Source organism: Meiothermus sp., assembly GCF_026004075.1.
Lineage (GTDB): Bacteria > Deinococcota > Deinococci > Deinococcales > Thermaceae > Meiothermus.
On sequence record NZ_BPIK01000002.1, the window covers coordinates 55198 to 166654 of the forward strand.

At 61.6% G+C, this 111457-nt stretch carries 119 protein-coding genes and 1 tRNA gene (2 of these 120 running past the window's edge); 41 read left to right on the forward strand and 79 right to left on the reverse strand.

The features are described from left to right. The 8 genes from Q0X18_RS12555 to Q0X18_RS12590 form a co-directional block, all read right to left on the reverse strand. Positions 1 to 608, reverse strand: partial view of an extracellular solute-binding protein gene (locus Q0X18_RS12555; RefSeq protein ID WP_297563136.1) — the 5' portion only. 601 nt of this gene lie to the left of the window's left edge; only the first 608 of its 1209 coding nucleotides appear in the window; it begins with the start codon at positions 606 to 608; the stop codon falls past the left edge of the window. Between the two features lie 61 nt (positions 609 to 669). After that, a complete protein-coding gene (locus tag Q0X18_RS12560) occupies positions 670 to 1461 on the reverse strand; it encodes an SDR family NAD(P)-dependent oxidoreductase (protein WP_297563137.1) in 792 nt (263 codons plus the stop codon). Between the two features lie 10 nt (positions 1462 to 1471). Beyond that, the gene (locus tag Q0X18_RS12565) at positions 1472 to 2329 is read right to left on the reverse strand and encodes an ABC transporter permease (protein ID WP_297563138.1); all 858 of its coding nucleotides are present in this window, start codon (positions 2327 to 2329) and stop codon (positions 1472 to 1474) included. Continuing rightward, a complete protein-coding gene (locus tag Q0X18_RS12570; protein WP_297563140.1) occupies positions 2322 to 3269 on the reverse strand; it encodes an ABC transporter permease in 948 nt (315 codons plus the stop codon). Before Q0X18_RS12570 ends, Q0X18_RS12565 begins: the two co-directional genes overlap by 8 nt. Positions 3270 to 3345: 76 nt before the next feature. Continuing rightward, positions 3346 to 4845, reverse strand: a complete 1500-nt coding sequence (locus Q0X18_RS12575) for an ABC transporter substrate-binding protein (RefSeq protein WP_297563142.1) — start codon at positions 4843 to 4845, stop codon at positions 3346 to 3348. Positions 4846 to 5045: 200 nt separating this feature from the next. Then, the gene (locus Q0X18_RS12580; protein WP_297563143.1) at positions 5046 to 6239 is read right to left on the reverse strand and encodes a M20 family metallopeptidase; all 1194 of its coding nucleotides are present in this window, start codon (positions 6237 to 6239) and stop codon (positions 5046 to 5048) included. Positions 6240 to 6279: 40 nt separating this feature from the next. Beyond that, positions 6280 to 7275, reverse strand: coding sequence for a P1 family peptidase (locus Q0X18_RS12585; RefSeq protein WP_297563144.1), 996 nt, complete (start codon positions 7273 to 7275; stop codon positions 6280 to 6282). Positions 7276 to 7309: 34 nt separating this feature from the next. Next, positions 7310 to 7522, reverse strand: a complete 213-nt coding sequence (locus Q0X18_RS12590) for a CDGSH iron-sulfur domain-containing protein (RefSeq protein WP_297563146.1) — start codon at positions 7520 to 7522, stop codon at positions 7310 to 7312. Between the two features lie 183 nt (positions 7523 to 7705). On the opposite strand from Q0X18_RS12590, the gene Q0X18_RS12595 reads away from it, so the two are divergent. After that, complete coding sequence (locus Q0X18_RS12595) at positions 7706 to 9556, forward strand: phosphoenolpyruvate carboxykinase (GTP) (RefSeq protein ID WP_297563147.1); 1851 nt, start codon at positions 7706 to 7708, stop codon at positions 9554 to 9556. Between the two features lie 69 nt (positions 9557 to 9625). Continuing rightward, on the forward strand, positions 9626 to 10036 hold the full coding sequence (locus Q0X18_RS12600) for a thioesterase family protein (RefSeq protein ID WP_297563148.1): 411 nt from the start codon (positions 9626 to 9628) through the stop codon (positions 10034 to 10036). Between the two features lie 153 nt (positions 10037 to 10189). Here Q0X18_RS12600 and Q0X18_RS12605 read toward each other — a convergent pair whose 3' ends face one another. Then, a complete protein-coding gene (locus Q0X18_RS12605; RefSeq protein WP_297563149.1) occupies positions 10190 to 11524 on the reverse strand; it encodes a glucose-6-phosphate isomerase in 1335 nt (444 codons plus the stop codon). A 99-nt stretch (positions 11525 to 11623) separates the two neighbouring features. On the opposite strand from Q0X18_RS12605, the gene Q0X18_RS12610 reads away from it, so the two are divergent. From Q0X18_RS12610 to Q0X18_RS12680, 15 genes are all read left to right on the forward strand, one after another. After that, positions 11624 to 13876 carry a bifunctional (p)ppGpp synthetase/guanosine-3',5'-bis(diphosphate) 3'-pyrophosphohydrolase gene (locus Q0X18_RS12610; protein WP_297563150.1) on the forward strand — a complete coding sequence of 751 codons (2253 nt, stop codon included), beginning with the start codon at positions 11624 to 11626 and terminating at the stop codon, positions 13874 to 13876. A 52-nt stretch (positions 13877 to 13928) separates the two neighbouring features. Beyond that, entirely contained in the window at positions 13929 to 14576 is a 648-nt protein-coding gene (locus Q0X18_RS12615; RefSeq protein WP_297563152.1) for a DUF92 domain-containing protein, read from the forward strand. A 168-nt stretch (positions 14577 to 14744) separates the two neighbouring features. Then, the gene (locus tag Q0X18_RS12620) at positions 14745 to 15104 is read left to right on the forward strand and encodes a hypothetical protein (protein WP_297563154.1); all 360 of its coding nucleotides are present in this window, start codon (positions 14745 to 14747) and stop codon (positions 15102 to 15104) included. Next, the gene (locus Q0X18_RS12625) at positions 15101 to 15775 is read left to right on the forward strand and encodes a response regulator transcription factor (RefSeq protein WP_297563155.1); all 675 of its coding nucleotides are present in this window, start codon (positions 15101 to 15103) and stop codon (positions 15773 to 15775) included. Before Q0X18_RS12620 ends, Q0X18_RS12625 begins: the two co-directional genes overlap by 4 nt. 78 nt (positions 15776 to 15853) lie before the next feature. Further along, positions 15854 to 17215, forward strand: a complete 1362-nt coding sequence (locus tag Q0X18_RS12630) for a cell wall metabolism sensor histidine kinase WalK (RefSeq protein ID WP_297563156.1) — start codon at positions 15854 to 15856, stop codon at positions 17213 to 17215. Positions 17216 to 17257: 42 nt separating this feature from the next. Then, positions 17258 to 18034, forward strand: a complete 777-nt coding sequence (locus tag Q0X18_RS12635) for a DeoR/GlpR family DNA-binding transcription regulator (RefSeq protein ID WP_297563157.1) — start codon at positions 17258 to 17260, stop codon at positions 18032 to 18034. 178 nt (positions 18035 to 18212) lie between these two features. Next, positions 18213 to 19505, forward strand: coding sequence for an ABC transporter substrate-binding protein (locus Q0X18_RS12640; RefSeq protein WP_297563158.1), 1293 nt, complete (start codon positions 18213 to 18215; stop codon positions 19503 to 19505). A 110-nt stretch (positions 19506 to 19615) separates the two neighbouring features. Further along, positions 19616 to 20455, forward strand: a complete 840-nt coding sequence (locus Q0X18_RS12645) for a carbohydrate ABC transporter permease (protein WP_297563160.1) — start codon at positions 19616 to 19618, stop codon at positions 20453 to 20455. Next, the gene (locus Q0X18_RS12650) at positions 20452 to 21462 is read left to right on the forward strand and encodes a carbohydrate ABC transporter permease (protein WP_297563161.1); all 1011 of its coding nucleotides are present in this window, start codon (positions 20452 to 20454) and stop codon (positions 21460 to 21462) included. Before Q0X18_RS12645 ends, Q0X18_RS12650 begins: the two co-directional genes overlap by 4 nt. Before the next feature lie 129 nt (positions 21463 to 21591). Continuing rightward, positions 21592 to 23532 carry a beta-galactosidase gene (locus Q0X18_RS12655; RefSeq protein WP_297563162.1) on the forward strand — a complete coding sequence of 647 codons (1941 nt, stop codon included), beginning with the start codon at positions 21592 to 21594 and terminating at the stop codon, positions 23530 to 23532. Between the two features lie 4 nt (positions 23533 to 23536). Further along, complete coding sequence (locus Q0X18_RS12660; RefSeq protein WP_297563163.1) at positions 23537 to 24991, forward strand: glycoside hydrolase family 36 protein; 1455 nt, start codon at positions 23537 to 23539, stop codon at positions 24989 to 24991. A 34-nt stretch (positions 24992 to 25025) separates the two neighbouring features. Beyond that, a complete protein-coding gene (gene galT, locus Q0X18_RS12665; protein WP_297563165.1) occupies positions 25026 to 26066 on the forward strand; it encodes a galactose-1-phosphate uridylyltransferase in 1041 nt (346 codons plus the stop codon). A gap of 66 nt (positions 26067 to 26132) precedes the next feature. Beyond that, positions 26133 to 27134 carry a Xaa-Pro peptidase family protein gene (locus Q0X18_RS12670; protein WP_297563166.1) on the forward strand — a complete coding sequence of 334 codons (1002 nt, stop codon included), beginning with the start codon at positions 26133 to 26135 and terminating at the stop codon, positions 27132 to 27134. Positions 27135 to 27179: 45 nt separating this feature from the next. Then, on the forward strand, positions 27180 to 28223 hold the full coding sequence (galK, locus tag Q0X18_RS12675; protein WP_297563167.1) for a galactokinase: 1044 nt from the start codon (positions 27180 to 27182) through the stop codon (positions 28221 to 28223). A gap of 29 nt (positions 28224 to 28252) precedes the next feature. Next, positions 28253 to 29068, forward strand: a complete 816-nt coding sequence (locus Q0X18_RS12680) for a PIG-L deacetylase family protein (protein WP_297563168.1) — start codon at positions 28253 to 28255, stop codon at positions 29066 to 29068. Between the two features lie 143 nt (positions 29069 to 29211). On the opposite strand, the gene hslO is transcribed toward Q0X18_RS12680, so the two are convergent. After that, positions 29212 to 30138, reverse strand: coding sequence for an Hsp33 family molecular chaperone HslO (gene hslO / locus Q0X18_RS12685; protein WP_297563169.1), 927 nt, complete (start codon positions 30136 to 30138; stop codon positions 29212 to 29214). A 134-nt stretch (positions 30139 to 30272) separates the two neighbouring features. Here hslO and Q0X18_RS12690 point away from each other — a divergent pair, with 134 nt between their 5' ends. Further along, a complete protein-coding gene (locus Q0X18_RS12690) occupies positions 30273 to 30794 on the forward strand; it encodes an HNH endonuclease (protein WP_297563170.1) in 522 nt (173 codons plus the stop codon). Positions 30795 to 30952: 158 nt separating this feature from the next. On the opposite strand, the gene Q0X18_RS12695 is transcribed toward Q0X18_RS12690, so the two are convergent. From Q0X18_RS12695 to Q0X18_RS12730, 8 genes are all read right to left on the reverse strand, one after another. Then, a complete protein-coding gene (locus tag Q0X18_RS12695) occupies positions 30953 to 31741 on the reverse strand; it encodes a glycoside hydrolase family 16 protein (RefSeq protein ID WP_297563171.1) in 789 nt (262 codons plus the stop codon). Positions 31742 to 31843: 102 nt separating this feature from the next. Then, a complete protein-coding gene (locus Q0X18_RS12700) occupies positions 31844 to 33442 on the reverse strand; it encodes a glycoside hydrolase family 43 protein (protein ID WP_297563173.1) in 1599 nt (532 codons plus the stop codon). Continuing rightward, entirely contained in the window at positions 33439 to 34773 is a 1335-nt protein-coding gene (locus tag Q0X18_RS12705) for a GH1 family beta-glucosidase (protein WP_297563174.1), read from the reverse strand. The genes Q0X18_RS12700 and Q0X18_RS12705 overlap by 4 nt, the downstream gene beginning before the upstream one ends. Before the next feature lie 8 nt (positions 34774 to 34781). Then, the gene (locus Q0X18_RS12710) at positions 34782 to 35777 is read right to left on the reverse strand and encodes an endo-1,4-beta-xylanase (RefSeq protein ID WP_297563175.1); all 996 of its coding nucleotides are present in this window, start codon (positions 35775 to 35777) and stop codon (positions 34782 to 34784) included. A 14-nt stretch (positions 35778 to 35791) separates the two neighbouring features. Beyond that, entirely contained in the window at positions 35792 to 36631 is an 840-nt protein-coding gene (locus Q0X18_RS12715; RefSeq protein ID WP_297563176.1) for a carbohydrate ABC transporter permease, read from the reverse strand. Position 36632: 1 nt separating this feature from the next. Next, positions 36633 to 37616 (reverse strand): carbohydrate ABC transporter permease, encoded by a 984-nt coding sequence (locus tag Q0X18_RS12720; protein WP_297563178.1) that lies wholly within the window; start codon positions 37614 to 37616, stop codon positions 36633 to 36635. A 92-nt stretch (positions 37617 to 37708) separates the two neighbouring features. Further along, a complete protein-coding gene (locus tag Q0X18_RS12725) occupies positions 37709 to 38941 on the reverse strand; it encodes an ABC transporter substrate-binding protein (protein ID WP_297563180.1) in 1233 nt (410 codons plus the stop codon). 94 nt (positions 38942 to 39035) lie between these two features. Beyond that, a complete protein-coding gene (locus tag Q0X18_RS12730; RefSeq protein ID WP_297563182.1) occupies positions 39036 to 40064 on the reverse strand; it encodes a LacI family DNA-binding transcriptional regulator in 1029 nt (342 codons plus the stop codon). Between the two features lie 171 nt (positions 40065 to 40235). On the opposite strand from Q0X18_RS12730, the gene Q0X18_RS12735 reads away from it, so the two are divergent. From Q0X18_RS12735 to Q0X18_RS12745, 3 genes are all read left to right on the forward strand, one after another. Beyond that, a complete protein-coding gene (locus tag Q0X18_RS12735; RefSeq protein WP_297563184.1) occupies positions 40236 to 40958 on the forward strand; it encodes a PIG-L deacetylase family protein in 723 nt (240 codons plus the stop codon). A 64-nt stretch (positions 40959 to 41022) separates the two neighbouring features. Further along, on the forward strand, positions 41023 to 41670 hold the full coding sequence (locus Q0X18_RS12740) for a monothiol bacilliredoxin BrxC family protein (protein WP_297563186.1): 648 nt from the start codon (positions 41023 to 41025) through the stop codon (positions 41668 to 41670). Positions 41671 to 41954: 284 nt separating this feature from the next. Continuing rightward, positions 41955 to 42030 (forward strand) — tRNA-Asn (locus tag Q0X18_RS12745). A 33-nt stretch (positions 42031 to 42063) separates the two neighbouring features. On the opposite strand, the gene Q0X18_RS12750 is transcribed toward Q0X18_RS12745, so the two are convergent. From Q0X18_RS12750 to Q0X18_RS12935, 38 genes are all read right to left on the reverse strand, one after another. After that, positions 42064 to 42807, reverse strand: a complete 744-nt coding sequence (locus Q0X18_RS12750) for an amino acid ABC transporter ATP-binding protein (protein ID WP_297563188.1) — start codon at positions 42805 to 42807, stop codon at positions 42064 to 42066. Between the two features lie 32 nt (positions 42808 to 42839). Continuing rightward, positions 42840 to 43943, reverse strand: a complete 1104-nt coding sequence (locus Q0X18_RS12755; protein WP_297563189.1) for an amino acid ABC transporter permease — start codon at positions 43941 to 43943, stop codon at positions 42840 to 42842. Positions 43944 to 44072: 129 nt separating this feature from the next. Continuing rightward, positions 44073 to 44558, reverse strand: a complete 486-nt coding sequence (locus tag Q0X18_RS12760) for a bL17 family ribosomal protein (protein ID WP_297563191.1) — start codon at positions 44556 to 44558, stop codon at positions 44073 to 44075. Positions 44559 to 44619: 61 nt separating this feature from the next. Continuing rightward, the gene (locus tag Q0X18_RS12765) at positions 44620 to 45588 is read right to left on the reverse strand and encodes a DNA-directed RNA polymerase subunit alpha (protein ID WP_297563193.1); all 969 of its coding nucleotides are present in this window, start codon (positions 45586 to 45588) and stop codon (positions 44620 to 44622) included. A gap of 73 nt (positions 45589 to 45661) precedes the next feature. Then, a complete protein-coding gene (rpsD, locus tag Q0X18_RS12770) occupies positions 45662 to 46279 on the reverse strand; it encodes a 30S ribosomal protein S4 (protein ID WP_297563195.1) in 618 nt (205 codons plus the stop codon). A 105-nt stretch (positions 46280 to 46384) separates the two neighbouring features. Beyond that, positions 46385 to 46786 (reverse strand): 30S ribosomal protein S11, encoded by a 402-nt coding sequence (rpsK, locus tag Q0X18_RS12775; RefSeq protein ID WP_297563196.1) that lies wholly within the window; start codon positions 46784 to 46786, stop codon positions 46385 to 46387. A gap of 154 nt (positions 46787 to 46940) precedes the next feature. Further along, positions 46941 to 47321, reverse strand: a complete 381-nt coding sequence (gene rpsM, locus Q0X18_RS12780; RefSeq protein ID WP_297563198.1) for a 30S ribosomal protein S13 — start codon at positions 47319 to 47321, stop codon at positions 46941 to 46943. 26 nt (positions 47322 to 47347) lie between these two features. Continuing rightward, positions 47348 to 47461, reverse strand: coding sequence for a 50S ribosomal protein L36 (gene rpmJ / locus Q0X18_RS12785; protein WP_013014843.1), 114 nt, complete (start codon positions 47459 to 47461; stop codon positions 47348 to 47350). Between the two features lie 58 nt (positions 47462 to 47519). Further along, the gene (infA, locus tag Q0X18_RS12790) at positions 47520 to 47738 is read right to left on the reverse strand and encodes a translation initiation factor IF-1 (RefSeq protein WP_013014844.1); all 219 of its coding nucleotides are present in this window, start codon (positions 47736 to 47738) and stop codon (positions 47520 to 47522) included. Between the two features lie 14 nt (positions 47739 to 47752). Beyond that, positions 47753 to 48544 (reverse strand): type I methionyl aminopeptidase, encoded by a 792-nt coding sequence (map, locus tag Q0X18_RS12795; protein WP_297563200.1) that lies wholly within the window; start codon positions 48542 to 48544, stop codon positions 47753 to 47755. A gap of 31 nt (positions 48545 to 48575) precedes the next feature. Continuing rightward, positions 48576 to 49157, reverse strand: a complete 582-nt coding sequence (locus Q0X18_RS12800) for an adenylate kinase (protein ID WP_297563201.1) — start codon at positions 49155 to 49157, stop codon at positions 48576 to 48578. A gap of 5 nt (positions 49158 to 49162) precedes the next feature. Continuing rightward, positions 49163 to 50485, reverse strand: coding sequence for a preprotein translocase subunit SecY (gene secY, locus Q0X18_RS12805; protein ID WP_297563203.1), 1323 nt, complete (start codon positions 50483 to 50485; stop codon positions 49163 to 49165). 1 nt (position 50486) lies between these two features. After that, the gene (gene rplO / locus Q0X18_RS12810) at positions 50487 to 50948 is read right to left on the reverse strand and encodes a 50S ribosomal protein L15 (RefSeq protein WP_297563205.1); all 462 of its coding nucleotides are present in this window, start codon (positions 50946 to 50948) and stop codon (positions 50487 to 50489) included. Continuing rightward, positions 50945 to 51121 (reverse strand): 50S ribosomal protein L30, encoded by a 177-nt coding sequence (gene rpmD / locus Q0X18_RS12815; RefSeq protein WP_297563207.1) that lies wholly within the window; start codon positions 51119 to 51121, stop codon positions 50945 to 50947. The genes rplO and rpmD overlap by 4 nt, the downstream gene beginning before the upstream one ends. Continuing rightward, complete coding sequence (rpsE, locus tag Q0X18_RS12820; RefSeq protein WP_027876095.1) at positions 51121 to 51609, reverse strand: 30S ribosomal protein S5; 489 nt, start codon at positions 51607 to 51609, stop codon at positions 51121 to 51123. The genes rpmD and rpsE overlap by 1 nt, the downstream gene beginning before the upstream one ends. 83 nt (positions 51610 to 51692) lie before the next feature. Beyond that, positions 51693 to 52031: a 50S ribosomal protein L18 gene (rplR, locus tag Q0X18_RS12825; RefSeq protein WP_027876096.1), complete on the reverse strand. Its 339-nt coding sequence runs from the start codon at positions 52029 to 52031 to the stop codon at positions 51693 to 51695. A gap of 14 nt (positions 52032 to 52045) precedes the next feature. After that, positions 52046 to 52585 carry a 50S ribosomal protein L6 gene (gene rplF, locus Q0X18_RS12830; protein ID WP_297563210.1) on the reverse strand — a complete coding sequence of 180 codons (540 nt, stop codon included), beginning with the start codon at positions 52583 to 52585 and terminating at the stop codon, positions 52046 to 52048. Then, a complete protein-coding gene (gene rpsH, locus Q0X18_RS12835) occupies positions 52585 to 52980 on the reverse strand; it encodes a 30S ribosomal protein S8 (protein WP_297563211.1) in 396 nt (131 codons plus the stop codon). The genes rplF and rpsH overlap by 1 nt, the downstream gene beginning before the upstream one ends. 163 nt (positions 52981 to 53143) lie before the next feature. After that, positions 53144 to 53413: a 30S ribosomal protein S14 gene (gene rpsN, locus Q0X18_RS12840; protein ID WP_297563212.1), complete on the reverse strand. Its 270-nt coding sequence runs from the start codon at positions 53411 to 53413 to the stop codon at positions 53144 to 53146. Positions 53414 to 53471: 58 nt separating this feature from the next. Beyond that, entirely contained in the window at positions 53472 to 54020 is a 549-nt protein-coding gene (rplE, locus tag Q0X18_RS12845) for a 50S ribosomal protein L5 (protein WP_297563214.1), read from the reverse strand. A gap of 11 nt (positions 54021 to 54031) precedes the next feature. Beyond that, the gene (rplX, locus tag Q0X18_RS12850) at positions 54032 to 54361 is read right to left on the reverse strand and encodes a 50S ribosomal protein L24 (protein ID WP_297563216.1); all 330 of its coding nucleotides are present in this window, start codon (positions 54359 to 54361) and stop codon (positions 54032 to 54034) included. Between the two features lie 193 nt (positions 54362 to 54554). Next, entirely contained in the window at positions 54555 to 54923 is a 369-nt protein-coding gene (rplN, locus tag Q0X18_RS12855; RefSeq protein WP_013014857.1) for a 50S ribosomal protein L14, read from the reverse strand. After that, positions 54920 to 55213: a 30S ribosomal protein S17 gene (rpsQ, locus tag Q0X18_RS12860; RefSeq protein WP_027888545.1), complete on the reverse strand. Its 294-nt coding sequence runs from the start codon at positions 55211 to 55213 to the stop codon at positions 54920 to 54922. Before rpsQ ends, rplN begins: the two co-directional genes overlap by 4 nt. 14 nt (positions 55214 to 55227) lie before the next feature. Beyond that, a complete protein-coding gene (gene rpmC / locus Q0X18_RS12865; RefSeq protein ID WP_297563219.1) occupies positions 55228 to 55452 on the reverse strand; it encodes a 50S ribosomal protein L29 in 225 nt (74 codons plus the stop codon). After that, positions 55430 to 55855, reverse strand: coding sequence for a 50S ribosomal protein L16 (gene rplP, locus Q0X18_RS12870; RefSeq protein WP_297563221.1), 426 nt, complete (start codon positions 55853 to 55855; stop codon positions 55430 to 55432). Before rplP ends, rpmC begins: the two co-directional genes overlap by 23 nt. Before the next feature lie 2 nt (positions 55856 to 55857). Then, positions 55858 to 56619 carry a 30S ribosomal protein S3 gene (rpsC, locus tag Q0X18_RS12875; protein ID WP_297563222.1) on the reverse strand — a complete coding sequence of 254 codons (762 nt, stop codon included), beginning with the start codon at positions 56617 to 56619 and terminating at the stop codon, positions 55858 to 55860. Beyond that, positions 56612 to 56998, reverse strand: a complete 387-nt coding sequence (gene rplV / locus Q0X18_RS12880) for a 50S ribosomal protein L22 (RefSeq protein ID WP_297563994.1) — start codon at positions 56996 to 56998, stop codon at positions 56612 to 56614. Before rplV ends, rpsC begins: the two co-directional genes overlap by 8 nt. Before the next feature lie 121 nt (positions 56999 to 57119). Further along, positions 57120 to 57398 carry a 30S ribosomal protein S19 gene (gene rpsS, locus Q0X18_RS12885; RefSeq protein ID WP_027876108.1) on the reverse strand — a complete coding sequence of 93 codons (279 nt, stop codon included), beginning with the start codon at positions 57396 to 57398 and terminating at the stop codon, positions 57120 to 57122. Between the two features lie 9 nt (positions 57399 to 57407). Further along, entirely contained in the window at positions 57408 to 58235 is an 828-nt protein-coding gene (gene rplB / locus Q0X18_RS12890) for a 50S ribosomal protein L2 (protein ID WP_297563224.1), read from the reverse strand. Between the two features lie 201 nt (positions 58236 to 58436). Beyond that, positions 58437 to 58727: a 50S ribosomal protein L23 gene (locus Q0X18_RS12895; protein WP_297563226.1), complete on the reverse strand. Its 291-nt coding sequence runs from the start codon at positions 58725 to 58727 to the stop codon at positions 58437 to 58439. Beyond that, positions 58727 to 59347: a 50S ribosomal protein L4 gene (rplD, locus tag Q0X18_RS12900; RefSeq protein WP_297563227.1), complete on the reverse strand. Its 621-nt coding sequence runs from the start codon at positions 59345 to 59347 to the stop codon at positions 58727 to 58729. Before rplD ends, Q0X18_RS12895 begins: the two co-directional genes overlap by 1 nt. Beyond that, positions 59347 to 59991, reverse strand: coding sequence for a 50S ribosomal protein L3 (gene rplC / locus Q0X18_RS12905; RefSeq protein WP_297563229.1), 645 nt, complete (start codon positions 59989 to 59991; stop codon positions 59347 to 59349). Before rplC ends, rplD begins: the two co-directional genes overlap by 1 nt. Continuing rightward, a complete protein-coding gene (gene rpsJ / locus Q0X18_RS12910; RefSeq protein WP_297563230.1) occupies positions 59991 to 60305 on the reverse strand; it encodes a 30S ribosomal protein S10 in 315 nt (104 codons plus the stop codon). The genes rplC and rpsJ overlap by 1 nt, the downstream gene beginning before the upstream one ends. A gap of 12 nt (positions 60306 to 60317) precedes the next feature. Further along, positions 60318 to 61535 (reverse strand): elongation factor Tu, encoded by a 1218-nt coding sequence (gene tuf / locus Q0X18_RS12915; RefSeq protein ID WP_297559142.1) that lies wholly within the window; start codon positions 61533 to 61535, stop codon positions 60318 to 60320. Positions 61536 to 61600: 65 nt separating this feature from the next. Next, positions 61601 to 63694: an elongation factor G gene (fusA, locus tag Q0X18_RS12920; protein ID WP_297563232.1), complete on the reverse strand. Its 2094-nt coding sequence runs from the start codon at positions 63692 to 63694 to the stop codon at positions 61601 to 61603. 2 nt (positions 63695 to 63696) lie between these two features. Beyond that, positions 63697 to 64167 (reverse strand): 30S ribosomal protein S7, encoded by a 471-nt coding sequence (gene rpsG / locus Q0X18_RS12925; RefSeq protein ID WP_297563234.1) that lies wholly within the window; start codon positions 64165 to 64167, stop codon positions 63697 to 63699. 46 nt (positions 64168 to 64213) lie between these two features. Then, complete coding sequence (rpsL, locus tag Q0X18_RS12930; protein ID WP_024050555.1) at positions 64214 to 64621, reverse strand: 30S ribosomal protein S12; 408 nt, start codon at positions 64619 to 64621, stop codon at positions 64214 to 64216. A 427-nt stretch (positions 64622 to 65048) separates the two neighbouring features. Further along, positions 65049 to 65663 carry an SCO family protein gene (locus Q0X18_RS12935; RefSeq protein ID WP_297563236.1) on the reverse strand — a complete coding sequence of 205 codons (615 nt, stop codon included), beginning with the start codon at positions 65661 to 65663 and terminating at the stop codon, positions 65049 to 65051. A gap of 219 nt (positions 65664 to 65882) precedes the next feature. Between Q0X18_RS12935 and Q0X18_RS12940 the strand changes: the two genes are divergently transcribed. The 4 genes from Q0X18_RS12940 to Q0X18_RS12955 all read left to right on the forward strand — a co-directional run bounded on the left by Q0X18_RS12940 (position 65883) and on the right by Q0X18_RS12955 (position 69046). Further along, positions 65883 to 66377, forward strand: a complete 495-nt coding sequence (locus tag Q0X18_RS12940; RefSeq protein ID WP_297563237.1) for a hypothetical protein — start codon at positions 65883 to 65885, stop codon at positions 66375 to 66377. Positions 66378 to 66386: 9 nt separating this feature from the next. Then, positions 66387 to 66977, forward strand: a complete 591-nt coding sequence (locus Q0X18_RS12945) for a MazG family protein (RefSeq protein WP_297563238.1) — start codon at positions 66387 to 66389, stop codon at positions 66975 to 66977. A 105-nt stretch (positions 66978 to 67082) separates the two neighbouring features. After that, positions 67083 to 67706 carry a CoA pyrophosphatase gene (locus Q0X18_RS12950; protein ID WP_297563240.1) on the forward strand — a complete coding sequence of 208 codons (624 nt, stop codon included), beginning with the start codon at positions 67083 to 67085 and terminating at the stop codon, positions 67704 to 67706. Between the two features lie 161 nt (positions 67707 to 67867). Beyond that, entirely contained in the window at positions 67868 to 69046 is a 1179-nt protein-coding gene (locus tag Q0X18_RS12955; protein ID WP_297559156.1) for an IS256 family transposase, read from the forward strand. 116 nt (positions 69047 to 69162) lie between these two features. Here the strand turns inward: Q0X18_RS12955 and Q0X18_RS12960 are convergent, their stop codons facing one another. Together Q0X18_RS12960 and Q0X18_RS12965 are read right to left on the reverse strand one after the other, a co-directional pair. Next, positions 69163 to 69942, reverse strand: coding sequence for a PaaX family transcriptional regulator C-terminal domain-containing protein (locus Q0X18_RS12960; protein ID WP_297563241.1), 780 nt, complete (start codon positions 69940 to 69942; stop codon positions 69163 to 69165). Between the two features lie 177 nt (positions 69943 to 70119). After that, positions 70120 to 71460 carry an MATE family efflux transporter gene (locus tag Q0X18_RS12965; RefSeq protein WP_297563243.1) on the reverse strand — a complete coding sequence of 447 codons (1341 nt, stop codon included), beginning with the start codon at positions 71458 to 71460 and terminating at the stop codon, positions 70120 to 70122. 116 nt (positions 71461 to 71576) lie between these two features. Here Q0X18_RS12965 and Q0X18_RS12970 point away from each other — a divergent pair, with 116 nt between their 5' ends. Further along, positions 71577 to 72932, forward strand: coding sequence for an aspartate aminotransferase family protein (locus Q0X18_RS12970; RefSeq protein ID WP_297563245.1), 1356 nt, complete (start codon positions 71577 to 71579; stop codon positions 72930 to 72932). A 7-nt stretch (positions 72933 to 72939) separates the two neighbouring features. Here Q0X18_RS12970 and Q0X18_RS12975 read toward each other — a convergent pair whose 3' ends face one another. The 4 genes from Q0X18_RS12975 to Q0X18_RS12990 all read right to left on the reverse strand — a co-directional run bounded on the left by Q0X18_RS12975 (position 72940) and on the right by Q0X18_RS12990 (position 76776). Continuing rightward, the gene (locus Q0X18_RS12975) at positions 72940 to 74145 is read right to left on the reverse strand and encodes a folylpolyglutamate synthase/dihydrofolate synthase family protein (protein WP_297563246.1); all 1206 of its coding nucleotides are present in this window, start codon (positions 74143 to 74145) and stop codon (positions 72940 to 72942) included. Between the two features lie 84 nt (positions 74146 to 74229). Next, positions 74230 to 74913 carry a VWA domain-containing protein gene (locus Q0X18_RS12980; protein ID WP_297563247.1) on the reverse strand — a complete coding sequence of 228 codons (684 nt, stop codon included), beginning with the start codon at positions 74911 to 74913 and terminating at the stop codon, positions 74230 to 74232. A gap of 84 nt (positions 74914 to 74997) precedes the next feature. Then, positions 74998 to 75171 carry a hypothetical protein gene (locus Q0X18_RS12985; protein WP_297563248.1) on the reverse strand — a complete coding sequence of 58 codons (174 nt, stop codon included), beginning with the start codon at positions 75169 to 75171 and terminating at the stop codon, positions 74998 to 75000. Positions 75172 to 75300: 129 nt separating this feature from the next. Beyond that, a complete protein-coding gene (locus Q0X18_RS12990) occupies positions 75301 to 76776 on the reverse strand; it encodes a nitronate monooxygenase (RefSeq protein WP_297563249.1) in 1476 nt (491 codons plus the stop codon). A 158-nt stretch (positions 76777 to 76934) separates the two neighbouring features. On the opposite strand from Q0X18_RS12990, the gene Q0X18_RS12995 reads away from it, so the two are divergent. Further along, positions 76935 to 77600 carry a uracil-DNA glycosylase gene (locus Q0X18_RS12995; protein WP_297563251.1) on the forward strand — a complete coding sequence of 222 codons (666 nt, stop codon included), beginning with the start codon at positions 76935 to 76937 and terminating at the stop codon, positions 77598 to 77600. 55 nt (positions 77601 to 77655) lie between these two features. Here the strand turns inward: Q0X18_RS12995 and Q0X18_RS13000 are convergent, their stop codons facing one another. Next, a complete protein-coding gene (locus Q0X18_RS13000) occupies positions 77656 to 78306 on the reverse strand; it encodes an MIP/aquaporin family protein (RefSeq protein WP_297563253.1) in 651 nt (216 codons plus the stop codon). A 95-nt stretch (positions 78307 to 78401) separates the two neighbouring features. On the opposite strand from Q0X18_RS13000, the gene Q0X18_RS13005 reads away from it, so the two are divergent. Further along, positions 78402 to 78863 (forward strand): HD domain-containing protein, encoded by a 462-nt coding sequence (locus tag Q0X18_RS13005; RefSeq protein ID WP_297563254.1) that lies wholly within the window; start codon positions 78402 to 78404, stop codon positions 78861 to 78863. On the opposite strand, the gene pruA is transcribed toward Q0X18_RS13005, so the two are convergent. The 4 genes from pruA to metK form a co-directional block, all read right to left on the reverse strand. Continuing rightward, complete coding sequence (gene pruA / locus Q0X18_RS13010) at positions 78860 to 80407, reverse strand: L-glutamate gamma-semialdehyde dehydrogenase (protein WP_297563255.1); 1548 nt, start codon at positions 80405 to 80407, stop codon at positions 78860 to 78862. The genes Q0X18_RS13005 and pruA overlap by 4 nt on opposite strands. A 98-nt stretch (positions 80408 to 80505) precedes the next feature. Then, the gene (locus tag Q0X18_RS13015; protein WP_297563256.1) at positions 80506 to 81429 is read right to left on the reverse strand and encodes a proline dehydrogenase; all 924 of its coding nucleotides are present in this window, start codon (positions 81427 to 81429) and stop codon (positions 80506 to 80508) included. A 10-nt stretch (positions 81430 to 81439) separates the two neighbouring features. Beyond that, complete coding sequence (locus Q0X18_RS13020) at positions 81440 to 82099, reverse strand: GntR family transcriptional regulator (RefSeq protein ID WP_297563257.1); 660 nt, start codon at positions 82097 to 82099, stop codon at positions 81440 to 81442. 83 nt (positions 82100 to 82182) lie between these two features. Continuing rightward, positions 82183 to 83358 (reverse strand): methionine adenosyltransferase, encoded by a 1176-nt coding sequence (gene metK / locus Q0X18_RS13025; RefSeq protein WP_297563258.1) that lies wholly within the window; start codon positions 83356 to 83358, stop codon positions 82183 to 82185. Positions 83359 to 83646: 288 nt separating this feature from the next. Here metK and Q0X18_RS13030 point away from each other — a divergent pair, with 288 nt between their 5' ends. The 9 genes from Q0X18_RS13030 (at position 83647) to Q0X18_RS13070 (ending at position 93033) form a co-directional block, all read left to right on the forward strand. Continuing rightward, positions 83647 to 84918 carry a serine hydrolase gene (locus Q0X18_RS13030; RefSeq protein WP_297563259.1) on the forward strand — a complete coding sequence of 424 codons (1272 nt, stop codon included), beginning with the start codon at positions 83647 to 83649 and terminating at the stop codon, positions 84916 to 84918. A 162-nt stretch (positions 84919 to 85080) separates the two neighbouring features. Continuing rightward, complete coding sequence (locus tag Q0X18_RS13035; RefSeq protein ID WP_297563261.1) at positions 85081 to 86433, forward strand: aspartate aminotransferase family protein; 1353 nt, start codon at positions 85081 to 85083, stop codon at positions 86431 to 86433. A gap of 7 nt (positions 86434 to 86440) precedes the next feature. Next, entirely contained in the window at positions 86441 to 87397 is a 957-nt protein-coding gene (locus Q0X18_RS13040; protein WP_297563262.1) for a threonine/serine dehydratase, read from the forward strand. Positions 87398 to 87447: 50 nt separating this feature from the next. After that, positions 87448 to 88476 (forward strand): PotD/PotF family extracellular solute-binding protein, encoded by a 1029-nt coding sequence (locus Q0X18_RS13045; RefSeq protein WP_297563263.1) that lies wholly within the window; start codon positions 87448 to 87450, stop codon positions 88474 to 88476. A gap of 9 nt (positions 88477 to 88485) precedes the next feature. Beyond that, positions 88486 to 89145, forward strand: coding sequence for a GNAT family N-acetyltransferase (locus Q0X18_RS13050; RefSeq protein ID WP_297563264.1), 660 nt, complete (start codon positions 88486 to 88488; stop codon positions 89143 to 89145). A 129-nt stretch (positions 89146 to 89274) separates the two neighbouring features. Further along, positions 89275 to 89577, forward strand: coding sequence for a nucleotidyltransferase family protein (locus tag Q0X18_RS13055; RefSeq protein WP_297563266.1), 303 nt, complete (start codon positions 89275 to 89277; stop codon positions 89575 to 89577). Between the two features lie 112 nt (positions 89578 to 89689). Next, positions 89690 to 91231 carry an amidohydrolase gene (locus tag Q0X18_RS13060; protein ID WP_297563267.1) on the forward strand — a complete coding sequence of 514 codons (1542 nt, stop codon included), beginning with the start codon at positions 89690 to 89692 and terminating at the stop codon, positions 91229 to 91231. Beyond that, a complete protein-coding gene (gene aac(6'), locus Q0X18_RS13065) occupies positions 91228 to 91659 on the forward strand; it encodes an aminoglycoside 6'-N-acetyltransferase (protein ID WP_297563269.1) in 432 nt (143 codons plus the stop codon). The genes Q0X18_RS13060 and aac(6') overlap by 4 nt, the downstream gene beginning before the upstream one ends. 12 nt (positions 91660 to 91671) lie before the next feature. Then, complete coding sequence (locus Q0X18_RS13070) at positions 91672 to 93033, forward strand: aspartate aminotransferase family protein (protein ID WP_297563270.1); 1362 nt, start codon at positions 91672 to 91674, stop codon at positions 93031 to 93033. A 69-nt stretch (positions 93034 to 93102) separates the two neighbouring features. Here Q0X18_RS13070 and Q0X18_RS13075 read toward each other — a convergent pair whose 3' ends face one another. The 5 genes from Q0X18_RS13075 to Q0X18_RS13095 all read right to left on the reverse strand — a co-directional run bounded on the left by Q0X18_RS13075 (position 93103) and on the right by Q0X18_RS13095 (position 98539). Next, positions 93103 to 93555 carry a hypothetical protein gene (locus Q0X18_RS13075; protein ID WP_297563272.1) on the reverse strand — a complete coding sequence of 151 codons (453 nt, stop codon included), beginning with the start codon at positions 93553 to 93555 and terminating at the stop codon, positions 93103 to 93105. A gap of 525 nt (positions 93556 to 94080) precedes the next feature. Continuing rightward, positions 94081 to 94371 carry a hypothetical protein gene (locus Q0X18_RS13080; RefSeq protein WP_297563274.1) on the reverse strand — a complete coding sequence of 97 codons (291 nt, stop codon included), beginning with the start codon at positions 94369 to 94371 and terminating at the stop codon, positions 94081 to 94083. A 497-nt stretch (positions 94372 to 94868) separates the two neighbouring features. Further along, complete coding sequence (locus tag Q0X18_RS13085; RefSeq protein ID WP_297563276.1) at positions 94869 to 95378, reverse strand: hypothetical protein; 510 nt, start codon at positions 95376 to 95378, stop codon at positions 94869 to 94871. A gap of 769 nt (positions 95379 to 96147) precedes the next feature. Further along, on the reverse strand, positions 96148 to 96603 hold the full coding sequence (locus Q0X18_RS13090; protein WP_297563278.1) for a hypothetical protein: 456 nt from the start codon (positions 96601 to 96603) through the stop codon (positions 96148 to 96150). A 55-nt stretch (positions 96604 to 96658) separates the two neighbouring features. Beyond that, positions 96659 to 98539: a hypothetical protein gene (locus Q0X18_RS13095; RefSeq protein WP_297563280.1), complete on the reverse strand. Its 1881-nt coding sequence runs from the start codon at positions 98537 to 98539 to the stop codon at positions 96659 to 96661. A gap of 216 nt (positions 98540 to 98755) precedes the next feature. Between Q0X18_RS13095 and Q0X18_RS13100 the strand changes: the two genes are divergently transcribed. After that, complete coding sequence (locus tag Q0X18_RS13100) at positions 98756 to 100114, forward strand: FAD-binding oxidoreductase (protein WP_297563281.1); 1359 nt, start codon at positions 98756 to 98758, stop codon at positions 100112 to 100114. A gap of 121 nt (positions 100115 to 100235) precedes the next feature. Next, positions 100236 to 101150 (forward strand): Abi family protein, encoded by a 915-nt coding sequence (locus Q0X18_RS13105; RefSeq protein WP_297563283.1) that lies wholly within the window; start codon positions 100236 to 100238, stop codon positions 101148 to 101150. A gap of 46 nt (positions 101151 to 101196) precedes the next feature. Here the strand turns inward: Q0X18_RS13105 and Q0X18_RS13110 are convergent, their stop codons facing one another. The 6 genes from Q0X18_RS13110 to Q0X18_RS13135 all read right to left on the reverse strand — a co-directional run bounded on the left by Q0X18_RS13110 (position 101197) and on the right by Q0X18_RS13135 (position 107902). Next, positions 101197 to 102639, reverse strand: a complete 1443-nt coding sequence (locus Q0X18_RS13110; protein WP_297563284.1) for a gamma-aminobutyraldehyde dehydrogenase — start codon at positions 102637 to 102639, stop codon at positions 101197 to 101199. Between the two features lie 49 nt (positions 102640 to 102688). Continuing rightward, a complete protein-coding gene (locus Q0X18_RS13115) occupies positions 102689 to 103498 on the reverse strand; it encodes an ABC transporter permease (RefSeq protein WP_024049698.1) in 810 nt (269 codons plus the stop codon). Positions 103499 to 103530: 32 nt separating this feature from the next. After that, the gene (locus Q0X18_RS13120; RefSeq protein WP_297563286.1) at positions 103531 to 104454 is read right to left on the reverse strand and encodes an ABC transporter permease; all 924 of its coding nucleotides are present in this window, start codon (positions 104452 to 104454) and stop codon (positions 103531 to 103533) included. Next, the gene (locus Q0X18_RS13125) at positions 104451 to 105473 is read right to left on the reverse strand and encodes an ABC transporter ATP-binding protein (RefSeq protein WP_297563288.1); all 1023 of its coding nucleotides are present in this window, start codon (positions 105471 to 105473) and stop codon (positions 104451 to 104453) included. Before Q0X18_RS13125 ends, Q0X18_RS13120 begins: the two co-directional genes overlap by 4 nt. 163 nt (positions 105474 to 105636) lie before the next feature. Further along, positions 105637 to 106806 (reverse strand): ABC transporter substrate-binding protein, encoded by a 1170-nt coding sequence (locus tag Q0X18_RS13130; protein ID WP_297563290.1) that lies wholly within the window; start codon positions 106804 to 106806, stop codon positions 105637 to 105639. A gap of 157 nt (positions 106807 to 106963) precedes the next feature. Then, positions 106964 to 107902 (reverse strand): LysR family transcriptional regulator, encoded by a 939-nt coding sequence (locus Q0X18_RS13135; protein ID WP_297563291.1) that lies wholly within the window; start codon positions 107900 to 107902, stop codon positions 106964 to 106966. Positions 107903 to 108004: 102 nt separating this feature from the next. On the opposite strand from Q0X18_RS13135, the gene Q0X18_RS13140 reads away from it, so the two are divergent. Together Q0X18_RS13140 and Q0X18_RS13145 are read left to right on the forward strand one after the other, a co-directional pair. Further along, on the forward strand, positions 108005 to 108688 hold the full coding sequence (locus tag Q0X18_RS13140) for a M23 family metallopeptidase (RefSeq protein ID WP_297563294.1): 684 nt from the start codon (positions 108005 to 108007) through the stop codon (positions 108686 to 108688). Between the two features lie 156 nt (positions 108689 to 108844). Then, a complete protein-coding gene (locus Q0X18_RS13145) occupies positions 108845 to 110287 on the forward strand; it encodes an NAD-dependent succinate-semialdehyde dehydrogenase (RefSeq protein WP_297563295.1) in 1443 nt (480 codons plus the stop codon). A 216-nt stretch (positions 110288 to 110503) separates the two neighbouring features. On the opposite strand, the gene Q0X18_RS16145 is transcribed toward Q0X18_RS13145, so the two are convergent. Next, positions 110504 to 111457: the 3' end of an MDR family MFS transporter gene (locus Q0X18_RS16145; RefSeq protein ID WP_308446052.1), read on the reverse strand. It continues 1737 nt past the right edge of the window; the window shows 954 of its 2691 coding nt (coding positions 1738-2691); its start codon lies beyond the right edge, outside the window; it ends in the stop codon at positions 110504 to 110506.

Sequence of the window (111457 nt, forward strand, 5' to 3'; positions counted from 1 at the left end):
TTGGGCCGGCCCTCGCGCACTAGTTGCCCGCCCCGGCTCATCACCACCGCATTAAAGCTGTAAACGTCGCTCACTACGATAAAACCCTTGGCCGAGCGGGTGGTGAGCGTCTGGGCCGCCGCGGCCAGGGCCTCCCAGCTTTGGGGGGGGGTAAGGCGGCGGCTGGCCAGTTGGTCGGCGTTGAAGAAGAGCACCGGCAGGTGCAGCTCCACCGGCAGGGCATAGGTTCGGCCCCGCCAGCGCCCGGCCTCGAGCAGACCCGGATAGAAGTCACCCGGCAGGGCCCCGAGGTACTCGTCCAGCGGCAAGGCCAGGTTTTCCTGTACCGCCCGGCTCACGAACGAAACCTCGCCGTAGTACAGCGGGGGCGCGTTGCCGGCCCGGATGGCCGCGGTGAGTTTGATCCCCCCTTCGCGTAGGTCGCCCACATACTGCGGCAGCACGCGGTAGTCGCGCTGGCGGCTGTTGAAGTCGGCCACAATTTTTTCCAGCGCCTCCCGCGCGGGGGGCTCGAGGGTGTGCCAGAAGGCAATATCTACGGGTCGTTGGGCATGTGCAGCGCCCCCCAACACCATCATCAAGAGAAAAGCTCGGAACACAGCATTCACGGGCCAAGTTTAGGGTATCTTCCTGAACAATCGCTGAAGTTCAGCGTAACTTTTGCACCAACTACAGCGGTGGATCAAACCGCCCATCAATGGCCGTCCAGCCCCCATCCACAAACAGAATGGTGCCGGTGATGTAGGAAGCCGCTGGCGAGGCCAGAAAAACCACCGCCGCCGCCACCTCCTCAGGACGGCCCCAGCGCCGCAGGATGTTGCGCTCGGCGTAGGCCTGGTACCAGTCGGGCTTGCCCTTGATGGGGGCGGTGAGGGGGGTGTCAATCACCCCAGGGCCAATTGCGTTGGCCCGCACCCCTTTGGGGCCAAGCTCCACGGCCAGGCCCCGGATAAGCTGGACAGTGCCAGCCTTGGTCATGGCATAGACCGACTGCCCCGGCTCCACCACCAGCGAGCGGATGGAGGAAAATGCAATGAGCGAGCCCCCACCCTGCGCGGCCATGACCCGGCCCGCTTCCGTGAGGAGATTAAAAGTGCCTTTGAGGTTGACGTTCACCACCCGGTCGAACTCCTCGCTGGTATAGTTCAAAGCAGGCTTGCGCACGTTGATGCTGGGCGTGGTCACGGCCACATCGAGCCGTCCGTGGCGTTCCAGAATGCCCCCCATCAGGCCCTTGACCCCCTCGAGGTCGGTGATGTCCACCTGGTTGGCCTCGGCCCGGCCCCCATTGGCCTCAATTCGGCCGGCGGTCTCGGCGGCCAGCTCGGCCTTCGCATCCGCCACCACCACGGTGGCCCCCTGGGCCGCCAGGGCCTCGCAGGAGGCCTGTCCAATCCCCGAGCCGCCCCCCACTACCAGCGCCACCTTGCCATCCAATCGGAACATCTCCGCATAGTTCATGCTTACCTCCTCAGCTTCTTTTTCTGGGGTCGAGGTAGTCCCGCAACCCGTCGCCCAGCAGGTTGAAGCCCAGCACCGCCAGGCCAATAGCCAGACCGGGGAAAATGACCGGGTAGGGCGTCAGCTCCTGGTAGCTCTGCGCCTCGCGCAGCATCCGGCCCCAGCTGGGGTTGGGGGGCTGGGTGCCCAGGCCCAGGTACGAGAGCGCGGCCTCGGCCAGAATTGCCACGGCAAAGGCCAGGCTGGCCTGCACCACCAGCGGCCCGATGATGTTGGGCAGGACATGCTTCAGCATAATGCGCCCATTGCCCATGCCCAAAGCCCTGGCCGCCTCGATGTAGGGCAGGGCCTTGACCGAGAGCACCCCGGCCCGGGCCACCCGAGCAAAGGCCGGAACCGCCGCCAGGCCAATCGCCACCATCGAGGTGGTCACGCCGGGGTTGAAGATGGCCGCCAGCAAGAGAGCGATGAGCAGGGCCGGAAGGGCATAGAGGGTCTCGAGCAGCACCGACAGAATCTGGTCGAGCCAGCCGCCAAAGTACCCCCCCAGCACCCCCAGCAGAAGCCCCACCGAAAGCCCGATACCTACTGCGATTAGCCCTACGTAGAGCGCGTTTTGGGCCCCCGCCAGCACCCGAGCCAGGGTATCGCGCCCTAGGATGTCGGTTCCTAGAGGATGTCCTTCGGCAAAAATCGGGGCCAGGCGGTTGGGGGTGGTGGCGTTGGGGTTGGTGGGGTTAAGCGCACTGGCCAGCACCATCAGCAGAATGAGCACAATCAGGAAGGCTCCCGCCCTGAGGGCAAGGGGTAGCCGGGCCCACCTCGAGGGTCTTTTGGACGGCTTTGCTTGGACAATCTGGCTAGGCATAACTCACCCTCGGATCGAGCAAACCATACAGCAAGTCCACCAGCAGGTTCATAAGCACGATAAAGGCCGCAATCACCAGCACCACCCCCTGCACCAGGGGGTAGTCGCGGGCGCTGATGGCGGTGAGCGAGAGCGAGCCCAGGCCCGGAATCCCGAAGACTGTCTCCACCACCACCGTGGCGATGAGCAGGCTGGCAAATTCCAGCCCCAGCACCGTCACCACCGGCAGGGCCGCGTTGCGCAGGGCGTGCTTGTACAGCACCACCCGTTCGGCCAGCCCCTTGGCGCGGGCGGTGCGGATAAAATCCTGCGAGAGCACCTCGAGCACACTCCCCCGCACCAGCCGCACCAGAAACGAGGCGCTGGCCAGCGCCACGGTGAGTACCGGCAGCACCAAAGCGGCCAGCGCGCGCTCCGGGTTCTCCCAGCCCCCGATGGGAAAGCTGGTGGGCAGGGGCAGCTTGAGCCAGACGATAAAGATATAGATGAACATCAGCCCCACCCAGAACGAGGGCAGCACGATGCCCAGCAACGAGGCCACCGAGACCCCCAGGTCGATGGGGCTTCCGGCCTTGCGGGCCGCCAGGATGCCCAGGGGCACGGCTAGGATGGTAGCCAGCAGCAACGAAGCCACCACGATGGGGAGGGTGATGCCCAGCCGGGCCACAATCAGCTCCGAGATGGGCCGCTCGTAGCGGATGGACTGGCCCAGGTCGCCCCGCAGCACCCCGCCCAACCAGCTTATGTAGCGCTCGAGCGGCGGTTTATCCAGGCCTAGCCGGGCCTCGAGGGCCTCGAGGTCGGCGGGCGTGGCCTCAATCCCCAGAATGGCCTGGGCCGGGTTGCCGGGAATCAGCAACAGCGCTCCAAACACCAACAGTGTCGCCAACCACAGGGTGACGAGGGCCAAGCCAAGGCGGCGAAGCGTGTAGGCAAACATACGTCAAGAACCAGGGCCGGGCGCCTAAGGCTGAGAGGCCCCAGACACCCGACCCTCAAAATCCATCATTGGTCGGTTATGGCCGTACCCACACCTCGGCCACGCTGATTCCTGGAGACAAGAAGCCATCCGGCCAGTTCTGCACACGGGCCCGGTAGGCCCCCAAGGCCGGCAGGCTCATGACCCATACCCCAGCTGCATCCTCGGCCAGAAGGCGCTGGGCCGCTGCCAGGGCCTCGCAGGCTTTGGTCTGGTTGGGGGCCCGCAGGTACTGGGTGAAGAGCTGCTGGAAGCGCGGGCTGTTGTAGCGCCAGTAGTAGCGGGGGTTGGCGTAGTTTCCGATATCGTTGGCCTCCACGTGCCCGATGATGGTCATGGCGTAGTCGGCCTGCGAGAAGACCCGCTGGATCCAGGTGTTGAAGTCGGTGACCTGGATGGTCACTTGCAGCGGCCCCAGCTTGTTGAGCTGGGCCACCATGGCCTCGCCGATACGGCGCTCGTAGGGGAACTCGGCGGCCAGGTTAAAGGTAAAGCGCAGGGGGTTCTGGTTGGTGAAACCAGCCTCGGCCAGGAGGCGGCGGGCCTCGTCGGGGTTGTAGGCGTTGAAGTTGCTCAAGTCCACGTAGCAGGCCTCACCCGGCGAGCGCATGGAGCCGATCTTGGTTCCATAGCCCAGCATGGCGCCCTGGATTAGCTCGTCCTTGTTGGTCGCCAGCGTGATGGCCCGGCGCACCCGCACGTCGTTGAAGGGCGGGCGGCTGTTGTTGAAACCGGCCACCGCTTCGGCTGTCCCGGAGCCCGAGAACACCTTGAAGTTGCTGTCGCGTGAGAGCACCACCGCGTTTTCGGGCAGCAGGCTGTAGGCGATCACGTCCAGGTCGCCGGCCCGCAGGCCGGCCAGTTGGGCATCCCCATCGCCCAGGAAGCGGAAGTTGACCCGATCCAGGTAGGGCAGACCCTGCAGGTAGTAGTTGGGGTTGCGCTCGAGCCGCACCGCCACCCCCCGCTCCCAGGCCGCAAAGCGGAAGGGGCCGGTGCCAATGGGCTGCACCCGTTGCTCGGCCAGGGGGCGCTGCCGGGGGCCAATGAGCGACTCGGGGCGCGAAAGAATGAACAGGAAGTCGTTGTTGGGCTGGCGCAGGCTAAACACCACCGTGTTGGGGTTGGGGCTGGTGATGTTGGCGATGTCGCGGTACAGGTCGGGGCGCAGGTGGCCCGAGGCCCGGGTGTCGGGGTTGCGGGCCCGGTTGAACTTGGCCAGCACGTCCTGAGCGGTAAAGTCGGAGCCGTCGTGGAACTTTACGCCCTGGCGCAGGGTAAAGGTGTAGGTCAGGCCCGAGTTGGAAACCACCCAGCGCGTAGCCAGCGAGGGCACGATCTCGCCCTTGGGGTTGCGCTTAACCAGACCCTGCAGCACGTTGTCGTAAACCACCCGGGAGATGTCCGCCCCGGCCACCTGGGTCGGATCCCAGGCCGCGGGCTCGGTCTGGATAGCGATGGTGATGCTGCCACCGCGCTGCTGGGCCCAGGCCAGTCCGAGTAGGGCCAAGACACCAATAAGCAACCAACGTTTCATCACGATTCCTCCTTGATTTGTTGTGGGAATGTCGCGATTTATGGCCGCGTCGCGCGGGTGAACCCGGTATCTCGAGTTTCACCATGCTAGGTCGGGCTTTCTCCACCCTTCCTATCCGAAAAAAGCCTGCACGATACGCTTTTTTCGGCCTCGCTCGCAAGGAGACAATACCACAATTCGCTCTGGGGAAAAAGCCTGCCTTACTCGGCCAGCATCAACACCCCCACAGCGGCATACAGCCGGGCTGCAGCCAGCAATTCTTCAATCTCTATGTACTCATCGGCCTGATGGGGCATAGTTTTACCGCCCGGCCCAAGGGTCACGATGGGCAGCCCAGCCAAGGCCCACAAGAAAGTGCCGTCGGTGGCCCCCGGCACACCCCCATACCGGATGGGCATCTGCAAAAGCTGCAAGCCCCGTTCCACCGCCTGCACCAGCACGGCATCGCGCGGGGTCTCGGTGGCGGGGCGGTCTTCGAAGACCTCGAGGCTCGCGCTTATCCCCGCCTCCAGACTCTCTTCCAGGGCCTGCCGGAGCCGGGCCTCGAGGGCCCGGTGATCCTGTCCGGGGTTGGTACGGATATCCAGCCCCACCCGCACCCGATCGGGCATCACGTTGAACTGCCCCTCCCCGGCCCCCGCCTGGAAGACCGTCGGGGTAATCCAGGGCAGGCCCAGGTACTCGTGCTGGCTTTCTGCCTGCAAGGCCGCTTGAAGCCTGCCGAGCTCCGTTACGAATCTGGATGCCGACGGGATGGGGTTGGCCCCGGCATAGGGCATGGCCCCGTGGGCCATCTTCCCCTGAAAGTGCACCCAGACCCGCATGGCCCCCTTTTGCCACAGGCACACCTGGTTTTCCTCCGGCTCGCAGATGATAGCCCCGGCGAAGCCCTCGGCATAACCCGCACGAACAAAAGCCTTGATGCCGATCATCAGGCCCTCTTCATCGCAGGGAATGCACAGCCGCAGGGTTTTCTGGGGCAGGCCCAGCACCTTTTGCACCGCCACCGCCGCGCAAATGGCCGCAGCCAGCCCGCCTTTCATGTCGCAGGCCCCGCGCCCGTAAATTCTGCCGTCCACAATTCGGGCCTCGTAGGGGGGGAGTGTCCATTGATCCAGACTGCCGTGCGTGACCACATCGGTATGGCCTTCCAGAATGAGCCCCCCTTTGCCCTGCCCCAGGTCGGCAATCAGGTTGGGGCGGCCCGGCGCCACCGCCTGCACGGTGGTCTTGAAACCGCGCTCGCGCAGGTAGGGCTCCAGAAAATCCACCACCGGCTGCTCCCCCGGCCCTGGGTAATAGCTAGCTATGCGGATCAGGGCCTGGGTCAGGCGCACCAGTTCGTCGGCGTCTACAGCCTGGGCAGCTTGGAGGGCAAGGCTGTTTCTGTCCATTATTCATCCTACAGGGTGGAAAGGACGTGGCTCTTAAGGCCTATTTTTCGTACAAATCGCGGTAGGAAACCAGCCCCCCTACCGAATGGGCGTGTAGCACCCCATGCACCAGGGCCCGGGCAAACACATCGGCGGCCACCGCACCAATCCGGCTGAGTTCGGCGGGGCCGGTAATCTCCACCTCGCCGGTAGCCAGACAGAAAATCACATCGCCATCAAACATGGTATGGGCCGGGAAAACCGCTCGAGCGATGCCGTCGTGGGCCATCTGGGCTACCTTCTGGGCCTGGGCTTTGCTCAGCCTGGCGTTGGTGGCTACGCAGCCGATTACCGTGTTGCTGCGCACAAAGGCGTCGGCGAAGACCTCGGTGTAGTCCGGGGCCGACAGGCGCCGGGGGGGGTGCTTGAGCTTGAACTCGCCCTCCTGCTCCAGGAAACGCGCGTAAAGCTCACCGGTTACCGGGTCGTGGGCCCGCCCGTGGGCGTTGGCCGCCACAATGGCCCCCACCACCACCCCGCCGGGCAGCTCGAGGCTGGCGGTGCCCACACCCCCTTTCAATCCACCGTTCCGGGCGCCCGTCCCCACCCCCACCACACCCTGCTCCACCGGCCCGCCCTTCAGGTTCTGGGCCGCCTGGTAGCCGTAAAAGGCGCTAGGGCGCACCGTAGCGCTGCCCACCAGCAAATCAAAAATCACCGCGGCTGGCACGATGGGCACAATGGCCTGGGTGGTGGCGTTGCCCACCGGGTAGCCCTTGTGGTGCTCCTCGAGCCAGCGCATCACCCCTGAAGCGGCCTCGAGGCCATACGCACTCCCGCCCGAGAGCACAATAGCCTGTACCTGCTCAACCAGGTTAACTGGGTTCAGCAAATCGGTTTCGCGCGTGCCCGGCGCACTGCCGCGCACATCCACCCCTGCCACCGCGCCATTTTCGGGATAGATGACCGTAACCCCTGTGAGGTGCTCGAGGTCGGTGTAGTGACCCACCTGGATACCGGGAACATCGGTGATGGCGTTAAACCGGCCGGGCTTCATGGACAGACCCAGCATAACAAAAAGCCCACCAAAACTATTGCAGCTCTATCTCCAGCTCGCCACCCGCCGCCACAAAACCCACCCTTTTGTGGGTGCCGTCGCAAAAAGGCTTATTTTCTGAGTGACCGCAGCGACACAGCGCGAGTTTAGCGCGCTCGAGCACCCGCTCTTCCCCATCGAGCACGAACCTGCTGCCCTCCGGCAGGTCTATCACCAACGATCCGTTTTCCCGCAAGCGGATTTTCATAAACCCAGTTTAGACTCTGCCATTTCACCCAAAACGGGGCGATTGACCCTACTGAGTTATAGGTTCGTAGCGGAGACTAGTTCCGAAGGCTAGTGAGAGATTTATCAAAGTCGCTGGCCTCCCAGAGGAGGAACCACAATGCCCGTGAAATATCCAGGGACAACCGTTAGAGTTAAGGACGATATGCAAAGCCTCGAGTTCCCCCCTTACATCAAGAGCGAGCGGGTCAAACACTGGATTGCCGAAGCCGTGGCACTGTGCAAGCCCGACGCAGTGCACTTCTGCGACGGCTCAGAAGAGGAGTACAACGCCCTGTGCGATCAGTTAGTCGAGGCTGGTACGTTCATCCGCCTCAACCCCAAGCTGCGCCCAAACAGCTTTCTAGCCCGCTCCGACCCCAGCGACGTCGCACGGGTCGAGGATCGCACCTTCATCTGCTCCATCAACAAAGAAGACGCCGGCCCCACCAACAACTGGGTCAACCCCAAAGAAATGCACGCTACCTTGCAGGGCCTGTTCGACGGTTGCATGCGGGGCCGCACCATGTACGTGGTGCCCTTTAGCATGGGGCCGCTGGGCTCCCCCATCAGCTACATCGGCATCGAGATTACCGACTCGGCCTATGTGGTGGTCAATATGCGCATCATGACCCGCATGGGTAAGGCCGTTTACGACGTGCTGGGTGAGGATGGCGACTTTGTGCCCTGTATGCACACGGTGGGGATGCCCCTGGAACCCGGCCAGAAAGATATTCCCTGGCCCTGCAATCCCAAGGTCAAATACATCGTGCATTTCCCCGAAGAGCGCAGCATCTGGAGCTACGGTTCGGGCTACGGCGGCAATGCCCTGCTGGGCAAGAAATGCCTGGCCTTGCGCATCGCCAGCGTAATTGGTCGTGACGAGGGCTGGCTGGCCGAGCACATGCTGATTCTGGGGGTCGAAGACCCCAAGGGCCAGAAAACCTATGTGGCAGCCGCATTCCCCAGCGCTTGCGGTAAGACCAACTTTGCCATGCTAATTCCGCCCAAGCCCTTCCAGGACGACGGTTGGAAAGTCACCACCGTGGGCGACGACATCGCCTGGATCAAGCCCGGCCCTGACGGGCGCCTTTATGCCATCAACCCCGAGGCCGGCTACTTTGGGGTGGCCCCCGGCACGTCCTATGCCACCAACCCCAATGCCATGGAATCCATCAAGGCCAATACCATCTTCACCAATGTGGCCCTCACCCCCGAGGGCGATGTGTGGTGGGAAGGTATGGATGGCCCGCCGCCCGCCAAAGCCATTGACTGGCAGGGCAACGAGTGGACACCCGACTGTGGGCGCAAAGCCGCCCACCCCAACGCCCGTTTTACCGCCCCGGCCAGCCAGAACCCGGCCATTGACCCCGAGTGGGAGAACCCCAAGGGTGTGCCCATCAAAGCCTTTATCTTTGGTGGACGCCGGGCTACGGTCGTGCCCCTGGTGTATCAGAGCTTCAACTGGAGCTTTGGGGTTTATCTGGGCGCTACCATGGGCTCGGAGATGACCGCCGCCGCCTTCGGGCAGATTGGGGAGGTACGCCGCGATCCCTTCGCCATGCTGCCCTTCATCGGCTACCACATGGCCAGCTACTTCAACCACTGGCTGGACATGGGCCGCCGGGTGGTAGACCCGCCCCGCATCTTCAGCGTGAACTGGTTCCGCAAAGACCAGGACGGCAACTTTGCCTGGCCGGGCTTTGGCGAGAACATGCGCGTCTTGAAGTGGATTGTAGACCGGGCCAATGGGCGCGGCTACGCCACCGAAAGCCCCCTTGGCTATGTGCCCCACTACGAAGACCTCGACTGGCGTGGCCTGAACTTCAGCAAAGAGCAGTTCCAGGAACTCATGGCCATTGACCGCGACCTGTGGCTCAAGGAAATCCTTTCGCACGAGGAGCTCTTCATCAAGCTCTACGAGCGCATGCCCAAGGAGTTCCTGGCCATGCGCGAGCTGCTGATTTCCAACCTCTGGCGCTCCCCCGAGCACTGGGACGTGGGCAGCTCGGAGTAACAAACCCCCCATTTCTGGCCTCCCCTGCTCCCCGGGGGAGGCTTCTTTTGAAGGACTATATTGATGAGCATGCAGCGTACCGATTTTGGATTCTTCCACCGCCTGCGGGTTCGCTGGGCCGAGACCGACCCCCAGGGCATCGTTTTCAACGGGCACTACCTGACCTACTTCGATGTAGCCATCACCGAGTACTGGCGGGCCGCCGGCATCCCTTACCCCAGCACGGTGGAGCGCTTTGGGCTGGATTTATTCGTGGTCAAGGCAACGGTGGAGTACCACGCCCCCGCCCACTACGATGACGAACTGGATATCGGGGTGCGGGTCGGGCGTATTGGCAACAGCAGCATGCAGTTTGTGCTGGGTATCTTCCGGGAGGAGGCCCACCTGATTAGCGGGGAGGTTATCTATGTGGCGGCCCACCCCCAGACGCGCCAGCCCCAGACCGTTCCACAGGCCATGCGCCAACTGCTGGGGCACTGAGCTGGTTGGGTGCGGTTATACGCATTCCGACAGTATCGTTCACTTTTGAAAGCCTAAACGATACTGCCAAAATGCTTTTCTACTCCCTTCGGTCGGCTTGAATCCTTCACCTTTGACTACGCCCCACGGTAAAGGATTCAAGCGGAAACGGTATTATTCCACCCCCTCGGCGCGCAACTCCTGGGCCAGCGACTCCCAGCCTTTGCGCCCCATCAGGGCGTAGGTGTACTCCTTGCCCAGTTCCACCCCCGGCTGGTCGAAGGCGTTGATGTTCCACAGCTCGCCCAGGAAGGCGGTCTGCCACATCAGGTGTTGCAGCAGCCAGCCCAGGTGATAGGCGTCGAGTTTTTCCAGGGTGAGGGTGTAGTTGGGCTGGCCGGCTTTAGCCAGGGCGTGGGCGGTGGCTTTGGCCTCGGCGTCCAAGAGCTCGAAGAAGCTCTTGCCGAAGAGGTAGTCGAGGGCCTCGAGCCCCCGCACCGCGGGAATTTCCAGATCCTCGCTGGGACTCAGCAGGCGCACAAAATTGATGAGTTTGTCGTGCGGCCCCTCCCGGAAAAGCTGCACCTGGGCGTGCTGGTCGGTAGTGCCGATGGCCCGCACCGCGGTGGTGCCGGTGCGCACCTCCTGGCCGGCCCGGTCGCGCATCTTGCCCAGCGACTCGTCGTGCAGTTGCACAAACCAGTCGGGCAGGTAGCGCAGGCGGGTGGAATAAGGCATGAACACCACGATGTTTTTGCCCCTTTGGCTGTACAGGTGATTAATCAGAGCGGTCTGGGCCGGCAGGTTGTGCTCGAGGGCCGCCCTGGCCTGTTCGTTGGCCTTGCGGGCCCCGGCCAGCAGGTTTTCCAGCTCGACCCCGGCAAACGCCAGCGGCAGGGTGCCCACCGGACAGGTGACGCTAAAACGCCCGCCCACCGCGGGGGGCACCTCGAAGGTGGCTAGCCCCTCGGCCTGGGCGTAGGGGCGCAGGATGCCTTTGGCGGGGTCGGTGGTGACCACCACGTGCTTTTTCCAGTCGGCCACACCCAGCTCGAGCCACTGCCGGAACACCAGAAAGGCTGCCATGGTCTCGGCAGTGGAGCCCGACTTGGAGATGACGTTGACCAGGGTTTTATGAGGCTCGAGGGTGCGAAGCAAGCTGAGAATGGGCTCAGGTTCGACATTGTCCACAAAATGCAGGCGCACCGGGCCTTTACCCAGGGCCGCGGCCACCGCCTGGGCCCCCAGGGCCGAGCCCCCAATGCCCAGCACCACCAGGTCTTCGACCCAGGCATTGGCCTCGCGGTAGCGCAACACCCGCCGTAGGGTCTCGGTGTCTTCGGGCACGTCAATCCAGCCTAGAAACTCAGCAGGGTTGGATTTGCGCTGCCAGAGTGCATCGCGGGCCGCCTCTAGAAACTGGGCGTGGGCCGCCAGGGCCCCAGGCCAGTCCAGGCCCTGTTCGCCCAGGCGTTTGGAAAGTACATTGGTCAGATCCAGTCGCAACATATGACCAGTTTACCGTGGAGTTCGTGCGCATGCAGCGTAAAATGCTAAACTTAGAAAAGCATCTAAGGGGCTGACTATTTGCAACCCCGGAACCTTGATATGATCAAGCCTACCCAGCCCATCGCGGTGCCCCTATCGCCCACAGCGCATTCTGACGTAGAGGCCTTGTGGCAACAGCTCGAGCCTCACCTGCACTACCTGCCGGCTGCGGCCAAAACCCAGGTGCGGGAGGCCCTCGAGTTCGCCTACACCGCCCACCAGGGCCAGCAGCGCAAGAGCGGCGAACCTTACATTGTTCACCCGGTCGCGGTCGCGCAAATTTTGGCCGAGCTGGGCCTGGATGTCGAGACCTTACTGGCCGGGCTCCTGCACGACACCATCGAGGACACCGATGTGCGGCCCGAGGATATTGAAGAGCGCTTTGGGATCGCGGTACGAAAAATTGTGGAGGGCGAGACCAAGGTCTCCAAGCTCTACAAGCTGGCCCATGCCACCCAGGAAGATAAGCACGCCGAGGAAAAGCACGCCGAAGACCTGCGCCAGATGTTTATTGCCATGGCCGAGGACGTGCGGATTATCATCGTCAAGCTGGCCGACCGGCTGCACAACCTGCGCACCCTGGAGTTTATGCCCCCCCACAAGCAGCAGCGCATTGCCCGCGAAACCCTGGAGATTTATGCGCCGCTGGCGCACCGGCTGGGGATTGGTCAGGTCAAGCTCGAGCTCGAAGACCTTTCCTTCCGCTACCTTGACCCCGAGAACTACCAGGCCCTCGAGGCCCGCCTCAAAAGCCACCGGGCCGAGCGCGAGGCCGCGGTGCAGGCCGCTAAAGAAAAGCTCGAGCAAGCCCTGGCCCGCGACTTCATCCTCAAGCAGTCAGTCAAGAAAGTCGAGGTCACAGGCCGTACCAAGCACCTGTTCTCCATCTGGAAGAAGATGGAACGGGAGGGTAAAACCATCGAGCAAATTTACGACCTGCTGGCCTTACGGGTCGTATTAGAACCACGGCCAGGCCAGGATGCCGAAGAAAACGCCCTGCGCGAGAAGCAGGTTTGTTATCACGTACTGGGCCTGGTGCATGCTCTGTGGCAGCCCATCCCGGGCCGGGTCAAGGACTATATCGCAGTGCCCAAGCCCAATGGCTACCAGTCGCTGCACACCACGGTTATCGCCGTCAACGGGCTGCCGCTGGAGGTGCAGATTCGCACCAAGGAAATGCACCGCGTCGCCGAGTTTGGCGTCGCCGCTCACTGGCTCTACAAGGAAGGCGTGACCGACCCCGAAGACCTTCGCCGACGGGTAGGCTGGCTCAAAAGCATCCAGGACTGGCAGCAGGAATACAGCAGCTCGCGCGATTTTGTCGAGGCCGTGACCAAAGAGCTGCTGGGGGATCGGGTTTTTGTTTTCACCCCCAAAGGCAAGATCATCAACCTGCCCAAGGGCTCGAGCCCGGTGGACTTTGCCTACCACATCCACACCGAGGTGGGTCACCATATGGTGGGGGCTAAGGTCAACGGACGCATTGTGCCCCTGAGCTACGAACTGCAAAACGGCGAAATTGTAGAGATTCTCACCGCTAAAACCGCTCACCCCTCCAAGGACTGGATCGACTACGCCAAAACCCGTTCGGCCAAGCAGAAAATCCGTATGTACTTCCGGGCCTTTGAACGGGCCGAGACCCTGGAAAAAGGCGTGCGGATGCTAGAAAAGTACTTCAAGCGGCGGGGCCTACCCCGGCCCCTGGAGAGCCAGCTCGAGGAGGTGGGACGCAAGCTCCTCAAAAGCTCGTCACCGGAAGACCTCTACGCCGCCATCGCCACTGGGCGGGTAGCACCCCAGCAAGTTGCCCGCATCCTGGCCCCCAAAAGCGAAACCGCCATCACCAAGCCCAAGCCTGCCAAAAACGAGTTGGGCATTCGTTTAGAGTCCAACCTCAACGTCCCCATCAAGCTGGCCAGTTGCTGTGAGCCTGCCAAGGGTGATGCCATTCTGGGCTACATCACCCGGGGGCGGGGGGTCACGATTCACAAAGCAGGCTGCCCCAACATGCGCCGGCTGATGGAGCACGACTCCGGGCGGGTCGTGCCGGCCTACTGGGAAGGGCTGGGCCGGGTGATGCAGCTCGAGGTGCTGGCCGACGACCGGGCTGGTTTGCTGCGCGACATCATGGATGCCATTGCCTGGATGGGCAAAAGCGCCATGGGCGTAAACTCGAGCCCCACCTCGCCGCTTTCTTCGCTATTTCGCATCAGCACTCGCATAGACCTCAGCGAAAGTGAGCAAAAAACGCTTGATGAACGTTTGCGCAGCGTGCCCAATGTGCGCTCAGTGAGCTGGTCCCAGGTGTTATAGGGCCCGTACTCAAAGGATTTCGCAGCCAGTTGGCATGGATGGCACACCCAGCATGAGTCCCCTTCTGGCCCTACCCATCGCTTTTGGAGTCGGGCTGCTGGCCGAGCGGATGGGCTGGCTCAGGCCGGGAGCTGCCTGGGCTGCTGCGCTGGTGGGAGGTCTGCCCATGTGGGCTGGAGGGATTCCAGCAGCCCTGGCCGTGCTCTTCTTTGTGGCTCTGGGCAGCCTTGCTAGTCGCTGGAATCAGCGTAGCCAAGACCGCTCGGGCCGCACAGCCTTTCAGGTGCTGGCCAACGGGTTTCCTGCTGCTTTGGGCCTTGCCCTGGGGTCGCCTGCGTTCTTTCTCGCAGCGCTGGCCACCGCAGCCGCGGATACCCTGGCAACTGAGCTGGGTAGCCGCAGTCGATGGGCCTGGCATCCCTTAAAAGGCCGGGTGAAAAGCGGAACCAACGCCGCCATCAGCGGGCCGGGTACCTTGGCCCTGCTTGGCGGGGCACTGCTGTTTGTGCCCTGGGCAGCCTGGCTCGAGGTACCCATCGCGGGAGTAGTGCTTGGAGGCATCGCCGGAGCCCTGGCCGATACTCTGCTTGGTTTGTGTGAAGACCGCTGGGCCTGGTGGAGCAACGACCTGACCAATCTGCTGGCCACCACGTTGGGCGGGCTGGTTGGTGTGTGCTTACCCTGGGTGTTCGCGGCTTAAGAAATGCTAAACTTTTAGGGCTTTTATTTGCACTACCATGACTGTGGATATTGCTTACCGCATTATCGGCCATTTGAAGACCTATGAGGCACCCCCTGAACACGCATAAAATGCCCTTTACTGGAATCCCATACGTCTGTTCGGGTAGGCTTGCATAGTGGTGGAACGATGCGCGGTCTTCTACTAGCCTTCGTACTGGCGCTCGCACCGCTGCCCAATCTCCCGTTTATCCCTTCCGGGAGTGAGATCCGGGTGGTGTCTCCAGATTTGCTCACGGTATATGTGGTCTGGCAGGTAGAAGAGCGCAACCTGGTTTTACAAAGCAAGCTGCCCGCGCCCGCCAATCGGGAGGTGCGGGTGCTGTTCCGGGTGGATGGAGGCTACCGCCCGCCATACAATGGGATCACGACCCCTAGGGGGGATATTGCCCTGCTGGTTCAAGGGGAGCGTGTTAGCCTTAATGAGCTGTTGACCCGCACATATCGCCTGAATCTGCCCAATGGGCGTGTCTTGCCGGAGGTTCGATGAAACGCATTTTGCTAATTGAAGACGACCCCGAAATTGCTCACCTCTTGCAGCTCGAGCTGGGCGAGGCTGGCTACACCGTGGACTGGGCCTCGGGCGGCATGTCCGGCCTGGTGCGCCTACGCGAAGCCGTACCCGATCTGGTCATCCTCGACCTGGGTCTACCCGACCTGGACGGCGGTGAGGTAGCCCGGCGCATTCGGGCAGGCTACGAAGTGCCCATCATTGTCCTGACCGCTGCCGACGCAGTCGAGCGCAAGGTCAGCCTGCTCTCCGACGGGGCCGACGACTACATCGTCAAGCCTTTTCATCCTGCCGAGCTACTGGCCCGTATCCAGGTGCAGTTACGCCACCGGGAGGGGGGCGAACAGATTAGCGTAGGAGGCCTGGAGGTATATCTCACCAAACGGCAGGTCTTGTTTGAAGGACAGGAACTGCGCCTTTCGCCCAAGGAATTCGAGCTGTTGTCGCTTTTGGTAAGCCGTGCGGGCAAGGTGTTCAGTCGGCAGGAGATCGAAGAACATCTGTGGGGAAGGCAGCTCGAGCGCGACTCCAACGTAGTGGATGTCCATATTGCCAACCTGCGCTCCAAACTGCGTGAAGTCGGTGCTTACGGCTACCTGCGCACCGTGCGCGGGGTAGGTTATGCCCTGCGGCAACGCGAGGCAGAGTAGGTCTGGTTTTGCAAGGCCCTCGCCTTGGTGGTGCACCCGGCTCATAACTCCCCTTAGCCCTCCGACCCACCCGCCTTTATGTCCTTCCGCACCCGTCTGATACTGGCCTATACGATTCTGTGGGTGCTGATTCTGGTTCTGACCCTGAGCATCGCGGTCTACAGCATCAACTTTGGTCTGTACGGGCAGGTCGAGCGTACGCTATTGCGCTACGTCAACGAGGTGGCTTTGCTGTATGCCTCAGGCCGCGCTGGGGAGATTAGCCTGCCACGCTCCGGCCCGGTAAGCGTTAGCTTCTACAGTAGCGGTGGGCAGCTTCTGGTAGCGCCCACCCCCGATTTCGAGCATAAAGTGCCCAAAAACTATATACGTTCCGCCAGCAGTACCGCCAAACCCTACTATGCCCCCACCTTTATGGCCGCCTACCAGGCCATACCGGGGGCGGTGGTGGTGGTCAGTCAGGACACTCGTTACATTGAGAGCATCTCGGCCACCGTACGCAATACCCTGATCCAGGGGATGGCTTTTTTATTGCCTTTAGGAGCTCTTCTGATTGTGTTGGCGGCCCAGGTTTCGCTTATTCCGCTACACCGCGCAGCCTCGGAGGTGGACAAGCGCGGCCCGCGCAACCTCGAGCCCATTCACTACACCGGCCCCAAGGACGACCTGGGGGTGATGATAGAAAAGGTCAACGACCTGCTGGGCGAGCTGCGCGAGGCCCAGGCGCGCGAACGAGCCTTCCTGGCCGAGGTCTCGCACGAACTGCGTACCCCCTTAACCTCGCTCAATGGCTACCTCGAGCGCCTCAGCCGCAACCCTAGCGATACCGAGATGCTCGAGCGCGCTCGCAAAATTGCGGCCCACACCGCGCGTATGGTGCAAGATTTGCTAGCCCTGGCCCGTGGCGAGGCCGAACGGAGCGTAAACCCCCATATTGTCAACCTGGGCGAGCTTCTCCGTCAGGCGGTAGAGGAGTATCCGGGGGTAACACTCAAGATTCCCCCCGAGTTCCCCGAGGTGCTGGGCGATCCCGACCGCCTGCTGCAACTGGCCCGCAACCTGATTGCCAATGCCGTACGGGCCGCAGGCGCTCCCGAAAAAGTGCAGGTGCGGGTCTGGATGGTCAAGGAACCCACCGACAACCCTCCCGACCCCTACGAGTCTGCCGACGAACTGCGCACCACCTCCACCCCCGAGATGACGCCCCCCAAGCAGCCCTGGGCCGCCTTTGCAGTGGTGGATCGGGGGCCGGGCATCGCCCCCGAGGTACTGCCGCGCCTGTTTACCCGCTTTGCCCGCGGCCCCGAAGGCGGTACCGGGCTGGGCCTGGCCATCGCCAAGCAGATTGCCGAAGCCCACGGGGGCGAAATTCGTGTAGCCAGCCGTCCCGGCGAGACCCGCTTTACGGTGTTTTTACCGCTTCTGATGGAAGAAGAATAGTTTTTGTTTGCATCCCTTCGCAAACTTTCGTATGCTTTCGCTATGCCCTCCCTCGAGGCCACCTTCCGTCACCAGGAAATCCTGGAGAAGCTGCACCGGGATGGCCGGGCCGAGGTGCGCAAGCTGGCCCAGCACTTTGGCGTCTCAGCCGTTACCATCCGCGCCGACCTGGAGTATCTGGAACAGCAGGGGCTATTGCGCCGTACCCGCGGGGGTGCTGTACCAGCAGAAACCAAACGCTTCGAGCTTCCCCTGGAAGAAACCCGCCAGGTGCATGCTAAAGAGAAGGAGCGCATCGGCAATTACGCTGCCGGCCTGGTGCGCGACGGCGAGACCATCATTCTGGACGTGGGCAGCACCACCACCGAGTTGGCCAAGGCCCTCTCGCCCTCGCTCAAAAACGTGGTGGTTATCACCAGCGGCCTCAACATTGCTTTGCTGCTGGAGTCGCACCCTGGCATTACGGTAATCGTCACGGGCGGTACGCTACGGCCTTTGCAGCACTCGCTGGTCAACCCCTACGGCACCCTGTTGTTGCGCGAAATCAACGCCGACAAAGCCTTTATCGGTTGCAACGGAGTGCACCCCGACAAAGGCTTTACCAACACCAACCTGCAAGAGGCCGAAATCAAGCGGGCCATGATCGAGGCGGCCCGCGAGATTATCGTATTAGCCGATCACAGCAAGATCATGCAGGTCGCTGCCGCCCGTATTGGGCCGCTGGAGGCAGCCAACCTGCTCGTCACCGACCGCAAGGCCAAAAAGGAGGATCTCGAGCTATTACGGCAGCGGGGGCTCGAGGTTGCGGTAGGTCGGTAAACACACTGTTAAAAGGATTTGTTTCGCAACCTTTCGCAAGTGTTCATAACTATTGACAAGCTTTGGGCCCTGCCCTTAGACTCCGCTTGAACCTTGACGGGGAAAAAGCTTCCTGTGTATCCAGGTGGTTTTACTATGTGGTGTACCCCCGAAAAGGCTGGTGTCTAAGGAGGGTTATATGAAGCGTTTACTGGTTTTAGGAGCAGCCCTGGCTCTCACAGTGGCCTCGGCCCAATCTATACAGGGGAACCCCAACCTGCGCGGCGAGATCACCGTGTGGAGCTGGGACATTGCAGCCAAGGCCCTGGAGGCTAACATCCCCGGCTTCAACAAGCTCTTCCCCAACGTGAAGGTCAAGGTGCTGGACATCGGCAACCAGGCCACCTACGACCGCGGCCTGGCCGGCTGTGCTGCCGGCGGGGGCGACCTGCCCGACGTCTATTCCGTCGAGAACAACGAGGCCGAGGTGTTCTGGGCCCGCTTCCCCAACTGCTTTACCGACCTGAACACCCTGCAGCCCGCTGCCTCTACCCTGCGCAACCAGTTCCCTGCCTTCAAGTGGACCGAACTCACCGTAGGCAACAAGGTCTTCGCCATGCCCTGGGACTCCGGCCCGGTGGTCATGTTCTACCGGCGCGACATCTACAGCCAGGCCGGCGTCAACCCGGCTACCATCCGCACCTGGGACGACTTTATTGCAGCTGGCAAGAAAATTGCTGCAGCCACCAACAACCGCGTCAAAGTAGGGGTCATTGCCAACGGTCAGGACGACGAATGGTTCCGTATGCTGGCCAACCAGAACAGCTGCTTCTACTTCAACAACGAGGCCAATGCCGTAACGGTGAACCAGCCCGGCTGTGTGACTGCGCTCGAGACCGTCAAGAAGCTGATTGACGCCGGTATCGTGATGCAAGGCGGCTGGAACGAGCAGATTCAGGCCTTCAAGGCCGGCACCGTAGCCACCAGCATGTTCGGGGCCTGGTACGAAGGCACCATCCGCTCCAACGCCCCCGAGCAGAGCGGCAAGTGGGGCGTGTACCCAATGCCCGCTTCCCGTCCCGGTGGGGTGCGCGCCGCCAACCTGGGTGGCTCAGCCCTGGCCATTCCCGCCTCCTCGCGCAATAAGGAAGCCGCCTGGGCCTTTGTCCGCTACGCTCTGGGCACCACCGAGGGCCAGGTGACCATGCTCAAGGAATATGGCCTGGTGCCCTCGCTGCTGGCCGCCACCCGCGATCCCTACGTGGCCCAGCCCCAGCCCTACTGGGGCAACCAGCGCATCTGGCAGGTGATCCTGGGCACCCTGGGCAACGTGCCGGCGGCCCGAGGCACCCAGTTCTTCCAGGAAGCCCGCGCCATTATGGTCAAGACCCAGGCCGACTACGTAGCCGGGCGCTTCCCGAACGCCAAAGCGGCCCTTGATGCCGCCGCCCAGCAGATCTCGCAGGCCACCGGTCTGCCCATCGCACGCTAAAACCACTTTGGGGGTGGGGGCTGCCCCACCCCCTCGCTTTTACAACAGTAGAATCGTTTTGGAGCCTCCCGTGAGGTGCAATATACCCAGACTTTTGACCTGGAGGACGCGTGAAACGTAGCGCGACCCCCTACCTTTTTTTACTGCCCTACCTGGCGATTTTCGCTTTGTTCTGGGCCTGGCCCATCCTCGAGTCGCTGCTTTTGTCGTTCCAGAACACCCGGGTCTCCCCCCCGGTCTGGAACCTAAGCATCAACTGGGGCCGCATCCTGGGCGATGCCGCCTTTTGGGACGCCCTGCGCAACACGGTTTTGATTCTGGTAATCCAGGTGCCCCTGATGCTGGCCCTGGCCACCGCGCTGGCCGTTGCGCTGAACTCGCAATTGTTGCGGGTCAAGGGGTTTTTTCGCTTCGCTTTCTTTGCGCCGGTGGTGGTGGGAGCGGTGGCCTACTCGGCGGTGTTCCGTCTGCTTTTCAACCAAAACGGCGCGGTTAATGCGTTCACGGGCCTCGAGCTCAACTGGATTTTCGACCCCGTGGGGGCCATGGCGGTCATCATCATCACCCTGACCTGGCGCTGGACCGGCTACAACGCCATCATCATCCTGGCCGGCCTGCAAAGCATCCCCAAGGATCTCTACGAGGCCGCCGAGATAGACGGGGCCAGCCCCTGGCAGCAGTTCTGGCGCATCACCGTACCCAGCCTGCGCCCGGTTTTGCTATTTTGCCTGGTGCTCTCCATTATCGGAACCCTGCAGCTCTTCACCGAGCCCTGGCTCATCACCAACGGCGGCCCCGGCACCGCCACCACCACCCTGGGGGTCTACCTCTACCGCCAGGGCTTCCAGAACATCAACTTCGGCTACGCCTCCACCATCGCCTACGCCATCACCCTGCTGGCGCTGGTCTTCTCCATCATCCAGCTTCGGCTTTTTGGGAGGGAATCATGAAACGGCGGCTCTGGTGGCGCAGCTTCTGGCTGCACCTGTTCCTGACCCCCCTGGCCCTTTTGTGGCTGGCCCCTTTGTGGCTGATGTTCGTCTTCTCGACCCACCCCGAGATCGCCATCTTCAGCACCCCCACCCCCATCCTGCCGGGCAACCAGTTTGCCGCCAACCTGCAAAGCCTGCAGGCCGACACCAACTTCCTGCGCTCTTTGTTCAACAGCGTGATGGTGGCCGGCATCTACACGGTGCTCTCCATCTTCCTGACCAGCCTGGCCGGGTACGCCTTTGCGCGTTTTGAGTTCTGGGGCAAGGGCCTGCTGTTCTCCCTGGTGATCGCCACCCTGACCATCCCCTACTTTGCGGTGGTGATCCCCCAGTTTATTCTGGTGGCCCGCGAGGCCAAAACCCTGCTGGCAATTCTGATTGGGATGGCAGTGTTTGGCGGTATCGCGGCCCTGCTAGCCTGGCTCCGCTTCTCGCCCACCCTGGGGCGGGCGCTGTGGGTGGGGTATGCGGTGGCGGCCCTGGCCTACCTCTTCCTGGGGGTGCCGGCGCTGCGCGAGGCCATGACCTTCGACTTCCGCCTCACCAACACCTGGTGGGCGGTGATTCTGCCCTCACTGGCCAACAGCCTGGGAGTGTTTTTCATGCGGCAAAACTTCCTCAGCGTTCCCATGAGCCTGCTGGAAGCCGCCCGCATAGACGGGGCCGGGGAGTTTCGCATCTTCTTCCGGATAGCCCTGCCGCTGGTGCTCCCGGCCATGGCTGCCCTGGCCATCATCCTCTTTCTGGCCTCCTGGAACGACTACCTGTGGCCTTTGCTGGTGCTCTCGGATCGGGAGATGCAGACCGCCCCGGTGGCGCTGGGCTCGCTGATTGGGCTGACGCGGGTCTCGTGGGGGGGCATCATGGTGGGGGCGGTCATGACCACCCTGCCGTTTCTGGTGCTGTTCCTGTTCCTGCAGCGCTACTTTATTGCGGGCATTACCGCGGGAGGGGTGAAGGATTGATATGCACCCTGTGCTAGGTAGGCTGTTCCGCACTCTACAAAGCCCACCAGCGGTTGGGATTCCTTCGGTAAAGGTTGAGCCCTCGAGCCCATTCCCCCTTCTGCGCAGCCTCGCGCTTTACCCTGAACTATGTTAGGCGTCTGCTACTACCCCGAACACTGGCCCCGCGAACGCTGGGCCGAAGATGCCCGGCGCATGCGCGCGCTGGGCCTGGCCTACGTGCGCATTGGCGAGTTTGCCTGGAGCGCCATAGAGCCCGACCCTGGCCGCTTTACCTGGGACTGGCTGGATGCGGCCATCGAGACCCTGGGCAAAGCCGGCCTCAAGGTGGTGCTGGGCACCCCCACCGCCACCCCCCCCAAGTGGCTCATCGACCAGCACCCTGATATCCTGGCCTACGATATCCAGGGACGGCCCCGCAAGTTTGGCTCCCGCCGGCACTACAGCTTTAGCAGCCGGGTTTACCTCGAGGAGGCCCGCCGTATCGTGACCCTGCTGGCCCAGCGCTACGGCCCCAACCCCTTGGTGGCCGGCTGGCAGACCGATAACGAGTACGGCTGCCACGACACCACCCGCAGCTACGGCCCCGAAGACCTGCGGGCCTTCCGGCTGTGGCTACAGGCCCGCTACGGCAGCATCGAGGCCCTCAACCAGGCCTGGGGCAACGCCTTCTGGAGCATGACCTACCGGGCTTTTGGCGAGATCGACCTGCCCAACCAGACCGTTACCGAGGCCAACCCTTCGCACTGGCTGGATTTTTACCGCTTTAGCTCGGATCAGGTGGCCGCCTTCAACCGTATGCAGACCGAAGTCCTGCGGCAGTATGCCCCCGAGAAGTTCATCGTGCACAACTTTATGGGCTACACCCCAGACTTCGACCACTTCAAGCTGGCCCAGGATCTGGATATCGCCGGCTGGGACAGCTACCCCCTGGGCTTTACCGATATGGACGTGCTGCCCTGCACAACGGAGGAAAAGCTCCGCTACGCCCACACCGGCCACCCCGATATGGCCGCCTTCCACCACGATCTCTACCGCGGGGTCAAGCCGCGCTGGTGGGTGATGGAGCAGCAGCCGGGGCCGGTCAACTGGGCCCACCACAACCCCTCCCCGGCCCCCGGTATGGTGCGGCTGTGGACCTGGGAGGCCCTGGCCCACGGGGCCGAGGTGGTGAGCTACTTCCGCTGGCGGCAGTTTCCCCAGGCCCAGGAGCAGTTCCACGCCGGACTCAACCGGCCCGATTTCGAGCCCGACCTGGGCTTTTTCGAGGCCCAGCAGGTGGCTCAGGAGCTTGGCCGGCTGTCCCTGCCCCAAAGCACCCCGGCCCCCGTGGCCCTGGTCTTCGACTACGAGGCCGACTGGGTTTTCCGCATCCAGCCGCAGGGCCAGGAGTTTGTGTACCGCGACCTGGTCTGGCATTTCTATCAGGCCCTGCGCAGCCTGGGGCTGGACGTGGATGTGGTGCCTCCGGGAGCCCGCCTGCACCCCTACCGGCTGGTGGTGGTGCCCAGCCTGCCCATCCTGCACGAAGCGGCCCTGCAGGCCTTCAAAGAGGCCCCTGGCGCGGTGGTCTTCGGGCCGCGCACCGGCTCCAAAACCGAGGCCCTGGGCATACCGGCCCAGCTACCCCCCGGCGCTTTGCAGGCGCTGCTGCCCCTCAAGGTAACCCGGGTGGAAAGCTGGCGCCCCGGCCTGAGCGAAACCCTCACCTGGCAGGGCCGGCCCTGGCCGGTGGGGGTCTGGAAGGAGTGGGTCGAGTCCAGCCTCACCCCGGTCGCCGCCTTTGCCGATGGCAGGGGGGCCATCTACCAGCACCACCACCGGCACTACCTGGCCTTCTGGCCAGGCCGGGAGTTTCTGCAAAGCTATCTGGCCGAGGTGGCCCAGGGCCTGGGCTTGGCGATCCAGCCCCTGCCCGAGGGTTTACGCATGCGGCGGCGGGGGCCCTGGGTGTTTGCCTTCAACTACACCGACCGACCCCAGGCCGCCCCAACCCCCCCAGGCGCCCGGTTCATTTTGGGCGGCCCCACCGTGGCCCCTTATGATTTGAGCATCTGGGTTGAGGAGTAAGGCTGTGCAGATTCAGGGCTACGAGTTCAGCATCAGCGCGGGGCGGCTCGAGGAAACCCTGGGCGGCTATCTGCTGAGCGGCAAAACCGTGCAGATCGGCCATCCCTTCGGGCGCACGCTCTACTTCAAGCACGGCTGGCAGAGCTGGAGCGAGGCCGGCTGGGTAAGCCTGAGAGAGAACCCCAAGCCCATCCAGCCCCCCGAGCGGCGGCCTCAGTGCGACGACCCAGCCTACGCCCTCTCACCGGTGCACGGCGGCAGCGGCCTGGGGGGCCTCGAGGGCCACGACGGACGGATGCTCTTCCTGGGGGCTCTGCGTCCGGGGGCGCGCGTAGAGGCCGACCGCCTCTACTTGAAGGGTACCTGCGACCACGAGACCCAGTGGTTTGTGGCCTACGGCGAACAGCAGCAGGTGCTGGCCCGCTACGCCGAGCTGCTGGCCAACACCCTGGGCGTCCGGGGCCAGCAGCCCGCCCCCCGGGTCTGGTGTAGCTGGTACAGCTATTACAGCGATATCTCGGAAAGCAAGATGCTGGAGACCATCGCCGGCTTGCAGGGCCTGCCCTTCGAGGTGTTTCAGCTCGACGACGGCTGGCAGCAAAACATGGGCGACTGGGAGCCCAACCACAAGTTCCGCTCGGGCATGAGCACCATCGCCCTGCGGGCCCAGAGCCAGGGCCTGACCCCCGGCCTCTGGCTGGCCCCCTTTATTGCCCGGCCCAGCTCCAGCCTGTTCAAGGAACACCCCGACTGGTTCTTGCGCGACGAGCAGGGCGAGCTGGTCTCGGCGGGCAGCAACTGGGGCGGCTACTACGCGCTGGACGTGACCCTGCCAGCCGTACAAAACTGGCTGCAGAGCCTGATCCAGAAGGTGCGGGGCTGGGGCTACCGCTACTTGAAGCTGGATTTCCTGTTTGCAGCGGCCCTGCCTGGCAAGAGGCATAGCGGAGCCTCGAGGGAGGAGGCCTACCGCGAAGCGCTCCGCCTCATCCGCGAGGCCGCCGGCGACGATGTGTACATTCTGGCCTGCGGGGCCCCCATCATCGCCTCGCTGGGCCTGGTGGATGGGCTGCGCATTGGGCCGGACGTGGCCCCTTACTGGGACAACGAAGACCGGCGGGTGTACCTGCACGACCCCACCGGCCCCGCGGCCTACAACGCCCTGCGCACCAGCCTGCACCGCCTCTGGCTGAAGCCGCTGGTGCACACCGACCCCGACGTGGCCTACTTCCGCACCCGCTACAACCTGCTCACCCCGGCCCAGCGCGCGGTGTTGCAGGACCTGGCCCTGGTTGCGGGCTTCAAGGCCACCTCCGACCCCCCCGAGTGGCTGGACGGCGAGGAGCGGGAAGGGCTCAAGGAGTGGCTCGAGGCCAGCCCCTCCATCCTCCAGACCGGCCCCTACACCTTCAAGATTGGCGAGCGTGAAGTGGATTTCTCGAGCTGGCTGGAAATCTAGCCCCGCTTCGCGCCTTGAGACCCTCGAGGAGACCATGCATAAGCGTGTATATGTGAAAAAAGACGGCCGGATGCTGTACCTGTACGGCCTGAAGCCCCACACCCTGCCGGCGCTCGAGGAGGGCGAAAACACCGGGCAGGCCCAGTCCCATGCCCGCTGGCACCCCCTGCGGCAGGAGTGGGTGGTGTTTGCCGCCAGCCGCCAGGGGCGTACCTTCCTGCCCCCCAAGGAGTACGACCCCCTGGCCCCCAGCAAGCCCGGTGGCTTCCCCACCGAGATTCCCTTCGAAGACTTCGAGATCGCCGTCTTCCAGAACCGCTGGCCCTCCCTCTCCCCCCACGCTGGGGCGCCGCCCGAGGGCCTGGTCATCCCTACCCGCGACGCCCAGGGCGACTGCGAGGTGGTGGTGTATACCCCCGAGCACAGCGGCAGCCTGGCCTCTTTAAGCCCCGAGCGGCGCGAGCTGCTGGTGCGGGTCTGGGCCGACCGCTACCGCGAGCTGTACGCCCGCCCCCCGATCCAGTACGTGATGCCCTTCGAGAACCGGGGCGAGCAGATGGGGGTCACGCTGCACCACCCCCACGGGCAAATTTACGCCTACCCCTGGGTTCCACCCATTCTGCAAAAGGAGCACGAGGCCTTCCAGAAAAGCCCGGTGCTGCTCAACCTGCTGCCGCACCTGGGGCCCTACACGGTGCTGGAAGATGCGCACGTGCTGGCCTGCATTCCGCCTTTTGCCCGCTACCCGTACGAGGTGCTGCTCTTCCCCAAGCAGTTCCGCCCCGGCCTGTGGGCCTTTACCGAGGAAGAGATACGCAGTTTCGCCAGGGCGCTGGGCCAGGTGGTGCAGAAGCTGGACAACCTGTTCCAGAAGCCCATGCCCTACGTGATGGCCCTGCACGCCGCCCCCAAAGGCGCCGAGGATGTCTTCCACTTCCACGTGGAGTTCTACCCGGCCCTGCGCACCGCCGACAAGCTCAAGTACCTGGCCGGCACCGAGCTGGCCGCCGGCACCTTTGCCATGGATGCCCTGCCCGAGGAGACCGCGCGGGTGCTGCGCGAGGTGGCGATCTGAGCGCGGCCCCTGGCCTACCCTGGATTTTTTATGAGCGTGCGTAACACAAAAGCGATAGCCTGAGGTATGAACGATTCTGCACTCACCCGACTGCGGGCCTGGATGGAAGGCCAGGGTTTTGCGCGCTTTTTTGTACAGCAGCCCGAGAACTTCGCCTGGCTCACCGGCGGCGACAACACCGTGGTCACCTTTCGCTCAGTAGCAGCCTGGCTCGAGGTCACCCCCAACGGCGTGCGGCTCCACGCCTCGCAGATCGAGGCCGGGCGGCTCCTGGACGAGGAGGTGCCGGGCCTCGAGGTCGTGCGCTACCCCTGGTACAGCCCGCCCGCCCCTCAGGGGCCCAGCGACAGCGAGCACGACCTCACCCCTTTGCGCCTGGTGCTCTCACCGGAAGAACAGGCCCGCTACCGCGCCCTGGGCCGGGATGCCGCGGCGGCCCTGGGCGAGAGCCTCCGCTTCGCCGACCCCGGCTGGAGCGAGTACGAGCTGGCCGGGGCCATCAGCGAGGAACTCCTGTCCAAGGGCATCCAGCCCCTGGTGTTGCTGGTCGCCGGCGAGGAACGGCTCTTCCGCTACCGCCACCCCATCCCCAAACAACGTCCCTTGGGGCGGCTGTTTATGGGGGTGATCTGCGGGCGGCGGCACGGCCTTATCGCCAACGTGAGCCGCCTGCGTAGCTTTGGTCACCCGGAGGCCCAGCGCCTCAACCAGCAGGTCTGCCAGATCGAAGCCGCCGCCCTCGAGGCCTCGAGGCCCGGCGCAACCCTGGGCGAGGCGCTGGAAAGCATCCGCGCGGCCTACCAGGCCATCGGCCAGCCCCAGGAGTTTGAAAACCATCACCAGGGCGGCCTGACCGGCTACCGCAGCCGCGAGGTGCTGGCCCGGCCCGGCAACCCCACCCGGCTCGAGCCCGGCATGGCCCTGGCCTGGAACCCCAGCCTGCCCGGCGCCAAGGTCGAGGATACCTTTTTGCTCGGCGAAACCGGCCTGGAAAACCTCACCTTCGATCCGGCCTGGCCCAGCGCACAAGTCAACGGGCGCCTGCGTCCGATGGTGCTCGAGGGCTAATGGAAAAACCCAAGACCCTGTTTCCTGCTCCATCCTGATCCGACTATGTTCAAAGACCTCTTTGGCAGCGAACCCAGCGTATCCGTCTCGGCCCCGGGCCGCGTCAACCTGCTGGGCGAGCACACCGACTACAACGGGGGGTTTGTCTTCCCCACCCCCCTCCCCTACCAGACCTATATCGAAGCCGCCCCCGCCGAGGGGCTCGAGGCCTACGCCGAGAACTTTCAGGAGCATAAAAGCCGTGGGCTGGAGGTGGGCCGGCAGGGGGACTGGCTGGATTACCTCGCGGGCTGCGTGTGGGCTCTGCGCCAGCAGGGGTATGCCGTGCCGGGCCTGCGGGCCTACATCCGCAGCGAGGTGCCCATGAGCGGGGGGCTCTCGAGCTCGGCGGCGCTGGAAGTGGCCACCCTGCGGGCCCTGCGCGCCCTCTATGGCCTTCCCCTCGACGACGTGCAGATCGCCCGGCTGGCCCAGCAGGCCGAGGTGGCGTATGTGGGGGTGCGCTGCGGCATCATGGATCAGATGGCCTCGTCGGTGGGGCGGCTGGGGTACGGGCTGTTCCTGGATACCCAGAGCCTCGAGACCCGGCTGGTGCCCCTGCCGCCAGGCTACCGGGTGGCCGTGGTGGACTCGTCGGTGCCGCGCCGCCTGGCCGAGTCAGGCTACAACACCCGCCGCGCCGAGTGCGAGCAGGCCTGCGCGCTCCTGGGGGTGCCGTCGTTGCGCGCACTTTCCCCTGCCGACCTCCCCCGCCTCGAGGCCCTGCCCGAGCCCCTGAAGCGCCGGGCCCGCCACGTGGTCACCGAGAACCAGCGCGTGCTGGAAGGGGTAGCGGCCTTAGAGCAGGGCGATATCCAGCGCTTCGGCGAGCTGATGATAGCCTCGCACCGCTCACTGCGCGACGATTACGAGGTCTCGATCCCCGAGCTCGACCGGCTGGTGGAGGCCGAGCTGCGCCACGGGGCCGCGGGGGCCCGCCTGACCGGGGCCGGCTTTGGCGGCTCGACGGTGGCCTTGGTCGAGGAGTCTAAATACGAAGATTTCAAAAAGGGCGTCTTGCAGGACTACCCCAGGGCGCGGTTCTTTTGAGCTCGAGCCCCTCCGGTATAATCCCCACCATGGCCGAGCTTCCCCCCATCCTGGCGGTGTTCGCCCACCCCGACGACGAGGCCTTTCCCACCGGCGGCACCCTGGCCCACTACGCGCGGCGGGGGCATCCGGTCTACCTGGCCTGTGCCACCCGGGGCGAGGCGGGGCAGCTCAAAGACCCCACCCTCACCGTGGAGGATATGGGCGCATGGCGCACCCAGGAGCTCGAGGCCTCCTGCCAGGCCCTGGGCCTCCAGCCCCCCATCTTTCTGGGCTACCGCGACTCCGGGCGCAACGAGCGGCTGCGCCGCGACGACCCCCAGGCCCTCCACAACGCCAACCTGTGGGAGGTGGAGGCCAAAATCCGCGAGCTTATAGCCGAGCTTCAACCCAGAATCCTGATTACCTTCGACCCCCACGGGGGTTACGGGCACCCCGACCACCTGGTCGTGCACCGTGCCGCCACCGCCGCGTTTTTTTCCTCGGGCCACCTGCCCAACCCCCCAGCACGCCTTTTCTACAGCGTCTTCACCAGCGAATACGCCGCCGCCATGCAGCAAAGCGGCCAGGCCAACAGCATCCTGGGTGGCCTCGACCCCCAGGTCTTCGGCGTAGCCGAAAACACCCTGGCGGTGCGGATGAACGTGCAGGCCTACCTACCCCAAAAGCGAGCGGCCATCGCCGCCCACCGCTCGCAGTTCGCCGACCGCATCCAGGCCATGAACGCCACCCTCGATCGCCAAGCCCTCATGGAGCAGCTGATCTCGGTGGAAACCTTCGCTCTGGGTGGAACCCGCGGCCCCATCCCGCGCTGGCCCTTGCAGGACTTGTTCGAAGGCCTGTAATACCGGTTCCGCTTGAATCCTTCACCTTTGATTACGCCCAAAGGTGAAGGATTCGAGCCGACCGAAGGGAGTAGGAGTGCATTCCGGCAGTATCGTTTAGGCTTTCTAAAGTGAACAATACTGCCAGAATACGTATAAAGCGTTCAGGCTTTGGGCACCTCAGGCACAAAACCCTCGCCCAGCGGCAAGGAGCGAATCTCCTCCGGGGTAATCTGGTACCTCTCAGCGCACCAGTGGCACTGCACCTCGGCCCCCCCGTCCTGCTCGATCATTTCTTCGCGCTCCTGTGGCGAAAAGTAGACCAGGGCGTTTAGGGCCCGTTCCCGGCTACAGCGGCAGCGGAAGGCCAGGGGGATATACCCTTTACGGAAGCCCACCGCGCTCAGGTCGGTGGGGTCATAGCCCAGGCCCTCCAACAAGGTCTCGACGGTGCCCTCGAGGCCCCTCTCCAGCAACAGGTCGGTAATACCGGTGCGGCCCTGCAGGTTTTGCTCGAGCCTACCGATCACCTCGTCGGGGCAGCCCGGCAATACCTGAATCGCCACACCCCCCGCGACCTGTACCTCACCCTGTCCGTGCACCCGCACCCCCAGCAGCACCGCCGAGGGGATTTGCTCCGACTGCCACAGGTAGCGGGCCAGATCTTCGGCCACTTCGCCGCTCACCAGCTCCACGCTGGACTGATAGAGTTCTTCGTTGGACAGAAGCCGGTCTACCTTGAGTTCGCCCCTGCCGATGGCCGCACCCACATCGAGTTTGCCATCGGGGCGCAAAGGAGGGTTGGCCTGGGGGTTTTTGACATAGCCCCGTACAAACCCATCCGGCGCGGCTTCCACCACCGGCCCACCCAGCGGCCCATCGCCCACAAACTGCAGACCAATCCGCTCCTTGGGGGTTTTTGAGAGCAGAAAGGTCAGCAGCAATACTCCACTCATAGCCCGGCCCAGTGCTGCAGTGGCAGTGGGCGAAAGTTGGTGACGCTCACGGGCTTCCTCGACAATATCGGTGGTCTCCACGGCCAGCACCCGCAGGTTTCCCTCGGCAGCCAGCCCACGAATCAAACGACCCATAACTCTCCGATTGTAGCAGCAGCACCACTGGTAAAAGGGTGCTGGTTCAGGGTTTGACGCTCGTCCCCATTCAAGCAGTTATTGTGAAGTGTTGCTCTAGAATCCTCTGACATCTTTCGAGTATCCTGAGCTACATGAACCTCGACTCCCCGCGCATCCTGGTACTCAATGCTGGGTATGAGCCCCTGGGTTTAGCCAGCGTCAAGCGGGCCGTCATCCTGGTCATGAACGGAACCGCCGAAATGGTCGAGGAAAGCGGCGAATACCTACGAACTCCCAGTACCCCCTACCCCATCCCCAGCATCATCCGCCTCAAACGCCTTGTTCGCCGCCCTCCGGGGCGGCTTGCGCTTAACCGGCGCAACATCCTCCGCCGTGATGCCTACACCTGCCAATACTGCGGCAAGCGTGGGGGCGACCTCACAGTGGATCACGTTTTTCCCAAAAGCCGAGGAGGCCGCAGCATCTGGGAAAACCTGGTAACCGCCTGTCGTCCCTGCAATCTCAAAAAGAAAAACCGCACCCCCGAAGAAGCTGGGATGCGCCTGGCCCGCCGCCCCATCGCACCGCGTCACAGCCTGCTGCTGGTGGCCGACCTACCCCACCTGCCCGAGGCCTGGCGCATGTATCTGCCCGATATAGACCCCCACCGCTAACCCAAAGCCCGCCCGACTCGCGCCACCCGTGGGTGGCGCGATTAGCTTGGGGCGGTATAGGCCGCCGCTACGCGGATAGCTTCGGTTGGGCTAGTTTGCCCTCGAAGGGCGACATACTAACTGAATCTGGTATCGCAGGTAGCCTCAATCCAGACCTTCTAACGGCTATCAACCCGCTCGTATACCCGGACGTAGTCCACCAGCATACGCTGGGGAAAGCGCGTACTGGCGTCGGGCACACCCGGCCAGCCACCGCCCACAGCCAGATTGAGGATGATGAAGAAAGGCTGGTCGAAAACCCAGCGGGCATCTTCGGGTAGGTCGGCGGGGGTGCGGGTCTGGTAGTGGACGCCATCTACGTACCAGCGCAGCGCTCCTGGCTCCCACTCGAGGGCAAAAACATGAAACTTATCGGCAAAATCGGCCGCAAGGGTGTAAGACTTACTGATGCCCTCGCCGCCCGAGTAGCCCGGGCCGTGAATGGTGCCGTGCACCGTGCGCGGCTCGCGTCCGATGTGTTCCATGATGTCAATCTCGCCGCAATTGGGCCACCTCACCGCGCCAAAGTTGCTGCCCAGCATCCAGAACGCAGGCCAGAGCCCCTGCCCACGCGGAAGCTTGATGCGGGCCTCGAAGCGCCCATAGCGCTGTTCAAACTTGCCGCGGGTGTTGATGCGGGCCGAGGTGTAGCGGCAGGGGCCGTACCAGCAGCGTGCACCGGGTAGGCGCTGCTCGAGCGCAGTAATCACCAGGTTGCGCCCATCGTGCACGGCGTTGAGGGTGGATTCGGTGTATAGCTGCAACTCGCTGTTGCCCCAGCCCCAGCCCCCGGTTTCAACGTTCCACTTGCTGCGATCTACCGGGCTACCCAGAGGTAGGTTGAACTCATCGGCCCAGACCAGCCGCCAGCCCGGCAGATCCTGGGCCAGGCCGCCCGAGAGTACCATCAGGAAAAGGATCAGTGATTTGAACAAGTGCGGTTTCAAAGTTTTCACCTCTTTCACTAAAACCAGCCCTTCAAACGCCTCCAGCAGTCGGGATCACATCGGTTACTCGAGCCCCCGGTAGACAAAGTAGTCGAAGTCGGCGTGCAGGCGCGCCCCGCTCAAGTCCTGGGCACACAGCCCGATAAAGGTACCGGTAAAGCCCAGCCCCCGGCAGTGGTCGTCGGAGAGTTTGTAGGCGGGAAAACGCAGGGGAAGCTCGCTCCAGTCCAGGCCGTTGGCCGAGTAAGCAAAACCAAAGGTATCCCGCTCGTATCGAACCTTGAGGTAGACCCTTTGCCACCCCTCAATCACCAGCTCCCGATCCAGCGGTTCGTCGTAGTGGCCGTTGTCGCAGGTCAGCACGCTGAGGGTTTTGCCCAGTGCTTCGTCGCGGCTCACCCGCAGGTAGACCCAGTTGCCGGTGTCGTAGTAGCAGACCAGCCCGGCCATCTGCTGGAAGTGCTGGGGTTCGAACTCCAGCGCGGTCTCGGCCTCGGCGTAAAAGTGTTGCAGGCGGCGGGCTACCAGGCTCTGGCGGTGGCGCGAGCTGAGCGACTCCCGGCCAAAAAGGCGCAGGTAGCCGGGGCGCTCGGTGAGCGAAAGCCAGGAAGGGTCGGGGGGGTGGCGCAGGGTCTGGAAGTGGAGGCTCAGGGTTGGCGCTTCGAAATCGTCGCGCTCGGGTTCCTGGGGCCAGGGGTGGGGGGGGAGGGCCGGGGCTTCCACCTCCAGGGCCGGGGTATTGCTCCCGTGCCAGAGGCGGGGCCAGCCATCCGGGCTCCAGCGGATCTTTTGCAAGGCCGTCTCGCGGCCCAGCGGGCAGTGGCGGCGCAGGGCCTGGGGAGGCTCGAGGGGGCGCCCAACCAGGTGGGCCATGTACCACTCCCCCTGGGGGGTCTGTACCAGTGAGGCGTGGCCGGCTTTTTGCAGGGGCAGCTCGGGGTGGCCTCGAGCGGTCAGGGTGGGGTAGCAGGGATCCACCTCGTAGGGCCCCTCAATGCGCCGCGAACGGGCCACCGTCACCGCGTGGGCGTAGGTCGTGCCGCCTTCGGCCACCACCAGGTAGTACCAGCCGTCCTTCTTGTACAGGTGCGGCCCCTCGGTCACGCCCAGGGGGGTTCCCCGGAAGATGTTGTGCACCGGCCCCACCAGCCGCTTTTGCTGGGGGTCGTACTCTTGCAGCAGGATGCCAGCAAAGGCGTTGCGGCCCTTGCGGTGATCCCAGAGCATGTTCAAGAGCCATTTGCGCCCGTCCTCGTCGTGGAAGAGCGAGGGGTCGAAGCCCGAGGAATTGAGGTACACCGGCTCCGACCAGGGGCCTTCGATGCTTGGAGCGGTCACCAGGTAGTTGTGCGCGTCCTTGAAGACCTCGCCGTTGCCCCAGGTTTTCACGTCGGTGTAGATGAGGTAGAACTGCGCCCCATCGTGGCTCAGGCAGGGGGCCCAGATGCCCCCGGAGTCGGGGTTGCCCAGCATCTCGAGCTGCGAGGTACGGGTCAGGGCGTAGCCGATGGGCCGCCAGTGCACCAGGTCGCGCGAGTGGTGCAGCCGCACCCCCGGCCACCACTCGAAGGTGGAGGTGGCGATGAAGTAGTCGCCCCCCACCCGCAGAATCGAGGGGTCGGGGTGAAAGCCCCGCAGGATGGGGTTGAGAATCTGGGTCATGGGCTGACTACCGCCTCCCGCAGAAAATCCCGGAACCAGTAGCCGCTGGCCTTGATGCGGCGACGCTGGCTGGAGAAGTCTACGTACACCAGCCCAAAGCGCTTGGCGTAGCCCTCGGCCCACTCGAAGTTATCGAGGAGGCTCCAGGCAAAGTAGCCCTTCAGGGGCGCGCCGTGCCGCAGGGCTTCCAGGCAGAGGGCCAGGTGGCGCTGGAAGTAGCGGGTGCGCTCGAGGTCGTGAATCTCCCCATCGTCGGCGATGACATCGCGGTAGGCCGCCCCGTTCTCGGTGATGTAGATGGCTTTGGGGCGGTACTCCCGGGCCAGCCGTATGAGCAGGTCGTAGATTCCCTCGGGGTACACCTCCCAGTCCATATCGGTATGCTCCTCGCCGGCCCGCACATACTGGAAGCGGTAGGGCTCGAGGCTGCTATTGCGCACCACGGCGCGGGAGTAGTAGTTGATCCCCAGGAAGTCGGTGGGCACGGCAATTGTTGCCAGATCGTCGCCCTGCACGGGCGGGGTTTCGCCGTAGAGGGCCAGCATGTCCGCGGGGTATCCAAAGCCGTACAGCGGATCCAGGTACCAGCGGTTCTGGAAACCGTCGAAGCGGCGGGCGGCGGCCACATCGGCGGGGTCTGGGGAGGCCGGGTAGCCGGGCGACAGATTAAGGGTAATCCCCACCTGGGCGCCCGATACATTCTGGCGGATCACCGGCACGGCCAGCCCATGGGCCAGCAGCAGGTGGTGCGAGGCCCATATCGAGTGCTTAAAGTTCTGCCGGCCCGGCGCATGGATGCCGGCGTGGTAGCCCAGGTACGCCGAGCACCAGGGCTCGTTGAGGGTAATCCAGTGCTTGACCCGATCCCCCAGGTGCCGGGTTACCAGATCGGCGTATTCGGCGAAAGCGTAGGCTGTCTCCCGGCTCGGCCAGCCGCCCTGATCCTCCAGGGGCTGGGGCAGATCCCAGTGGTAGAGGGTAGCCCAGGGGGTAATACCCTGCTCCAGCAGGGCGTCCACCAGCCGGTTGTAAAAGTCCAGGCCCCTGGGGTTTACCCTCCCCCGGCCCTCGGGCAGGATGCGCGGCCAGGCCACCGAGAACCGGTAGGCGTTCACCCCCAGTTCTTTCATCAGGGCGATGTCCTCCGGGTAGCGGTGGTAGTGGTCGCAGGCCACATCCCCGTGGTCGCCGCCTCTGGTTTTGCCGGGGGTATGGCTGAAGGTATCCCAGATGCTGGGCCCCCGTCCGTCTTCGGATACCGCGCCCTCGATCTGATAGGCGGAGGTCGCCGTGCCCCAGATGAAGTTGGCGGGGAAATCGCTTCGTTTCATAGGTCTCCTTAAGGTTGTTGTAAGGTGCGCTGGAGGGCAAAGTAGGCCGGCTTGGGTTGGTAATCTACGTCGAAGATGAGGGGCTCGCTGGCCCCCCGCCAGGAGTGGGCATCGGTAAAGCCCCACAGGGTGAAGACCTTGCAGCGGGGCTGGCGCAGGCAGACTTGCAGCACTTCGCGGTACACCTGGGCCTGTTTCTCGAGCCGTTCGGCTCTGGAGCCGGTACTACCCAGCCGCACGTCCATCTCGGTGATGTGAATTTCCAGTCCGAGCTGGGCGAAGCGCTCGAGGTTCTCGGCCATCCGCACCTGCCTGGGGGAGAAGCTCGAGTCCACGTGCACCTGGAAGCCCACCCCATCCACCGGCGCCCCCTTTGCTTTGAGGTCCTTCAGGAGCGCGTAGATGGCGTCCGACTTGGCCCCCAGGCCCTCGGCCCCGTAGTCGTTGTAGAACAGCTTGGCGCTGGGGTCGGCTGCACGGGCCAGCCGAAAGGCTTTTTCCAGGTAGCCGGGCAGCGCATCGAAGGGCGTCGAGCGCAGCCGGGCGTCGTCGCCGATCGCCTCGTTTACCACATCCCAGTAGGCGATTTGGCCGCGGTAGCGCCCCACCACGGTGCGGATGTGATCGCTCAGGATGGCCTCCATCTCGGCCGGGGTAAAACTGCCGTACATCCAGCGGGGCAGTTGCTGGTGCCAGACCAGGGTATGCCCCCGCACCGCCTGCCGGTTCCTCTGGGCGAAGTTCAGAAGCAGGTCGGCAGCGGCGAAGTTGTACTCACCTCGAGCGGTCTGCAGGGCCCCCCACTTCATCACGTTCTCGGCCACCACCAGGTTGAACTCTCGAGCCAGCACCTGGGCGTACTGGGGTTCCTGCAGCAACAAACTTGGTTCTACGGCTGCTCCAATCTGAATTTTTCGTGCTTCTGCCAGGTTACGCAGCGGCGGGCCGGGCTGGGCCAACACCAACAACCCCAGGGAAAACCCAAGAAAAACCCAACTAGACATAATCTTTGGGCCTCCTAGTTTTTGACTGCTCCCGAGGTTAGCCCTTCCATAAGCTGCCGAGCCGCCAGGGCAAACACCAGCAGCAGTGGAGCGACCATCAGGGCTGTACCGGCCATAATCGCACCCCACTCCACATCGGTAGCCCCCTGCAAGGTGCGCAGCACCACCGGTATGGTTTTGGTCTCCTGGGTACGCATTATCACGTTCACATCAGCAAAGCGGTTCCACGAGCCGATAAAGGTAATCAGGCCCAGGGTGCCGAGGGCCGGGCGGATCAGGGGCAGAACGACGCGCCAGTAAATCTGGAACTCGCTGCAGCCGTCTATCCGCGCTGCATCCACCAGTTCCTTAGGAATGGCCGAGATGATGTACTGCCGCATCATAAAGATGCCCAGTGCGCTGGCCATAGCCGGTACCCAGAGGGCTTTGGGGGTGTTGATCCATCCGATCTGGTAGATGAGCAAATAGAAGGGAATCAGGTTGAGAATGGCGGGTATCAACAAGGTCGCCATGACCACCGCAAAGAGCTGTTCGCGCCAGCGGAACTGGTACATGGCAAAGCCAAAACCGGCCAGACTGCAAAAAAACAGGCTGGTGATGGTGGTCATCAGGGCCAGGTAGAAGTTGTTCCAGTAAGCCCGCCAGAAGGGTATTTTCTCGATCAGAATCTGGTAGTTTGTCAGGAAGTGTTCACCAAACCAGATGGGGGGTGGAAAGCCGAAAATTTCCGAGCGCTGGTGCGTAGCGAACACGAACATAAAGTAGAACGGCGCGATGGTCAGCACCCCGCCCAGCACCAGGAGGGCGTACCCCCCCAGGCGCAGCAGCCAACCCCCCAGGGAAACTCGAGCCATACTAATCGCCTCCCCGGGCCGCACGCCCAAAAATCAGGTTGTTGAGGTAGGTGAGTATGCCGATAAAAACGAAGAGTAACCAGGCGATGGAGGCCGCCGTGCCCATCTCGAGCCACTCAAAAGCCGTGCGGTACATGTACATGGTGGCGGTCTGTCCCCCCGGTGTGGCCGCGCTGGCGCCCCCGTTAAGCAGCACAAAGGGCTGCTCAAAAAGCTGCATGTTGCCAATGATGGTGAGGCTAACTGCAAAAAACATCATGGGCCGCAGAAGAGGCAGGGTGATGTAGCGGAACTGCTGGAGGCGGGTGGCTCCATCCACTGAGGCAGCTTCGTAGAGGTCTTTGGGGATGGCCTGGATGGCGGAGAGGTAGAGCAAGGTGTTCCAGCCGGTAAACTGCCAGATCACCACCAGGGCAAGGGCGTATTTGATGTTGGCGCTGGTGAACCAGTTGATGTTCTGGTCGGGCAGCAGCGCACCCAGCAGAGGCCAGGTGTTGAGGTGGGCGATCGCCAGGTTGATAACGCCGTTGTTGGTGGCAAAAAGGGTGTTGAAGATGAGGGCAATGGCCACCGAAGAGGTGATGTAGGGGAGGAAGTAAACCGCCGTGACAAAGGTCTTGAAACGGCTGAGCACCATGTGAATGACAAAGGCCAGCGGAATGGCGATTAGGTGTTGTGGAACCCCAGAAAATACCCCCAGCCAGATGGTGTTCCACAGGGAGCGCCAGAACATGGGGTCGGTCAGGGTGAAGGTGTAGTTCTCGAGGCCCACGTACTTCCACCGGCCCCACCCGTCGCTGGGCGTCCAGGCCTGAAAAGACATGTACAGAGAAAACAGCGTGGGGTACAGGCCAAAAACCAAGAAAAGGATAAAAAAGGGGCTAACAAAAATGTAGGGTGCATAGCGGCGCTGGAAGCTGCTCCAGCGCATAGCCAGGGGGGGGCTGCCCTGGCCAGAGGTCGAGGTACCAACAGACTTTCGCACGGATGCTCCTCTTGGCTGGCCCTGCTTGGGAAAACCTTTTCCCACGGGCCACAGAAGGGGGAGAAGGGCGGGCCCTTCTCCCCTTCATTTGGTTAGCGCATACGGCGTTCGATGAGCCGCTTGGCCTCAGCCAGGGCCGTCGGAATGTCCTTGCCCTCGTCCAGCACTTGGGCAAGCGCCTGTGAGATAATCTCGTTGGCTACACGGTCGTACTTATTGGCGCGCAGGGGCTTTACCCGGCGGGCTGCGTCGCGCCACAGCAGCCGGGCCTGCTGACCACCCAGGAACTCAATGGGCTCGTTAAAGGAGGGGTCTTCCTGGGCTGACAGCAAGGAGGGGAAGGCGCCGATAGCTTTGAAAGCGGCTACCTGCGCTTCTCTGGTAGTAGTTACAAACTTGATGAACTCCCAGGCCAGGGCCTTATTCTTTGAGGTGCTGGAAATCGCATAGAAACTGCCTCCCCAGGAGGCGTACATACCTTCGGGGAGTTGCTGCACACGCCACAGCCCTTTGGTCTCGGGAGCCATCCAGTTTTGCAGGTGGCCCTGCAGCCAGGCCCCGGAGAACTGCGTGGCCACGGTACCCTTCTTAAAGGCGTCGTACCACTCGTTGGACCAGGCTCCAATCCGGGCATCCAGTCCGGCAGCGCGAATGTTTTTGGCCAGCTCAAAGGCCCGCACAAAGCGGGGGCTATCCACAACCACCTTGCCCTGGGCATCGAAGTAAGGGCTGTTGTTGGCTGGGGTGGTGGCGAAGATGTTGATCCAGGCCACATCGGAAGCGTCGGCAATGAGGAAAGCGCCGGTGGTGGCCTTGATTTTACGGCCAGCGGCAATATAGCCCGGCCAGGTCATCATGTTTTTGGGATCTACGCCAGCCTTTTGCAGGATATCCACCCGGTAAAAGAAAGTGCCGGGCCCGATGTCCACCGGCATGGCGATAAACCGCCCATCCGACGCGGTGGCTTGGGCGATCGTATAGGGAGTGAAGAGCCGCTTATACTGCCCGGCATTGTAGGGGGCCTTGTTCAGGTCTTCAAAACCCTGCCCTTCGGCAAAGCGGCCTACAAACCCAACCTCGATGGCCGCCACATCGGGCAGACCTTGCCCGGTGGCCAGCGCAGTGGTAAGGGCGTTGTGGTGGTCGGCGTACTGCTGGATTACCAGCTTGACTTCGACATCGGGGTATTTCTTGTTGAACAACGGAATTTGTGCCTTGAGGGCGTCGTCGAGGTTGGGAAAGACCCCAACCGTGAGGGTGGTTTTCTGGGCCAGGCCCAGCCCAAACAGTACCAACAGTGCCAGCAGCGATGGGATTTGCTTCATGGTTTCCTCCTAAACAAACAGATTGCCTGAACCGGTTTTGAAAGCGCTTTCAAAGTTATTTAGATTGTTTTCATCACCTCCTTCGCTCCATCCGTCAGGTCAACAGGTGCGCAGCCAGAGCACCCGAGGAGCGGATCAAAGACGTGGATTCCCGCACTACCAGGTTAGTAGAGAGGGGCTTGGGCGTGTAATCGTGACCCTCGAGGAGGGCCAGCATCAGACGCGCGGCCTCCCAGCCCATGGCCGGGCCCGGCTGGCGGACGGTAGTGAGGGGTGGGGTGAAGTAGCTCGAGCTGGGCAGGTCGTCGAAACCCACCAGCGAGACATCGTGGGGAACACGAATTCCCCGGCGGTACAGGGCCACATTGGCGCCGTAGGCCATCTGGTCGTTGGCAGCGAAAATGGCGGTGAACAGAGCACCTCGAGCCAGCAGTGCCTCGACGGCCAGCACCCCGGACTGCTCCATATAGTCCCCCACCACCACCAAGGCGGGGTCGAAGGGGATATGGGCCTCCTTGAGGGCCGCCCGGTAGCCCTCGAGGCGCTCGATGGCATCCGGGTGGGAGGTGGGGCCCGCGATGTGCGCAATCCGGCGGTGGCCCAGCTCAATCAGGTGCTGGACGCCTTCGTAGGCTCCCTGCCGGTTGTTTATGCCCAGGCATTTCAGGCCCGGAATTTTGCGACCCACCACCACCACCGGCATGGTGTGGGCCAGTTCCTTCAGGCGCTCCTCCGGCACGCTGCCGTCCATCACGATCAGACCATCCACCTGGCGGCCCACCAGCACCTTCAAGGCTGCTTCCTCCTGATCGGCGCGCCAGTGGCCGCTGGCAAAGATGGGGTGGTAGGCCGTGCCCTCGAGGGCCTGTTCCACCCCCTTGAGCATCTCGCCGTAGTAGGGACTGCTGATCTCCTGGGTAATGACCCCGATGGTAAGCGAACGCCCCTGGGCCAGGCCCTTGGCCATGATGTTGGGGCGGTAGTGCAGGCGCTCAATGGCCCTAAGAACAGCCTCCCGTTTGCTGGCAGCTACTCGAGCCGTACCGTTGATCACCCGCGAAACCGTGCTGGGCGAGACCCCGGCCTCGCGGGCTACATCGCTAAGGGTTACGGCTTCGCGCAAAAATGCCTCCGGGCTACAGATAGTTTCTTGATATGAAACTAAATCATATTTTGAAAGCGCTGTCAAGACTTCTCAGATTGTAAATGTAAGAGGTTGCTGGGGGCCCAAAAAAGCTCCAGTAATGGAATCTGGCAGTTGCACAACCCCTGCCGGTAGGCCATGATGAGGCCCATGGATTTGCTGGTGGTGGTGCCTCACCCCGACGACGAGGTGTTCGGCGCAGGTGGAACGCTCATTCAATATGCCGACCGGGGCCTGGAGACCGGCCTGATCACCCTCACCAAAGGCGAGGCCGGACGAACCCTGGGGCTGTGCAGGCCGGAAGAGCTGGGTGAACTGCGAGCCCAGGAGCTACAGCGGGCGGCGCAAATTCTCAAACTGGGCCACCTCGAGCTCTACGATTTTCCCAACGGCCTACCCAACAACCCGGTGGACGGCGAAGCCAGGGGCCACGGTTTTTCCACCCCGCAGGGCGTGGCCGATCACCCCGAAATTGTCGACCTGTTGCTGTGGCGCTTCGAGGTGCTGCGGCCCAGAGCCATCATTACCTTTGGCCCCAACGGCTCCAACCGCCACCCCGACCACGTCGCCACCCATCGGTTTGTGGTGAAGGCTGTAGAAAAATCCGGGCAGAAGATCAAGCTATTCTTCTACGCTTCCCCGCGGCCGCTGCCGGAGTACCTGGAGGGCTGGCTGCCCCCCAACCACGTGCGCCACCTGCCCATGGAGGTGCTGCTGCAAAAGCTGCGGGCCATGGCCCAGCACCGCACCCAGGCCCTCTCGGTGCTCAACTTTATGGATCGCTTTAGCTCCCGGCTAGCCAGCGAGACCTTCCACCTGGCAGGTTATGAAGGGCCCATACAACACGAGCTGCTCTGGTATGCCCGGCCTTAAGCGCGCCCTGGGGAAGTGTTCCGGCTGACGGTTATGGGCAGCCTCGAGGGTTAGACTAAACCCCATGAGAGAACGCATGTTCCCCATCACCACCCCCGAAGAGGCCGATGCTTTTATCGATAGCAAGCCCATCACGGCCATCTTCAAAGCCGGCACCTGCCACAAGACCATGCAGGGCTGGGGCAATGTCGAAAAAATGCTGCGCGAGCGGCCCGAAATTCCGGTGGGCATCATCAAGGTGGTGGAGCACCGCCCAGCCTCGAACCGGGTGGCCGAGCGCACCGGCATTGTGCACCACTCCCCGCAAATTATTCTGTTCCGCAACAGCCAGCCGCTTTTTGAGCTGAACAACTGGGAGATCACCCTGGAAAACCTCGAGGCCCTCTTCCAGCAACACCTCCCGGAGGTAAAGGTCGAACCCGCGCAAGAGGCGGGCAAAAGCAACCTCGAGCCCTACAAGCGGCTTCTGGACGCCTACCTGAGCGGAGCGATCAGCGAGCAGCAGTTCGCCTGGGCCTACCTCAACATGTTCCGCGAAGACGCTTCACTGCGCTCGCAGGAGGAGTTCGAGCTGCTCAACTCCCTGTTCGGCAACCCCGACGAGCACCACATCCACCCCATGGCCATCCTGCAGTTTGAGCAAGCCAACCCCCAGTCCACGCCGCTATTTGAGCGCGCCCAACACCTGCGGGCCCGCCTCGACACGCTCTAGATAACCATCCAAACACCCTCCGAGGCTATCTATTTAGCCTAAAGCGCACCCCTCACTGCGTTCGACAAAGAAAGCATCGCCCTCCGCTAGCAAATCGGTCGGGTTGGTTCGCCACTATTGGGTGGCAAACCAACCGAAGCTGATAGCAGAAATCGCCAGTCTCCCCTGAATCGCTCCAACATCCAGCTTGTAAGACCGCACCTTACTGAATCGAATTCCACACATCTCGCTCTTGCCAAGTCGGTCAAGCTCTGTTATATTTTTACCTGCTATTGGCGAAGCGTTCCGCGATAGCTCAGTTGGTAGAGCGCTCGACTGTTAATCGAGTGGTCGCAGGTTCGAGCCCTGCTCGCGGAGCCAGCAAACCCAGGGAAGCCTGGGTTTTTTTCTTGGCTACAGCCGCCCCGCCTCGATGATGCTGGACAGAAACTGCTGGGTGCGCTCGTGCTGGGGGTTGGAAAAAATCTGCTCCGGGGGGCCTTCCTCGTGCACCACCCCACCGTACATGAAGCAGACCTTGCTGGCCACCTCCTTGGCAAAGCCCATCTCGTGGGTAGCCAGAATCATGGTCATGCCCTCGCGGGCCAGCTCGCGCAGCAGGTTGAGCACCTCGGAGACCAGCTCGGGGTCGAGGGCCGAGGTAATCTCGTCCAGAAGCAAAAGCATGGGCTCCATGGCCAGCGCCCGCACAATGGCTACGCGCTGCTGCTGGCCGCCCGAGAGCTGGTCGGGGTAGGCCTGGGCTTTGTGCTCGAGGCCAATCCGCTTCAGGAGGGCCAGGGCTTTGGCCTGGGCTTCGGGCTCGGGCATCCGCAGTACCTGGGTGGGGGCCAGGGTGATGTTTTGCAGCACGGTCATATGGGGGAAGAGGTTAAAGCTCTGGAAAACGATCCCCACATCGCGGCGCAGGGCGTTGAGGTCTACCCCCGGCCCGGTAATGCGGTCGCCGTGCAGGCGAATCTCGCCCGCCTGGATCTCCTCGAGGCCATTGATGCAGCGCAGCAGCGTAGACTTGCCACAGCCCGAAGGCCCAATCAGGCAGACCACCTGGTGCTCCTCCACCGTCAGGTTGATGCCGCGCAGCACCTCATTGGCGCCAAAGCGCTTGTGAACGTTGCGGATTTCCAAAAAGCTCATAGGTCTTCTCCCTGGGCCAATACACTACCCGGCTACGACCCCTGCCGGAAGCGGGCCCGGTCGCGCTCGACCAACCGGTCTACCAGGCGGGTCTGGGGGATGGTAATCAGGATAAATAGAATCGCCACGGTGGTCACCGCCGACAGGTTGAAGTCGTTGGAGGCGATGATGCGGGCCTGGTTGAAGGCGTCAATCACCCCCACCACATTCACCAGGGCGGTGTCTTTCTGCATCCCGATAAAGTTGTTGAGTAGGGGCGGGATAATGCGCCGCACCGCCTGGGGCACCACCACAAAGCGCAGGGTCTGCCCGTAGGACAGGCCCAGGCTGCGGGCCGCGGCCCACTGGCTGGGGTGGATGCTCTCGAGGCCGGCCCGGTAGACCTCGGCCATATAGGCCCCGTAGGTCAGGGTGAGGGCCAGCACCGCCAGGGCCTCCAGGGGCAGGTTGCGGAAAAAGCCAATGCCGGTAAGGGGCAGGCCAAAGCCAATCAGGTAGATCACGATGATGGAGGGTAGGCTCAAAAAAGCGTCGGTGTAGAAGGTCGCGATAAAACGGATGGGCTGGGCCGGTTTGCCGGGCAGCAGCTTGGCAATGGCCACCACCAGGCCCCAGATGAGGGAAAAAACCCCGGCGAACAGAAAAATAACCACGTTCACCCAGAAGGCCTGCAAAATGAGGCCAAAGGAGTTGCGGATGAGCTCGAGCTGGAAAAAAGTGCGTCCAACGGCCACATTATTGGCGATAAAAAACAGCACAAACAGCAAAAACAGAATCAGTGCCCCGGCATAGCCCAGGGTAAACCAGGCCCAGGTATGAGCTTCCGAGCTGTGCACCCTGGCCGCAATCAGGTTTTCGCTCTGCAAAGCCAGTCGGGCCGCCCGCGACTGCCCTATGCTGCGGCTGGCCGGGAACAGCAACCCCAGGGGAGCCAGGGCCAGCAGCACCAGTATGGCATCGGCCCATAGCGCCTCAAAGTTGTTGGCAGTCATGGTTCGTTTCACAGCCCACATTACCCAGCCCGTAGCTATCAGTAAGCTAATGGCCAGGATCAGAGCCAGTAAGGCAAGCCCGAAACCATCCTTGGGCGGGATAGGGTTACGGCGTTTCACATCTTTGGAGCTTGGTTCGGTCATGGGTAAGTGATTCTACCTAATAACCCGGCCGTGCATGCATTTACACCTCAACGCACGTACAAAGCCAGCACCGGGAGCTTGCACCCCCGGTGTGGGCATAGCGGTGTCAGCTTTTCAAAAAATTCTCGGCTACTTCACCAGCTCAACCACGGCCAGTTGCGTACCATCACCGCGGCGACGCTCGGCCAGCTTGAGCACACGGGTATAGCCACCCGAGCGGTCGGCGTATCTGGGGGCGACTTCTTCAAAAAGCTTTTTGACCAGCTTGGGGTCGTGTAGATCGCGCAGTACCATGCGGCGCAGGTGGTTGCGCTGGGCATAAGCGGCCAGCTCCTCAGGGGTAGCCATACGCTCGCCTTCTTTGAGGGGCAGTACTTGACCGTTCTTGTCTTTGCGCTTGGTGAAGCGCACGCCCTCAGGCACCGTCAAGGTGGGGGCTTTCTTGGCAGTGGTGATCAGGTGATCCACGTAACCCGCCAATTCCTTGGCCTTGGGAATGGTGGTGATGATCCGGCCATTCTCCGAAAGCAAGAGGCTTTTAGCCAGGTTGCGGAACAAGGCCACGCGGTGCGAGGAGTTCCGATTGAGTTTTCTTCCAGCTTTCAGGTGACGCATGCATCTCTCCTTCAGAGAGGTCTCAGGTCTACGGGTCTAGTTGAATTTGTGGCCTGCGACCTCAGTCTTTCATCGCCAGCCCATGTTGGGCCAGACAGTCTTTGATTTCCTGTAGGCTGCGGTCGCCAATACCAGGCACTCGCTTAAGTTCCTTTTCCGATAGGGCCAGCAAGCTTTCCACACTCTCGATACCCTCTTCCTTGAGGTTGTGCAGAACGCGGGTGGTCAGGCCCAGGTCGTCGAGGGTCAGGGAAATTCCTTGGGGCGCTGGCGTGGCTGCGGGTGCGGCAGGTGCTGCCGTTGTTACAGCGGGCACAGGGGTAGCCTTATGTTCTACCCGCATGACCGGCGACTGGTCGAAGTAGCCCAGTTGCTCGCGCAGGATGCCCACGGCCTGCTGGAGCACATCCATGGGTGATACTGCACCGTTGGTCCAGATGCGCAAGGTTAGCTTATCCAGGTCGGTACGCTGGCCCAGGCGGGTATCCTCAACCTGGTAGGCCACCCGACGAACAGGCGAGTACAGGGCGTCCACCGGGATCGAGGAAATGCGGTCTTTGATACCGTGCTTCTCTGCCGGGACGTAGCCCACCCCTTCGTCTACGCGAATTTCCATCACCAGCTTGCCCTTATCTTCAAGGGTAGCGATGTACTGGTCGGGGTTGACGATTTCGGCGTCGGGGGGGCACTCGAGATCCCGAGCGTAAATCACCTTGGGGCCACTGGCGCGCAGGGTAAGGGTCTTGGGGCCTGTGCCAGGATTAGCAAAGCGCACCACCAGTTCTTTAAGGTTAAGAATGAGCTGAATGGCATCTTCCTTAACCCCAGGAATGGTGGAGAACTCGTGCAGCACGTCTTCGATATAGACGCTGGTAACTGCCGTGCCAGGGATCGAGGAAAGCAGAATGCGGCGCAGCGGGTTACCCAGGGTTACACCGAAACCCCGCTCGAGGGGCTCGAGCACAAACTCGCCGTAATTGCCATCAATGCGGGCGTTAAAAACCGGGGCTTTGGTCTTGGTGGTTTCCAAACTAGAACCTCCTCGGAGGTACCGATAGCCAAATTGACGCTGAGCGGTTTTGCTATCGGCTATGGGCTATGTCCTATCGGGAATAGAACTCGATCACGAGCTGCTCGTTCACCGGCAAAGAGAGCATTTCCCGTTCAGGTACGCGCAAGAAGCGTCCAGTCATGGTATCGGCGTTGAATTCCAGCCAAGGAAAGCTCTTGCGGTTCTTAAAGCGCTCGACATTCTGGACAATAAAGTCGATTTTTTTGGCCTTTTCCGCAACCTTGATCTCATCCCCCTGGCGCAAGCGGTAACCGGGAATGTTCACCCGCTTGCCGTTGACCAGAATGTGCCCATGTCGCACAAATTGCCGCGCCTGGCGACGGGTAGAGGCAATGCCCATGCGGAAGACCACATTGTCCAGACGGCTCTCGAGCAGTTGCAAAAACACCGTACCGGTTACGCCCTTCTTACGGCTAGCTTCCTCGAAAAGGTTGCGGAACTGGGTTTCCGAGACATCGTAAATGAAGCGCAATTTTTGCTTCTCACGCAACCGCACAGCGAAGTCGGAGGGACGGCCCCGGCGCTTCTGGCCGTGCTGACCCGGCGCATAAGGACGGCGATCCAGATACTTTTGAACTTTTTCGGTCTCGGCCACGTTCACCCCAAGGTGACGCGCCACTTTTACAATTGGCCCTCTATAACGACCCATTCTCTTCTCCTCCATCGGTCAGAAAAGCTCTATGTTGCTTTCCCAGCCGGGTTCCCAGGTTCGAAGGGTGAAGCAGGGAACCAAAGTTTCACCCCGAGTAGCAAACTAAACAGCCTTACGGAACTTTTTGCGGGGACGGCAACCGTTGTGCGGCGTGGGGGTATCGTCCACAATGGAGCGCACCTGAAGCCCACTGGCCTGCAAGGCACGAATAGCTTGTTCGCGGCCTGCGCCGGTACCCCGCACCACCACCTCAACGCTGTTCATCCCAAAACTCTGGGCTTTCTTGGCCGCATCCATGGCCGCTAGCTGGGCAGCATAGGGAGTGCCCTTACGGCTGCCCTTGTAGCCAATAACCCCGCCCGACGACCAGGTAACGGGGTGACCGTTGGTATCGGTGATAGTCACGATGGTGTTGTTATAGGAGGCGTGAATAAACGCCTTGCCCATCGTAACCTGACGTTTGACTTTTTTCTTACGACTTGTAGAAGACTTTTTCTCAGCCATACTCTCCTCGCGTGTGCTCCACTGCAAAATCAGGGGTGGAGGCTTATCAGGAGTCTCAACTGGCGTGTACACGATGCAGGGTCATGCACCTACGTTCCAGCTTTGTCCGGTAGTGTAAAAGTCAGCGGGCCCACTACCCAAACCACGGGTACTCTTATTTGCGAGGCGCCTTCTTCTTGCCAGCCACAGTCTTGCGGGGGCCTTTGCGAGTACGGGCGTTGGTACGGGTACGCTGTCCACGCACGGGTAGCCCGCGGCGGTGGCGCAGTCCCCGGTAGCAGCCGATGTCCATCAGGCGCTTGATATTGCCCGCCACTTCGGCGCGCAGCTCACCCTCGAGCTTGTAGGTGTTTTCCACAAACTCGCGCAGGCGGGCTACTTCGGCCTCGGTCAGATCTTTGACCCGGGTAGCCGGATTGACGTTGGTAGCTGCCAGGGCTTCCTTTGCGCGCGCGGGGCCTACCCCATACACGTAGGTCAGAGCAATGTCCACACGCTTATTACGGGGGATTTCTACACCAGAAATACGAGCCATTCGTTCACCTCCTTTCTAGGTTTCCATCAGCCTTGACGCTGCTTATGGGTGGGGTCTTCGCAAATCACATAAACGCGACCGTGCCGCTTGATCACCTTGCACTTGTCGCACATCTTCTTGACCGAGGTACGCACTTTCATGGTTTCTCCTTAAGAAAAATGAGTCTTGGGCTTAGCACCTTGTACTGGAGCCAGAGGGTCACTTTCTGTACACTATCCGGCCGCGGCTGGGATCGTAGGGAGTAATCTCGACCACCACCCGGTCACCGGGCAGAATACGGATGTAATTCATCCGCATCTTGCCCGAAATGTAGCAGAGGATTTCAGGGCCATTATCAAGCTGAACCCGGAAGGTGGTGTTGGGCAGAGCCTCGCTTATGACGCCTTCAGCACGAATTGTATCTTTTTCCTTGGCCAAGCCTCTCCTCCTAGCTACCGTTCTACCGGCACAGCTTTCTGGCTCCCCGTCAAGAGGCGAGGGCCAGTATCAGTAATCAGCACCGTGTTTTCGTAGTGGGCTGCCAGGTTGCCCTTACCAACCGTGGCCGTCCAACCATCCGCCAATATTACCATCTTGGCAGGATATAAAGCAACCATTGGCTCAAAAGCCAGGGTCATACCGGGTCGTAGCTTGGGGCCTTTGCCAGGCTCACCGTAGTTAGGCACCTGGGGATCCTCATGCAGTTCGCGGCCCACACCATGGCCCACCATCTCCCGGATACACCACAGCCCGTGTTGGCGCTCAACAAAATCCTGCACCGCTGCCGCCACATCGCCGATACGCTTACCAGGCTGCAGCAGTTCAAATCCCACCCAAAAAGCCTCTTCAGTAACACGCATTAAGCGCTCGGCCTCGGGTGAGACCTTGCCAATGGCATAGGTACGGGCCATATCGGTGGTGTAGCCTTCGTAAGTAAATAGGAAATCGATCTTTAGAAGCTCTCCTTCGCGTAAAGGGCGCTTGGAGGGGAAACCGTGCACCACCACATCGTCAATAGACATACAGGTTGCGCTGGGGAAGGGCACCGTCCCCCCCGCGCGATAGCCAATCTGTGGCGCCTGGCCTCCCACCTTCTGGATGGCCCGCAGGATAATCTGATCGAGCTCTTGGGTGCTCACCCCAGGACGAATGTGTGGCTCCACCTCGGCAAAGATGGCGGTATGAAGCTGACCCGTTTTGGTCATCTTCTCAATCTCCCAGGGCGACTTAATGTGGATGGCCATATTCAGTTCCCTACTCAAGCGCGCCAGCGTCCTAGGAGACCCCCACACCCAGTGCCTTTTGAATGGCTTGGTACACCTCGTCTACCTTACCCAGGCCATTGATTTCCTTGAGGTATCCGGTCTTCTTGTAGTAGTCCACCAAGGGTTGGGTTTTCTGTCGGTACTCCACCATTCGGGCGCGAATGGTGCTTTCGTTGTCATCTGAGCGGCCCTCTTCCAAAGCCCGCCCCAAGAGCCTGCGCACCAACTCTTCTTCTGGTGCGGTAACCAGCAGTACACCCAGGAGACGAATCTTGCGCTCGGCCAGCAGTCGGTCGAGGGCTTCGGCTTGGGCTAGGGTGCGGGGAAAGCCATCGAATATAACCTTGGGATCAGGCATTTCAGCCAATTCCTGGCCTATTAGCCCCAGGATAATCTCATCGGGCACCAATTTGCCTGCCTCCATCAAGGGCTTGGCCTGCTGTCCCAGCTCGGTGCCTCGAGCCACGTGGCTACGAAGGATATCACCGGTTGAAAGCTGACGAAAACCAAGCTCGAGCGCCAAGCGCTTGGCCTGGGTACCTTTGCCCGCCCCTGGAGGGCCCAAAAAAATTACCGCCTCTGCCACCAGCAACCTCCTTAGCGGGTACGACCCCGCAAGCGCCCCTTAGACAAAAAGCCCTCGTAGTTGCGCATCTGTAGCTGGGCCTCGATCTGGCGCAGGGTATCCAGCGCCACACCCACTACAATGAGCAAGCTAATGCCCGAAAAGTGAAAGGCCAGGGTGGTCACGCCGGTCACGTTTTGCATGATGGTAGGCAGAGCCGCCACAACACCCAGAAAGATGGCCCCCCAGAGGGTTAGGCGAGAGACGATGTGCTCGAGGAACTTTACCGTGGGCTCGCCCGGACGAATGCCAGGGATAAACCCACCATACTCACGCAGGTTCTCGGAGATACGGCGCGGATCAAACTGCACCGCCGTATAGACATAGGTAAATCCGATGATCAGCAGCACCTCAATCAGCAAGCCGGGGAAACGGTTGGGGGTGAAAAAGTTGGCAATTCCCTGAGCCACCGTGGATTCGGGGAATACCCCGGTAATAAAGAGGGGTACCTGGAGCAAGGCTGCCGCAAAAATAATGGGGATGACCCCAGCCGCGTTGAGCTTGATGGGAATGTAGGTGGCCTGCCCACCAAACATCTTGCGGCCCACCTGCTTCCGTGCGTACTGCACCGGGATGCGGCGCTCGGCCTGCTGAACCGCAGCCATTACCCCCAAAGCCAGCACGATAAAGGCCAGGAAGATCAGCAAGGCAATTAGGTTGACCTCACCAGTACGCACCAAACCAAAAGTGCGGCCAAGCTGCGGCAACCACGAGGCCACAATGCCAGCAAAAATCACCATGCTGGTGCCATTGCCTATGCCGTATTCGGTGATGCGCTCGGCCATCCAGAGCAGCAAAGCGATGCCTGCCACCTGGGTAATCACCACCACAAAATAGAAGAAGAAGCCAGGCTCCCAGCCGGGTAGCAGGAAAGCTCCATTGTTGGAGCCCAGAAAAGCCGTGGCTAGAAACAAGCCCTGCACCGCCCCCAGGGCAATGCCTGCTATACGGGTGTACTGGGTAATGATACGACGGCCTTCCTCGCCCTCTTTTTGCAGCTTTTCCAGGGATGGGATTACTGTAACCAGCAGCTGCATGATGATGGCGGCCGTGATGTAGGGCATGATACCCAGAGCAAAAATAGAGAACTGCTCGAAGTTGCCTCCGGAAAAGAGGTTAACCAGCCCCAAGGCACTGCCCGCCTGGGTGCCCAAAAACTCGCGGATTTTACTGATATCTACCCCAGGGGTAGGGATGAAGGTACCCAACCGATACAACGCCAGCACCAAGAGCGTAAACAGAATGCGCTTACGCAGCTCAGGGATGATGATGGCGGAGCGGAAGGCCGCGAGCATCTTAGGCCCCCTCAATCACAACAGCTTCCCCACCAGCCGCCTTGAGTTTTTCAACGGCAGCCTGGGAGAATTTGTGGGCACGCACTTTTACCCCGTTGGCGTTACCCATAGCCAGCACCTTGATCGGGTAGCCCGGGCGCACCAGACCTGCTTGCACCAGCGCTTCAGGGCCCACCTCGCCAGAAGTGAAGTGCTTAGCAATTGCCCCCACATTGACCACCTGGTATTCAACCCGCTTAAGCTCGCCGTGCGAATCACCCTTCATGCCGCGTTTGGGCAGACGCATAATCAGGGTAGAACGCCCGCCTTCGAAGCGCGCTGGGTTCTTCAGGCCGCCCGAACGGGATTTCTGACCCTTGTGACCCCGCCCAGCCGTCTTGCCGTGACCAGAGCCGGGACCCCGACCCACGCGCTTGCGGCGCTTGTTGGCCCCTTGGTTGGGACGAATATCGGTAAGTTTCATTCCAGCACCTCCACCAAGTGGGCCACCTTGCGAATCTGGCCGCGCACAGCAGGGTTATCCTGCACCTCACGCACGCGGTTCATCTTGGTCAGGCCCAGCACCTTGAGGGCTACTTTTTGGTCTTTGGGGTAGCCAATAGGGCTCTTAACCAGCCGCACCTTCAAGGTCGCCATTAGGCCACCTCCTCGGATTTGGCAGGAGTTTTACGCAGGCGCTTGACATCATCCCAGGTCTGAAGCTGGCGCAGGGCCTCCATGGTGGCATAGGCAATGTTCACCGCGTTGCGGGAGCCCAGCTCCTTAGTCAGAATGTCGGTGATGCCAGCGAGCTCGAGGATCGCGCGGGGCACCTGACCAGCAATTACCCCAGTACCAGGAGCCGCCGGGCGCAGCAAAATGGTGGAAGAGCCCCAAGTTACGCTAATTTCGTGGGGGATGGTGCCATTGTGCAGCGGCACCTCGATCATGTCGCGCTTGGCATAGTTGTTGGCCTTCTGTACAGCCATAGGCACTTCTTTGGCTTTGCCCAGACCCAGGCCCACACGGCCCTGCCGGTCGCCTACGGCCACCAAAGCCCCAAAGCGGAACCGACGCCCGCCCTGGTAGGTTTTGGAGGTACGGCGCACAAAGATCATCTTTTCTTCAAAATCGGTTTCAGGCATATGTAACCTCGCTCGAGGCAGAAGACTCAAAAAAACCGGTTGCCCTGTTTCAATGCTTGGGCTTCGGCTTTTTCGCCCTCAGCTTAGAACTCCAACCCGCCTTCGCGGGCCCCTTCGGCCAAGGCTTTCACGCGTCCGTGGTACTTGAAAGCGCCACGATCGAACACTACCTGAGAAATACCCTTGGCCTTGGCCGCCTCAGCGATGGCTTGGCCTACCTTCTTAGCCACTTCGGTCTTGTTGCCCGAGAGCTTGAGGGATTTACTCGAGGCCGCCACCAGGGTATGTCCTTTACTATCGTCAATGATTTGAGCGTAGATATGCTGCAAGCTACGGTGTACGCTCAAGCGCAAGCGACCAGAGGCCTTTACCGCGTTGCGAACCCGGAACTTGCGGCGATCTTCGGTGGTCAAACGAGCCACAGATTCTCCTTCCTTTACTTGCCAGCGGTCTTGCCGGGCTTGGTCTTGACTACCTCATCCGCATAACGGATACCCTTGGCGTGGTAAGCATCGGGGGGTCGCACCGCACGCACGTTGGCGGCAACCTGACCCACGAGTTGCTTATCAATACCAATTACCCGAATCTTGGTGGGCTCCGGTACTTCAAAGGTAATGCCGTCTGGGGGCGTAACAATGTCTTTGTGGCTGTGCCCCACGGTGAGCTCGAGGTTCTTACCCTGCATGGCCGCACGGTAACCGGTTCCGCTAATCAGCATCTCCTTCACGTATCCTGTCGAGACGCCTTGAACCGCGTTGGCAATTAGGGTGCGGGTCAGGCCGTGCAGGCTTCTGTGGGTTCGGCTGTCGGAGGGACGGCTAACAGTAAGCGTGCCCCCTTCGTTCTTTACGGTTAGGTCGGGGTGCACAGGTACGGTCAATTCGCCCTTGGAGCCCTTGACCTTTACGAAACCAGGGGCCACTTCTACGGTCACGCCCTTAGGCAAGGTGATGGGTTGTTTTCCGATGCGGCTCATTACCACACCTCGCAAATCACTTCGCCGCCAACGCCCAGCTTACGGGCTTCACGGTCGGGCAGCAGACCTTTGGAGGTCGAGACGATGGCCAGGCCCAGGCCGCGGCGCACGTTAGGCACGTTCTCGGCAGTTACGTATACCCGGCGCCCCGGACGGCTCACCCGGCGAATGTGCTTGATAACCTGTTCGCGGCGGGGGCCATACTTGAGGATTAGGCGGAGAAACGGCTTACCCTCTACCTCGATGCGCTCCATTCCTTTGAGAAAACCTTCTTTGACCAGGATGCTGGCGATCTGCTCCTTAAACTTAGAAGCAGGAACATCCACGCTCTCCTTGTAGACCTGGACTCCATTTCGAATCCGGGTCAGCATATCGGCAATCGGATCACTTAGCATTACAGCATCTCCTTCTTCTGGGGTGGCTCCGCTTGGTCTGGAGGTTTGCAGAGCTCGGTCTTGGCTAAGGCAAGCCAACCTGTCGGCTCAGAACATCCACAGAGGACACCCTAGGATTGGCCTTGCGGTATCGGTGAAATCTCACCGACCTACAAAGCAATCTTTACCAGCTTGCCTTCTTGACGCCCGGCAACTGCCCCTTGTGGGCCATTTCGCGGAACTGGAGGCGCGAAAGCCCAAAGTAGCGCAAGTAAGACTTGGCACGGCCCGTCACCGCGCAGCGGTTCTTGTGGCGGGTGGGGCTGGCATCGCGCGGCAGCTCGGCCAGCGCAGCGTAATCACCCGCAGCCTTGAGGGCAGCCCGCTTGGCGGCATACTTGGCGATGGTCTTTAGCTTGCGCTTCATCTTCTCGACTTGAGATTTTTTAGCCATGGTTTCACCTCCTTCCTAAGTTCAGCTAAGCAACTCTACGATGATAGCAAACAAAGCATTACTTACGGAACGGGAATCCAAGCAGCTCGAGCAGGGCTTTGGCTTCCTCGTCGGTTTTAGCCGTGGTAACCACCGCAATGTCCATTCCACGCACGGCATCCACCATGTCGTAGGTAATCTCGGGGAAGATGGCCTGCTCCCGGAGACCCAGGTTGTAGTTGCCGCGGCCATCGAAAGCGCCGGGGTTAACCCCGCGGAAATCGCGGATGCGGGGCAGGGCAATGTGAATTAGCTTTTCGGCAAAAATCCACATGCGGTCGCCGCGCAGCGTAACCCTTAAGCCAATGGGCATACCTTGGCGCAACTTGAAGTTGGAGATCGATTTTTTGGCGCGGGTAATGGCCGGCTGCTGACCGGTGATAACGGCCAGCTCCTTACCGGCTTTCTCGAGGATGCGGCTGTCTTCTTTAGCCTCGCCCAAGCCCTGGTTGACCACGATCTTCACCAGGCGGGGCACCGCCATGACGTTGTCGTAGCCAAAGCGCTTCATCAGCTCGGGGCGAATTTCTTCCAGATAGCGTTTCTTGAGGGCAACTTCCAGTGGCATTTACAACCCCCTTATTTGGTATCCAGCACGCCATCGCACTTGGCGCAGGCGCGCACCTTGGTGCCATCGGGCAGCACTTTCTTGCGGATACGGGTCGGCTTCTCGCAGCTTGGACAGATTGGCATGACCTTAGAGGCATGAATGGGCGCCTCGGTCTCGATAAAGCCCCCCTGGGGGTTGCGGGGGTTGGGCCGCACTGCGCGCTTGATGAGGTTTAGTCCCTCAACCACTACCAGCCCCTCTTTGGGCATCACAGCCTTGACTTTACCGGTTTCACCGCGAAGTCCTTCCTTGCCGGAAAGAACCACCACCGTGTCCCCTTTTTTGACGTGTATTTTCATTTAATTCCTCCGATTTTGCTTCAGGGCCGGTCAGCTAAGACACCAAATGACAAGTTTAGCAGAAACCGTCCCAAAAAGCATCCTGTGCAAGAGCTTGCCACATGCAAGCCGGGCGCGGGACGAGAGGCCTGAGTAGCCTCTCGTGTATCGGAACAACTTGCCTACGGCAAGAACCCGCAAACCCACACAAGGCTTAAAGCACCTCAGGGGCCAGCGAAACGATCTTCATGAAGCCGCGTTCGCGCAGTTCGCGGGCGACCGGCCCAAAGACACGGGTACCTCGAGGCTCATTCTGCTGGTTGATGATCACCGCAGCGTTGGTGTCGAAGCGAATAGAAGAACCGTCCTGCCGACGGATTTCTTTGGCTGTCCGCACCACTACCGCTTTAACTACGTCGCCTTCCTTGACCATACCTCGGGGGATGGCTTCCTTGACCGAAGCCACGATCACATCACCCACACTGGCATACTTGCGGTAGTGACCACCCATCACCCGGATACAGGCAATCTTGCGAGCGCCGGTATTATCGGCGACTTCCAGTACGGTTTCTTGCTGGATCACGCTTTACCACGCTCCTTACGCAAGAGATAGCGCTCGACCAGGTCCATACGGCCCTCCTCGAGGCGCCCCACCACCACAAATTTTTTGTTTTTGGAAATGGGGGTGGCTTCCCGAATTTCGACGACGTCGCCCAGCTTGTATTGGTCGTTTTCATCGTGGGCAAGGTATTTCTTGGACTGCTTGATCACCTTGCCGTACAGCGGGTGCTGCATCTGGCGCTCGACCAAAACCGTAACGGTCTTCTGCGCCTTATCGCTCACCACCACGCCGGTAAGAACTTTTTTAGGCATTGCGGACTCCTTTCTTAGGCCTTTTTGGCGCGGGGCGATTGTTCTTTTACTTTCTCGCCCAATACGGTCATCATGCGGGCAATTTCGCGCTTGGCTTCCGAGACCCGATGGTTTTTATCAAGCTGACCGATGCTGGCTTGGAAGCGCAGCTCCATTAGTTCTTTTTTGGTGTCCTGGATCCGCTTTTGCAGCTCGGCCACCGAAAGTTTGCGCAGCTCACTGGGCTTCGTCGTAGGCATCGCGTCTCACCACCTTGGTCTGAATCGGCAGTTTGTGGCCGGCCAGGCGCAGGGCTTCACGGGCTTGCTCCTCGGTCACACCGGACACCTCGAACATGACGCGCCCGGGCTTTACCACAGCCACATACCCCTCTACGTTCCCTTTACCTTTACCCATCCGCACTTCCAAGGGCTTCTTGGTATAGGGCTTGTCAGGGAAGATACGGATAAAGATTTTGCCGCCACGGCGGAAGTGGCGCACCATGGCCACACGGGCCGCCTCAATCTGCTGGCTGGTAACCCACGAGGGCTCCATCGCCACCAAACCCCACTCGCCAAAGGCCACATAGTCGCCGCCCTTGGCTGTACCCCGCATACGGCCCCGGTGGGCCTTGCGGTATTTCATGCGCTTGGGCATCAGCATGCTTATTCGCCCCCTTCTTTGCCCGTCGCCCCGGCCTTACGAACTGCCGAGCGGCGACGAGGTTTGCCTTCCTGATCACGTTTTGGCGCCGCCGGACGAGCCGCAGGTGCAGCGCCTGGCACCACCTTCTTGCCGCCGATCACCTCGCCCATGAACACATAGGCCTTGACGCCCAGCGAGCCGTAGGTGGTCTCGGCCCTAGCCGTTCCATAGTCGATGTTGGCCCGCAGGGTGTGCAAGGGAACCCGTCCCTCGGCTGCCCACTCAACGCGGGCCTGCTCGGCTCCACCAATCCGACCCGAAACCACGATTTTGGCCCCCTGTGCACCGGATTCACGCACACGCTGGACAGCTTGTTTGATGCTACGGCGCACGGCAAAACGGCGCTCGATTTGCTCGGCCACGCGCTGAGCCACCAGGGGCGCGGAAAGGTTGGGGTTGCCCACCTCCTGCACGTTGAGGGCCACGGTTTTACCGGGGAACTGGCTTTGCAGGGCCTCGCGCAGGCGCTTGATGGTCTCGCCCCCACGCCCGATCACCACGCCGGGTTTGGCTGCGTACACCATAACCGTAACGTTGTCAGCCGCGCGCTCGATGTCGATACGGGCCAGGCCGGCCTGGCGCAGCTCCTTCTCGATCAGAGCCCGGATTAGGCGGTCTTCTTGCAGGGTCTTGGCGTAGGCTTTTTTGCCGGCATACCAGCGCGACTCGAAATCGCGGGTGATACCCAGGCGCAGACCCACGGGATTGATCTTGTTACCCATTTTTCTCCCCCACGATGATGGTGATATGGCTGGTACGCTTCTTGATCATGTTGGCGCTTCCGCGGGCTCGAGGCAGCATTCGCTTGATGGCGGGGCCTTCGTCTACATAGGCCGCTTTGACATAGATCTGGTCTTCGATCATGTTTTTGCGGTCGTCATTCATGCCGTTGGCTGCAGCCGACTCGAGCACCTTAGCCACCACTTCCGAGGCCCGGTGCGGGGTGTACTTGAGGATAGCCCGGGCTTCCTCGAGCTTCTTACCCCGAATCAGGTCTACAACCAGGCGCACCTTTTGCGGTGACATACGGACATAACGGGCCGTGGCTAGGGCATAGGTGTGGGCTTTCTCATCCTTGACGGCTTCACCGCGTTTGCGCAACGAGAGCTTGGCGTAGCGCTGCAAGCCCGCCGAACCGGGGTAGTGCACATCGCGCAGGTCTTTACGAATATCGCTGCGCTCGCCTTTCTTGAGACGTTTTCTGGCTTCCATCATCCACCCCTTACTTCTTAGCGGTCTTGGCCTCTTTGCTGTGGCCGCGGTAGGTGCGGGTAGGCGAGAACTCGCCTAGTTTGTGCCCGACCATCTGCTCAGTTACATAAACCGGCACGTGCTGCTTACCGTTGTAAACCGCCAGGGTATGGCCGATCATCTCGGGCACAATGGTGCTCCGGCGGCTCCAGGTCTTGATCACCCGCTTTTCGCCTTTGGCGTTCATCGCCTCGACTTTTTCCAGCAGGTGGCTTTCCACAAAAACTCCTTTTTTCAAGCTACGTGGCATAGTTCACCTCTACTTGCGACGAGACACGATGAGTGCGCTCGAGGGCTTCTTCTTCTTGCGGGTCTTGAGACCTTTGGCCTGCTGGCCCCAGGGCGAGACTGGCGGACGGCCTCGCGGCGCGCGACCTTCACCACCACCGTGCGGGTGGTCTACCGGGTTCATGGCCGTACCACGCACGTGGCCTTTTCGGCCAAGGTGGCGCGTACGACCCGCTTTACCGAGCACGATGTTCTTGTGATCGGCGTTGGATACCACCCCGATGGTGGCGTAGCACTCACCGTGCACTTTGCGCAGCTCACCAGAGGGCAGGCGCAAGATTACGTAATCACCTTCGCGGCCCTGCACCTGCACGCTAGTACCGGCGCTACGGGCCATTTTGGCGCCCTTGCCAGGCTCGAGCTCTACCGCGTGAATCACCGTACCCACCGGAATAAAGCGCAGCGGCAGGGCGTTGCCCACTGAGATGGGCGCTTCGGGGCCGCTGGAGACGATGGTGTCGACCTTCAGGGCATCGGGGGCCAGAATATAGCGCTTTTCGCCGTCGCGGTAGAACAGCAGGGCGATACGGGCGGTGCGGTTGGGATCGTACTCAATGGCTGCAACCCGCGCAGGAATACCGGCCTTATCCCGCCGACGGAAGTCGATGATGCGGTAGAGCTGCTTGTGCCCACCCGAGATAAAGCGGCTGGTGGTGCGGCCTTGGTTGTTGCGCCCCCCGGTTTTTTTCATCGGGGCGGTCAGGCTCTTCTCCGGACGCTTCTTGGTCAGCTCAGAGAAGTCGGCCACCGTCATGAAGCGGCGCGATGGGGTGTAGGGTCTGAATTTCTTTACTGCCATTGTTCTCTTCCTCTCACTTGATACGGGCTAACCGAGTCGCCCTGATGCCAAGTGGATTTTTGCCCCGTCATCGTCCAGCGCCGTGAGATACGCATGTACGCTCGGTCTCGAGGCAGTTTGGAGGGCGCAGGGTTCGAGTTTTTTTGTCCCACATCCCCTGTCCTCCTCGATTAAAAGCCCTTAAAATCGGGACAAACCGATTTAGATCAGTCCTTCCAGGGCTTCAATCTTCTGTCCGGGAGCTACCGTTACGATAGCTTTCTTACGGTCGGGGCGCTTACCCATAAAGCGGCCCAGGCGCTTGTCTTTACCCAGGATGTTCTGGGTATTGACCCGCACCACCTTGACCTTGAAGGCGGCCTCTACAGCGTTGGCAATCTCGGTCTTGTTGGCCCTGGGGTGCACCCAAAAGGTATAGACCCCATCGGCAAACCGGCCGTACGCCTTCTCCGACAAAACGGGTTGAATAATCACATCGTGGGGCGTTTTCATCAGGCCTCACCCCCTACACTTTGGCCCAGCTTGGCTTGTACCCCTGGCCAGGCCGAAGCCTCCATCACCAGAACTTCCTGGCGCATGATGTCGTAGACGTTGAGCCCTTCGGGGGCCAGCACCCGCACCTTGGGCAGGTTGCGGGCCGCACGAGCCACCTTTTCGTCGCTGGTTACCAGCAGGATGGAAGGGCCCTCGAGGTTGTGGGCTTTGAGCCAGGCCACGAACTCTTTGGTTTTGCCGCTCACGCCCTTGAAGTCTTCCACCAGGAAGAACTTACCTTCCTTAGCGCGGTCGGCCAGGGCCATGGAGAGGCCCAGCTTGCGCACCTTCTTGGGCAGGGTGTAGCTGTAGTCGCGAGGCTGCGGCCCAAATACCGTGCCACCACCCACAAAAATAGGGGCGCCGTAATCGCCGTGGCGGGCCCGGCCGGTGTGTTTTTGCGCGTACATTTTTTTGGTGGTGAAGTTCACCATACCGCGGGTTTTGGTGGCCGCGGTACCCCGGCGGCGCGAGGCCAGTTGCCAGCGCACCACCTCGTAGAGCACGTGGCTCTTAACCTTTTCAGGCAGGGCCGCCTCCACGGTTTTATTGCTTCCGAGTATCGGAAGGTGATACATCACTTACCTCCCTTGCCGGCCTTTACGGCAGGAACTTTGCTGGTCTGGCGCACCACCACAAGGCTGCCGTTGGCCCCGGGCACTGAACCCTTGACCAGGATCAGGTTCTCGCTCTCGAGCACATCCACGACCTCGAGGCCCTGAATCGTCACGCGCTCGTTACCCCAACGCCCGGCCATCTTCTTGCCCTTGAAGACCCGGCCCGGGGTCTTGCGGTTACCAATCGAACCCCCGTGGCGGTGAATCTTGTGGGCACCGTGCGAGTCGTTGCCACCGGCAAAATTCCATTTCTTCATCACACCAGTAAAGCCGTGGCCCTTGGAGGTACCCGTCACATCCACCACTTCCCCGGCATTGAAAATGCTCACCGTCACGGTGTCGCCCTCGGGGTTGAAGCCCCGCAGTTCACGCAGGTACTTCACGGGCTCCACACCTGCCTTGGCGAAATGACCCTTGGCCGGCTTGTTGACCCGCTGTGGCTTCTGGCTCTGGAAGCCTAGTTGTACCGCTTCGTACCCATCTTTCTCGATAGTTTTGCGCTGTACCACTGGGCAAGGGCCAGCCAAAATCACCGTTACCGGCACGGCTTTATCGCCTTTCCAAATCTGGGTCATACCCACTTTAGTCCCAAGGATGCCCTTCATTAGCGGCCTCCTACCATCTTGAGCTCGATCTCTACCCCGGTGGGCAGATCGAGGTTGCGCAATCCCTCAATGGTTTTGGGTGTGGGATCGGTAATATCCACCAAGCGATTGTGGGTGCGCAACTCAAAGTGCTCACGGCTGTCTTTGTGCTTGAAGGGACTCCGCAGCACGGTAAAGCGACGGATGCGGGTCGGCAGCGGCACCGGCCCTGACACCTGGGCCCCGCTACGGCGGGCCGTCTCCACAATCTTGGCCGCCGAAGCGTCCAAGCTCTTGTGGTCAAAGCCCCGAAGTTTGATACGAATCTTTGGCATTCAGGGCCTCCCTTACTCGATGATCTTAGCCACCACACCGGCACCCACGGTGCGACCACCTTCACGGATGGCGAAGCGCAGACCTTCCTCCATGGCGATGGGCTTGATGAGTTCGACGGTGAAGGTGATGTTGTCACCGGGCATGACCATCTCCACGCCTTTGGGCAGCTCCACCACTCCGGTCACGTCGGTGGTGCGGAAGTAGAACTGCGGGCGGTAGTTGGTGAAGAACCCAGTGTGCCGGCCACCTTCCTCCTTCTTCAGGATGTACACCGAGGCCTCGAACTTGGTGTGGGGGGTGACGCTGCCCGGCTTGGCCAGCACCTGACCCCGCTCGATGTCTTCCCGGCCCACGCCCCGCAAGAGCAGACCCACGTTGTCCCCGGCAATACCCTCGTTGAGGGTTTTGCGGTGCATCTCCACCCCGGTTACCACGGTCTTCTGGGTCTCCCGCAGCCCCACAATCTCCACTTCCTCACCGGTTTTGATCTTCCCGCGCTCAATCCGGCCCGTGGCCACCGTACCGCGCCCGGTGATGGTGAACACGTCTTCCACTGGCATCAGGAAGGGCTTGTCCACGTCCCGCTGGGGGGTGGGGATGTAGGAGTCAATGGCGTCCAGCAGCTCCCAGATCTTATCCACCCACTCGTTCTCACCCCGCTGGGTCTTGGGGTGGGCCATCATGTGCTCCAGCGCCTTCAGGCCCGAGCCGCGGATGATGGGGGTGTCGTCGCCGGGGAACTCGTACTGGTTCAGCAGGTCGCGAATCTCCATCTCCACCAGATCCAACAGTTCGGGGTCGTCCACCATGTCGATCTTGTTCAGGAAGACGATGATGTAAGGCACCCCCACCTGGCGCGAGAGCAGGATGTGCTCGCGGGTCTGGGGCATAGGGCCGTCGGTGCCCGAGACCACCAGGATGGCCCCGTCCATCTGAGCCGCGCCGGTGATCATGTTCTTGACGTAGTCGGCGTGGCCGGGGCAGTCCACATGGGAGTAGTGCCGTTTCTCGGTCTCGTACTCCACGTGGGCGGTGTTGATGGTAATCCCGCGGGCCTTCTCCTCAGGAGCTTTGTCGATCTGGTCGTAGGCCTGCACCTCCACGCTGGGGTTGGCCGCCGCCGCTACAAAGGTAATCGCCGCCGTCAAAGTGGTCTTGCCGTGGTCTACGTGTCCGATGGTGCCCACGTTTACGTGGGGTTTGGTGCGCTCAAATACGCCTTTCGCCATAACAGTTTCACTCCTTCTATTTCGCTTAGCGTCGTGGGGTCAAGGGTAGGCCCGACCCCCTTGGTTTATTGCCCCTTGATCAGCTTTTGCGCGATGTTTTGGGGCACTTGCTCGTAGTGGTCGAAGAACATCGAGAACTGGGCACGGCCCTGGCTCATCGAGCGCATATCGTTGGCGTAGCCAAACATCTCGGCCAGAGGAACGAAGGCCCGTACCAGCCGGGCGTTGCCGCGCTCTTCCATGCCCTGAATCTGCCCACGGCGAGAGTTAAGATCGCCGATGATGGAGCCCAGGAATTCCTCAGGGGTGATGACCTCAACACGCATGATGGGCTCGAGGATGGCCGCACCACCCTTCTCGATGGCCTCTTTAATGGCCATTGAACCGGCAATCTTGAAGGCCATTTCGGAGGAGTCCACCTCGTGGTAGCTACCGTCGTAGAGGGTGACCTTAATGTCCACAATGGGGAAACCGGTGAGGGGCCCCGACTGCATGGCTTCCTCGATGCCTTTTTGCACCGCCGGGATGTACTCGCGCGGAATTACCCCACCCACGATGGCGTTGACAAACTCGAAGCCCGAGCCGCGGCCCAGGGGTTCGGCCTTGATCTTGACGTGACCGTACTGTCCACGCCCACCCGACTGGCGCACGAACTTACCCTCGACATCCACCGGGCGGGTGATGGTCTCGCGGTAGGCTACCTGGGGCTTGCCCACGTTGGCGTCCACCTTGAACTCGCGCTTGAGGCGATCCACGATGATTTCCAGGTGCAGCTCACCCATCCCCGAGATAATGGTCTGGCCGGTCTCGGGGTCGGTGGAGACGCGGAAGGTGGGGTCTTCCTCGCCCAGACGCGCAAGGGCCACGCCCAGCTTGTCCTGGTCGGCCTTGGTTTTGGGCTCGATGGCCAGGTCAATCACAGGCTCGGGGATTTCGATGGACTCGAGGATAATCGGCTCGTCTCCATCCCCTACCAGCGAGTCGCCGGTGATGGTTTCCTTGAGTCCCACCACCGCACCCAGCTCGCCCGCACGCAGCTCTTCCACCTCTTCGCGGTGGTTGGCGTGCATCTGCAGCAAGCGAGCTACGCGCTCCTTCTTCCCTTTGGTGGTGTTCTGCACGTAAGAGCCCGACTTTAGGGTGCCGGAGTAAACCCGGACAAAGGTCAGTCGGCCCACGTAGGGGTCGGCCATAATCTTGAAGGCCAGGGCCGCCAAGGGGCCGTTGGGGTCAGCCGGGCGCTCGATTTCCTCGCCATTCTCGGTTTTGCCCTTGATGGGGGGAATATCCAGCGGCGAAGGCAGGTAGTCCACCACCCCATCCAAGAGCAGTTGCACGCCTTTGTTCTTGAGCGCCGAACCCAGGAAGACCGGGAAGATCTCGATGGCAATGGTGCCCTTGCGGATGGCCCGGATGAGCTCCTCTTCGGTGGGCTTCTCGCCCTCGAGGAACTTCATCATGATGTTCTCGTCATAGTCGGCGGCCGCTTCCACCAGTTTCTCGTAGTATTCGGCGGCCTGGGCCTTCATGTCCTCGGGGATTTCAACCTCTTTGATGTCGGTGCCCAGGTCGTTGCCGTAGATGTAAGCCTTCTGGCGCAGCACATCCACGATGCCCTTGAAGGTATCCTCGCGGCCAATGGGCAGTTGCATCAACACCGGCTTGGCCCCCAGGCGCTCCTTCATGGTGTTGACCACCAACCAGATATCGGCCCCGGTCTTGTCCATCTTGTTGGCGAAAGCAATGCGGGGCACCCGGTACTTGTCGGCCTGGCGCCAGACCGTTTCGGACTGGGGCTCCACCCCCTGCGAAGCGTCGAACACCGCTACTGCACCGTCCAGCACCCGCATGGAGCGCTCAACCTCGATGGTGAAGTCTACGTGGCCGGGGGTGTCAATGATGTTGATGCGGTGCTCGATGCCGGTACCGCTGTGCTTCCAGTTGGCGGTGGTTACAGCCGCAGTAATGGTAATACCACGCTCGCGCTCCTGCTCCATCCAGTCCATGGTGGCAGCGCCTTCGTGCACCTCACCGATTTTGTGGATGCGCCCGGTGTAGTACAGGATGCGCTCGGTAGTGGTGGTCTTACCGGCGTCGATGTGGGCCGCAATCCCGATGTTGCGGAAGAGTTTTAGGTCAAAACCAGTCTTGACAGACATACTTACCACCGGTAGTGGGCGTAGGCTCGGTTGGCTTCGGCCATACGCTCAACATCTTCTTTCTTCTTGACTGCACCACCCTTGCCCTCGGCAGCCTCCAGCAGCTCGGCCGCCAGGCGCTGATGGGCCTCGCGTTCGCCGCGGCTGTTGAAGGCGTTCACGATCCAGCGGATGGCCAGGGTCTGCTGGCGGCGGGGCGATACCTCGACGGGCACCTGGTAGTTGGCCCCACCCACCCGGCGGCTGCGCACCTCCACGCGGGGGCGCACATTGTCCAGGGCCGCCTTAAACACCTTGAGAGGTTCCTGCCCGCTTTTCTCCTGGATAACCTCACAGGCCTGCTTGAAGATTCGGGCTGCCAGGTTCTTCTTACCGCCGCGCATCATACGGTTGATGAGCGCGGTGACCACCACATCGCCGTACAGATGATCGGGCTCGAGTTGGCGAATTTCTGCTTGTCTTCTCCGCGACATACTTAAACCTCACTCGTGCCGCCCCAAAGGGCCACACGTGGAAGAGTTACTTCTTACCCTTGGCCGCCGCACCCTTGGCATCGGCTTTGGGACGCTTGGTGCCGTATTTAGAGCGGCTCTTCTTACGGTCTTTCACGCCCTGGGTGTCGTAGATACCCCGCACAATGTGGTAGCGCACACCCGGCAGGTCTTTCACACGGCCCCCGCGGATCAGTACCACCGAGTGTTCTTGCAGGTTGTGGCCTTCGCCAGGAATGTAGGCGGTGACTTCGTACTGGCTCGAGAGCCGAACCTTGGCTACCTTGCGCAGCGCCGAGTTGGGCTTCTTGGGGGTGACAGTACGCACCACGGTGCAGACCCCCTTGCGGAAGGGGCTTCCTTTGAGCGCGGGCACCTTGCTCTTCTTGACCACCGGCGTACGGCCCTTACGGAGGAGTTGGTTGATGGTTGGCAGTGTAATCACATCCTTTCGTTCGACTAGAGTGTTCTAAAAACTGAAACCCCACACGGAGGTCTGCGTACTTGCGCTGCGCTCGGTGCGGGGTTCCCGTCGAGAAGCGAACCAGGCCAGCAGCCTGCGTTTCGCCCCTAGGTTCTCAAGAATCGCTGTGCGCGACGGTCTTCCCGTGAGCGCAACCGATGTTACCTCAGGGCCGGGGCTGGCCTGAGGCGACGCAACCCTAGAAGTATATACGGCCAGGAAGAGTTAATCAAGGGGGAAAATATGGCTTAGGTATCAGCTACAAAGACGGTGCTGCCATGCTCAATAGCCCATCTATGGGCGTGGCACTGGAAACTCAGGCGAACCCGGGGCAATTGCTGGAGCATAAGAAAAACATGCGCCCTGCCCTAAACTCATATGGAAGGATGGGTCGCACGGTTCAGCGCAGCAGCCAGCGCACGTCCTCTACCACCCGTTCCGTTTCGGCGGCTTTACCGTTGCCGTACACGAGGCGCAGTTGTCCCTTGGGGTCGAGGGCGAAGACCGTAGCGGTGTGGTCTACGTTGTACTCAGCGGCCGACTTGATCTGGGATTTTTGATAAAAAACCCCGTAGCGTTTGGCCACCTCGGCGATCTGCTCGGGGGTTCCGGTCAGCCCGATAAAGCTGGGGCTAAAGAAGGTGACGTAGTCCCTTAGCTTTTCCAGGGTGTCTCGCTCAGGGTCTACCGAGATGAGCAAAACCTGCACCCGCGCCTGCTCGGCGGGGGTCAGGGCTTTGTAGACCTTGCTGAGCTCGAGCAAGGTGGTGGGGCAGACATCCGGGCAGTTCACAAAGCCAAAGAAGATCAGAACCACCTTACCCTGAAAGTCGGACAGGCTTTTGCTCGAGCCGTCGTGGGCGGTGAGGGTAAACTGATTGGCCTCGGCTGGCCGAACATTCAGAAGCCGGGTTCCGTAGGGCTGGTAGGTGTCTCGAGATAGCAGAAAAGCCGCCCCCGCCAGCAGCAAAGGCAGGCCAGCCAATAAGGTGATCCAAATTGCTCGACGTGGCATGTTTGTACTCCCGAACCAGAGGGGCAGGATACACCCCCTGCGAACCTGGGTTAACCCTAGACAACCAGGCCCGAGGCAAATGTCCCCCAGTAGACAGTTTCCCGGCACCCCGCACGTAGCTTTTGAAGGTCAGGGCGGTATCACCACCGCTACCCGAATGCGGTATAAGGCAAGCCAATTTACATTGGCCCGGCGTCTTTGGGGCAAGATGGGGTTGGCATGGATGGTCGGGCTGTCGCTTTTTCTCACCCCCTGGTTCGCTGGGCAGGGGCCCTCTTCGTGGCGCCCTTCTTCTTACAGTTGCTGGGACTGGGCAACACCTTGCTGGGGGGTGGGTTGTGCGGTGAGTTGTTTGGCAACGACACCCCGCTGGGGCTTCAGGGGGCGGGGTTCTGGTATGCGGTCTTGTTCATGATGCTGCTGGGCTTTCAGCTCATGTACGGGGGTTTCTTGCTGCTGGCGCGTTTGCTCGAGATGCCCGCCAGCATGGAGCGGGGAACCTACAAAGGGGGGATCTGGTTGGTGGGGCTTATCACCCTGCTGTTCGTCCTGACCCGCACCACCGGCCTGCCCTACCCCAGCCCCCAGGGCCTGGCCTTGGGGGATACCGCCCCGGTAGATTTACTGAGCCTGATGCTGATGGGCTGCTCGTGGGTGGCTGGCTTCCTGCTGTGGCAGTTGCTCAGACATGGCGAACTTTCCAAAACCCGCTAGGCTGTAAGCATGGAGCGTTTACTCGAGGTCATGCGGCGTTTGCGGGGCCCGGACGGCTGTCCCTGGGACAAGGAGCAAACCCACCAAAGCCTGCGCCCCTACCTGCTCGAGGAGGCCGCCGAAGCCGTAGATGCCATTGGCAAGGGTGACCCCAACGAGCTCGCCGAGGAACTGGGGGATGTGCTGTTGCAGGTGGCCTTTCATTCGGTGATTGCCGAGCAAGCGGGCACCTTTACTTATTCACAGGTGGAGCAGCACATTGTGGATAAGCTCATCCGGCGTCACCCCCACGTGTTCGGCGACGTGCAGGCCGACACCCCCGAGGCCGTTACCGCCAACTGGAACGCCATTAAGGCCCAGGAGGGCAAAACCGCCCAGTCTATTTGCGACCAGGTGCCGAGAAGCCTGGGGGCCCTGGCCCGCGCCGCCGAGATCCAGAAAAAAATGGGGTACGCCTTTCCCGGAAAAGACCGACTGATGGACGCTCTCGAAGCGGGCAACCTGGCCGAGGCCCTGTGGCTGATGGTGGCCTGGTGTCGGGAGGAAAAAATCAATCCGGAGATTCTGTTGCGCGAGCGATGTGAGGAAAGCTGTTCATAAAGCGTCAGATACCACAGATGAGAGCGCAGCACCGGTGCACAATAGGAAACGTGAAGGTTCCGTGGTGACCCCGGCACCTGGTTGCCCAGTCCAGCGGACAGACCCATGAAATCGGATCTGCTCAAAGCCCTCGTTGCCCGCTCCCCTCAACCATTGGTGAGGCCGGAGGGCTTCGTGGATGCCGCCGTGCTGCTGCCGGTATGGGAGGGACAGCTTTTGTTCACCGTACGCAGCGCCCACCTCCCCCACCATGCCGCCCAAATTAGCTTTCCGGGGGGCCGCTTTGACGATGACGAAAGCGCAGAGGAAGCTGCCTTGCGCGAGGCCTGGGAAGAGGTGGGGCTCAACTCGGAGCACGTGGAAATCCTGGGACACCTCAACCCCACCCTCTCGCCTTTTGGCTTCCGGATATTTCCTTTGCTGGGCCGGATTACCCAGGAACCCCAGCTCACCCCCAACCCCGCGGAAGTAGAAACCCTGCTCTGGGTGCCCATTGAGGAGTTGCTGGCCGCTCCAGCTTACGCCGAAGAGCGTACGCCCCCACCGGGCAACCGCTTTCCAAATGGCCTGGGCGGGGAGTTCTCCGAGATAGAAGGCCAGCTACGGCGCAAAGTCTGGCATTATCCCTGGCGGGGCTACGACATCTGGGGTGTGACCGGGAACATTGTGCACGATTTCCTCGAGCGCCTCCGCCAGGTACGCCTTTTTACAGATTCAGCCCCTGGCTGAACCCAAAAAACAACCGAAGAGACCCCCGGATGCGCCTTTCATAAGGTTTCCGCTTGAATCCTTCACCGCCCGCCGCAGTCAGAGGTGAAGGTCGTGTAAGGAATTATGTGTAGGGGTTTGTGTAAAAAGAGGGGGTACCGCAATCAACAAGGAGGTACCCCATGGATCAGGATACCCTACAGATGATTTTGCGCGAAGCGGTAAGGGAAACAGCCACCGAGGTCTTGCAGATTCTGCTGGACGCCGACCGGGAGGCCTTCTTGCGGGAACACGGAGGACGCAAAAACGGCTACTACCCCAGGCGGCTTTCGACCCGCTTTGGTTCAGTGAACCTCCAGATGCCCAGGGATCGCGAGGGGTGCTACTATCCCAGCTTCCTGGAACCTTATGCCCGGCGCCTGGTGGACGTGGGGGAGGTGGCCGTGGCCCTGTATGCCGCCGGGGTGACGCAGCGCAAAGCGGCGGAGGTGCTGAGCCTGTTGCTGGGGCACCGCTATACCCACGAGACCCTTAGCAGCCTGACCGACCAGGTCTTGCGGGCGGCGGAGCAGTACCGCCAGCGGCCTTTGCCGGAGGAACTGGCCGTGGTCTACCTGGACGGTCTGTTTCTGAGGGTCATGCGGGACGACCTGGGGGTTCAGCAAGAGGCGGTGTATGTGGCGCTGGGCATCACCCCCAGCGGGGAGCGGCAGGTGCTGGGCTTCTGGCTCCTGCCCGCAGAGAGCGCTCTGGCCTGGGAGGAGGTGTTGAAGGGCTTGTGGCAAAGGGGCCTACGGCGGGTCTTGCTCTTCGTGACCGATGGCCTTCCCGGCATGGAGGCGGCCATCCAAAGGGTCTACCCCGGCGCCGAATGGCAGCGCTGCGTGGTGCACATGGTGCGCTCCAGCCTGGCACAGGTGCGTGCACGGGATCGGGGGGCGGTGGCCGAGCATCTACGCGGGGTGTACCGGGCGGAAAGCCGACAGGAAGCCCTGGAAGGCCTGGAGCGGCTGCGGCGAACCTGGGGGTCGAGGTACCCGCGGCTGGTGAGCGGTTGGTGGGAGGACTCCGCGGCGCTGCTGCGGTTCTATGGCTATCCCAAGGTGCTGTGGCCCTACCTTCGGAGCACCAATCCGATGGAACGGTTTATCCGGGAGATAAGACGCAGTACCAAGGTACGGGATCACAAGTTTCCTACAACGGAGGCGGTGTTCAAAGTGCTGTATCTGGAGAGCGAAAGGCAGGAGGGCAAATGGACAGAGCGTACACTCAGAGGCTTTGCCGAGGCAAAGGAGATGCTAGAACAGATGCTGAAGGAGCGGTACTTCCCCTCTACACAGACTGCTACACATAAATCTTGACACGACCGAGGTGAAGGATTCAAGCCGACCGAAGGGAGTAGAAAAGCATTTCGGTAGTATCGTTTAGGCTTGTCAGAATGATACTACCGAAATGCGTATTACGCGCAGAATTGATATCAATCCGCAGCAGCCGAACGGGGCTCAAACACCGGACGGGCCTGCCGGGAAAGCTGATTGTACAGTTCCAGGAATTGCGCCTTGGCCTGCTGCCCCAAAAAGCCCGGCGGGGTGAGCTCGGGCGGTAGGCCGGGGTCTAAGAAAAGGTTCTTGCGGGCCTGGTGAATCATGTGGGTCAGGCGCACAAAGGCCTCCTCGGCGCTTTGGGCCCGCGGTGGCTTCTGGGCCAGAAAAGCCCGGTAGCGGGTCTGGGCCGCCTTCAGGTTGAAGGATTTTTCGATGAGCTCGAGGGAGGGTGTGCTGGAAAAACGCTCGGCCTGGAACAGCTCAACGTAGTTTTGCAGGCCGTAAAAGCCCACCAGGTCGCGGGCGGCCTCGAGCGAGCCGTTGGGGCTGATCCAGACGCCCGGCGCCGGCGTACCGAAGCCAAGGAGGATTAGCTCATTGCGAAAGCGATCCCGCACGGTGCGCTTGGTTTCCGGCACGGCATAGACCAAAATGCGCCACTTGCCATCCCATGGCGCACCATAGCTATACAGGCGCTCCCGCACCTTCTCGACCTGCCAGGATACCCGCGGCGAAAGCCGGTAGTAGGCGCGGCGTCCATCCTTCTCTGGCATAATCCAGCCCCGTTTGACGCTGCGCGAGACCGCGGCCCGCACGGCGGGTTCGCTGAATTGCAGCAGTTCCATCCAGCGAATCAAGTCCCCCACCCAGGCCCGGTTTTCTGGGTAAAGGTACTCCATGTAGAGTGTAAATAGATAAGACCGCGCCCGCATTGAAGCACAGTATAATACGGATTTTTGCCCTACCAACAAAAAAGCGTTTGCATTCAGAGTCAGGGTTTGAGCCCCCCATTACCATACGCCAGGTGCTTTTTTTCTGGGGCTCCCGTGGAAAGCGCAAATACGCTGTTTGCTGCGACGGGCTAAGGAGCGAAGCTTCCCGTGAAGCACCTAATCGGAAGCCGCTGGCTGGGCCTCGAGGCGAAACCACCGCCCACTTCGATAACGCCACAAAAACATGCTCACCCGCACCGTCTCCTCACCCAGCAGCCGCCCCAGAAATATGCCCCACAATCCCAAACCCAACGGAAACGCCAGCAGCCAGGCCAGGGGCAAACCCACCACAAACACTGTCACAAAATCGGAGAACAGTAAAAAACGGGTGTCCCCCCCGCTGGCCAGGGTGCCAAAAAAGATGAAGTTGGACACCTTAACCGGCTGGAACAGCGCGTTGAGCAGCACGGCCCAGAAAGCCCATTCCTGCACCTGCGGGGTGGTGTTGGGGTAGAGCACCGGCAGGAGAAAAGCGAACAGGGCAAAAATAAAGCCAAAGATGGCGGCCGAAGCCAGCCCAATCTGCCAGATTTGGCGCGAGACTGCCCAGACGCCGGGGGAGTCGGCCCGCCCAATGAACTGGGCCACCAGCACGGTAGCCGCGTAATGCAGGCCCGCCGAGGCGGTGATGAAGACCATCTCGAGGTTGCTCACAATCTGAAACACCGCCAATTCCTGGGTGCCCAGACGCTCGAACAGCAGGGCGAACAAAAACACCCCGCCGCTGAATACCACCTCGGTGATGAACAGCGGCAACACCAGCGGCACGGCCTGGGCCAGCAGCGGCCGGATTTGCCTCAGGTCGGGCCAGGCCCAACGCAGCCCCCAGCGGCTTGCAAACAGCAGCCCCAGCAACAGCGCCGCCCGGATGCCCTGCGCCACCAGGGCCGCCACCGCCGCCCCTACTGCGCCCATCCCCAACGGAAACGCAAACAACCACGACAATAGCGGTATCAGGGCGATGGTTGGGATGGTTACCAGCATGGGGATGCGGGCCTTACCAATACTGCGAAAAGCTGCGCTGCTCACCACGCTGAGGGTGATTAGGGGCAAGGACAGTGCCACCAGCGAAAGATAGGGCCCACCAATCGAGATAACCTCGGGGTTGGCCCCTACCAAGTTCAAGAATGGGGTGGCCTCCAGACCCAACGGTAGGGCCAGCGCAAGTGCCAGAAGCGAAGAAAATCCGATGAAAAAACTCACGATGCGCCGCACCGCGGCCTCATCGCCCCGTCCCCTGGCCCGGCTGGCCAGAATGGCGCACCCCGCACCCAGGGTATTGAGGCACAGAATACCGATGAACAGAACGTTATTAGCCAGCCCCACCGCAGCAATGGTGGCGGTGCCCAGGGTTCCCACAATCACCTGATTGACGAAGCCAAGGGCTAGCTGAACGGTGGACTCGAGGCTCACCGGCAGGGCAATTGTGAATATTTCGCGCCGGGTATCGGCAGTCACAAAGGCCAGCATACTACGCAGCCAGCCATCTATCCCGTCGCTTGCCCTGTCGCCGGTGCTGCAGGGCCGGAAGGCTCGAGCCGCCCACTTCCGGGCGGGGTACAATCAGCAACACTATGAACACCCCCATCTGGAACACCGAGCGCCTGATTGAACAGGACATCGCCCATCACCTGCACCCCGTCACCAACCTGCACCGCCACAAAGAACAGGGCCCGCTGGTGCTGGTCGAGGGGAAGGGCTCTAAGGTGCGTGACAGCGAGGGCAGGTGGTACATTGATGGGTTCGCCGGGCTCTGGAATGTGAATGTGGGCTACGGGCGCCAGGAGCTGGTGGAGGCCGCCCGGCGGCAGATGGCCCAGCTGGCCTTTCAGCCCACTTTTTTTGGGCTGGCTACCCCCCCGGTCATCGAGCTGGCGGCCAAGATGCACCAGCTTCTGCCGCACCACTCCCATTTCCAGTTCACCTCGGGCGGGGCCGAGTCCAACGAGACCGCCATCAAGATTGCCCGCTACTACTGGGCCCTGTCGGGCCAGCCCCAAAAAACCAAGATTATCTCGCGGCGCATGGCCTACCACGGGATCGCCATGGGAGCGCTGGCCGCCACCGGCGTACCGGCCTACCACGCCGATTTTGGGCCGCTGCCGCCGGGGTTCTTGTACCTGAGCGCGCCACTGGCCTACCGCAACAATCCGGGGCTTTCGGAGGCCGGGTTTGTAGCCATGCTGGCCCAGGAACTCGAGGACTTAATCCTTCGGGAAGGCCCCGAGACCATCGCGGCCTTTATCGGAGAACCGGTGCAGGGGGCGGGGGGCGTGGTGCCACCCCCCGAGGGCTACTGGCAGGCCATCGTCCCCATTCTGAAGAAGTACGAGATTCTGCTAATTGCCGACGAGGTGATTACCGGCTTTGGCCGCACCGGCGAGATGTTCGCCCAGACCACCTACGGCTTCCAGGCCGACATCACCAGCTTTGCCAAGGGCATCACCTCGGGGTATGTGCCGCTGGGCGGGGTGGGCATCAGCCCGCAAATTTTCGAGCGCATTTCGGCCCCCGACCGCATGTTCATGCACGGTTTCACCTACTCGGGGCATCCGGTGGCCTGTGCGGTGGCCCTGGCCAACATCGAGATTATCGAGCGCGAGCAGCTTTGGATTAATGCCCAAAAGCGGGGTGAGCAGCTTTTGCGGCGGCTCCAGGCGCTCGAGACCCACCCCCACGTGGGCAACGTGCGCGGCAAGGGCCTGATGGCCCTGGTCGAGGTGGTGGAGGACAAAGCCAGCAAAAAGACCTTTGACCCAGCTAGAGGCATTGGGGGGCGGCTAATGCAGGTCAGCCGGGCAAAGGGCGTGATCGTGCGCTGCAACGATACCGGCTTTGCCATCGCCCCACCTCTGGTTATTACCGAGCAAGAGATCGACGAGCTGGTAAACGCCCTGGCCGAGACCCTGGACGAAGTCCTGGGTGCCTAAACCCCCATCAAACCGATTCGGCGGTGAGCAGACCGTCTACAGCGCGCCCCTGCAGCAGCCGGAGCATCTCCCCTACCAGGTACAGCGAGCCCGTCACCAGCACCGGGCTGCCGTCCTGTTGAGACGACTGAACAGCGTGTTGGAGGGCCTCGAGCGGGTGGTCGAAGTAGGGCGCCGGGTATGCCTGCAACAGTTCTTCCGCGCGCAAAGCGCCTCTGGCGGCATAGGTGTAGCGCACGCTCCTGGCTTTGGGTAGCAGGGTTTGCAGGATGGTGCGGTAGTCCTTGCGGGGAAAAGCCCCGAAGACCAGGTGAAAGCCCTCGAGCTCTTCTACCAAAGCCCTGGCCGCAGGGGGATTGTGGGCCCCATCGAGTACCACCGGGACGCCCTGATAGGTGAGTTGCTGCATCCGGCCTGGGTGCTGGGCTGTGGATAAACCTGTGGATATGGTGGACTCGTCGTAGCCCAGCAGGCGCAACACCGCCGCGGCCAGGCGGGCATTTTGGCGCTGGAAGCGGCCCTGCAGCGAAGGTTGCACCGGCAGATCAAATAAAGGGCCGCTTTCCGAAAGCACATAAAGCGGTGCTGCCCGTTCGGCAGCTATGGCGCGGATTACCTCCAGCCCAATCCCCTCGGCCCCGGTTACCACCGGAACCCCTGTCCGAACGGCGCCTGCTTTGTCCCTGGCCACGCCCTCGAGCGACCCCCCCAAGGTTTCTAGGTGGTCTTCCCCGATGTTGGTCAAGACCGTGGCCCGCACCCAGGGCAACACGTTGGTAGCGTCCAGCAGCCCACCCACCCCCGCCTCGATGGCCGCTATGCTGATACCCACCGCTGCAAAGTGCCGAAAAGCCAGCGCCGTGGTGAGGTCGAAGAAGGCCACCGGCTCGGAAAACTGCTGGCCCTGGGCCCACTCCACAAAATGCACCACCTCCGCCTCGGGAATCAGGCCCAGGTGGGTGCGAATACGCTCGCGAAAGTCCAGCAGATGGGGGCTGGTGGTGGCCCCGTAGCGTTCACCGGCCGCCTTGAAAGCCGCCTCTAAATAGGCCACCACGCTGCCTTTGCCGTTGGTGCCAATCACGTGAACGGTAGGGAAAGCGACCTCGGGGTGGCCCAGGCGTTGCAGCAGCGTTCGAATCCGCGACAGGCCCCTGGGTGCCCCGGCACGGGTCTGGGCATACAACCATTCCACCGCTTCCGAATAAGTCACGGGCACAGTCTACCGCGGTTGGCACATACGCCTAGATGGGCTCGTGATCCGCAGCAAATGGAACGAAAGGCTATGCACTCGGCCCTACAGCACCTGGCGGCGCAGGTTGGATAACAGCAGGCTCGAGGCCAGCAGCAGCCCGGCTCCCAGCCCAAATAAACCGCTGACCTCGGTGCGCTGGGGCTTCCAGCCCACCACCCGGCCCAGGTTGCGGTAGGCTTCTCGCAACGCCTCGGCCGACTCGGCTGCGTAGTACTGGCCCCCGGTGGAGTCGGCGATGGCCCGCAGGGTTTCTTCGTCGAACTGCATCCAGTAGCCACCCCAGTACTGATCGGGGTCGCCTGGGTTGCTGCGACGGCCCAGCCCGATGGTGTGTACCACCACCCCCATATCCTTGGCAAATGGGGTGACCTCGAGCGGGTCTATGCCGCTGTTGGTTCGGCCGTCTGAAAGCAGCACCACCGTAGAAGATCCCAGGGGCTTGTCGTTTTCGTCCTTAGGAATGGCCTTGAGGCTCTCCAGCAAACCATCGCCAATGGCCGTTCGGCGGGCCATCTGCAGTAGCTCAATCTGGTCTATCACCCGTTGGTGATCGGTGGTGGGCTCCACTTCCAGGGTGGCGTAGCCAGCGAAGCTCACCAGCCCCACTTTGACGCTATCCGGCAGCGCCCGCACAAAATTCTGCGCCTCGCGCTTGGCCGCCTCGAGGCGGCTCGGCTGGATATCCTGGGCCCGCATCGAGAGGCTGATGTCGATGGTCACAATCACGGTGGCCGTGTTGTCGGGTGCGGGGATGGTAGCCTCGGGACGGGCCAGGGCCGCAATAGCCAGCGCCAGGGCCAGGCCGTACAGCTAAGCCCCCAGGTGGCGTTTCCAGCGGGGTTCGGATAAACGGGCCAGCTGGGCCAGGTTGGGGTACAGCACATAGCCGCTCGAGCCCTCCGCTCCTACCCTGCGCCAGTAGACCCAGGCCAGCAGTGGTAAAAGTAGTAGCAGCAACAGCAGGAGCGGAAACTGGAACCCCACGGCTCACCCCCTCGAGCAGCGCTTCGGCAAATAAACTACCTCTCGAGTTTGCCGGCTAATGCCCTGCCAGATGGTAGGCCCATTTACGGTTGATCTTCAAAAAACGCGGTATCTCCTATCAAAGGCGCATTACCCATGGGTCATCGCCGGCTGGACTTCTGCTTGAGGTTGAGCCGGGGTGCCCAGCAAGTAGGCCACCACATCCCGTGCGCTGTACTCGGTGCCAAACTGACGCACAAAGCGACCGATGCGCTCGAGGTCGTCGCCGCTTGTTACCAGGGGTAGCTCGCGGTCGCCGTTTTTCTGTAGCTGCCCCATCCCCACCGCCGCCAAAAGGGCGTTGCACAGACACTTGCGCCCCTCGGTGTTGGCGAGTTCACCCCCTTTAGCCAGGTACTGCTCGATGGGTTCGGAAGCGCAGCGGAAGCCAATTTTTCCTTGGGGGGTCTGGTAGGCCTCGCGCAGATAGCCCAGGTCGCAGACCCGCGTTCGCCGCTGGTATACCTCAGGTTGCGACAGGGTGCCCTCGACTTCGGCTACCTTGAAGGGAAAGCCGGTGGGCGAGGCCTTGGGGTCGGTAAAGACCCTGACCTCCCCCCGGGCGGCCTGCTCGAGGATGCTCCGTTTGAGGCTGGCCTCGAAGCCCGACTCCTGGCTGTAGGCGAACAGCGTCCCTACCTGAATGCCAGCGGCCCCTCGTGCAAGGGCTTCTTGTAAGGCCTCGGGCGAGCCGGTGCCCCCTGCCAGCCAGAAGGGCAGGCCCAGGGCTTTGATCTGCTCGAGATCCACCACGTCCCGCTCGCCGTACACCGGCTGCCCGCGCTCGTCAAAAACCGGGGCACCCCTGGGCGGCGCGTTGTGCCCACCCGCGGTGGGGCCCTCGATAACGAAGCCTTGAATGGTACCCGTTACCTTGCGGGCCAGCAGGGTCGCCAGCGAGTTGGAGGCGATGATGGGCAAAAAGTGGGGGCGCTTGAGGGTTTGCGCGCCGCCCAGCACCTCGCGTGGGTCGAAGTAGAGCCGGGGGGCTTCGGCGCCCGTCCAGCCGGTTACGTCAATTTTGAGCGAGGCGGTCTCACCGGCAGCCAGCTTATCGAGCGCTTCGGGAATCTCGCGGGGAATGCCGGCCCCCATCAAAACGTAGTCCACCCCGGCCAGCATGGCCCCATACAGCGTGCCCAGGGTGGGCAGTTGCAGCTTGGTCAGGAGGTTGATGCCCACCAGGCCCGAATGCCCTTCCTTGGCCAGAAACACCTCCACATAGCCCCCCAGCACGTGCATGATTTGCGAGGCCGTATCACCCAGCCGGCTGGGCATGGGCAGGCGCAGGTAGGGCTTGCCTTTATGGCCTTCGGGCAGGAAGTATTTTTCCAGCACCGGCTTAACCCAGTGCTGCACAGGGAAGGAAGCCAGCGCGCGGCGCATCAGCCCGCCGGGGTCGCCCTCCTGCAACCGCCGCACCAGCACGGTATCCATGGCGGTTCCAGAAACCACCCCCAGTTGCCCCAGCATCGAAACTGTTTTAGCCAGACGCCAGTTGGAAACAGAAACACCCATCCCACCCTGGATAATGCGCGGTAGGGCTACAGTAGAAACACTTTGCACGTCAACAAACCTCCATAAGCAACTCAAGACGACGACGAGATGGTTGATTGTATGGGATGGGCAGGTGAGAACTAAAGGTTAAAGCACAAAAGCCGCCGGGTCTGTACTGAGTCCAGCCTTGAAGCGGCAACCCGGTTGGATGGTGTAATGGGGCCTGTATGAGCCTCGAGGCCCTCTACGACCAGCTTACCGCCTGCCGGGCCTGCCCCCGGCTGGTGGCCTGGCGCGAACAGGTTGGACGGGAAAAACGCGCCGCTTTTCGCAATAACCAGTACTGGGCCAAACCCGTACCGGGCTTTGGCGATCCCAAGGCCCGGATTTTGATTTTTGGCCTGGCCCCCGGCGCCCACGGCTCCAACCGCACCGGGCGGCCTTTTACCGGCGATGCCTCGGGTGATTTTCTGTACCCTGCCCTCTACCGGGCCGGCCTGGCCAGCCAGCCCACCTCGAGCCACCTGGACGATGGCCTTGCGCTCGAGGGGGTGTACATCACCGCGGCGGTGCGCTGTGCCCCACCACAAAACAAGCCCAGCCCGCTCGAACTTCGCACCTGCGCGAGCTGGACAGCTCAAGAACTGGCCCTCTTGCCCCATATCCGGGTCTACCTGGCCCTGGGCCAGATCGCCCACCAGGCCCTGCTGGAATACCACAGCCTGCCCAAGGCCCACCTCCCCTTTCGGCACGGCAGCGAGTATCGGGTAGGAGAACGGATTCTGCTCAGCTCCTACCACGTGAGCCGCCAGAACACCAACACCGGCAGGCTAACCGCGGCGATGTTCGACGCCATCTTGCAGCGGGCCAAAACGCTGGCCGGAGTCAGGTAAAAAGCTGGCCTGGAGAAGAACCCCCCAGGCCAGCGGTGCGCTTGCGAAAAGCCGTCTAGCTTTCTGCTTTCTTGCTGTACAAGAAGTCGTAGAGCAAAGCCGCCAACCCGGCCCCTACCAGCGGGCCCACCCAGTAGACCCAGTGCGCGGCCCATTCACCGCCAATAATGGCCGGGCCCAGCGCCCGCGCGGGGTTCATGGCCGCCCCGGAGACGGCCCCACCGGCCAGGATGTCCATGGTGATTGCCAGACCAATCGCCAGCCCGGCAAAGCTAAAGTTGTTGAAGATCGCCGAGCCGAAGATGACCGAGACCAGGAAAAAGGTCAGGAAAACCTCCATCATGAGGGCCTGGATGGCAGTGTGGTTCGCGCCGGGGGCCGGGGTTCCGTCGGCCACCGCCGTACCGCCATACAAAGCGCCGATAAAGAAGGCCGCGACCAGCCCCCCCAGCAACTGCGCCACCCAGTAACCCACTGCGCCCACCGGGGTAATACGACCGGTTATGAGCATGGCGAAGGTAACGGCAGGGTTAAAGTGCCCGCCCGAGATAGCCCCCAAGGCCACCACCGAAAGACCAATGGCCAGGCCGTGGGCTAGGGCGATGGCCATCAGATCACCGCCCTGGGTGGCCGCAATGGCCCCAATCCCCACAAAACACAGGGCAAACACCCCCAAAAACTCTGCAACAAGGGCACGTAGGTTCATGCTTTCCTCCCGCCCATACGTTACCGTAGGCCACCGGCTTTTCACAAATGGCCGAATTCACACCCTAAACGGGCCGGCCTACGTAGGATAAAACCGTGTGGTTGCGACTCAAGCGTTTATATAAGGCCTTTGTCCCAGCCCAAGCCCAGCCAGATGACGCCTGGGCACTGGCCGAACTCAGCATCGAGGAGGCCCACCTGTACAAAGCCATGGACGTACGCGACCGCGAGCACGCCGTGCGGGTAGCCAAAAGGCTGCTGGAGCGCTACCCGGACGCCCCCAGCTATGCCGTGCGGGCCGCCCTGCTGCACGACTGCGGCAAAGCCCTGCGCCCCTACCGTCCCCTGGAGCGCATCCTGACCGGGCTTATAAGCCTGGATGTACCAATTGAGCCGCTACACAAGGGATGGCGAGGAGCCTGGCAGATTCGCCAGCACCACCCCGAGTATGGCGCCATGCGCATCCTCGAGCCCCAGGTAGCCCAGATTGTGCGGGAGCACCACCAGCCGGTAAGCCTGTGGGCTAAGCGGTTACACGAAGTAGACGAAGAGTTCTAGAACCGCTCGGTGACGCTTTTCATCTGCAAAAAGTTGAGCAGGTAGTCGGGCCCCCCGGCCTTGGTATCGGTGCCCGAGAGGTTGAAGCCGCCGAAGGGCTGCACCCCCACCAGGGCCCCGGTAATTTTGCGGTTGAAGTAGAGGTTACCCACGTGGAACTCGCGCCGGGCCCGCTCGAGGCGCTCGCGCTTGCGCGAGAAGACCCCGCCGGTCAGACCGAAGCGCGTGCCGTTGGCTACCTCCAGGGCGGCGTCGAAGTCGGGGACGCGGATCACCGAGAGCACCGGGCCAAAAATCTCCTCCTGGGCGATGCGGGCGTCGGGGGATACGTTTTCGAAGATGGTGGGTGAGATAAAGTAGCCGCCCCCCTCGAGCCGCCGTCCCCCCAGCGCAAGCCTGGCCTCCTGCTGCCCAATCTCGATGTAAGAGAGCACGGTTTTCTCCTGCTGGGCGCTGGCCACCGGCCCCATATCGGGGTTCTCCTCGGCCGGGCCTACAATCAGGTTTTCGGCACGATCCAGCACTCGCTCCATGAGCTGGTCGTAGATTCCATCTACTACGATGAGCCTCGAGGCCGCCGAGCACTTCTGGCCCTGGAAGCCAAAGGCGCTCTGCACAGTGGCTTGCGCAGCAGCAGCAATATCCGCGGTTTCGTCCACAATCAGGCCGTCTTTGCCGCCCAATTCCAGGAAAACCCGTTTGAGCCAGACCTGCCCCGGCGAAAGCCGGGCCGCGCTCTCGTTGATCTTTAGGCCCACCTCGAGCGAACCCGTAAAGTTGACGAAACGAGTGCGAGGGTGCTGTACCAGATAGGCTCCAATTTCGCTGCCCGACCCCGGCAAAAAATTGGCAACCCCTGGTGGAAGACCGGCTTCTTCCAAAATCTCAAAGAGCTTGGCCGCAATCACTACCGTGTCTTCAGCGGGCTTGGAGACCACGCAGTTGCCCACCGCAATGGGGGCCACCGTCATGCCAGCTAGGATGGCCAGGGGGAAGTTCCAGGGGGCAATTACCACCCCCACCCCCAGCGGGATGTAGAAGGCCTCGTTGTCCTCGCCCGGATAGGGCACCACCGGGGCTCCATCCTTGTACTTGAGGGCCGAGATAGCGTAGTAGCGAATAAAGTCTATGGACTCGGCCACGTCGGCGGCGGCCTCCACCCAGTTCTTGCCAATCTCGTAGACCAGCCAGGCCTCGAGCTCCCGCTGGCGGCGCTTCATAATCTGGGCTGCCTTCAGCAAAACCCGGCTGCGGTGCTCCTGGGGCCAGTCGCGCCAGGTTTTAAAGGCCCGCCAGGCCGCGTCCAGGGCGGCATCGGCCTCGGCGATGCCGGCCTTGGCGCTCACCCCCACCACCTCGCTGGGGTTGGAGGGGTTGGTGGAGGTGATGGTGGCCGGGGTGTGCACCCGCTCCCCCCCGATGACGAGGGGATAGTGGCGGCCAAACTGGGCCCGCACCTCGGCCAGGGCCTTGCGCATGGCCTCGAAGGCTTCGGGGCTCTGGAAGGTTTCAATAGGTTCGGGACGGTAGGGTTCGGTGGTCATACTTGCTCCTTTCAGTCAGATTACGATAAGGCGTTTGCGATACCCGGGATGGAACAGAGCTGGAGTCCCTCAGCGCGCGTACATCGAGCAGCTCATATCTACCCCTGGATCAGGCTGCGCGCCACAAACAAAAGGTTCTCGGGGCGCTCGGCGATGCGGCGCGAGAAATAGGGATACCAGTCGGTACCGTAGGGCACGTAGGCCCGCACGGTATAGCCCTCGGCGGCCAGCTTTTTCTGCTCGTCGCGGCGCACCCCGTAAAGCAGTTGAAACTCGAAGCGATCCGGCCCGATGCCCATCTGCGCCGTCCAGCGTTTCATCTCCTGGATGATCTGGGGGTCGTGGCTGGCAATGGCCGTGTAGAGGCCGTTTTCCAGGGCTTTCTTGCACAGCAGCACAAACTGGGCATCCACCAGGCGCTTATCCTGAAAAGCCACCTCGGGGGGTTCTTTGTAGGCACCCTTCACAATGCGCACCGGCGCTTTGAGGGGTATCAGGGCTTGCAGGTCTTGCTCAGTGCGCTTGAGGTAACTTTGCAGCACCACCCCGGTGTTATCGAAGCCGGCCTCGCGCAACCGCCGGTACATCCGGAGCGTGGCGTCTACGCGGGGACTGTCCTCCATGTCCATGCGCACGAAGCAGTCGTGCTGCCGGGCCTCGCTCAGAATCTCCACCATCAACGAAAAAGCCAGGTCTTCGGAGATATCCAGACCTAGCTGGGTGAGCTTGAGGGCCACATAGCGGGGGTAAGGTCGCTCACCCAAGGCCTGCACCAGCCGGATAATCTCGCGCTGGAACTGCCGGGCCTGGGCTTCGGAAGTGACCATCTCGCCCAGCAGATCCAGGATGGCGTGAATCCGGTCGCGCTCGAGGGCCTCCACTGCCTGCAAGGCCTCCTCGAGGGTATCCCCGGCGATGAAGCGGCGGGCAAAGTTGCGGCCACGGGTGAGCACCAGATGCTTGATGCTGGGATTCTGGGCAATGGCCAGCACAAACGAGCGATAGCTTTGGTTGAAATCCATAGGGGCTCCTCTACTGCCAGACCTGCGCCTGAAGGCTTTGCATGACCAGGTCGCGGAAATAGCGCACATGCGCCCGGGCGGCCTCGGCGGCCTCGGCTGGGTTGCGGGCCTTGAGCGCCGACAGAATGGCCCGGTGCTGCTGGCGGGTTTTGGGGTGCTGGGAAAGGGTTTGCTGAAACGAGCGGACGAGGGTGAGGCTCGAGCGCAGATCGGCGTAGATGCGGGCCAGGGTTTTGTTGTGGGCCGCTTCGATCAGGGCGGTGTGGAAGTCGAAGTCCACCTGCATCTGCTGGGCATAGGCTTCCTTGGGCAGGACATCGAGCGCCTGGAGCAGCCGCTCCAGCCGGCTCAGTTCGTCCTCGGTGGCGTTTTGCGCCGCCAGGGCCGCCGCCTCGCCCTCGAGCAGGGCTCGCACATCGTAAACCTCGCGTACCTCCTCGGCCGAGAGCACCCGCACCCGCGCTCCCTTGCCTGGCAGCAGTTCTACCAGCCCTTCCTGGGCCAGGCGCTGCAAGGCCTCGCGCACCGGGGTACGGCTGACCCCCAGTTCCTGCGCCAGCCCCGGCTCGGAGATGCGCGCCCCCGGCAACAAGGCCCCCATCAGGATGGCCCCCCGCAAATGGGCATAGGCCGCCTCCCGCACCGAGTGGGGTCGCTGAAACTGGGCCATAAACTGTATACAGTATACATGTGGATTTCCCTAGGTCAAACAAAAAGGACGGCCTGTGGGCCGTCCGGAGCAATTACTGAGCACTAAGGCAGGAGCTTGCGTAGTTCCTCGACCTTGTCGGTGTTCTCCCAGGGGAAGCCCTCACGGCCAAAGTGCCCATAGGCCGAGGTGGGGGTGTAGATGGGGCGCTGCAGTTTCAGATTCTCGATGATGGCCTTGGGGCGGGCATCAAAGACCTTCTGGGCCACCTCGGTGATTTTCTCGTCGGGTACAATCCCGGTGCCAAAGGTCTCGACCCGCATCCCCACCGGGCGGGCCTTGCCGATGGCGTAGGCCAGCTCGATCAGGGCGCGCTTGGCCAGCCCTGCCGCCACGATGTTCTTGGCGATGTAGCGGGCGTAATAAGCCGCCGAGCGGTCTACCTTGGTGGGGTCTTTACCGCTGAAAGCGCCGCCGCCGTGGGGCACCGCGCCGCCGTAGGTATCCACGATAATTTTGCGCCCGGTCAGGCCGGTGTCGCCGTGCGGCCCCCCAATCACAAACTTGCCCGAAGGGTTGACCAGGTAGAGGGTCTCTTTGCTCAGGTACTCTTCGGGAATGGCCTTTTCGATCACCTTGGTGCGGATGTCGTGGTGGATCTGGTCGGCCTCCACTTCTTCGGAGTGCTGGGTGGAGATCAGGGCCGTACCCACGTAGAGGGGCTTCTGGCCCTCGTAGACCACCGTCACCTGGGCCTTGCCATCGGGGCGCAGATAGGGAATTTCCCCGGTTTTGCGGGCCTCGGCCAGGCGGCGGGTCAGGCGGTGGGCCAGCGAGATGGGCAGCGGCATCAGCTCGGGGGTCTCGTCGGTGGCGTAGCCGAACATCAGGCCCTGGTCGCCGGCACCCACCCGGTCGAACTCATCGCGGGAACCCAGCACCCGCCACTCCCAGGACTCGTTGACCCCGCCCGCAATGTCCGGCGACTGCTCATCGATGGCTGTAAGCACCGCGCAGGTATCGCCGTCGAAGCCGTATTTGGCCCGGGTATAGCCCACCTCGAGCACGGTCTGGCGCACCAGGCGGGGAATATCCACGTAGCTATTGGTGGTAATCTCGCCCGCCACCATCACCAGGCCGGTGGTTACCAGGGTTTCGCAGGCCACCCTGGCCTCGGGATCCTTGGCCAGAATCGCGTCCAGCACCGCATCCGAGATGCGGTCGGCCAGTTTGTCGGGGTGTCCCTCCGTCACCGATTCCGAAGTTATCAGTCGTCGCAACTTTGTCCTCCTCAGCACACGGTCAAGCCGCGTCAACCGACAGAGTATAGCACCCCATCTTTCCGCTCGACATAAATTGCCAGTAACGGTTGTGCCAAACCGGTTCCAGTATATTGTACCGTGCCCAGCTGCTCGCCATGCAGACCACTAACGGGGTGAAAAAGGGCAGGTTTAGAAGCTCGCTGGGTAAAGAAGGAGCTGCCAGTATCGATTTTACCGATAGCCGGCCCGACAACAGTGGAAGAGAGCCTCGCGCGAGGGTGTTGCATCCGCGTAGAATCTGGGCTAGTGACGCTCGAGGACACCCACCAGCACCTGCAACTGCTGCTCGAAGACCCGCTACACGCCCTGCCCAGCTTGCAGGTGGCGGTGGTTCGGGCCGGGGAGGTGGTCTATGCCCGATCGTTTGGGTATCGCTACCTTGACCCCGACCCCAGCCAGTGCCTGCCCGTCAACAACCAGACCCGCTTCCGGGTGGCCTCCATCTCCAAGCTGGTGGTGGCGCTGGGGGCCATGCGGCTGGTGGAGCAGGGGAAGCTCGACCTCGAGGCCGATGTAAGCCAGTACCTGGGCTTTCCCCTGCGCAACCCGGCGTTTCCGCAGGCGCCCATCCGGGTTCAGCACCTGCTCTCGCACACCTCCTCGTTGCGCGACGGCTCGTGCTACGCCATTCCCAGCCCCTACACGCTTCAGGACTTTTTTCATCCCCAGGGGCGTTTTTTTGAGGCCGGGGCCCACTTCGACCCAGCCCACCCGCCCGGCAGTTACGCCTGCTATGCCAACCTCAACACCGGCGTACTGGGCACCCTGCTGGAGTGCGTGTCGGGCCAGCGCTTCGACCTGTTTATGGAGAACGAGGTGCTGCGCCCGCTGGGCCTGGGGGGTGGCTTCAACCTGAGCCGCTTCACCCCGGAAGCTATGGGCAACTTAGCAGTGCTCTACCGCAAGCAAACCGGCGGGGTATGGAACCCGGCTGGCCCCTGGGTAGCCCAGGTGGACGACCACTGCGGGGTGGTTCCAGCAGGCCCCCTCGTCCCCGACCCCAACCGGCCCGACGGGGGGTTTGCCACCGTGGATCTGCGTACCTACCGGCCCGGCACCAACGCCACCTTCTTCTCGCCGCAAGGGGGCTTGCGAGCCTCGGCCCTCGAGCTGGCCCGGATAGCCCAGCTTTTTTTGCACCAAGGCCGGGTGGGGAGCGTCCAGTGGCTCGAGTCAAAGACGCTCGAGCAGGTGTGCGCACCCCAGTGGACCTACAACGGCCACAACGGCGACACCCTGGAAGGCCAGGCCCTAAGCTGGGGGCTGGGGGTCTGGCGTTTTACCAACCAGCCGGGCCAGGACTGCCCGGTGCAGGGCCACCCCCGGCCCTGGTTCGGCCACTTAGGCGATGCCTATGGCCTTCTGAGCGGCCTACTGTTCGACCCGCAGGCCGCTCACGCGCTGGTGTACATCCTGGGGGGCCAGGGCTGTGACCCCGCCCAGCACAGGGGCCTTTACTCGGCCTACACCCGCTGGGAAGAGCAGGTTCTAAGCGCGCTGTACGGTCTGCTAAGCTAGAGGCAAATGGATGTGCAAAAGGCGTGCATTCCGCCCCCTGCAGGCCTGGTGAGCCCCGGTCTCCTTCGGTAGGCCTTACTCCGACAAGCTCAGCAACCATGCTTCGACCCCTTCGACCAGGGCAGGGGTCGGCCCAGCGACTAGCAACTATTAGAGGAATCTATGGCGTATATCCAGCTCAAAACCCCCATCCCTGGCCCCAAAAGCCAGGAACTCCAGGCCCGCCGGGCTGCCGCCGTCTCGAGCGCGCTGGCCCAGGCCAACCCCATCGCGGTTAAGAGAGCCCACGGCTCGCTGGTGGAAGACGTGGACGGCAACACCCTCGTTGACCTGGCCGGTGGCATTGGCGTACTGGCCGTGGGGCACACGCCCCAGAGCGTGGTGGAAACCCTCAAAGCCCAGGCCGACGAACTCTTGCACATGTGCAGCATCGTGGCCAACTACGAGCCTTATGTGGCGGTCTGCGAGGCCCTGAACCGCCTGACCCCCGGCGACTTCCCCAAAAAGACCCTTCTGGCCAACGGCGGGGCCGAGGCGGTGGAAAACGCCGTGAAGTTTGCCCGCCGCTACACCGGACGCCCTGGGATTATCGTCTTCGAGGGGGCCTACCACGGGCGCACCAACCTGACCATGGCCATGACCAGCAAATGGGGCCTGTTCAAGAAGGGCTTTGGCCCCTTCGCCCCCGAGGTCTACCGGCTGCCGGTGCCCAACCTCTACCGCACACCGCCGGGCATGACCCCCGAGGAATACGTAGACTGGGCCTGCTGGAACCTGGAAAACGCCCTTACCGCGCACATCGACCCCTCGGCCCTGGCGGCCATCGTGATAGAGCCGGTGATTGGCGAGGGGGGTTTTATCCCGGTGCCGCACAAGTTTTTGCGCAAGATTCGCGAGGTCTGCGACCAGACCGGGGCGGTGATGATCGCCGACGAGATTCAGTCGGGCTCGGGCCGCACCGGAAGGCTCTGGGCCATCGAGCACAGCGGGGTGGTGCCCGACCTGCTCATCAGCGCCAAGAGCCTGGGGGCCGGCCTGCCCATCAGCGCCGTCACAGGCCGGGCCGAGATTCTGGACAGCCCCCACGTGGGCGGGGTGGGCAGCACCTACGGCGGCAACCCACTGGCCTGCGCGGCGGCCCTCGAGGCCCTGCGAATCCTGACTTCGCCGGGCTTCCTCGAGCAGGCCCAACACATCGAGCGGATCATCCGCGAGACCTTCACGCCCTTGCAAAAAGAAATCCCGGTGCTGGGCGACGTGCGCGGGCTGGGGGCCATGATGGTGCTCGAGTTCGTCAAAGACCCCACAACCAAAGAACCCTGGCAGGAGTTCGCCATGGAGACCATCAAGCTGGCCTCCCGCCGCGGGGTGATTCTGATCCGGGCCGGGCTCTACACCAACTGCATCCGCTTCCTGCCCGCCCTCGACATCCCCGAAGCCATGCTGCGCGAGGCCCTGGGGGTGGTGGCGGGGGCCATCCGCGAGACCTACCAGACCCTGGCGGTGGGGGCCTGAGTCCAGCATGAACTGGCCCGAGGCCATCCGGCAGGCCCACGCCCGCCTGCGGCCCCACGTGCGCGAGACGCCGCTGGAGCTTTCGCCGGCCCTTTCCCAGACCACCGGGGCCGAGGTCTACTTGAAGCTGGAAAACCTTCAGCACACCGGTAGCTTCAAGGTGCGGGGGGCCCTGAACAAGCTGCTCTCGCTATCCCCCCAGCAACTGCAACAAGGCGTGGTAGCGGCCAGCAGCGGCAACCACGGGGCGGGGGTGGCCTTTGGCCTGGCCAAGCTGGGCGCGCGGGGCCTGGTCTTCGTGCCGGAGGGGGCCAGCCCCACCAAGCTCGAGGCCATCCGGCGCTATGGTGCAGAGGTGCGGTTCTACGGGCAGAGCGGCGACGACACCGAAGCCTACGCCCGGAGCTACGCCGCCCAGCACGGCCTGACCTACATCTCGCCCTACAACGACCCTGAGGTGATCGCCGGGCAGGGCAGCATCGGGCTGGAAATCGCACAGCAGCTATCCCAGCCCCCCCAGGCCGTTTTCGTGACGGTGGGGGGCGGGGGGATGATCTCCGGCATCGCCGCGTACCTTAAGTCGCTCAACCCAGCAACCCAGATAATCGGCTGCCAGCCGACAAACGACGCGGCCATGTGGGCCTCGGTGCAGGCGGGGCGCATCGTGCGCCTCGAGGCCCAGCCCACCCTCTCGGACGGCAGCGCGGGGGGCCTCGAGGCCAGCACCATCACCTTTGAACTGTGCCGAACCCTGGTGGACAACTGGGTTACAGTGAGCGAGGAAGAAATCAAGGCCGCCATGCGGCTTTTTATCGAGACCCAGCACCAGCTTCTGGAAGGGGCCGCCGGTGTGGCCCTGGCCGCTTTGCTCAAACAGGCCGCGCACTACCGGGGGCAGCGGGTGGTGGTGGTTATCTGCGGGGCCAACATCGGGCTATCGGCCCTGCAAACGGTGCTGTGTTAGTTGCGCGGGCACACACCCAGACGGTATCTTGACGAAAAAAGGAGCCAACCATGCGAACGATTCTTGCGCTTGTGGTAGCCATGTCCCTGGCCTGGGCCCAGAACCAGACCCTCCAGCTTTACACCTGGACCGACTACATTGACCCCAGTATCGTCAGGGACTTCGAACAGGCCACCGGCATCAAGGTGCGCATCACCTATTACGAGTCCAACGAGGAGATGCAGGCCAAACTCCAGGCCGGGGGCGTGAGCCAGTTCGATCTGGTGGTACCCTCGGATTTTATCGTGCCGGTGCTGATTAACCTGAAACTGCTGCAACCCCTGGACAAGAGCAAAATCCCCAACCTGAAAAACCTCGACCCCAAGTTTGCCAACCCGCCCTACGACCCCGGCAACCGCTACACCGTGGGCTATTTGTGGGGCACGGTGGGCCTGATGTACCGCACCGACATCTTCAAAACCCCGCCTGCCTCCTGGAGCGTGCTCTTCGACCCCAAAGAGCAGAAAGGGCCCTTTACCCTGATGGACTCCCCGCGCGAGATGCTGGGCATTGGCCAGCGCTACCTGGGCCTCTCGGTCAACAACACCGACCCCGCCCAGGTTCGCCGGGTGATAAACACCCTTCTAGCAGCCAAGCAAAGCCGCAACTTCAAGGGCTTCCAGGGTGGGGTCTCGGCCACCAAGTTGCTCCTGGCCAACCAGATTGTGGCGGCGGTAGTCTACAACCAGGATGCCCTGCGCACCGCCGAGGGCAACCCCCGCTACGGCTTCACCATCCCCCGCGAGGGCAGCACCCTGTTTATTGACAGCATGGCTATCCCGGCCAAGGCTCCCAACCCCGAGGCCGCGCACAAGTTCATCAACTTTATTCTGGACGCCAAGATTGGGGCCCGCCTGGCCGAGTACCAGCAGTCGGCCACCCCCAACGCCGCAGCCAAGAAGCTCTTGAAGCCCGAGATGCTCAAGAACCCCGCCATCTGGCCCACCGAGGCGCAGATGAGGGTGCTCGAGTTCATCCTCGACCAGGGCAGCAACAACCGCGTGCTGGACGAAGCCTGGACACGGGTCAAAAGCCGCTAGCCCAAAAATATGACCGAACTCCTCCAAAGCCCCGATAACCGCTTTGCCGTGGTGCAGTCCGAGCCCTGGATGGCCGAGGCCCTCGAGGCCATCCAGCAGGCTTCCTTTCCTTCGCTGGCCAAAGACGAGCTCATTACTGCCGAGCATTACCGGGCCCATATGCAGGTCTTCCCCGAAGGCCAGCATGCTGTAATCGAGCGCGAGACCGGCCGGGTGGTGGCCTGCTCCACCGACCTCTGCACCCAGGTAGACTTTAGCCACTTCCAGCACCGCTACCTCGAGGCCGTAGGCGGCAACTGGCTGACCACCCACAACCCCAGCGGCGACTGGCTCTACGGCGCCGACATTGGCGTGCACCCCGACTACCGCGGCCTGGGCCTGTCTACCCTGCTCTACACCGCCCGGCAAAACCTGGTGCGCCGCCTGGGCCTCAAGGGCCACGTGGCCGGGGCCATGCCCAAGGGCTACGCCCCCTTCCAGCGCGACCTTGCCATAGAACAGTACGTGCAAAAAGTGGTGCGCGGCGAGATGTTCGACCCGGTGCTCTCGGTACAGCTCAAGCGGGGCTACTGTGTGTGGGGCATTATGCCGGATTACCTCGACGACCCCAGTTGTGGCAACTACGGGGTGTTTATCGTGTGGCGGAATCCGGAGCGGTTGCTATCGTAAGGCAAAGATGAAATGAATTCATGGCACGCAAACTCCCTAACTTCCAATCCGGTTCGCCTCATCAAACTCGGTTCGTTCGCAGTTGATATTCAGTTATACACAGTTTGGTTCATCTTTTAGGAAGCGAACATGCTATCAAAAGAACAAACCCTGGCCTTGCTCAAGCAAAACCGTGCCCACCTCTCCGACGTTTATGGGGTACAACGGATTGGTGTGTTTGGGTCGTTTGCCAAAGGACAACCCACGGACGAAAGCGATGTGGATCTGGTCGTGGAGTTTGAGCAACCCATTGGCTTTAGGTTCGTTGAGCTGGCCGAGTATCTCGAGGGATTAATAGGTCGCCAGGTGGATATACTCACGCCGGCAGGCATACAGGGGATTAGGGTAGCCCCCATTGCCAAGGACATTGCTGAGAGCATCGAGTATGTCTGAGCGAGCGAAATGTAATTTCTCAAGCAGCATAAAAGAGGACATCAACACGAACTGGGCTGCTAGGGATTGTGTGTAGCGAGCCTCGAGCCCCCCAAAGCCATACAATAACCCCATGCCCCAGCACCTCCTGTTTGGCGGTAACATCCTCTCCCCTACCCTTGAAGGGTCAGGCTACGTTCTAAAGCCCCTCGAGGCCCTCCTCATCCGCGAAGGCAAAATCGCCGCGGTGGGCAGGCTCTCGGAGGTGGAGCACCTGACCACCCCCGATACCCAGCGCATCCACCTGGAAGGCCGCACTGTGTTGCCGGGCTTCAACGACGCGCATATTCACGTCTGGAAGGTGGGGCAGCTCCGCACCACCCTGCTCGACCTGCGGGGGGTGCCCAGCCTGGAGGAACTCTACCGCCTTGTGGAGGCGCGGGCCAAAACGCTAAAGCCCGGCGAGTGGCTGTGGGGGCGCGGCTGGAACGAGGCCCTGCTGGCCGAGAAGGCCATGCCCGATAAGGCCGCGCTGGATCGGCGGGCCCCCCACAACCCGGTGCTGCTCACCCGCACCTGCGCCCATATCCACGCGGTTAACTCGCAAGCCCTACAGCTCGCGGGCATCACCCCCGAGACCCACGTGCCGGGCGGCGAGATTAATTTCGAGCAGGGCATCCTGTACGAGACCGCCTACGGGCTGGTGTTCAGGGCCATGGGCGAGCCCAGCCAGGCCCAGTACGAGCACTGGATTCGGGCTGGCCTGGAATATCTGCAGAGCCTGGGCATCACCAGCGCCACCGACCCGGCCGTAGACCCCCCGCTCTACGCGGCCTACCGGGCCCTAGACGCCCGCGGTGAGCTGCCCATCCGGGTTAATCTGCTCTACATCCGCCGCCCGGACGGGGGAAGCGAGACCTTCCCGCTGCCCGAGAAGCACCGTTCGGACTGGCTGCGCTGCGACTCGGTCAAGTTTTTTGCCGATGGGGGCCTCTCGGGGGCCACGGCGGCCATCTCACAGCCGTATAAAACCCTCGAGCCCCCCCAGTACGGCATCCTGCGCTTCGAGGAAGAGGAGCTGCTCGAGCTGGCCCAGGAAGCCCACCGCGCGGGTTTTCGCATTGGCACCCATGCCATTGGCGACCGGGCGCTGGATCAGGTTTTACGGGTCTACGAGCGGCTGTACCAGGAAGCGCCCGGCCCGCGCCACCGCATCGAGCATTTCGGGCTGGCCGGCCCCGAGCACCTGCACAAAGCCCGCCAACTGAGGGTTATCGCCGTGCCCCAGCCCATCTTCCTGCGCGAGCTGCGGGCCAACTACCAGCGCTACGTACCCGACGCCTGGCTGGGGCGCTGCTTCAACCTGCGGGCCATGTTCGAGGCGGGCCTGACGGTGGCCTTCAGTTCCGATGGGCCGGTGGTGCAGCAGGTGGAGCCGCTCAAGGGCCTGCAGGCCGCTCTGCGGGAGCCTTTGGTGGAGGGCAACCAGGTGACCCTCGAGCAAGCCCTCTGGGCCTACACCGTGGGCGGGACCGTAGCCCAGGGCGACGGGGCCAACCGGGGGACTTTAGAGGTGGGCCAGTGGGCCGACCTGGTGGTGCTCGAGGGCGACCTGCGCGACCCCTATAGCCTGAGCATTTCCCAGACGGTAGTGGGCGGAAAGGCGGCCCCATGACTATCCGCCCATTACAACCCCAAGACCTACCCGCCTACTTTGCCCTCCGCACGGCCCTGTGGCCCGACAGCGCAGCCGACTTCGAGCTCGAGGTAAGCAAAATCCTGAACAACCATCGCCTCGCCAGCTTTGTGGCCGAGCAAAACGGGCAGCTTGTTGGCTTTGTGGAGGTTTCGCTCCGCGACTATGCCGAGGGTTGCGAGAGCAGCCCGGTGGGCTATCTGGAGGGCTGGTACGTCGTGCCAAAGCACCGCAAGACCGGCATTGGGCGCCGACTGGTGCAGGCCGCCGAAGACTGGGCCAGGGCCAGGGGCTGTAGCGAGATGGCCTCCGACAGCGAGCTATCCAACACCCCGAGCCACCAGGCCCACGCGTGTCTGGGCTACCAGGAAGTTGAGCGCATCGTCTGTTTTCGCAAATCGCTATAAAGGAGAGGCGCCATGCCCCACACCGCAACCATAGACCGCAACAAAGTCAGGGCCTTGATGCAAGCCGAGCAGCAGCGCTTTTCCGAGCAGCACCCGCATTCGCAGGCGCTCTACCAGCGCGCCCAGCACTCTCTCCTCGCGGGCGTGCCCATGCACTGGATGACCCGCTGGCCGGGGGGCTTCCCCATCTTTGTGGCTGAGGCCAGGGGTGCTACTTTCCGCGATGTGGACGGGCACGAATACATTGACCTCTGCCTGGGCGACACCGGGGCCATGACCGGCCACTCCCCCGCCGCCGCGCTACCAGCCATTGCCGAACAGCTCCACAAGGGCATCACCACCATGCTGCCCAGCGAAAACGCCTTCTGGGTGGCCGAGGAGTTGCAGCGCCGCTTTGGCCTGAAATACTGGCAGTTTGCCCTCTCGGCCACCGATGCCAACCGCTTTGCCCTCCGGCTGGCGCGGGCCATCACCGCCCGGCCCAGGGTGCTGGTCTTCCACGGCTGCTACCACGGCACCGTGGACGAGGCCTATGCCTGGCTGGTAGAGGGCAAACCCGCCAGCCGCCCCGGCAACATCGGGCCGCAGGTAGACCCCACCCTCACCACCAAGGTGGTGGAATGGAACGACCCGGAGGCCCTGGAAGAAGCCTTGCGCCCCGGCGACGTGGCAGCGGTGCTGGCCGAGCCGGTGATGACCAACGTGGGCATCGTGCAGCCTGCCCCCGGCTTTCATCAGACCCTGCGCGAGCTCACCCGCCGCTACGGCACGCTTTTGATTCTGGACGAGACCCACACCCTCTCGGCGGGGCCGGGCGGCTATACCCGCGCCCACGGCCTCGAGCCCGACATGCTTACGGTGGGCAAGCCCCTGGGCAGCGGCATTCCCAGCGCCGCCTACGGCTTTAGCGAGGAAGTGGGCCAGCGGGCCCAGGCGGTCATCCAGCCCCCCTACGCCGATACCGGCGGGATTGGCGGCACCCTGGCGGCCAACGCCCTCTCGCTGGCGGCCATGCGGGCCACCCTCGAGCACGTCCTGACCGAGGCCGCCTACCAGCACATGATCGCCCTGGGAAGGCAGCTCGAGGCCGAGGTGCAGGAGGTGATGACGCGCTACCGCCTGCCCTGGCACGTCACCCGCGTAGGCTGCCGGGTCGAGTACCTCTTCCGCCCCAACCCCGCCCAAAACGGCAGCGAGGCCCTGGCCGGCCAGGACCCCGACCTCGACCCCTTCATCCACCTCTTCATGCTGAACCGCGGCATCCTGCTCACCCCCTTCCACAACATGACCCTGATCTCGCCCGAGACCACCGCGGCCCAGGTGCGGCGGCATACCGAGGTGTTCGAGGAGGCGGTTAGGGCGCTTATCGGGTAGCCTCAATCAGCGCACCCGCGGATGTGCAATCAAGCGATCGGTTGAGTGTTCCCAACTCGGCTCTTGCGGTCAGAAATCCACTACCTCAATGTCAAATCCGTGAGGTGAGGCAGGGTTTTCAGTAATACGCAGCCCTTTTATGGTCGACTGACCACCATAGTAGGTAAACCGCACCCCTAGTGGCTGTTTATCAGGCAGACACCTCCAAGTTAGGTCGACCTCTGCGAAGTTACGCACGGAACCATCAAAACCAAGAATATAGCTGGTTCGCCTGGGCTCAGGGTTCGGGTCTGGAATGCGCACAGGCTGGCCTGGTGTCAGGCGTACTGAGTCGGCTCTACCCTCTGTTCTGTACAGGTAGCCAATACTCGTTATTTTTTGGTTGTTGGTGGTCAGTTCAACCCCCGAACATACCCCTTTTGATGTGTATTCCGCTTCAGTAACAGACACATAGTAACTCAACTGCAACTGGCAGCTTGTTGCAGCAACGGCCAGGAGGGGAAACAGCCGGTAGAACTTCATCTTCACCACCCATCTAAGTACATGCCGTTAGAACAGTCCGAGCCATCCTACATGCGCACTAGGGCGGCGGGGGCGTATACCTGAACTGCTCAACGATTATCTCCAAGCTTTCGGGTTTGGAGGCATCTTCCTTGACTCTAAGCCGTATTCGCGGGAAATTTGCTATCGGAACAACAAAGTCTACCCTCACCACTGACTTATCAGGTAAACACCTGAAAGCAAGGGAGAGTGGCACGTTGGTTTCGACCTGACCCCCTACAAGGAAGCTGTACTCGGTGGTTTGGGTTGGCGCGTCTATTTCCAGTGGGGGGAGGTTGGGTCCAACAAAACCAATATGCTTCAAATCCGGTGGGGCGGTCTGCAGTGAAAATCCCCTATCTGTAAGGGTTGCAATGGAAAACTTCTGACAGACCCCAGCAGGTTCGTAACGAATATAAGCAGGAGTAGCCACGTAGGCCCGTAGGTCACAGCCGGTCACAATGGCCAACAAAACCAATGGCACAAACAAGCGAAGCAACACCGCCTTTACCTCCTGAACATCCCAAACGCCCCGCTGTAATAGCTGGCCATGTCGGTAACATTAACAAAAGTGCCGTCTAAGAAACCTTCCTTACCCCTTGAAATCCACAGGAGCACGTTCGCTGAAAACCAGCCCTCGTGCACAATATAAGCCTGGGACATAGCAAAGTGGCCTAAAGTGCCCTGCCCGTACATCGCAATCACCGGCTCATTGTCTCGCCCAATCTTGCCACGCGCTATATCGCGCACGCGCCAGGTGTGTTGACTGAAGTCTATCCAGGCGATGGGAATTGCCACAACAGTCCATCCCGTGGCCGCGTAGACTATATTCACCCAGGCTTTGTGGCTCCCCCGCATCTCCCAGTTTTTCCCTTCCGCACTCGCCCTATCCCGAATCCAGTTGTTTGCACCTGGGATCATGTTGGTGTCTCGGGTAAGACCTTGATCTGAGTTCTGAAACCACAACGACCAACGACCAACGACCAACGGATGAAAAACGCATAGCTGAATTCACCTCCATAGTCCAGGCTACATTTTGGGCAGCCTGCCTCAGTTTAGTTCGTAGCGGTGCATTTTAGCAACCTACTAAGCACTAAATATACTTGGTTTATTTTGTAATGAACCCCTCGTCTTTTGTTTGTGCAAGTGCAGTTTCAGAAAATGACCTGAGCCCTCCACAGTTGTTCAACGGGCAAGTCTGGCCTGATGAGGCTTGCAGGTTTGAGAGAGGGTGGTGTGTACGCAGTTGGGTTTCCCAACACCCTCCCGAGCTTCGTCCCGAACCATCGGAGCCCCTACCGGGTGGGTTGTCCTCCCCTGAAGACGGATTCATCCATCACTTCTGGGGGGTCGAAGACCAGCTCGAGCATCTCCGACTGAACCATGGTTTTGCTCCCAACAACCCCTCGGTAGTACAGCAGCAGCCCCGATTCCATATCTATCGCCAGCTCGTAGTAGTCGCACACCAGCCACCAGTCGTCTGGCACACCCCACCATCCCACCCAGAAAATTGCGTCTTCCTCTTCATCGGTGATGCGGGGCACCCCCCGAACCAACACCGCAGGTCGGCCCAGGTGGCTACACTCCCCCAGCACCTCGAGCTTCAGGTCCTTGGCCATTGGGCGCAGGTAGAAATGTTCGTTGACTATGGTCAGGTTGGGGTGCCGGGCCCGGACATTGACCGGATCGCAATAGAAGGCATCGGCGGGATCTTGGCTGCGGCAGCGATAAACATCCTCCATGCTCACCACGCTTCTATTCAGTTGATTCTGGGGATCGAGCAGAGGTTTTAGAATCCGTTCCACCTCTTCGTTAATCTCGTCACTCGTCTCATCTACTGAAATTTCTATACCCACTTGCGGGGGTCTGATTGCTGCCCGTGCATGCTTTATTTCCCGCAACATGCTGGCTGCTAGGAACTTCATTCCCTCTCGCCGCAGTTCCTCTCTCTGCCGCCTATCTATTTGTGTTTTTACCTGCCCATGTTCATCAAAGTACTTCTCCACATCTTTATAAAAAGCCTCGTCTGAGTGCCCTTGGAATCCCGATTCGTGGCTTGAATACCTGAGCGATTTGGTTCTGTATCCCACACCCGGCTTGAACCAGAACTGACTCTCGATAACGTTTTTGCCAGGTGGGCGAAGTTTAACTTCTAAATTTCGCTCTGCCGCTCCACTCTGATACGGCGTAATTTTGTCGTTGTCACGAGGCAACCGAGCTGTTGTAACAGCCCATAGGCCGGTATCCTCTTCCCAACGAATCTTGTAGTACACTCCCGTGGCGGGGAAATGAAAGAGTGGTGGGCTGAGCATTCGCAGAACAACATCCTGCGTGGCGTACGTTCTTGTATCATTCATTCGGGTTTCTCTCTATGAAGTACGGTGGTTTTCCTTTCAAGGCTCAGTTCTCTGCTTTGAACCGTTCACCGGTGGTGGATCGCTCACATAAATTCGCAGGGGAGATGCGTGAATTTTGGTCAGGTGAGGGTATATGTACGCTGCTCGCAATTATTCACGTACCTAGATCAAATCCCCAGCGCCAGATAGGCATCCCATGCAACCGGCAACCCCAAAACTAAGGCAGGTCTCCGGGGTTTACCATACGCGTGATTTTGAGCTTACTGGGTTGCGAAGCGTCCTCCTCTATTCTTACGCCAAAGTAGCTGCTCTGGTAGCCCACCCCCTCGTACCGCCGATGCTCGACCTGGCCATCCGGCAAGCAGTGGAAGTCGAACTCCATTGTGATCCCTGACCGTGACCCACCAATCGAAGAGGCGTATCTCTTTCCTGGCGTGGGCAATATGAATGTTTTTTCGTCTTGGGGGTAAACTACCGACTCTATTGTGCCGTAATCCAAGGGGTATATAGCAAGCGCAACGATCTGTCGCCTGTAATCCACCACCTTCAAACCCTGGCACAGCCCCGTTCCCAGATAGACCAACTCCACTGGACTAGGTCCTCTGGATATCAAATCAACGTCGCAACCGACAAGGGCGGCCGTTGCGATAACCATAAGTAGAAACCTTTTCATCGTTTGCCTCATCTCGCAGTGGTTCCACCATATCCCAGGATATATGGGCGACTTTCTACTTCTTGTATATTGCCCAGCCGCCACCATATATGTCCCATCGGTTGGTTATGTTCCATCGGTTGGTTATGTTCACCCAACCGGTGATTCCTATCCCTTCACTTCCCCAGAAACCGTTTGGATACGCTTGAAAATTGGTATTGAAAACCAAATCAAGACCCCCTCGGTTGCCATTGGGGTTGTTTACAACATTACCGTTATCGTCGGTGTACTTTCGACCCCTACCATTGACCCAGACGTTCACGTCCACATAAAAGGGGTTGGCGTAGTTCCTGTATGCAAACACGGGGGCGTAGTGCCCTCCTTTGTTGCCCGAGTTGTAGAGGGCAATGTAGGGCTCACCGTTGGTGTAAATGGCATAGCGGGTTTTATGGTGAACATCCCAGGTAAACTGGTTGAAACCCGAATCGAACGCTTTGCCAACAGTTACAACCTGCGTAGGAAGAAGTAGGTTGGTCCAGTCGAAGAAGCCGTAGCCACGAAGTTCGTATCTGTCGGCAAGGCCGCCATTCACCGCCGCATAACGGTTAGAAAGCTCATCGAGCCAGGCGTTAGCACCCCTCTGGAAACTCGGGGGATCAATTAGGGTGCCCCCCATAAACTCGCCCGCACCCATCAGTTGGGAAATATATGGTTGGTACACGTTTTCGCTGGCACTTATGCCCGCCGCTGGGACAGGGCGGTTGAGGTCGCGGGCCAACTCGACATCCGAGCCATAAAAACGGCTCAGCAGGTCACGCACACGGTTGACTCCCTGGTTGGTGCGGAAGTACCACCCCATCAGGCGGGTAAAGGTTTGCGCCCCGCATCCATTCACGTAGTGATTGCTGGCGTAGCCTCCAACCAGCGGGTTGTAGTACCGAAGACCCCACTTGGAGCCTGGCCCCATCGGTTGTTGAGAAAAGTAAAATGGGGCGGAGTAAACGTATTGCTGGTTACCCCAGCTCTCGTTAAGTAGCTGAGCTTGGAGCCGCGGATCGTCTTTTGGATTGTCCCAGTTCGGAATGGTTTCGTTCTGCCCATACCCTGCGATATGAGAAAAAACACTGATACTGCAAAACCAGCCCACGCAGGTTTTGTAATCGTTCTGGGCTCTGACCGCCGAACTCTGGGCCGAGGGTCTGACTTGTTGAACCGCTTCCAGTATCCGGGCAAGGTCTAGGGTCCCTTGGGCAGTCGCATACGATGCTACATCTATGTTGTCTGCCGAGCCGGGTGTAACCTTGCTGTTGTTGGTCACCAGTGCCCAGGCCTGCTTGGTCTGACGCACCAGTTCGGGATCGGAATCGAAAAAACGTTTGAGCGACTGGTAGGTTTTCCGATCTTCACTAAGGCGCTCGGCTGAAACCACCTCGAGCTTCCACACGTCCCAGTAGCGACCAAGCCTGTCTTCAAGGTATAGAACAGCACCGTAGGGAGAAACAAGACGGCGATACGAGCCAGCGAGTTTGCGAACCTTGCCAAGATTCTCTACCAATCCGCCATCGAACTGGAAGTTGTAAATGCCGCGAATGTCCGACCCCCCTGTTCCGTATACAGTGTAGGAGGAGCCAGGCTTATAGGTGCTCACGGCATCCCAAATGCTGGCCCAGTTGCTGGTTACACCCTGTGCTGCGACGGTCAGGTGGTAGAACGGAGCGCCCAACAAATCGTACACCTTCTCAGTCACGAGTTGCAGGTTATTGGCTGCCTGCGCATTTACAGCACCTGTCTCCAACAAATCTTTTAGAGCAAGGGCTTGACCAACCACAACGGGAATCTCTTCGACTTCACTACCTGGGTTAGAAACTGAGGTTTGTTTTTGCGTCTCGCACGCCGCCAGCAACAGAACTAGCCCAACGACCAACGACCAACAACCAACGACCAAAAGATAAAACACGCATAGCTGAATGCACCTCCATAGTCCAGGCTACATTTTGGGCAGCCTGGCTCAGTTTAGGTTGGATGCGCAGGTATGGTCAATCGGATAATCACTATATAAACTTGGTGCAATTTAGTTTTTTCCTTTTCAATCCAAACATGAATGGCAGACCCGGTTTTACATAGCTGCGCTGTTCTCTGGTTTCTATTTCTAGATGTATACTGTATACACCTTATGCCAGAGCAAACAGCCGAGGTCGCGATCTGTGGGGCCGGCATTGCCGGGGTGGCGGCGGCCTACCACCTGGCGGTGAAGCGGGGCTTGAAGGAGGTGGTGATCGTTGAGCAGGGCGACCCACTCTCGCTCACCTCGGACAAGTCCACCGAGGCCTACCGCAACTGGTGGCCCGGCCCCGACGGGGCCATGGTGGCCTTTATGAACCGCAGCATCGAGCTGCTGGAGGAGATTGCCCAGCGGTCGGCCAACCGCATCCGGCTCAACCGGCGCGGCTATCTGTACGCCACCGCCGAGGCCAGCAAAATTGAGCGTCTGGCCCAGGCCGCCGAGCAGGCCGCCCAGCAGGGCGCGGGGGCCCTGCGGGTGCACAGCCACCCTTCTGCGGCCTACCCCGGTGGTCCCCAGGACGGGGCCGACCTGCTCACCTCGCAAAGCCTGATTCGCCAGCACTTCCCCTACCTGTCCCCCGACACCCAGGCCGTGCTGCACGTGCGGCGGGCAGGGTGGCTCTCGGCCCAGCAGTTGGGTATGTACCTGCTGGAGGAGGCTCGAGGCCACGGGGTGCGGCTGGTGCAGGGCCAGGTGGTGGGGGTCGAGACCGCGGGGGGCGCGGTGCAGGGTGTGCAGGTGCGGCAGAAGGACGGTGCGCTGCTGTTCATTCAGGCTCCGGTCTTCGTCAATGCCGCCGGGCCCATGCAGCAGGAAGTGGCGGCCTTGCTGGGGCTCGAGCTGCCGGTGTTTGCCGAGCTACACCGCAAGATGAGCTTCAGCGAGCACCTGGGCGTGGTGCCCCGCGAGGCCCCCATGCTGATCTGGCTGGACGAGGTGGAGCTACCCTGGAGCCCCCAGGAGCGCGCCCTGCTGGCCGAGGACGCCTCCACCCGGTGGCTGCTGGAACGGCTGCCTTCGGGGGTGCATGGCCGGCCCGACGGCCACGGGGAAAGCACCACCTTAATCGTGCTGTACAACTACCACACCGAGCCCCTTACACCCACCTTCCCCATTCCCCCGGATCCCCACTACGCCGATGTGGCCCTGCGCGGCTTCTCGGTGATGCTACCCGGCCTGCGGCAGTACTTCGACAAGGCCCCCCGGCCCTGGATAGACGGCGGCTACTACCTCAAGACCCAGGAAAACCGCCCCCTGATTGGCCCGCTACCGGTCAAGGGGGCCTATCTGGTGGGGGCTTTGTCGGGCTTTGGGGTCATGGCCGCCTGCGCGGCAGGGGAACTGCTGGCCGCCCATCTGACCGGCGCGGCTCTGCCCAGCTATGCCCCGGCCTTTTTGCTGTCGCGCTACCAAGACCCGGCCTACCAGCAACGGCTGAAGGGCTGGGGCGATACCGGCCAGCTTTAGCCCTAAATCGGTGCTGTAGCGGTATGTGATAGCTGCGCTTGACAGGCTTCCCCCCGAAATGTACCTTTTATCTTGATAAAGCCCCCTCTAGGCTCCTAGCCTCATGAGGGGGACGTTTATTATGCAAAATAAAATCCCGTATTCCAAACCTTCACTTACCATTGAGGAGCAAATCAAACAGCTCAAGCGCCGCGGCATGGTATTCAAAGACGAAGGCAGAGCAGTAGATGTTCTGAAGCGCATTCAGTACACTCGACTTCGCCCCTACTGGCATCCATTCGAGTTGGATCGAAACACCCATAGCTTTCAGGATGGCACAACTTTCGAGCAGGTTCTGCTTCTCTATGAATTTGATCGCAAGTTGCGTCTGCTGATTCTGGAGGCCATCGAGCGTTTTGAGATAGTACTAAGGACACAATGGGCCTACCATCTGGCTGTCATGCACGAACCATTCGGATACCATCAGAGGAACTTTCTGTATAAAAACCTCGATTATCACCAGAAAAACATTGAACGCCTCCGAGAGGAATGGGAACGTCTACGGGAGGAAGATCCGATATTCCAAAACTTCCAAGAGAAGTACGAAGAGTCGCTGCCCCCAGTCTGGCTAGCCTGTGAGGTGATGGCGTTTGGTACCTTGAGTCGGTGGTTCTCCAACCTTGGTGACGACCGGGTATCCCAGGCCATTGCCGCGCTGTTTGACCTACCCCACAGCTACCTCAAAGGAGCTACCCGGCATCTGGTGGCGGTTCGCAACTACGCCGCACACCACGCTCGGGTGTGGGATCGAGTTTTTAGCGTAAACACCCTACCTGTGTTGCGCAAAAGACCGCCTGAGCTGCGAAGAAGCCTCGAGCCAAACCAGCACGCACAGAAGATTTACCGGACGCTCACTTTGCTTATGTACCTAATGCCCAGGCTGGTACCCGAGAGCGACTGGGGAACCCGGATAAAAGAGTTGCTTTCCGAACAAGCCCCTCTGCTCGGACGGATGGGGTTCCCAGAAGACTATCAAAGCCGCCCGGTTTGGAAATGACCTCAGTCTCGCCCTGAACCTAAGTTGAGCCCAAGCACCGGTCTGCTTAATGTTTGACCATAATATGCCGCGCCACGGTGTAGTCCTCGAGCGCGTACAGGCTCATATCCTTGCCGTAGCCCGACTGCTTGAGCCCCCCGTGGGGCATCTCGTTGACCAGCATGAAGTGGGTGTTGATCCAGGTGCAGCCGTACTGCAAGCGGCTGGCAATGCGCATGGCCTTGCCCACATCCTGCGTCCAGACCGAGCTGGCCAGGCCGTAGTCGGAGTCGTTGGCCCAGGCGATGGCCTCCTCGGGGTCGGAGAAGCGGGTGACCGAGACCACCGGCCCAAACACCTCACGCCGCACAATTTCGTCGGACTGCAAGGCCCCGGCCACCACCGTGGGCTCGTAGAAGAAGCCCCGGCCCTCCACGGGGTGTCCACCGGCGGTAATCTCGATGTGCTTCTGCATCTTGGCCCGCTCCACGAAGCTGGCCACCCGCGCCCGCTGCCGCTCGGTAATCAGGGGGCCCATCTCCACCCCTTCGTCGGTCTGGGCCCCCACCTTAATGGACTTGACCGCATCGGACAGCTCGGCCACGAATTTGTCGTAGATTTTCTTGCCGGCGTACACCCGGCAGGCTGCGGTGCAGTCCTGGCCGGCGTTGTAGTAGCCAAAGATTTTGATACCCTGCACGGCGGCCTCGAGGTCGGCGTCGTCCATCACGATCACCGGGGCCTTGCCGCCAAGCTCGAGGTGGGTGCGCTTGAGGCTACCGGCGGCGGCCTCGAGCACCCGCTTACCGGTGGCCACATCGCCGGTCAGCGAGATCATCCGCACCGCCGGTTGGTGGATGAGCGTAGAACCCACACTCTCCCCAACCCCGGTGATCACATTAACCACCCCCGGCGGGAAAATTTCCGCCATAAACTCGGCCAGCTTGAGGGTGGTCAGGGGGGTCTGCTCGCTGGGTTTGAGCACCACCGTGTTGCCCGCCGCCAGGGCCGGGGCCAGCTTCCAGGCCGCCATCATCAGGGGGTAGTTCCAGGGGGCAATGCTCGCCACCACCCCAATGGGGTCGCGCCGAATCATGCTGGTGTGGCCGGCCAGGTACTCGCCCGCCAGCGCCCCGGTCATCGAGCGCACCGCCCCGGCAAAAAAGCGGAAGCAGTCCGAGATGGCCGGGATTTCGTCGTTCAGCGCCGCCAGGTAGGGTTTGCCGCAGTTGAGCGATTCCAGCCGGGCCAGCTCCTCGGCGTGCTCGTCAATTTTGTCGGCCAGCTTGAGCAGCATCATGGAGCGGTCTTTGGGGGTGGTCTGTGACCAGGCGTCAAAGGCCTTTTCTGCGGCGGCTACGGCTTGCTTAACCTGCTCCACCGAGGCCTCCGGCAGCTTCAAGAGCACCTCGCCGGTGGCCGGGTTAAGGATCTCCAGCGGGGTGCTCTCCCCGGCCACAAACTCGCCACCAATCAGCATCTTGTCCTGTGTTATGCGGGTTTTTACCATATGGGCTTTCCTCTCTTTCGTCCGAAGATGTGGGAATGGTTTTACTGCCTCAGCCCGTTTTACCGCCGCCGTGCAGGTCGTCGGTGTCGCGGGTCAGCCACTGGGCCAGCACGATGGGCAAAAAGGTTATGAGCATCACGAAGACCGCCACCACGTTGGTGATGGGGCGCTCGCGGGGCCTGAAGAGCTCGTTCAGGAACCAGATGGGCAGGGTCTTCTGGTCGGCAGCGGTAAAGGTGGTGACGATCACCTCGTCAAAGGACAGCGCAAACGAGAGCATCCCGCCGGCCAGCAAAGCCGTGGCGATGCTGGGCAGCACCACCATCCGCCAGGTGGTAAACCAGTCGGCCCCCAGATCCATCGAGGCCTCGATCTGGGAGTAGCCGGTGCGGCGGAAGCGGGCCACCACGTTGTTGTAGACCGTGACGATACAAAAAGTGGCATGGCCTATCACAATCGTCCAGAAGCCGGGCTCGAGGGCCAGCCGCTTGAAGGTGGTGAGGAGGGCAATGCCGGTCAGGATACCCGGCAGGGCGATGGGCAGAATGAGCAGCACGGTGATAAAGTCCTTGCCCCAGAACTGAAAGCGGTACATGGCCGCCGCCACCATGGTTCCCAGCACCAGCGCGATGGCGGTCGCCATGGCCGCCACCTGCAGCGATAACCACAAGGCCGCCCACATATCCTGCCGCTGGAAAGCCTCGCCAAACCAACGCAGGGTCAGGCCGGGGGGCGGGAACTGGTAGGTGCGGTCTTCGGTAGTCAGGGCATACAGAACAATGATCAGGATGGGGAAATGCAAAAAGAGCATCCCCAGGTAAAAGGCCAGCCGCAGGCCCAGCGATGGCTTACCCGGCATACCCGTCCCTCCTGGCTACCGGCGTGGAGCGTTTACAGCGCATTGAAAGCCCCCAGCCGCCGCACGATGAGCAGGTAGATGGCGATGATCACCACCGGCACCACCGAGAAGGCCGCCGCCAGCGGCAAATTGCCCGCGGTACCCTGCTGCACATAGACCATCTGTCCGATAAAAAAGCCCGGCTGCCCCACCACCTGCGGAATGATGTAATCGCCCAGGGTCAGCGAGAAGGTGAAGATGGAGCCTGCCGCCACCCCCGGTATCACCAGCGGCCAGATCACCTTGCGAAAGGTCTGGCCGGGCCGGGCCCCCAGGTCGGCCGAGGCCTGGATGAGCGAGCGGGGGACGCGCTCGAGGGCCGCGATGATGGGCAGAATCATGTAGGGAAGCCAGATGTAGGTAAAGACCAGAAACATACCCAGGTAACTGTTGGACAGGCTGGGGCCGCCGATCACCGGCAGGCCCAGGATGCCTTGCAAAAGCCAGCCCAGCCCCAGCAGGTTGAAAAACCAGCTCACCACCCCCTCGCCCGCCAGAATCAGGCGCCAGGCATACACCTTGACCAGGTAGCTCGACCACAGCGGCAGCAGCACCATCAGATACCAGAAGGTTCGGGCTGTGCCGTGGGTATAAAAGGCGATGTAGTAGGCAATGGGAAAGCCAATGGCCGCGCAGGCCAGCGTGACCGCCAGGGCCATCAGGGTGGTACGTAGCACGATGTCTACGTTGGCCGGGGAGCTAAACAATTGCCGAAAAGCCGAGAGTGAAAACTTATATTCCACCTGCCCGGTAAAGTCGTTGAGGGAGTAAAAGCTGTAGAGCATCAGGTTAAAAAGCGAACCCAGGTAGATGATGCCCAGCCATAGCAAAGGGGGTATTAGCAGCAGCAACAGCAGCAGCAGCGGGCGCACATACAGCGCGTCGGAAAGGCGACGGCGCAGGGTCATACCGCTCATGAGGCCTCCTGCATGGGCCGCAGTGCGCTATGCTCCCAGCGCAGGGTAACGGCGCCGCCCACCTGCAAGCCCTGCTCTTCCGATGAGGTGAGCACCGTGAGCCGCTCGTTGCCAACCTGAACCTCGTACCGGGTCTGTGCGCCCAGGTAGTGAATGTCCAGCAAGGTGCCGCAGAGGCTGTTGGGCCCATTGTGGCTTCCTGCCTGGATGGCGATGCGCTCCGGGCGCAGGGCGTATTTGCCGGTTCCAAGCCCCAGCAGGCGGCCCTCGAGCACGTTGGCGCTCCCCACAAAGCGGGCCACAAACTCGGTTTTGGGGTACTCGTAGAGGGTCTTGGGGTTGTCGAGCTGCTCGATTTTGCCGTGATTAAACACCGCGACCCGATCCGACATCGAGAGTGCTTCGCCCTGGTCGTGGGTCACGTAGATGAAGGTGATACCGAGCTGGCGCTGCAGGGCCTTGAGTTCGATCTGCATCTCCTCGCGCAGCTTCAGGTCCAGGGCCCCCAGGGGCTCGTCCAGGAGCAGGAGCTTGGGCCGGTTGATGAGGGCTCGAGCCAGCGCCACCCGCTGCCGCTGCCCACCCGAAAGCTGCCCAGGCCGCCGATCCCCCAGCCCCGAGAGCTTCACCAGTTCCAGCATCTCCTCGGCCCGCCGGTGACGTTCAGGTTTGGGAACCCCCCGCACCATCAGCGCATAGGCCACGTTGTCGCGCACGTTCATATGGGGAAAGAGCGCGTAGTCCTGAAAGACCGTGTTGACGTCGCGGGCATAGGGCGGCAGCTTGGAAGCGTCCTGCCCAAACAGCACAATCTGCCCCGCGGTGGGTTGCTCGAAGCCGCCGATCAGGCGCAGGCAGGTGGTCTTGCCCGAGCCCGAGGGCCCCAGCATGGAGAAGAATTCGCCGGGCAAGATTTCCAAGTCCACCCCGTCCACCGCCTTCACCGGGCCGAAGTAACACGACACCCCGCGTAGCTCCACAGCAGCCTGAACAGATTGGGTTTTGGGTTCTTTATACATCTGTACCATCGTAGCGAGGTTGTCGTCTGTTGCTGTGGGTGGGGGCTGGGCGCTATGCCAGACTCTGCCGCGCCCAGCCCTACCCACGAAGTGCTTCGCTCTTTTAGGTGGTGCGGTTCCTGGTTATAGTCTTACCCTTCGTGCCGGGACACCAAGCATCGTTTTAGCGGCCTCCCTGGATGGCGATGTAGTCGCTCACCCAGCGGCTATAGGGCACGCACTGGTTGTTCTGGGTGCGGCACTGGGTGGTGGGGGTGCGCCAGAAGAAAATCTTGTCGAAGTCGTTGAAGCCCTGGTTCTTGCAGCCATCGGCAGGCAGCAGGGAACCGGGGGTGTTGCAGGCCGCCGGCACCACCGGGTTGGAACCAAACCAGCCCGCGATATCGGCCTGCACCTTGTTGGTGAGCTGCCAGTTGAGCCAGCGGTAGGCGCAGTTGGAGTTCTTGGAGTTGGCCGCCAGCATGGTGGTATCGGCCCAGCCGGTGGCGCCCTCCTTGGGAACCACCCAATCGATGGGTCGCTTGTTGGCCTTGAGGGTGTTTACCTGGAAAATCCAGGTGGTCGAGGCCACCACCCCTTCGTTGGTGAAGTCCTGCACCTGGGCGTTGGCATCGTTCCAGTAGCGCTGGAGCAAGGCCCGTTGCTGGCGCAGCAGCTTGAGCACCTCCTGGTACTGCCGCTCGTTGAGTTCGTAGGGATCCTTGATGCCCAGTTCGGGCCGGGTACGCATCAGATAGAGTGCGGCGTCGGCTACGTAGATGGGCCCATAGTAGGCCTGAATACGGCCTTTGTTGCTCTTGCCATCGGGCAAAATCATCTCCTCGAACACCACTTTCCAGCTATCCGGCGGGGTCTTGAAGACGTTGGTGTTGTAGGCCAGCACGTTCACGCCAAACTGGTAGGGCACCCCGTAGCGCACCCCGTTCACCACGTACCAGGGGGCGTTGAGCAGGCGACGGTCAATGTTGCGGGTGTTGGGGATCAGGTTCCAGTTGATGGGGGCCACCACATTACCGGCAATCAGGCGCTGGGTGGCATCGCCGGAGGCGGTCACCAGGTCGTAGCCCCCCTGGTTCATCAGGCGCACCGCTTCGTCGGAGCTGCCAAACACCTTGACCGTAACCTTGCAGCCGGTCTCTTTTTCGAAGCCCGTAACCCAGTCGGCGCTCTTATCGGTAGAGCCGTTTTCCACATAGCCCGGCCAGGCCAGGATGTTGAGCTGGCCCTCGCCTGGCCCCAACGACTGCTTGGCCCGGCTGGCCGGGAGCTGCGCCACAGCCAAACCCGCCACTGCTGCTAAACCCACCACGGCCAAGAACCACTGTGTTCTCATACGTCCTCCTCAATCAAACACGACAGCCCCTAAGGCCTAGCCATGCCAACGAGACGACTCGAGCTGTCGAACTGCTCCTACGATAAAGCCCCCCCGGCCCTCCAACAAGAAACCTGGGGATATAGGAGGTATCGGGAAAATAGATTGATGGCCGGGCCTACTCCCCCGCGCTCAGCAAATCGCTGTAGCTCATCCCGTAGGTCTGCACCCGGCTATGCTCCCCCACCACCACCAAAAACTGCCGGGCGGCCTCGCTCAGCGCACTGCCCCGCCGCCAGGCCACCCCAATCTGCAGGCGGGGCAGATCTTCGAGCAAGGGCCGCGACTCCAGGCGGTCGCCCTCCAGGCTCCAGGGCCGGTACATCAGGCTGGGCAGAACCGCCACACCAATGCCCAGGGCCACCAGGCTGCGCATGGCCTCGATGGAATCGGTGCGCACGGCCACTCGAGGAAACCCGCTCAGGCGGTAGATCTGCTGGGTGACCTCCTCGAGCTCGTCGTTTTTCAGGTACAAGAACCGCTCCTCCCGCAAATTCTCCAGCGAGACCGCCTCCTGCTGTACCAGGGGGTGGTTGGTGGGCAGCCAGACCCGCCAGGGCGCGCGCAGCAGGGTGCGGGTCTCCAAGGCCTGCTTATCCACCATAGAAACGTTCATCACCGCCACATCCAGCTCGCCATTAATCAGCAGGTGCTCGATGTAACCCCGCCGGTCTTCCACCACGGCCACCTGAACACCCGGAAACACCCGCTCGAAGCGGTCGAGCAGGTAGGGCAGATAGTAAGCCGTTACCAGGCTGGTCACGCCCAGGTTGAGCTGCCCCGTGGTGGCATCGGGGCGCTCGCGGATGGCCTGCTCGGCGTTGCGTAGCGCGGCCAGCACCTCGTGGGCGTGGCGCAAAAACTGGTGTCCGGCGTGGGTCAAAATCATGCCTCGAGCGTGCCGGGTAAAAAGCTCGGCCCCCAGGGTGTCTTCCAGCTTTTTGATGGCCTCCGTAACCACCGACTGGGTCACGTTGAGCGAGGTGAGGGCTTTGGAAATCGAGCCCGACTCGGCCACCGCTATGAAGTACACCAACTGTTTGAGTGATATCTGCACCGAGGCCTCCCATCGGTAGAACCGATAAATAGAGTCTAGCCGTCCCGGCCTGCCCTGACCAGTTCTTTTGTAAAACTAATCTTGTGGCCGCAAACTAAACCTATGTTGGCTCGACAGGTGGGTTTTTCTGCGCTGCTATGTGTGCTCCTGTGGGGCAGCGAGGGCCTGGCCCAGCGGGGAGAGCCCGACCCCGAGCCCGGGCGGGTATGCACCTCGAGCTGGAGTCCACCCGAGCCCCGCACCGAAGCCGAGCGGCGTGAGCGGGAACGCTGGGCGGCCTACCGGGCCAAACTGCAAAGCTATCTGGCACTGCTGCCCAAAGAACCCGACACCCGGCTGGCCATGCCGGTACAGGGGGCGCGGGTACGCCAGGTGGCCAACACCTTCGGCGCCCCCCGCAGCGGCTGGCGTACCCACGAAGGGCAGGACATCTTCGCCCCCAGGGGCACCCCTGTCTACTCGGCCACCCGTGGGTTTGTCTGGCGCATCGGGCAGGGGCAGTTGGGCGGGTTGTACGTGTTTGTGGTTGGGCCGGGCGGCTGGCGCTACTACTACGCCCACCTCGACCGCTACGCCCCAGGCCTCCAAGAGGGCCAGCGGGTAACCCCCCAGACCCTGCTGGGGTACGTGGGCAACACCGGCAACGCCCGCACCACCCCACCCCACCTGCACTTTGGGGTGTATGCCGGCAGCCGGCGCACCTGCGATTACCGGGTGATTGACCCTTTGCCCCTGCTGGTGGATCGCGACTGGAAAAGCTTCTTGAGCCCGGCCCGTAACCCCTAAGATTATTTTGGTTGCCTCACCGAGGTCTTTTTGTCAAAGATTCAGGCAGTGCGGAGCTGAATCAGACCGAATCGCGTGGGTTCAGGTTTGTAGTGCTTTAATTGCGAGCCTCCCCCTACCACCCGCGCGCAGGCCAGGCGTATGCTAGGCCTTGCTATGGTCAAAAACTTCGATTTTCCAAGCCTCGCCTATGTGGGCGGTCGGTGGCAGCCAACCTCCAAAACCTTTGCGGTTAAAAGCCCCTACAGCGGCGAACTGGTGGCCGAGGTGGCCGACTGCGGCGAGGCCGAGGCCCACATGGCCGCCGACGCTGCGGTGGCGGCCTTCAAGGAGTGGAAAAAGCTGACCGGCTTTGAGCGGGGCAAGATTTTACGCAAGTGGAACGACCTGCTTATCGCCCATCAGGAAGAGCTGGGGCGGCTGACCGCGCTGGAGATGGGAAAGCCCATCACCGAGGCCAAGGGGGAGGTGCTGTATGCCGCTAGCTTTGTGGAGTGGTGCGCCGAGGAAGCCCCTCGAGTAACCGGGGAACTCATCCACTCGCGCTTCCCCAACAAGCGCCAGATGGCCGTGTACGAGCCGGTGGGGCCGGTGTACGCCGTTACCCCCTGGAACTTCCCCACCAGCATGATCACCCGCAAGGCCGCCCCGGCGCTGGCTGCGGGCTGCACCATCATCATCAAGCCGGCCGAACAGACCCCCTTGTGTGCGCTTTATCTGGCCAAGCTCTGGGAAGAGGCCGGGGGGCCTGCCGGAACCCTGCAGGTGCTGCCGGCCTCTGACCCGGTGCCGGTCTCCAGGGTCTTGATGGACGATATGCGTATCCGCAAAATCACCTTCACCGGCTCCACCCCGGTGGGCAAAATCCTCTACCGCCAGGGGGCCGATACCCTCAAGCGGGTCTCGCTCGAGCTCGGCGGAAACGCTCCGTTTATCGTCTTCGAGGACGCCGACATCGAAAAGGCCGTGCAGTTTACCCTGCTCTCCAAGTACCGCAACGCCGGCCAGACCTGCGTGACCACCAACCGCATCTATGTGCACAGGAAGCTCGAGGCCGACTACGCCGGGGCTTTGGCCGAGGCCGTTAGCAAGCTAAAGGTGGGCGACCCCCTGGATCCCAGCACCAACGTAGGACCCCTGGTGGAGCAGCAGGGCCTGGATAAGGTGGCCTCGCACGTGGAGGATGCGCTCGCCAAAGGGGCCAGGGTGGTCACCGGTGGCAAGGCCCTGGGCGGGCTGTTGTACGCCCCCACGGTGCTCACCGGCATCCAGCCCGGGATGCGCATCCTGGAGGAGGAAACCTTTGGGCCGGTCGCCCCCCTGATGCCCTTCGAGGACGAGGAACAGGCCATCGCCTGGGCCAACAACACCGACTACGGGCTGGCCGCCTACATCTGGACCAAAGACCTCTCCCGCGCCTTCCGGGTGGCCGAGGCCCTGGAGTATGGCATTGTGGGCGTGAACGACCCGGTTCCCAGCGCCATGGGCTCCAACCTGCCCTTTGGCGGTTACAAAAACTCAGGCCTGGGCCGCGAGGGCGGGCACTGGGGCATGGAGGAGTTCCTCGAGACCAAGCTCATCTCGTTCCTGTTGCCCTAGCGCGGTGGCGATAAAAACCCAGTACAGCGGCTTTGGCTGTACTGGGTTGCGTTGTTGTTATACCGTTTTTGCTTGAATCCTTCACCGTCCTGCGGAGGCAGAGGAGAAGGATTCAAGCCGACCGAAGGGAGTAGAAAAGCATTTCGGTAGTATCGTTTAGGCTTGTCAAAGTGAACGATACTACCGAAATGCGCATTACGCCAATTCAAGCCTGGTTCAGGCTCGAGCCCCCCAGCCGCCACGCAGCTCTTCGTTGGGTAGCGGTAAAATAAAAATCAATGAGATAAGAACAAACAGGGCCGCATAAAGGAAGATTTCTTGCTCCGCCTTGGTAATACCGTTGTTGAGGGCTTCTTGCAGCTTGTGTTTGGTTTCCTCGAGCTGTGCTACTACCTTGCGGGGCACCTCCTCGAGGGCCTGCCGCTCGGCTTTGACCAGGTTCTCGTGGGCGGCCTGTACGGCCTGCTCCAGGGCCTGGGCCTGGGCTTTTTGCAGGTTTTCCCGGACTGCTGCAATGGCTGCCGCCTGGGCCTGGGCTTGGGCCCGGCTCAAACCCGTCTTGACCCCGGCAATAGCCTGAGCAAGCGCCTGGGCCTTAGCCTGTTCCAGACCCGCCTTAATCTGGGCTGTGGCCTGTTGCAAAGCGGCCTCGACAAGCTGGGGAGCCTGGGCCTGTACCTGGGCCAGCACCCCTGGCCGGGCCTCCACGGGCGGCGGGTTGTCGAGCAAGCTCCGCAGACGGGGGTCGAGTCTGGGGTTCTGACGCAGGGCTTGTTGTGCGCTTTCGTCCCCCTGCCAGGCTGCCTCGAGCAGGCGCGCGGTTGCTTGTAGCTGGGCCTCAACCTGGGCAGCCAGGCCGCCCTGTGGAATCTGGCTTTTGAAGGCAGGGGGAATCTGTGGGTTCTGCTGCACCGCCTGATAGGCTCGAGCATCCCCGTTCAAAGCCGCCAAAAGCAGCTTCTCTAGCTGGGCAAACTGGGCAGGTATACCACCCTTCACCAGCCGGGCCTTCAGATCAGCCGGGATCTGAGGGTCGTTGATGAGCTGGTTGTAGGCGGCCACATCCCCCTCGAGCGCCGACACCACCAGGCGTTCCATCTGCTCAAACTGCGCTGGAATACCCCCTCTGGCCAGCTTCGATTTGAACTCCGCCGGCAGGTTGGGGTCGCG

Bases quoted from the DNA above. Each gene is read 5' to 3' on its own strand.
- map (WP_297563200.1), bottom strand. From the start codon at position 48,544: ATGGCCATCCACATTAAGTCGCCCTGGGAGATTGAGAAGATGACCAAA.
- Q0X18_RS12715 (WP_297563176.1), bottom strand. From the start codon at position 36,631: ATGGCTCGAGTTTCCCTGGGGGGTTGGCTGCTGCGCCTGGGGGGGTAC.
- galK (WP_297563167.1), top strand. From the start codon at position 27,180: ATGTTCAAAGACCTCTTTGGCAGCGAACCCAGCGTATCCGTCTCGGCC.
- Q0X18_RS12565 (WP_297563138.1), bottom strand. From the start codon at position 2,329: ATGCCTAGCCAGATTGTCCAAGCAAAGCCGTCCAAAAGACCCTCGAGG.
- Q0X18_RS12895 (WP_297563226.1), bottom strand. From the start codon at position 58,727: ATGAAAACGCCCCACGATGTGATTATTCAACCCGTTTTGTCGGAGAAG.
- Q0X18_RS12610 (WP_297563150.1), top strand. From the start codon at position 11,624: ATGATCAAGCCTACCCAGCCCATCGCGGTGCCCCTATCGCCCACAGCG.
- Q0X18_RS12615 (WP_297563152.1), top strand. From the start codon at position 13,929: ATGAGTCCCCTTCTGGCCCTACCCATCGCTTTTGGAGTCGGGCTGCTG.
- rpsN (WP_297563212.1), bottom strand. From the start codon at position 53,413: ATGGCTAAAAAATCTCAAGTCGAGAAGATGAAGCGCAAGCTAAAGACC.
- rpsC (WP_297563222.1), bottom strand. From the start codon at position 56,619: ATGGGTAACAAGATCAATCCCGTGGGTCTGCGCCTGGGTATCACCCGC.
- tuf (WP_297559142.1), bottom strand. From the start codon at position 61,535: ATGGCGAAAGGCGTATTTGAGCGCACCAAACCCCACGTAAACGTGGGC.
- Q0X18_RS13070 (WP_297563270.1), top strand. From the start codon at position 91,672: ATGCCCCACACCGCAACCATAGACCGCAACAAAGTCAGGGCCTTGATG.
- Q0X18_RS13055 (WP_297563266.1), top strand. From the start codon at position 89,275: ATGCTATCAAAAGAACAAACCCTGGCCTTGCTCAAGCAAAACCGTGCC.
- rpsQ (WP_027888545.1), bottom strand. From the start codon at position 55,213: ATGCCTAAAAAAGTTCTTACCGGCGTGGTGGTGAGCGATAAGGCGCAG.
- Q0X18_RS13060 (WP_297563267.1), top strand. From the start codon at position 89,690: ATGCCCCAGCACCTCCTGTTTGGCGGTAACATCCTCTCCCCTACCCTT.
- Q0X18_RS12935 (WP_297563236.1), bottom strand. From the start codon at position 65,663: ATGCCACGTCGAGCAATTTGGATCACCTTATTGGCTGGCCTGCCTTTG.
- rplO (WP_297563205.1), bottom strand. From the start codon at position 50,948: ATGAAACTTACCGATATTCGTCCCAACCAAGGGGCCAACAAGCGCCGC.
- Q0X18_RS12575 (WP_297563142.1), bottom strand. From the start codon at position 4,845: ATGAAACGTTGGTTGCTTATTGGTGTCTTGGCCCTACTCGGACTGGCC.
- Q0X18_RS12595 (WP_297563147.1), top strand. From the start codon at position 7,706: ATGCAAAGCCTCGAGTTCCCCCCTTACATCAAGAGCGAGCGGGTCAAA.
- Q0X18_RS12995 (WP_297563251.1), top strand. From the start codon at position 76,935: ATGAGCCTCGAGGCCCTCTACGACCAGCTTACCGCCTGCCGGGCCTGC.
- Q0X18_RS12690 (WP_297563170.1), top strand. From the start codon at position 30,273: ATGAACCTCGACTCCCCGCGCATCCTGGTACTCAATGCTGGGTATGAG.
- rplP (WP_297563221.1), bottom strand. From the start codon at position 55,855: ATGCTGATGCCCAAGCGCATGAAATACCGCAAGGCCCACCGGGGCCGT.
- Q0X18_RS12655 (WP_297563162.1), top strand. From the start codon at position 21,592: ATGTTAGGCGTCTGCTACTACCCCGAACACTGGCCCCGCGAACGCTGG.
- Q0X18_RS12640 (WP_297563158.1), top strand. From the start codon at position 18,213: ATGAAGCGTTTACTGGTTTTAGGAGCAGCCCTGGCTCTCACAGTGGCC.
- Q0X18_RS12585 (WP_297563144.1), bottom strand. From the start codon at position 7,275: ATGAAGCCCGGCCGGTTTAACGCCATCACCGATGTTCCCGGTATCCAG.
- Q0X18_RS13145 (WP_297563295.1), top strand. From the start codon at position 108,845: ATGGTCAAAAACTTCGATTTTCCAAGCCTCGCCTATGTGGGCGGTCGG.
- rpsJ (WP_297563230.1), bottom strand. From the start codon at position 60,305: ATGCCAAAGATTCGTATCAAACTTCGGGGCTTTGACCACAAGAGCTTG.
- Q0X18_RS12725 (WP_297563180.1), bottom strand. From the start codon at position 38,941: ATGAAGCAAATCCCATCGCTGCTGGCACTGTTGGTACTGTTTGGGCTG.
- Q0X18_RS12740 (WP_297563186.1), top strand. From the start codon at position 41,023: ATGAGAGAACGCATGTTCCCCATCACCACCCCCGAAGAGGCCGATGCT.
- Q0X18_RS13110 (WP_297563284.1), bottom strand. From the start codon at position 102,639: ATGGTAAAAACCCGCATAACACAGGACAAGATGCTGATTGGTGGCGAG.
- Q0X18_RS12560 (WP_297563137.1), bottom strand. From the start codon at position 1,461: ATGAACTATGCGGAGATGTTCCGATTGGATGGCAAGGTGGCGCTGGTA.
- Q0X18_RS12600 (WP_297563148.1), top strand. From the start codon at position 9,626: ATGCAGCGTACCGATTTTGGATTCTTCCACCGCCTGCGGGTTCGCTGG.
- rplB (WP_297563224.1), bottom strand. From the start codon at position 58,235: ATGGCAGTAAAGAAATTCAGACCCTACACCCCATCGCGCCGCTTCATG.
- Q0X18_RS12620 (WP_297563154.1), top strand. From the start codon at position 14,745: ATGCGCGGTCTTCTACTAGCCTTCGTACTGGCGCTCGCACCGCTGCCC.
- Q0X18_RS12625 (WP_297563155.1), top strand. From the start codon at position 15,101: ATGAAACGCATTTTGCTAATTGAAGACGACCCCGAAATTGCTCACCTC.
- Q0X18_RS12590 (WP_297563146.1), bottom strand. From the start codon at position 7,522: ATGAAAATCCGCTTGCGGGAAAACGGATCGTTGGTGATAGACCTGCCG.
- rpmJ (WP_013014843.1), bottom strand. From the start codon at position 47,461: ATGAAAGTGCGTACCTCGGTCAAGAAGATGTGCGACAAGTGCAAGGTG.
- Q0X18_RS13105 (WP_297563283.1), top strand. From the start codon at position 100,236: ATGCAAAATAAAATCCCGTATTCCAAACCTTCACTTACCATTGAGGAG.
- pruA (WP_297563255.1), bottom strand. From the start codon at position 80,407: ATGACCACCGAACCCTACCGTCCCGAACCTATTGAAACCTTCCAGAGC.
- secY (WP_297563203.1), bottom strand. From the start codon at position 50,485: ATGCTCGCGGCCTTCCGCTCCGCCATCATCATCCCTGAGCTGCGTAAG.
- Q0X18_RS12950 (WP_297563240.1), top strand. From the start codon at position 67,083: ATGAAATCGGATCTGCTCAAAGCCCTCGTTGCCCGCTCCCCTCAACCA.
- rpsK (WP_297563196.1), bottom strand. From the start codon at position 46,786: ATGGCTGAGAAAAAGTCTTCTACAAGTCGTAAGAAAAAAGTCAAACGT.
- rpsM (WP_297563198.1), bottom strand. From the start codon at position 47,321: ATGGCTCGTATTTCTGGTGTAGAAATCCCCCGTAATAAGCGTGTGGAC.
- galT (WP_297563165.1), top strand. From the start codon at position 25,026: ATGCATAAGCGTGTATATGTGAAAAAAGACGGCCGGATGCTGTACCTG.
- Q0X18_RS12710 (WP_297563175.1), bottom strand. From the start codon at position 35,777: ATGTCTAGTTGGGTTTTTCTTGGGTTTTCCCTGGGGTTGTTGGTGTTG.
- Q0X18_RS12760 (WP_297563191.1), bottom strand. From the start codon at position 44,558: ATGCGTCACCTGAAAGCTGGAAGAAAACTCAATCGGAACTCCTCGCAC.
- Q0X18_RS12970 (WP_297563245.1), top strand. From the start codon at position 71,577: ATGAACACCCCCATCTGGAACACCGAGCGCCTGATTGAACAGGACATC.
- Q0X18_RS13015 (WP_297563256.1), bottom strand. From the start codon at position 81,429: ATGGATTTCAACCAAAGCTATCGCTCGTTTGTGCTGGCCATTGCCCAG.
- hslO (WP_297563169.1), bottom strand. From the start codon at position 30,138: ATGGGTCGTTTGATTCGTGGGCTGGCTGCCGAGGGAAACCTGCGGGTG.
- Q0X18_RS12735 (WP_297563184.1), top strand. From the start codon at position 40,236: ATGGATTTGCTGGTGGTGGTGCCTCACCCCGACGACGAGGTGTTCGGC.
- rpsD (WP_297563195.1), bottom strand. From the start codon at position 46,279: ATGGGTCGTTATAGAGGGCCAATTGTAAAAGTGGCGCGTCACCTTGGG.
- rplD (WP_297563227.1), bottom strand. From the start codon at position 59,347: ATGTATCACCTTCCGATACTCGGAAGCAATAAAACCGTGGAGGCGGCC.
- Q0X18_RS13090 (WP_297563278.1), bottom strand. From the start codon at position 96,603: ATGAAAAGGTTTCTACTTATGGTTATCGCAACGGCCGCCCTTGTCGGT.
- Q0X18_RS12705 (WP_297563174.1), bottom strand. From the start codon at position 34,773: ATGAAACGAAGCGATTTCCCCGCCAACTTCATCTGGGGCACGGCGACC.
- rpmC (WP_297563219.1), bottom strand. From the start codon at position 55,452: ATGCCTACGACGAAGCCCAGTGAGCTGCGCAAACTTTCGGTGGCCGAG.
- Q0X18_RS12670 (WP_297563166.1), top strand. From the start codon at position 26,133: ATGAACGATTCTGCACTCACCCGACTGCGGGCCTGGATGGAAGGCCAG.
- Q0X18_RS12750 (WP_297563188.1), bottom strand. From the start codon at position 42,807: ATGAGCTTTTTGGAAATCCGCAACGTTCACAAGCGCTTTGGCGCCAAT.
- Q0X18_RS13020 (WP_297563257.1), bottom strand. From the start codon at position 82,099: ATGGCCCAGTTTCAGCGACCCCACTCGGTGCGGGAGGCGGCCTATGCC.
- Q0X18_RS13120 (WP_297563286.1), bottom strand. From the start codon at position 104,454: ATGAGCGGTATGACCCTGCGCCGTCGCCTTTCCGACGCGCTGTATGTG.
- Q0X18_RS13100 (WP_297563281.1), top strand. From the start codon at position 98,756: ATGCCAGAGCAAACAGCCGAGGTCGCGATCTGTGGGGCCGGCATTGCC.
- Q0X18_RS12650 (WP_297563161.1), top strand. From the start codon at position 20,452: ATGAAACGGCGGCTCTGGTGGCGCAGCTTCTGGCTGCACCTGTTCCTG.
- rpsH (WP_297563211.1), bottom strand. From the start codon at position 52,980: ATGCTAAGTGATCCGATTGCCGATATGCTGACCCGGATTCGAAATGGA.
- Q0X18_RS12700 (WP_297563173.1), bottom strand. From the start codon at position 33,442: ATGACCCAGATTCTCAACCCCATCCTGCGGGGCTTTCACCCCGACCCC.
- Q0X18_RS12680 (WP_297563168.1), top strand. From the start codon at position 28,253: ATGGCCGAGCTTCCCCCCATCCTGGCGGTGTTCGCCCACCCCGACGAC.
- Q0X18_RS13115 (WP_024049698.1), bottom strand. From the start codon at position 103,498: ATGCCGGGTAAGCCATCGCTGGGCCTGCGGCTGGCCTTTTACCTGGGG.
- Q0X18_RS12940 (WP_297563237.1), top strand. From the start codon at position 65,883: ATGGATGGTCGGGCTGTCGCTTTTTCTCACCCCCTGGTTCGCTGGGCA.
- Q0X18_RS13130 (WP_297563290.1), bottom strand. From the start codon at position 106,806: ATGAGAACACAGTGGTTCTTGGCCGTGGTGGGTTTAGCAGCAGTGGCG.
- Q0X18_RS12960 (WP_297563241.1), bottom strand. From the start codon at position 69,942: ATGCGGGCGCGGTCTTATCTATTTACACTCTACATGGAGTACCTTTAC.
- rplE (WP_297563214.1), bottom strand. From the start codon at position 54,020: ATGCCACTGGAAGTTGCCCTCAAGAAACGCTATCTGGAAGAAATTCGC.
- rpsG (WP_297563234.1), bottom strand. From the start codon at position 64,167: ATGTCGCGGAGAAGACAAGCAGAAATTCGCCAACTCGAGCCCGATCAT.
- rplX (WP_297563216.1), bottom strand. From the start codon at position 54,361: ATGAAAATACACGTCAAAAAAGGGGACACGGTGGTGGTTCTTTCCGGC.
- Q0X18_RS13045 (WP_297563263.1), top strand. From the start codon at position 87,448: ATGCGAACGATTCTTGCGCTTGTGGTAGCCATGTCCCTGGCCTGGGCC.
- rpsE (WP_027876095.1), bottom strand. From the start codon at position 51,609: ATGCCTGAAACCGATTTTGAAGAAAAGATGATCTTTGTGCGCCGTACC.
- Q0X18_RS12635 (WP_297563157.1), top strand. From the start codon at position 17,258: ATGCCCTCCCTCGAGGCCACCTTCCGTCACCAGGAAATCCTGGAGAAG.
- Q0X18_RS12755 (WP_297563189.1), bottom strand. From the start codon at position 43,943: ATGACCGAACCAAGCTCCAAAGATGTGAAACGCCGTAACCCTATCCCG.
- rplF (WP_297563210.1), bottom strand. From the start codon at position 52,585: ATGAGCCGCATCGGAAAACAACCCATCACCTTGCCTAAGGGCGTGACC.
- Q0X18_RS12955 (WP_297559156.1), top strand. From the start codon at position 67,868: ATGGATCAGGATACCCTACAGATGATTTTGCGCGAAGCGGTAAGGGAA.
- Q0X18_RS13050 (WP_297563264.1), top strand. From the start codon at position 88,486: ATGACCGAACTCCTCCAAAGCCCCGATAACCGCTTTGCCGTGGTGCAG.
- Q0X18_RS12695 (WP_297563171.1), bottom strand. From the start codon at position 31,741: ATGGTACTCTCGGGCGGCCTGGCCCAGGATCTGCCGGGCTGGCGGCTG.
- Q0X18_RS12630 (WP_297563156.1), top strand. From the start codon at position 15,854: ATGTCCTTCCGCACCCGTCTGATACTGGCCTATACGATTCTGTGGGTG.
- Q0X18_RS13035 (WP_297563261.1), top strand. From the start codon at position 85,081: ATGGCGTATATCCAGCTCAAAACCCCCATCCCTGGCCCCAAAAGCCAG.
- Q0X18_RS12580 (WP_297563143.1), bottom strand. From the start codon at position 6,239: ATGGACAGAAACAGCCTTGCCCTCCAAGCTGCCCAGGCTGTAGACGCC.
- rpsS (WP_027876108.1), bottom strand. From the start codon at position 57,398: ATGCCACGTAGCTTGAAAAAAGGAGTTTTTGTGGAAAGCCACCTGCTG.
- Q0X18_RS13140 (WP_297563294.1), top strand. From the start codon at position 108,005: ATGTTGGCTCGACAGGTGGGTTTTTCTGCGCTGCTATGTGTGCTCCTG.
- rplC (WP_297563229.1), bottom strand. From the start codon at position 59,991: ATGAAGGGCATCCTTGGGACTAAAGTGGGTATGACCCAGATTTGGAAA.
- Q0X18_RS12605 (WP_297563149.1), bottom strand. From the start codon at position 11,524: ATGTTGCGACTGGATCTGACCAATGTACTTTCCAAACGCCTGGGCGAA.
- Q0X18_RS13125 (WP_297563288.1), bottom strand. From the start codon at position 105,473: ATGTATAAAGAACCCAAAACCCAATCTGTTCAGGCTGCTGTGGAGCTA.
- fusA (WP_297563232.1), bottom strand. From the start codon at position 63,694: ATGTCTGTCAAGACTGGTTTTGACCTAAAACTCTTCCGCAACATCGGG.
- Q0X18_RS13075 (WP_297563272.1), bottom strand. From the start codon at position 93,555: ATGAAGTTCTACCGGCTGTTTCCCCTCCTGGCCGTTGCTGCAACAAGC.
- rpmD (WP_297563207.1), bottom strand. From the start codon at position 51,121: ATGGCGACCTTGAAGGTGCGGCTGGTTAAGAGCCCTATTGGCTACCCC.
- Q0X18_RS12945 (WP_297563238.1), top strand. From the start codon at position 66,387: ATGGAGCGTTTACTCGAGGTCATGCGGCGTTTGCGGGGCCCGGACGGC.
- Q0X18_RS13000 (WP_297563253.1), bottom strand. From the start codon at position 78,306: ATGAACCTACGTGCCCTTGTTGCAGAGTTTTTGGGGGTGTTTGCCCTG.
- Q0X18_RS13040 (WP_297563262.1), top strand. From the start codon at position 86,441: ATGAACTGGCCCGAGGCCATCCGGCAGGCCCACGCCCGCCTGCGGCCC.
- Q0X18_RS12570 (WP_297563140.1), bottom strand. From the start codon at position 3,269: ATGTTTGCCTACACGCTTCGCCGCCTTGGCTTGGCCCTCGTCACCCTG.